General features: G+C 62.8%; 104 protein-coding genes and 4 tRNA genes. 42 read left to right on the top strand and 66 right to left on the bottom strand.

Translation table 11 applies throughout. The annotated features are described in order from the left end of the window. Positions 1 to 110 precede the first annotated feature (110 nt). Positions 111 to 944 (bottom strand): sugar phosphate isomerase/epimerase family protein, encoded by an 834-nt coding sequence (locus tag BUA69_RS17560; protein WP_160300117.1) that lies wholly within the window; start codon positions 942 to 944, stop codon positions 111 to 113. A 186-nt stretch (positions 945 to 1130) separates the two neighbouring features. Between BUA69_RS17560 and BUA69_RS17555 the strand changes: the two genes are divergently transcribed. The 8 genes from BUA69_RS17555 to BUA69_RS17520 all read left to right on the top strand — a co-directional run bounded on the left by BUA69_RS17555 (position 1131) and on the right by BUA69_RS17520 (position 9737). Next, positions 1131 to 2618, top strand: coding sequence for a GMC oxidoreductase (locus BUA69_RS17555; protein WP_052950448.1), 1488 nt, complete (start codon positions 1131 to 1133; stop codon positions 2616 to 2618). A gap of 45 nt (positions 2619 to 2663) precedes the next feature. After that, the gene (locus tag BUA69_RS17550) at positions 2664 to 3722 is read left to right on the top strand and encodes a Gfo/Idh/MocA family protein (protein ID WP_046134642.1); all 1059 of its coding nucleotides are present in this window, start codon (positions 2664 to 2666) and stop codon (positions 3720 to 3722) included. Between the two features lie 228 nt (positions 3723 to 3950). After that, positions 3951 to 5021: an ABC transporter ATP-binding protein gene (locus BUA69_RS17545; RefSeq protein ID WP_046134643.1), complete on the top strand. Its 1071-nt coding sequence runs from the start codon at positions 3951 to 3953 to the stop codon at positions 5019 to 5021. Between the two features lie 58 nt (positions 5022 to 5079). Further along, on the top strand, positions 5080 to 6318 hold the full coding sequence (locus BUA69_RS17540; protein ID WP_046134644.1) for an extracellular solute-binding protein: 1239 nt from the start codon (positions 5080 to 5082) through the stop codon (positions 6316 to 6318). 77 nt (positions 6319 to 6395) lie between these two features. After that, positions 6396 to 7316, top strand: coding sequence for a carbohydrate ABC transporter permease (locus BUA69_RS17535; RefSeq protein WP_046134645.1), 921 nt, complete (start codon positions 6396 to 6398; stop codon positions 7314 to 7316). Then, positions 7313 to 8179, top strand: coding sequence for a carbohydrate ABC transporter permease (locus BUA69_RS17530; protein ID WP_046134646.1), 867 nt, complete (start codon positions 7313 to 7315; stop codon positions 8177 to 8179). Before BUA69_RS17535 ends, BUA69_RS17530 begins: the two co-directional genes overlap by 4 nt. Further along, positions 8176 to 8853, top strand: a complete 678-nt coding sequence (locus BUA69_RS17525; RefSeq protein ID WP_046134647.1) for an N-acetylmannosamine-6-phosphate 2-epimerase — start codon at positions 8176 to 8178, stop codon at positions 8851 to 8853. Before BUA69_RS17530 ends, BUA69_RS17525 begins: the two co-directional genes overlap by 4 nt. Further along, positions 8850 to 9737, top strand: a complete 888-nt coding sequence (locus BUA69_RS17520) for an N-acetylglucosamine kinase (protein WP_046134648.1) — start codon at positions 8850 to 8852, stop codon at positions 9735 to 9737. The genes BUA69_RS17525 and BUA69_RS17520 overlap by 4 nt, the downstream gene beginning before the upstream one ends. A 52-nt stretch (positions 9738 to 9789) precedes the next feature. Here the strand turns inward: BUA69_RS17520 and BUA69_RS17515 are convergent, their stop codons facing one another. Beyond that, positions 9790 to 12072, bottom strand: a complete 2283-nt coding sequence (locus tag BUA69_RS17515) for a heavy metal translocating P-type ATPase (RefSeq protein ID WP_046134649.1) — start codon at positions 12070 to 12072, stop codon at positions 9790 to 9792. Between the two features lie 68 nt (positions 12073 to 12140). Between BUA69_RS17515 and BUA69_RS17510 the strand changes: the two genes are divergently transcribed. Next, positions 12141 to 12590, top strand: coding sequence for a MerR family transcriptional regulator (locus tag BUA69_RS17510; RefSeq protein ID WP_046134650.1), 450 nt, complete (start codon positions 12141 to 12143; stop codon positions 12588 to 12590). 126 nt (positions 12591 to 12716) lie between these two features. Here the strand turns inward: BUA69_RS17510 and BUA69_RS17505 are convergent, their stop codons facing one another. Continuing rightward, positions 12717 to 13199 carry an ArsR/SmtB family transcription factor gene (locus BUA69_RS17505; RefSeq protein ID WP_052950449.1) on the bottom strand — a complete coding sequence of 161 codons (483 nt, stop codon included), beginning with the start codon at positions 13197 to 13199 and terminating at the stop codon, positions 12717 to 12719. Between the two features lie 178 nt (positions 13200 to 13377). On the opposite strand from BUA69_RS17505, the gene trhA reads away from it, so the two are divergent. Then, a complete protein-coding gene (trhA, locus tag BUA69_RS17500; protein ID WP_046134651.1) occupies positions 13378 to 14064 on the top strand; it encodes a PAQR family membrane homeostasis protein TrhA in 687 nt (228 codons plus the stop codon). Positions 14065 to 14067: 3 nt separating this feature from the next. On the opposite strand, the gene BUA69_RS17495 is transcribed toward trhA, so the two are convergent. Then, positions 14068 to 14556 (bottom strand): DUF192 domain-containing protein, encoded by a 489-nt coding sequence (locus BUA69_RS17495; RefSeq protein ID WP_244468721.1) that lies wholly within the window; start codon positions 14554 to 14556, stop codon positions 14068 to 14070. Between the two features lie 11 nt (positions 14557 to 14567). Beyond that, complete coding sequence (locus BUA69_RS17490) at positions 14568 to 15191, bottom strand: cold-shock protein (RefSeq protein WP_082093767.1); 624 nt, start codon at positions 15189 to 15191, stop codon at positions 14568 to 14570. 190 nt (positions 15192 to 15381) lie between these two features. Between BUA69_RS17490 and BUA69_RS17485 the strand changes: the two genes are divergently transcribed. The 5 genes from BUA69_RS17485 (at position 15382) to BUA69_RS17465 (ending at position 16933) form a co-directional block, all read left to right on the top strand. Next, positions 15382 to 15801 carry a VOC family protein gene (locus BUA69_RS17485; protein ID WP_046134652.1) on the top strand — a complete coding sequence of 140 codons (420 nt, stop codon included), beginning with the start codon at positions 15382 to 15384 and terminating at the stop codon, positions 15799 to 15801. A gap of 155 nt (positions 15802 to 15956) precedes the next feature. Further along, positions 15957 to 16421: a YcbK family protein gene (locus BUA69_RS17480; RefSeq protein WP_082093768.1), complete on the top strand. Its 465-nt coding sequence runs from the start codon at positions 15957 to 15959 to the stop codon at positions 16419 to 16421. A gap of 89 nt (positions 16422 to 16510) precedes the next feature. Then, positions 16511 to 16585: transfer RNA gene (locus BUA69_RS17475), tRNA-Glu, on the top strand. Between the two features lie 48 nt (positions 16586 to 16633). After that, positions 16634 to 16708, top strand: a tRNA-Glu gene (locus BUA69_RS17470). 150 nt (positions 16709 to 16858) lie between these two features. Next, a tRNA-Glu gene (locus BUA69_RS17465) sits at positions 16859 to 16933 on the top strand. A 241-nt stretch (positions 16934 to 17174) separates the two neighbouring features. On the opposite strand, the gene BUA69_RS17460 is transcribed toward BUA69_RS17465, so the two are convergent. From BUA69_RS17460 to BUA69_RS17450, 3 genes are all read right to left on the bottom strand, one after another. After that, positions 17175 to 18272, bottom strand: a complete 1098-nt coding sequence (locus BUA69_RS17460) for a M24 family metallopeptidase (protein WP_046134654.1) — start codon at positions 18270 to 18272, stop codon at positions 17175 to 17177. A 156-nt stretch (positions 18273 to 18428) separates the two neighbouring features. Then, complete coding sequence (locus BUA69_RS17455) at positions 18429 to 20015, bottom strand: ABC transporter substrate-binding protein (RefSeq protein WP_046134655.1); 1587 nt, start codon at positions 20013 to 20015, stop codon at positions 18429 to 18431. Beyond that, positions 20012 to 20692 carry a helix-turn-helix domain-containing protein gene (locus BUA69_RS17450; RefSeq protein ID WP_046134656.1) on the bottom strand — a complete coding sequence of 227 codons (681 nt, stop codon included), beginning with the start codon at positions 20690 to 20692 and terminating at the stop codon, positions 20012 to 20014. Before BUA69_RS17450 ends, BUA69_RS17455 begins: the two co-directional genes overlap by 4 nt. Before the next feature lie 208 nt (positions 20693 to 20900). Here BUA69_RS17450 and BUA69_RS17445 point away from each other — a divergent pair, with 208 nt between their 5' ends. From BUA69_RS17445 to BUA69_RS17415, 7 genes are all read left to right on the top strand, one after another. After that, the gene (locus tag BUA69_RS17445) at positions 20901 to 21914 is read left to right on the top strand and encodes an ABC transporter permease (RefSeq protein WP_143154568.1); all 1014 of its coding nucleotides are present in this window, start codon (positions 20901 to 20903) and stop codon (positions 21912 to 21914) included. Then, on the top strand, positions 21914 to 22819 hold the full coding sequence (locus BUA69_RS17440; protein WP_046134658.1) for an ABC transporter permease: 906 nt from the start codon (positions 21914 to 21916) through the stop codon (positions 22817 to 22819). The genes BUA69_RS17445 and BUA69_RS17440 overlap by 1 nt, the downstream gene beginning before the upstream one ends. Further along, the gene (locus tag BUA69_RS17435; RefSeq protein WP_046134659.1) at positions 22816 to 23652 is read left to right on the top strand and encodes an ABC transporter ATP-binding protein; all 837 of its coding nucleotides are present in this window, start codon (positions 22816 to 22818) and stop codon (positions 23650 to 23652) included. Before BUA69_RS17440 ends, BUA69_RS17435 begins: the two co-directional genes overlap by 4 nt. Then, on the top strand, positions 23649 to 24395 hold the full coding sequence (locus BUA69_RS17430) for an ABC transporter ATP-binding protein (protein ID WP_046134660.1): 747 nt from the start codon (positions 23649 to 23651) through the stop codon (positions 24393 to 24395). Before BUA69_RS17435 ends, BUA69_RS17430 begins: the two co-directional genes overlap by 4 nt. 191 nt (positions 24396 to 24586) lie before the next feature. Continuing rightward, complete coding sequence (locus BUA69_RS17425) at positions 24587 to 25240, top strand: sigma-70 family RNA polymerase sigma factor (protein ID WP_244468722.1); 654 nt, start codon at positions 24587 to 24589, stop codon at positions 25238 to 25240. Then, complete coding sequence (locus BUA69_RS17420) at positions 25237 to 25881, top strand: ChrR family anti-sigma-E factor (RefSeq protein ID WP_046134661.1); 645 nt, start codon at positions 25237 to 25239, stop codon at positions 25879 to 25881. The genes BUA69_RS17425 and BUA69_RS17420 overlap by 4 nt, the downstream gene beginning before the upstream one ends. Before the next feature lie 2 nt (positions 25882 to 25883). Next, positions 25884 to 26633 (top strand): SDR family NAD(P)-dependent oxidoreductase, encoded by a 750-nt coding sequence (locus BUA69_RS17415; protein WP_046134662.1) that lies wholly within the window; start codon positions 25884 to 25886, stop codon positions 26631 to 26633. Between the two features lie 307 nt (positions 26634 to 26940). Here the strand turns inward: BUA69_RS17415 and BUA69_RS17410 are convergent, their stop codons facing one another. The 7 genes from BUA69_RS17410 to BUA69_RS17380 all read right to left on the bottom strand — a co-directional run bounded on the left by BUA69_RS17410 (position 26941) and on the right by BUA69_RS17380 (position 36293). Beyond that, a complete protein-coding gene (locus BUA69_RS17410) occupies positions 26941 to 28176 on the bottom strand; it encodes an SAM-dependent methyltransferase (RefSeq protein WP_244468723.1) in 1236 nt (411 codons plus the stop codon). Between the two features lie 23 nt (positions 28177 to 28199). After that, the gene (locus tag BUA69_RS17405) at positions 28200 to 28973 is read right to left on the bottom strand and encodes a DUF1365 domain-containing protein (protein WP_052950451.1); all 774 of its coding nucleotides are present in this window, start codon (positions 28971 to 28973) and stop codon (positions 28200 to 28202) included. Beyond that, the gene (locus BUA69_RS17400) at positions 28958 to 30286 is read right to left on the bottom strand and encodes an NAD(P)/FAD-dependent oxidoreductase (RefSeq protein ID WP_046134663.1); all 1329 of its coding nucleotides are present in this window, start codon (positions 30284 to 30286) and stop codon (positions 28958 to 28960) included. The genes BUA69_RS17405 and BUA69_RS17400 overlap by 16 nt, the downstream gene beginning before the upstream one ends. An 81-nt stretch (positions 30287 to 30367) precedes the next feature. Further along, positions 30368 to 32167, bottom strand: a complete 1800-nt coding sequence (recJ, locus tag BUA69_RS17395) for a single-stranded-DNA-specific exonuclease RecJ (protein WP_046134664.1) — start codon at positions 32165 to 32167, stop codon at positions 30368 to 30370. Positions 32168 to 32246: 79 nt separating this feature from the next. After that, the gene (gene glpX, locus BUA69_RS17390) at positions 32247 to 33233 is read right to left on the bottom strand and encodes a class II fructose-bisphosphatase (RefSeq protein WP_046134665.1); all 987 of its coding nucleotides are present in this window, start codon (positions 33231 to 33233) and stop codon (positions 32247 to 32249) included. 93 nt (positions 33234 to 33326) lie between these two features. Then, positions 33327 to 34667 carry a homoserine dehydrogenase gene (locus BUA69_RS17385; RefSeq protein WP_046134719.1) on the bottom strand — a complete coding sequence of 447 codons (1341 nt, stop codon included), beginning with the start codon at positions 34665 to 34667 and terminating at the stop codon, positions 33327 to 33329. Positions 34668 to 35078: 411 nt separating this feature from the next. Next, complete coding sequence (locus BUA69_RS17380) at positions 35079 to 36293, bottom strand: LL-diaminopimelate aminotransferase (protein ID WP_046134666.1); 1215 nt, start codon at positions 36291 to 36293, stop codon at positions 35079 to 35081. 412 nt (positions 36294 to 36705) lie between these two features. Here BUA69_RS17380 and BUA69_RS17375 point away from each other — a divergent pair, with 412 nt between their 5' ends. After that, a complete protein-coding gene (locus BUA69_RS17375; protein WP_046134667.1) occupies positions 36706 to 38016 on the top strand; it encodes a glycosyltransferase in 1311 nt (436 codons plus the stop codon). A 246-nt stretch (positions 38017 to 38262) separates the two neighbouring features. Here the strand turns inward: BUA69_RS17375 and BUA69_RS17370 are convergent, their stop codons facing one another. From BUA69_RS17370 to BUA69_RS17350, 5 genes are all read right to left on the bottom strand, one after another. Continuing rightward, entirely contained in the window at positions 38263 to 39621 is a 1359-nt protein-coding gene (locus BUA69_RS17370; RefSeq protein ID WP_046134668.1) for a dicarboxylate/amino acid:cation symporter, read from the bottom strand. A 315-nt stretch (positions 39622 to 39936) separates the two neighbouring features. Next, positions 39937 to 40608, bottom strand: a complete 672-nt coding sequence (locus tag BUA69_RS17365) for an SdpI family protein (RefSeq protein ID WP_046134669.1) — start codon at positions 40606 to 40608, stop codon at positions 39937 to 39939. Positions 40609 to 40675: 67 nt separating this feature from the next. After that, the gene (gene rpsI, locus BUA69_RS17360) at positions 40676 to 41158 is read right to left on the bottom strand and encodes a 30S ribosomal protein S9 (protein WP_046134670.1); all 483 of its coding nucleotides are present in this window, start codon (positions 41156 to 41158) and stop codon (positions 40676 to 40678) included. Position 41159: 1 nt separating this feature from the next. Continuing rightward, positions 41160 to 41624 carry a 50S ribosomal protein L13 gene (rplM, locus tag BUA69_RS17355; RefSeq protein WP_046134671.1) on the bottom strand — a complete coding sequence of 155 codons (465 nt, stop codon included), beginning with the start codon at positions 41622 to 41624 and terminating at the stop codon, positions 41160 to 41162. A 149-nt stretch (positions 41625 to 41773) separates the two neighbouring features. Then, on the bottom strand, positions 41774 to 42850 hold the full coding sequence (locus BUA69_RS17350) for a COX15/CtaA family protein (protein ID WP_244468724.1): 1077 nt from the start codon (positions 42848 to 42850) through the stop codon (positions 41774 to 41776). A 79-nt stretch (positions 42851 to 42929) separates the two neighbouring features. Here BUA69_RS17350 and BUA69_RS17345 point away from each other — a divergent pair, with 79 nt between their 5' ends. Further along, positions 42930 to 43136 (top strand): DUF2842 domain-containing protein, encoded by a 207-nt coding sequence (locus BUA69_RS17345; RefSeq protein WP_046134672.1) that lies wholly within the window; start codon positions 42930 to 42932, stop codon positions 43134 to 43136. A 24-nt stretch (positions 43137 to 43160) separates the two neighbouring features. On the opposite strand, the gene BUA69_RS17340 is transcribed toward BUA69_RS17345, so the two are convergent. Both BUA69_RS17340 and BUA69_RS17335 read right to left on the bottom strand, forming a co-directional pair. Further along, entirely contained in the window at positions 43161 to 44201 is a 1041-nt protein-coding gene (locus BUA69_RS17340; protein ID WP_143154567.1) for a polysaccharide deacetylase family protein, read from the bottom strand. A gap of 11 nt (positions 44202 to 44212) precedes the next feature. Next, positions 44213 to 46612, bottom strand: a complete 2400-nt coding sequence (locus BUA69_RS17335; RefSeq protein ID WP_046134674.1) for a GumC family protein — start codon at positions 46610 to 46612, stop codon at positions 44213 to 44215. A 156-nt stretch (positions 46613 to 46768) separates the two neighbouring features. Between BUA69_RS17335 and BUA69_RS17330 the strand changes: the two genes are divergently transcribed. The 4 genes from BUA69_RS17330 (at position 46769) to BUA69_RS17315 (ending at position 51339) form a co-directional block, all read left to right on the top strand. Further along, positions 46769 to 47320, top strand: a complete 552-nt coding sequence (locus BUA69_RS17330; RefSeq protein ID WP_046134675.1) for a polysaccharide biosynthesis/export family protein — start codon at positions 46769 to 46771, stop codon at positions 47318 to 47320. 46 nt (positions 47321 to 47366) lie between these two features. Further along, entirely contained in the window at positions 47367 to 48461 is a 1095-nt protein-coding gene (locus BUA69_RS17325; RefSeq protein WP_046134721.1) for a glycosyltransferase family 4 protein, read from the top strand. Positions 48462 to 48532: 71 nt separating this feature from the next. Further along, positions 48533 to 50056 (top strand): undecaprenyl-phosphate glucose phosphotransferase, encoded by a 1524-nt coding sequence (locus tag BUA69_RS17320; protein ID WP_052950453.1) that lies wholly within the window; start codon positions 48533 to 48535, stop codon positions 50054 to 50056. Between the two features lie 101 nt (positions 50057 to 50157). Continuing rightward, positions 50158 to 51339: an O-antigen ligase family protein gene (locus BUA69_RS17315; protein ID WP_143154566.1), complete on the top strand. Its 1182-nt coding sequence runs from the start codon at positions 50158 to 50160 to the stop codon at positions 51337 to 51339. Here BUA69_RS17315 and BUA69_RS17310 read toward each other — a convergent pair. Both BUA69_RS17310 and BUA69_RS17305 read right to left on the bottom strand, forming a co-directional pair. Further along, complete coding sequence (locus BUA69_RS17310; protein ID WP_052950454.1) at positions 51336 to 52304, bottom strand: phosphotransferase enzyme family protein; 969 nt, start codon at positions 52302 to 52304, stop codon at positions 51336 to 51338. The genes BUA69_RS17315 and BUA69_RS17310 overlap by 4 nt on opposite strands. Positions 52305 to 52398: 94 nt before the next feature. Further along, positions 52399 to 52475: transfer RNA gene (locus BUA69_RS17305), tRNA-Pro, on the bottom strand. A gap of 199 nt (positions 52476 to 52674) precedes the next feature. Between BUA69_RS17305 and BUA69_RS17300 the strand changes: the two genes are divergently transcribed. Then, positions 52675 to 52896 (top strand): hypothetical protein, encoded by a 222-nt coding sequence (locus BUA69_RS17300; protein WP_072866612.1) that lies wholly within the window; start codon positions 52675 to 52677, stop codon positions 52894 to 52896. Then, on the top strand, positions 52893 to 53099 hold the full coding sequence (locus BUA69_RS17295; RefSeq protein WP_046134678.1) for a hypothetical protein: 207 nt from the start codon (positions 52893 to 52895) through the stop codon (positions 53097 to 53099). Before BUA69_RS17300 ends, BUA69_RS17295 begins: the two co-directional genes overlap by 4 nt. Positions 53100 to 53132: 33 nt before the next feature. Here the strand turns inward: BUA69_RS17295 and BUA69_RS17290 are convergent, their stop codons facing one another. From BUA69_RS17290 to BUA69_RS17245, 10 genes are all read right to left on the bottom strand, one after another. After that, a complete protein-coding gene (locus BUA69_RS17290; protein ID WP_046134679.1) occupies positions 53133 to 54152 on the bottom strand; it encodes a Gfo/Idh/MocA family protein in 1020 nt (339 codons plus the stop codon). A 7-nt stretch (positions 54153 to 54159) separates the two neighbouring features. Beyond that, positions 54160 to 55233: an ABC transporter ATP-binding protein gene (locus tag BUA69_RS17285; RefSeq protein WP_046134680.1), complete on the bottom strand. Its 1074-nt coding sequence runs from the start codon at positions 55231 to 55233 to the stop codon at positions 54160 to 54162. Beyond that, entirely contained in the window at positions 55234 to 56478 is a 1245-nt protein-coding gene (locus BUA69_RS17280; RefSeq protein ID WP_046134681.1) for an AGE family epimerase/isomerase, read from the bottom strand. Next, entirely contained in the window at positions 56475 to 57341 is an 867-nt protein-coding gene (locus tag BUA69_RS17275; RefSeq protein WP_052950455.1) for a carbohydrate ABC transporter permease, read from the bottom strand. The genes BUA69_RS17280 and BUA69_RS17275 overlap by 4 nt, the downstream gene beginning before the upstream one ends. Beyond that, positions 57338 to 58225: a carbohydrate ABC transporter permease gene (locus BUA69_RS17270; RefSeq protein ID WP_046134682.1), complete on the bottom strand. Its 888-nt coding sequence runs from the start codon at positions 58223 to 58225 to the stop codon at positions 57338 to 57340. Before BUA69_RS17270 ends, BUA69_RS17275 begins: the two co-directional genes overlap by 4 nt. Positions 58226 to 58292: 67 nt before the next feature. After that, on the bottom strand, positions 58293 to 59606 hold the full coding sequence (locus BUA69_RS17265) for an ABC transporter substrate-binding protein (RefSeq protein WP_046134683.1): 1314 nt from the start codon (positions 59604 to 59606) through the stop codon (positions 58293 to 58295). A gap of 53 nt (positions 59607 to 59659) precedes the next feature. Then, complete coding sequence (locus BUA69_RS17260) at positions 59660 to 60931, bottom strand: neutral/alkaline non-lysosomal ceramidase N-terminal domain-containing protein (protein ID WP_046134684.1); 1272 nt, start codon at positions 60929 to 60931, stop codon at positions 59660 to 59662. Further along, on the bottom strand, positions 60928 to 62076 hold the full coding sequence (locus tag BUA69_RS17255) for an N-acetylglucosamine-6-phosphate deacetylase (RefSeq protein WP_046134685.1): 1149 nt from the start codon (positions 62074 to 62076) through the stop codon (positions 60928 to 60930). The genes BUA69_RS17260 and BUA69_RS17255 overlap by 4 nt, the downstream gene beginning before the upstream one ends. Next, on the bottom strand, positions 62073 to 62852 hold the full coding sequence (locus BUA69_RS17250) for a sugar isomerase domain-containing protein (protein WP_046134686.1): 780 nt from the start codon (positions 62850 to 62852) through the stop codon (positions 62073 to 62075). Before BUA69_RS17250 ends, BUA69_RS17255 begins: the two co-directional genes overlap by 4 nt. Then, positions 62845 to 63627, bottom strand: a complete 783-nt coding sequence (locus tag BUA69_RS17245; protein ID WP_342020333.1) for a glucosamine-6-phosphate deaminase — start codon at positions 63625 to 63627, stop codon at positions 62845 to 62847. The genes BUA69_RS17250 and BUA69_RS17245 overlap by 8 nt, the downstream gene beginning before the upstream one ends. A 161-nt stretch (positions 63628 to 63788) precedes the next feature. Between BUA69_RS17245 and BUA69_RS17240 the strand changes: the two genes are divergently transcribed. Further along, positions 63789 to 64784 carry a LacI family DNA-binding transcriptional regulator gene (locus BUA69_RS17240; protein WP_046134687.1) on the top strand — a complete coding sequence of 332 codons (996 nt, stop codon included), beginning with the start codon at positions 63789 to 63791 and terminating at the stop codon, positions 64782 to 64784. Between the two features lie 10 nt (positions 64785 to 64794). Here BUA69_RS17240 and BUA69_RS17235 read toward each other — a convergent pair whose 3' ends face one another. The 22 genes from BUA69_RS17235 to BUA69_RS17130 all read right to left on the bottom strand — a co-directional run bounded on the left by BUA69_RS17235 (position 64795) and on the right by BUA69_RS17130 (position 88527). Further along, positions 64795 to 65727 (bottom strand): 3-hydroxyacyl-CoA dehydrogenase NAD-binding domain-containing protein, encoded by a 933-nt coding sequence (locus tag BUA69_RS17235; protein ID WP_046134688.1) that lies wholly within the window; start codon positions 65725 to 65727, stop codon positions 64795 to 64797. A gap of 96 nt (positions 65728 to 65823) precedes the next feature. After that, complete coding sequence (locus BUA69_RS17230) at positions 65824 to 66996, bottom strand: mandelate racemase/muconate lactonizing enzyme family protein (protein ID WP_046134689.1); 1173 nt, start codon at positions 66994 to 66996, stop codon at positions 65824 to 65826. Between the two features lie 63 nt (positions 66997 to 67059). Beyond that, positions 67060 to 68550 carry a M81 family metallopeptidase gene (locus tag BUA69_RS17225; RefSeq protein ID WP_244468725.1) on the bottom strand — a complete coding sequence of 497 codons (1491 nt, stop codon included), beginning with the start codon at positions 68548 to 68550 and terminating at the stop codon, positions 67060 to 67062. Beyond that, the gene (locus BUA69_RS17220) at positions 68547 to 69575 is read right to left on the bottom strand and encodes an ABC transporter ATP-binding protein (RefSeq protein WP_046134690.1); all 1029 of its coding nucleotides are present in this window, start codon (positions 69573 to 69575) and stop codon (positions 68547 to 68549) included. The genes BUA69_RS17225 and BUA69_RS17220 overlap by 4 nt, the downstream gene beginning before the upstream one ends. Next, positions 69572 to 70567, bottom strand: coding sequence for an ABC transporter ATP-binding protein (locus BUA69_RS17215; RefSeq protein WP_046134691.1), 996 nt, complete (start codon positions 70565 to 70567; stop codon positions 69572 to 69574). Before BUA69_RS17215 ends, BUA69_RS17220 begins: the two co-directional genes overlap by 4 nt. A gap of 2 nt (positions 70568 to 70569) precedes the next feature. Next, the gene (locus BUA69_RS17210; protein WP_046134692.1) at positions 70570 to 71442 is read right to left on the bottom strand and encodes an ABC transporter permease; all 873 of its coding nucleotides are present in this window, start codon (positions 71440 to 71442) and stop codon (positions 70570 to 70572) included. Positions 71443 to 71446: 4 nt separating this feature from the next. Then, positions 71447 to 72391, bottom strand: coding sequence for an ABC transporter permease (locus tag BUA69_RS17205; protein WP_046134693.1), 945 nt, complete (start codon positions 72389 to 72391; stop codon positions 71447 to 71449). A 57-nt stretch (positions 72392 to 72448) separates the two neighbouring features. Next, positions 72449 to 73990 carry an ABC transporter substrate-binding protein gene (locus BUA69_RS17200; RefSeq protein ID WP_052950457.1) on the bottom strand — a complete coding sequence of 514 codons (1542 nt, stop codon included), beginning with the start codon at positions 73988 to 73990 and terminating at the stop codon, positions 72449 to 72451. 90 nt (positions 73991 to 74080) lie between these two features. Continuing rightward, entirely contained in the window at positions 74081 to 75124 is a 1044-nt protein-coding gene (locus tag BUA69_RS17195; protein ID WP_046134694.1) for a succinylglutamate desuccinylase/aspartoacylase family protein, read from the bottom strand. A 281-nt stretch (positions 75125 to 75405) separates the two neighbouring features. Next, positions 75406 to 76143, bottom strand: coding sequence for a GntR family transcriptional regulator (locus BUA69_RS17190; RefSeq protein WP_046134695.1), 738 nt, complete (start codon positions 76141 to 76143; stop codon positions 75406 to 75408). A gap of 78 nt (positions 76144 to 76221) precedes the next feature. Beyond that, the gene (locus BUA69_RS17185; RefSeq protein ID WP_046134696.1) at positions 76222 to 78021 is read right to left on the bottom strand and encodes an IlvD/Edd family dehydratase; all 1800 of its coding nucleotides are present in this window, start codon (positions 78019 to 78021) and stop codon (positions 76222 to 76224) included. 25 nt (positions 78022 to 78046) lie between these two features. After that, complete coding sequence (locus BUA69_RS17180) at positions 78047 to 78955, bottom strand: aldose 1-epimerase (RefSeq protein WP_052950458.1); 909 nt, start codon at positions 78953 to 78955, stop codon at positions 78047 to 78049. Positions 78956 to 78961: 6 nt separating this feature from the next. Then, positions 78962 to 80104 (bottom strand): mandelate racemase/muconate lactonizing enzyme family protein, encoded by a 1143-nt coding sequence (locus BUA69_RS17175; protein ID WP_046134697.1) that lies wholly within the window; start codon positions 80102 to 80104, stop codon positions 78962 to 78964. Between the two features lie 16 nt (positions 80105 to 80120). Further along, positions 80121 to 80921: an SDR family NAD(P)-dependent oxidoreductase gene (locus BUA69_RS17170; protein ID WP_046134698.1), complete on the bottom strand. Its 801-nt coding sequence runs from the start codon at positions 80919 to 80921 to the stop codon at positions 80121 to 80123. Positions 80922 to 80930: 9 nt separating this feature from the next. Further along, entirely contained in the window at positions 80931 to 81629 is a 699-nt protein-coding gene (locus BUA69_RS17165) for a GntR family transcriptional regulator (RefSeq protein ID WP_046134699.1), read from the bottom strand. A gap of 5 nt (positions 81630 to 81634) precedes the next feature. Continuing rightward, a complete protein-coding gene (locus BUA69_RS17160) occupies positions 81635 to 82441 on the bottom strand; it encodes an ATP-binding cassette domain-containing protein (protein WP_052950459.1) in 807 nt (268 codons plus the stop codon). Beyond that, positions 82438 to 83436, bottom strand: a complete 999-nt coding sequence (locus BUA69_RS17155; RefSeq protein WP_046134700.1) for an ABC transporter ATP-binding protein — start codon at positions 83434 to 83436, stop codon at positions 82438 to 82440. The genes BUA69_RS17160 and BUA69_RS17155 overlap by 4 nt, the downstream gene beginning before the upstream one ends. Continuing rightward, entirely contained in the window at positions 83436 to 84308 is an 873-nt protein-coding gene (locus tag BUA69_RS17150) for an ABC transporter permease (RefSeq protein ID WP_160300118.1), read from the bottom strand. The genes BUA69_RS17155 and BUA69_RS17150 overlap by 1 nt, the downstream gene beginning before the upstream one ends. Positions 84309 to 84316: 8 nt before the next feature. Then, positions 84317 to 85033, bottom strand: a complete 717-nt coding sequence (locus tag BUA69_RS17145) for a PIG-L deacetylase family protein (protein WP_046134701.1) — start codon at positions 85031 to 85033, stop codon at positions 84317 to 84319. Beyond that, entirely contained in the window at positions 85030 to 85956 is a 927-nt protein-coding gene (locus BUA69_RS17140; RefSeq protein WP_046134702.1) for an ABC transporter permease, read from the bottom strand. The genes BUA69_RS17145 and BUA69_RS17140 overlap by 4 nt, the downstream gene beginning before the upstream one ends. A 62-nt stretch (positions 85957 to 86018) precedes the next feature. After that, positions 86019 to 87581, bottom strand: a complete 1563-nt coding sequence (locus tag BUA69_RS17135) for an ABC transporter substrate-binding protein (RefSeq protein ID WP_046134703.1) — start codon at positions 87579 to 87581, stop codon at positions 86019 to 86021. 199 nt (positions 87582 to 87780) lie between these two features. After that, entirely contained in the window at positions 87781 to 88527 is a 747-nt protein-coding gene (locus tag BUA69_RS17130; protein WP_046134704.1) for an SDR family NAD(P)-dependent oxidoreductase, read from the bottom strand. A gap of 114 nt (positions 88528 to 88641) precedes the next feature. Here BUA69_RS17130 and BUA69_RS17125 point away from each other — a divergent pair, with 114 nt between their 5' ends. Beyond that, a complete protein-coding gene (locus BUA69_RS17125) occupies positions 88642 to 89529 on the top strand; it encodes an IclR family transcriptional regulator (protein WP_052950461.1) in 888 nt (295 codons plus the stop codon). 49 nt (positions 89530 to 89578) lie between these two features. Here the strand turns inward: BUA69_RS17125 and bla are convergent, their stop codons facing one another. Continuing rightward, positions 89579 to 90451, bottom strand: a complete 873-nt coding sequence (gene bla / locus BUA69_RS17120; protein ID WP_072866610.1) for a class A beta-lactamase — start codon at positions 90449 to 90451, stop codon at positions 89579 to 89581. Between bla and BUA69_RS21505 the strand changes: the two genes are divergently transcribed. Beyond that, the gene (locus BUA69_RS21505; protein ID WP_425283930.1) at positions 90435 to 90860 is read left to right on the top strand and encodes an enolase C-terminal domain-like protein; all 426 of its coding nucleotides are present in this window, start codon (positions 90435 to 90437) and stop codon (positions 90858 to 90860) included. The two genes, bla and BUA69_RS21505, sit on opposite strands and share 17 nt — an antisense overlap. Here BUA69_RS21505 and BUA69_RS17110 read toward each other — a convergent pair. From BUA69_RS17110 to dctP, 4 genes are all read right to left on the bottom strand, one after another. Continuing rightward, entirely contained in the window at positions 90850 to 91311 is a 462-nt protein-coding gene (locus BUA69_RS17110) for a type II 3-dehydroquinate dehydratase (protein WP_046134705.1), read from the bottom strand. The genes BUA69_RS21505 and BUA69_RS17110 overlap by 11 nt on opposite strands. A 10-nt stretch (positions 91312 to 91321) precedes the next feature. After that, positions 91322 to 92623 (bottom strand): TRAP transporter large permease, encoded by a 1302-nt coding sequence (locus BUA69_RS17105; RefSeq protein ID WP_046134706.1) that lies wholly within the window; start codon positions 92621 to 92623, stop codon positions 91322 to 91324. Further along, positions 92620 to 93138 carry a TRAP transporter small permease gene (locus tag BUA69_RS17100; protein ID WP_046134707.1) on the bottom strand — a complete coding sequence of 173 codons (519 nt, stop codon included), beginning with the start codon at positions 93136 to 93138 and terminating at the stop codon, positions 92620 to 92622. The genes BUA69_RS17105 and BUA69_RS17100 overlap by 4 nt, the downstream gene beginning before the upstream one ends. Positions 93139 to 93240: 102 nt before the next feature. Further along, the gene (dctP, locus tag BUA69_RS17095; protein ID WP_046134708.1) at positions 93241 to 94221 is read right to left on the bottom strand and encodes a TRAP transporter substrate-binding protein DctP; all 981 of its coding nucleotides are present in this window, start codon (positions 94219 to 94221) and stop codon (positions 93241 to 93243) included. A gap of 260 nt (positions 94222 to 94481) precedes the next feature. Here dctP and BUA69_RS17090 point away from each other — a divergent pair, with 260 nt between their 5' ends. Continuing rightward, positions 94482 to 95156, top strand: coding sequence for a GntR family transcriptional regulator (locus BUA69_RS17090; RefSeq protein WP_046134709.1), 675 nt, complete (start codon positions 94482 to 94484; stop codon positions 95154 to 95156). A gap of 1 nt (position 95157) precedes the next feature. On the opposite strand, the gene BUA69_RS17085 is transcribed toward BUA69_RS17090, so the two are convergent. Further along, a complete protein-coding gene (locus tag BUA69_RS17085) occupies positions 95158 to 96072 on the bottom strand; it encodes a shikimate dehydrogenase (protein WP_342020348.1) in 915 nt (304 codons plus the stop codon). Between the two features lie 165 nt (positions 96073 to 96237). On the opposite strand from BUA69_RS17085, the gene BUA69_RS17080 reads away from it, so the two are divergent. Continuing rightward, positions 96238 to 96921 (top strand): TetR/AcrR family transcriptional regulator, encoded by a 684-nt coding sequence (locus BUA69_RS17080; RefSeq protein ID WP_046134710.1) that lies wholly within the window; start codon positions 96238 to 96240, stop codon positions 96919 to 96921. On the opposite strand, the gene BUA69_RS17075 is transcribed toward BUA69_RS17080, so the two are convergent. Together BUA69_RS17075 and BUA69_RS17070 are read right to left on the bottom strand one after the other, a co-directional pair. Next, the gene (locus BUA69_RS17075; RefSeq protein ID WP_046134711.1) at positions 96918 to 97379 is read right to left on the bottom strand and encodes a hypothetical protein; all 462 of its coding nucleotides are present in this window, start codon (positions 97377 to 97379) and stop codon (positions 96918 to 96920) included. The two genes, BUA69_RS17080 and BUA69_RS17075, sit on opposite strands and share 4 nt — an antisense overlap. After that, the gene (locus BUA69_RS17070) at positions 97376 to 97738 is read right to left on the bottom strand and encodes a DUF6152 family protein (protein ID WP_425283931.1); all 363 of its coding nucleotides are present in this window, start codon (positions 97736 to 97738) and stop codon (positions 97376 to 97378) included. Before BUA69_RS17070 ends, BUA69_RS17075 begins: the two co-directional genes overlap by 4 nt. 954 nt (positions 97739 to 98692) lie before the next feature. Between BUA69_RS17070 and BUA69_RS17065 the strand changes: the two genes are divergently transcribed. After that, positions 98693 to 100585 carry a bifunctional sugar phosphate isomerase/epimerase/4-hydroxyphenylpyruvate dioxygenase family protein gene (locus BUA69_RS17065; protein ID WP_046133889.1) on the top strand — a complete coding sequence of 631 codons (1893 nt, stop codon included), beginning with the start codon at positions 98693 to 98695 and terminating at the stop codon, positions 100583 to 100585. A 220-nt stretch (positions 100586 to 100805) separates the two neighbouring features. Beyond that, positions 100806 to 101846: a LacI family transcriptional regulator gene (locus BUA69_RS17060; protein WP_046133890.1), complete on the top strand. Its 1041-nt coding sequence runs from the start codon at positions 100806 to 100808 to the stop codon at positions 101844 to 101846. A 67-nt stretch (positions 101847 to 101913) separates the two neighbouring features. Here the strand turns inward: BUA69_RS17060 and BUA69_RS17055 are convergent, their stop codons facing one another. Both BUA69_RS17055 and BUA69_RS17050 read right to left on the bottom strand, forming a co-directional pair. Beyond that, positions 101914 to 103995, bottom strand: a complete 2082-nt coding sequence (locus BUA69_RS17055; protein WP_046133891.1) for a CHASE2 domain-containing protein — start codon at positions 103993 to 103995, stop codon at positions 101914 to 101916. An 11-nt stretch (positions 103996 to 104006) separates the two neighbouring features. Further along, entirely contained in the window at positions 104007 to 104921 is a 915-nt protein-coding gene (locus BUA69_RS17050) for a helix-turn-helix domain-containing protein (protein ID WP_046133892.1), read from the bottom strand. Between the two features lie 105 nt (positions 104922 to 105026). Between BUA69_RS17050 and BUA69_RS17045 the strand changes: the two genes are divergently transcribed. From BUA69_RS17045 to BUA69_RS17025, 5 genes are all read left to right on the top strand, one after another. After that, entirely contained in the window at positions 105027 to 106301 is a 1275-nt protein-coding gene (locus tag BUA69_RS17045) for an ABC transporter substrate-binding protein (protein WP_046133893.1), read from the top strand. A gap of 106 nt (positions 106302 to 106407) precedes the next feature. After that, entirely contained in the window at positions 106408 to 107295 is an 888-nt protein-coding gene (locus BUA69_RS17040) for a carbohydrate ABC transporter permease (RefSeq protein WP_046133894.1), read from the top strand. Between the two features lie 83 nt (positions 107296 to 107378). Next, entirely contained in the window at positions 107379 to 108179 is an 801-nt protein-coding gene (locus tag BUA69_RS17035) for a carbohydrate ABC transporter permease (protein WP_046133896.1), read from the top strand. A gap of 12 nt (positions 108180 to 108191) precedes the next feature. After that, entirely contained in the window at positions 108192 to 109271 is a 1080-nt protein-coding gene (locus BUA69_RS17030; protein WP_046133895.1) for an ABC transporter ATP-binding protein, read from the top strand. A gap of 154 nt (positions 109272 to 109425) precedes the next feature. Then, on the top strand, positions 109426 to 111435 hold the full coding sequence (locus BUA69_RS17025) for an aldo/keto reductase (RefSeq protein ID WP_072866608.1): 2010 nt from the start codon (positions 109426 to 109428) through the stop codon (positions 111433 to 111435). Positions 111436 to 111783 lie beyond the last annotated feature (348 nt).

The following is a 111783-nucleotide window of genomic DNA, read 5'->3' as shown; positions in this document are numbered from 1 at the left end:
CAGATCAAATCGCGCCATCGCACCCTCCGATTAGCCTGGAGAGTGAATCACGATGGCGCCTAATCGGGAATCCCGTTTATGAGTTCAGAACCTAGTCCCTGCCCGGTTCTTCAGCCTGTAATCTCGCCCAGCATGCGGCGGATATTATTCAATCCGGTCGCGCAGCCATAGTCGGTCGGCTCGCCTCCCTCATATTCGAGGGAGACGAAGCCGTCATAGCCTGACGCGACAACGCTCTGCAGTATCTGTCTGGTGTCGACATCGCCGAAGCCGAACACTGAACCGCGGATGTATCGACCACCAGCGGTTTCGAGCCAGCCCTCCCCGGGGCTGGTATGGCGGATGTAGAAATCCTTGAGATGGACGATGCTGGCCTGAGGCAAGCAGGCACGCGTCGCCAGCAGCGGATCCTCGTCGACGCAGAGGAAATTGCCGACATCGAGGGTCATGCGGAAGCTGGACAGATCGACGGCATGAATCAGGCGCTTGGTGCGCTCGCTCGAAGTCATGAAGAAGCCGTGATCCTCGACGCTGGAGGTCACGCCATAGCGCTGCGCATGCTCGGCAATCTGGTGGCAGGCGTCGACAATCCCGGCAAACTCGCTCTCGAATGCCGCTGTGTCGCCTTTGTGGGACCATTGCACCACGTCATGGCGCAGGAAGCGTACATCGATGCGGTCACAGAGCTCGACATAATGCTTGGCGCGTTCGATCTGGGCGCGCCGCTCCACCTCGCCCTGACCAATGAAGTTGGCGGAAATGCAAATTCCCGACAATGGAATGCCAGTGTTCCGGGACGCAGTCTGGAGGCGATCCAGGGCCTCGCTGTCATCGCCCAGTCGGTAATGAATATCGGCTCCCTCGGGCGCGACCGAGAACGTCGCGAGCTCGACATGCTCGCCGCCATGATCACGTACCCAGGAGAACACATCCTCGATTTGCATGCTGCCATTCCGCATCAGCGGAAGAAAACTATACGAGCTCAAACCGAGTTTCATGGAGACTCCTGACCTTCAAGACGGGGCATCATCAAAACTCCCGATTGCCGTGTCAACATTCCGATTGACAACAAGTGCGACCGCATCATCCTTATATTTCAGCTACATGACCGGATATGGACCTTTTCAGCTATGCGTGACCAGTCTGCCGATGTCGTTATCATTGGGACCGGGCCTACCGGCTCGGCCTATGCGCGGATTATCCGACGCGATTGGCCCGAAGCCCGTATCGTCATGGTTGAAGCCGGCCCGCAAATCCTGCCCAGGGTCGGCGCGCATCTCGACAATGTTGCCGATCTGCAAGAGCGGGCTGCGCTCGAAATGATGGCCCAGGGCGGTGACCGCACGCCGCGCCTTTCCGTCAGCAAGGAAGAATGGGAGGCGCGCCGCGCCGGCGGTTTCGACGCGTCCCTGCTGCGCCGTTCAGGCCTCTACATCACCAACGAGACCGACCCGGTCGAAAACCTCTTCACCGGCTTCGCTGCCGCCAATGTCGGCGGTATGGGCACCAAGTGGTCGACCGGCACCCCGACCCCGTCCGAGGCCGAGCGCGTGCCCTTCATTCCCGCCGAGGAGTTCGAGGCGGCCCTCGCTATTGCCGAGGGACTTCTGGGCACAAACAAGAACACGCGGCCCGACGATGCCGCAGCCATGGCCATGCGCGAAAGGCTGGGCGCTGTCTTCAATCCCGGCCGCGATCCTGACCGTCAGGTCAAGGCCATGCCGCTGGCCGCTACGCCCGGCCAGCAAACCCTGACCTATCACGGCACCGACATGGTGCTTGGCCCGCTGGTCGAGGAACCTGCGGAGCGCTTCAAGATTCTCTCGGAAACCGTCTGCCGGCGCGTGGTGCATGAGAATGGCTGCGCGACAGGTGTCGAACTGGCGCGTGTCGGCGAGGAGGACACCTGGTTTGTCGCCGCCGCCACGGTGGTGCTGGCCTGCGACTCCCTACACACGCCGCAATTGCTTTATGCGTCGGGCATCCGCCCTGCCGCCCTTGGCCGCCATATCAACGACCATTTCATTATCTCGCAGATCGCCGAAGCGCCGCCGTCCGATCCACCGATGCGGGCGATGAGCTGGATTCCCGCGACCAATGATTTTCCCTTCTCGGTCACCCTCTATCCCAGCAGCCTCGATTCCATGGAACGGCCGGCGGAGTTGACTGGCCAGCCGGTGGGCATGGGCGTATTCTGCCCGTCCGACGTCAATGCCGAAAATCATCTCGCGTTCGACGAGACCCGGCTCGATTGGCATGGCCTGCCCTCGATTTCGATCAAGTGGAAGCCCTCCGAGGCTGACAAGACCCGTATCGAGGATGCCAAGGCTACCGCATTGCGCGTCGCCGAGGTTATCGGCCGCCCAGCACCCGGCTTCGCCACAACGGTCCTCCCGGTGGGCAGTTCCCTGCATTACCAAGGCACCATCCGCATGGGGGCCGAAGATGACGGCACCAGCGTTTGCGATCGCCAAAGTCGCGTTTGGGGATTTGACAATCTCTATGTCGCCGGCAATGGCGTCATCCCAACGGTGACGGCCACCAACCCGACCCTGTTCTCTGTGGCTCTCGCTACCATCGGCGCCCGCCAGGTCGCTCGTGAGCGGCGCCGGGCGTGACCGCCGCCGCCGAACCTATTCTACTATCCTAGACTGGAGACTTTAATGCAGGGACAGAAGCTGTCGGTACTCGTGGTGGGGCTTGGCCAGATGGGCCGCGGCCACGCGCTGGCATACCATAATCATCCCGGCTTCGATGTCGTCGGTCTGGTCAACCGGTCCAAGCCCAACCTGCAAGAGGAGTTGGCCGATTATCCCGTGCGCACCGACTACGCGCAGGCGCTGGCGGAATTCTCGCCACAGGTCGTTTCGATTGCCACCCATACCGACACCCATGCCGATATGGCCATTGCAGCGATGGAAGCGGGTTCTCACGTCTTTGTCGAGAAGCCCCTGGCCGCCAATCTCAAGGACGCTAAACGCGTCGTCGCGGCGGCCAAGGCCAATAACCGCAAGCTGATCGTCGGCTATATCCTGCGCTATCACCCATCCTGGATGCGCCTCATCGCCGAGGCCCGCAATCTGGGCGGCCCCTACGTGTTCCGCATGAACCTCAATCAGCAATCCAGCGGCAGCGCCTGGGACATTCATCGCTCGATCATGCAGACCACCTCGCCGATCGTCGACTGCGGCGTCCACTATGTGGACGTGATGTGCCAGATCACCGATGCCAAGCCGGTCGAAGTGCGCGGCATGGGCTTGAACATGGCCAAGGGCCTGCCCGCCGGCATGTATAATTACGGCCATTTCCAGGTGCTGTTCGATGACGGGAGCCTGGGCTGGTACGAGGCCGGCTGGGGTCCGATGATGTCGGAGACCGCCTATTTCGTCAAAGACGTGATCTCCCCGCAGGGTTCGGTTTCCATCGTGGTCGAGGAAGGTGCCAGCTCGGCGAGCCTGGATGCCCATACCCGCACGTCGCGCCTGCTGATTCACCACGCAGAGACCGATGCGAAGCACGCCTTCACCCGCCCGGACGATTGGCTGGATATGCGCGACGAGCCGGATCACAATGCACTGTGCTATCGCGAGCAGGATTTTGTCTATCGCGCCGTGACCGAAGATCTCGATCTGACCCGCCACATGAATGACGCCGTGGCATCACTCAATATCTGCCTTGCTGCTGACGAAAGCGTCCGCACAGGCCAGGCCGTGCGACTCTAGCGACCAGCCAAGCCCCTCGACTGCTGAAAGACCTCCGACGACCGTGCGCCAGTGCCGGTCGCCGGAGCGATCCGGCACGTCCCACACCTGTCAGATCCCGCAAAACTCCCGGCGCTATGCGCGGACAGGTGGTACTACCATACATGGCCTCTTTACACTTGCTCGCCGGTGCCATTAGCTGTGCTACTCGATTGGGATATTATTGGCCGTATCGGCCGGAGTTAGCATTTGGCCAGGTTAGCGCTGCGCGGCATCAAGAAGCGCTTCAAGAACACCGAAGTCCTGCACGGCATCGACCTCGATATTGGAGACCGTGAATTTGTGGTTTTTGTCGGCCCCTCGGGTTGCGGCAAATCCACCTTGCTGCGCTTGATCGCCGGGCTCGATCCGATCAGCGACGGCGAGTTCCATCTCAACGAACACCTGATGAATGATGTGCCGCCTTCGAAGCGCGGCATTGCCATGGTGTTCCAGTCCTATGCGCTCTACCCGCATATGGACGTTTACGAAAACATGGCCTTTGGCGCCCGCCTGATGGGGCTCGACAAGGCCGAGGTCGAAAGACGCATCGCCGAAACCTCGCAGATGCTGCGGCTGGATGAATTGCTGAAACGGCGCCCGCGTGAGCTGTCTGGCGGCCAGCGCCAGCGCGTCGCTATCGGCCGTGCCCTGGTGCGCAAACCCGACGTGTTCCTGCTTGATGAACCGCTGTCCAACCTTGACGCGGCCCTGCGCTCGGAAGTCCGGCTGGAGATTGCCCGCCTGCACCGCGAAATCGGCGGCACCATGATCTATGTCACCCACGATCAGGTCGAGGCGATGACGCTGGCCGACAAGATCGTGGTGATGAACCTCGGCCGTATCGAACAGGTCGGCTCGCCCCGCGAACTTTACGAGCGCCCAGCCAACAGCTTCGTCGCCACCTTCATTGGCTCGCCCAAGATGGCGCTGATCGATGTGACGCGCGATGGCGACCGGGTCGGCATTCCGGGCGGCGGCACGATCGCCCTGCCCAACCAGCTGGCAGCTCCGGACAAGGCTTTCCGCCTGGGCATTCGCCCTGACGCAATCAAGCTGACCCGCGATCCGAACGCCGAAGGGTTCAAGGCAACGATCGTCTACCAGGAATATCTGGGCGACAACGCCTTTGCCTATGCGCGGTTGGTCAATGGCACCATGATCGGCGCCCGCACGCTGCCAAACGAGATCTATGATCCCGACGAGGCAGTCACCATCCTGATCGAGCCGGGCCAGGCGCATTTCTTTTCCGCCGAGGATGGCCGTCGCTTGTCTGCTTGAGACATGCGGTCAAACCCAGGGCAACAGAGTCTATCGATATGAGGAGAGGAGAATAATAATGAACAAGACTATCATCCGCCTGGGCGCGGCGATGGGCGCACTGCTCGTTGCACTGCCGGTCATGGCGCAAGACCTGACCTTCTGGAGCTGGCGCCAGGAAGACCGTGCGCAGTATGAGCAGTTCATCGACACGTTCGAGGCTGCAAATCCGGGCATTACGGTCAAATTCGAAACCTTCGAGGCTGCCAATTACAACACCATCCTGTCGACGGCATTGGCCGGCGGCACGGGTCCGGACCTGATGATGGTGCGCGCCTATGGCGGCATGGAGAACGTCGCATCGGCTGGCTATCTTGAGCCGCTCACCGTCGAGGCGATCCCGGCACTCGCCGATTTCGCACCGAGCGCGCTGGCTGCCGAGACCATGCGTTCGGACCAGACGCTTTATGCCGTGCCGTTTGCCAGCCAGACCCAGCTGGTCATCTACAATAAGGGCATTTTCGACGCCAATGGCATCACCGAGCCCCAGACCTGGGATGAGCTGATCGCCGCCTCGCAGAAGCTCAAGGACGCTGGCATCATGCCATTTGCCAATGGCACCGCGACGGCCTGGCAGAACGAAACCATCGTCGGCGACCTGGTCTCCTCGATCATGGGCAAGGGCTTCTATGACGATCTGATTGCCGGCAAGGCCGACTTCACCGATCCGCGCTATGTCGAAGCACTGGCCAAGCTGAAGGAAATTTCGGCTTACTTCCCCGATGGCTTCATTGGCCTCGATTACCCCTCGGCCCAGCAGCTGTTCAGCTCGGGCATGGCGGCAATGTTCGCGGGTGGTTCGTACGAACTGGCGACCTTCAAGACCCAGAACCCGGATATCGAGCTGGGCGTCTTCGCTGCCCCCGGCAAGACGGCCGAGGACGAAAAGCTGGTGGCGATCTATTACGACGGTGGCTACGCAGCCAACGCCCATGGCGCCAACAAGGAAGCTGCGCTCAAGTTCCTGAACTATGTCGCGAGCCTCGAATTCGGCCAGGCCTTTGCCAATACGTTGAACAACATCTCGACTGTTCCGGGCGTTACCTTTGAAAACCCGCTGCTGGCGGAAATCGCCGAACTGAATACGTCAGCAATTCCCTACCTGATGCTGGTGCATTTCCGTTATGGCGAGCCGTCCGGTTCGGTGCTGCTTCAGGCTGAAGTCCAGAAGCTTCTGGCTGGCCAGACCACACCGGAAGCCGCTGGTGCTGCGGTCACCGAAGGCCTGAAGGCCTGGTACGAGCCGTTCCAGAAGTAATCCGTCAACCGGCGTCGCGGCCTGGTCCGCGGCGCCTTCCCTCCCGTTGAATCCAGCATCAGCCGCGTGAGCACACAATGCCCAAATTGCGCATGACCGGACGCGGTCTATGGATCACCGTCCTGTTGGCGCCGCCCCTGGCGTTCGTGGCGCTGTTCATCGTCTATCCAATCATCGCCGCGTTCGCCTATGCCTTCTTCGACTGGCAGGGCTTGATGCGCGGCGAGTTCAGTTGGCTCGACAATTTCCACACCGTGCTGTTCGTCGAGCCCTATGCGAGCTGGACGCGCAATGCGTTCACGCACAACATCATGGTGTTCTTCGCGCTGCTGGTGCTGCAGAACGGTCTCGGGTTCCTGCTGGCCTATGCGCTGTGGCGCGACATGCCGGGCGCCCGCTTCCACCGCGTTGCTGTGTTCTTGCCCGTGGTGCTCTCGACCATCATCGTTGGCTATTTATGGAAGCTGTTCCTGCATCCGCTATTCGGGGTGGTGAACCAGAGTTTTCGTGGCCTCGGCATGCCGTGGCTGGCGCAGCCCTGGCTCGGCCAGGATTCCACCGCGCTATGGGCGCTGATCTTCGCCAATGCCTGGCACATGGTGGGCTTCCCTACGCTGGTCTTCCTCGCCGGTATGCAGCGCATTCCGACCGAAATTCTTGATGCCGCGCGCATGGAAACCCAGAGCGAGTGGGTCAAGATCACCAAGATCGTCTGGCCGCTTTGCGCGCCGAGCGCCACCATCGTTTTCGTGCTGCTGTTCGTCGGCGCATTCAACTGGTTCGAGCTGCCCTACATCATGGCCGGTCTCGACGGTTCCCCCTATGGCTCCACGGACGTGCTGGGCCTTTATTTCTATCGCACCGCCTTCGGCAACGTTTCGTCGGGCCAGCAGGATTTTGGCCTGGGTAGTGCGCTGGCCGTGCTGATCTTCGTGTTTATCGCCGTGGTGGCCAGCATCATCACCGTTCGCCTGCGGTCGCGGGAGATCGAGCTATGAGCACTGCCGGAACCACAAGAGATTACGATAGCGGCGGCATTATCGGCCGGCTGGGCCGCGATGGCTTGCTGCAGATCATCCTCATCGCCAACACCTTCATCATGCTGGCGCCGATCGTCATCATGGTTTTCTCGGCGTTCAAGAGCACACCCGAGATCTTCCAGCACCCGTTCGGGCTACCCGATTTCGGCAATTTCGTGAACTTCAGCAAAATCTGGACGCAGACCAATTTCCTGCGCTACCTGATGAATTCGTTCCTCGTCACCGGCGCCTCGATGGCGCTGATCCTGACGTTGGGCACCATGGCCGCCTATGCCATCGCCCGCTACGAATTCTTCGGCGCCAGCTTCATCCTGATGTTCTTCATCGCCGGGCTGACGCTGCCGCTCAAGCTGGCCATCATCCCGCTGTTCATGCTGATGCGCGACCTCGGCGTGCTCAACAACCAGCTGGCGCTGATCTTCGTCTATACGGCCATGGGCCTGCCGACGACGGTGTTCATCATGACCGGATTTATCCGCACGCTGCCCAGCGAATTGGAAGATGCCGCCCGCATGGATGGCGCCAGCGAGGCGCGCATCATGTGGTCGATCATGCTGCCACTGGTGCGCCCGGCCATGGTGATCGCCGGGATCCAGAACGTGGTGCCGATATGGAATGACTTTTTCTTCCCGTTGGTCTTCATCCAGAATGACGACCTCAAGACCCTGCCCCAGGGCCTGACGACCTTCATGGGCGAATACACGACCGACTGGGGTGTGCTGTTCTCGGGGCTGACGCTGTCGGCTGCGCCCATCATCTTGATCTATATCGTCCTGTCGCGTCAGTTCATCAGCGGCATGACCTCCGGAGCCGTAAAGTGACTTTCAAGCTCGAGCCAGGCTCGCTCATCGTTTCCTGCCAGGCGCGGGCGGATAACCCGCTGCATGGCCCGATGTTCATGGGCGCGATGGCCCTGGCGGCCCGGGACGGCGGTGCCCGCGGTATTCGCGCCAATGGCGCCGATGACGTCCGCGCGGTGAAAGCCGCCGGCTTGCCGGTGATCGGCATCGACAAGGTTTTTTCCAGCGACGTGCCGGTCTACATTACACCCACCTTTGCGGCCGCCGAGCGGTTGGCAGAAGCTGGCGCCGATATCATCGCGCTCGATTGCACGCCGCGCCCGCGCCATGGCGATGCGCCCCAGGAGTTGATCCGCCGCATCCGCGAAGAGCTTGGCCTCGAAACCTTCGCCGATATCTCGACGCTGGATGAAGGTCTTGCAGCCGAACAGATGGGCGCAACCTATATCTCGACGACGCTGTCTGGCTACACGTCTTATACCGAGCCCAAACCCGAAGGCCCCGACTTGGAACTGATCCGTGCGCTCGCCGCACGGGTGAACACGCCGATTGTTGCTGAAGGGCGATTCAATACCCCCGCTTTGGCGCGCGCCGCCATCACTGCCGGGGCATATGCCGTGGTCGTTGGCACCATGATCACCAATCCCCGGGAAATCACCCGGGGATTTGCGCGCGAAGTCGCAGGCGGCAAATGAGCTATCTGGGGATCGATATCGGCGGCACGGCCTCGCGCTGGGCCTTGGTCGACGCGAAAGGCAAGCTGCTGGGGCGTGGAGTTGCAGTCGGTGCCACCGGTCACATCTTTAATCCTGTTGAACGGGAGCGGCTGCTCAAGGCGCTGCAAACCATAGCAAGCGCCCTGCCGCACGATGGTGCGCTGAGCGGCGTTTGCCTTGGCCTTACAGGGTTGGGTGGTGGCGCTTCTGAAGGCGTGCGGCAACTGGTTTGCGACGCGCTTGGCGTTGCTATCGATACCGTACAAGCCAGCGACGACATGGAGTTGGCATTCCGTGCAGCATTCGCGCCCGGCACCGGTCACCTGATATCGGCCGGCACTGGATCAATCGGCCTTCACATCGCCGCCGATGGCAGCACGATACGCGTTGGCGGCCGAGGCCTTTTGATCGATGATGGTGGCTCGGGCACCTGGATTGCCTTGCAAGCCCTGGACCAACTCTATCGCCGGATCGATGAGACCGGCGGACCCGCCGATGCCTCGGTTTTGGCGGAGGAGCTTTTTGCCGCCATGGGCGGCGATGACTGGGATGCGACCCGTGCCTTCATCTATGGCAGCGACCGCGGTCGCATCGGCACCCTTGCCCAGGCCGTCGCCAAGGCGGCGACACGTGGCGACGCCCTGGCCCTCAACATTCTCGAGCGTGCCGCCATCGAACTCGCTCGCCTTGGCCTTGCCCTCTGCGTTCGCGCTGGCGAACACCCGATAGGCTTCGTGGGCGGCATCATCAGCCTACACCCCATGATCAAGACCGCACTGACAGCCGCCCTGGCCGGCCATGACGTGGTGTTTCCCAGCATCGATGTATCCCTGCACGCCGCCAACCTCGCCCGCTCGGCCTGAATAGGAATGGGGGCACACGGCCCCCATTCGTTCGTTCCGATGGCTGCGATGCCTAGCCTTGCGCCTCGGCCGTCCGGCCCTTCCAGCCCAGCAGACGCATGGCGTTGGCTGTTACCAGCACCGTGGCTCCGGTATCGGCCAGGATCGCCGGCCACAGGCCGGTAACGCCCACCACAGTGGTCACCAGGAAGAAGGCCTTGAGCCCCAGTGCGATGGTGATGTTCTGACCGATATTGGACATGGTGGCCCGCGACAGCATGATCATATTGGCGACATCCAGCACCCGGCCATGCAGCACGGCCGCATCCGCTGTTTCGAGCGCCACGTCCGTACCGCCGCCCATGGCAATGCCGATATCGGCCGCCGCCAGTGCTGGCGCATCATTGATGCCATCGCCCACCTTGGCGACGATCCTGCCACGCGCCTTGAGTTCTCCGACGATCCGCTGCTTGTCCTCGGGCAGCAGTTCTGCCCGCACTTCGATGCCGAGCGACTTGCCGATGGCAGCCGCCGTACGCTTGTTGTCGCCCGTCAGCATGACGACATCGGCACCAAGCCCTTTGAGCGCCTGCAGACCTTCGATGGCATCGGGCCGCGGTTCGTCGCGCATGGCAATAACACCGGCCACCGCCCCGCCGGCGAGCAAGACGGAAACGGTCTTCCCCTCATCGTTGAGCGCCGCAATCCGGGTTTCCAGTTCGGCACCGAGGGCGACCTGCTCTGCTGCAGCCTTGGGCGAACCGAGGAACAGCACGACGCCATCGACCGTGCCGACGACCCCCTTGCCACCGACTGCCCCAGCCTTGCTCAATGGCTTTGGCTCGATGCCATCCGCCTTGGCGCGGGCGAGAATCGCGCTTGCCAGCGGATGGCTGGAGCCAACCTCAAGCGCCGCGGCCAGCTCAATAGTCTCCCGCTCGCTGCGACCAGCGGCAACAATATCGGTAACCTGCGGCTTACCAGCGGTCAGCGTGCCGGTCTTGTCGAGAGCGACCATGTCGATCTTGCCAAGCTGCTCGAGTACCGCGCCGCCCTTCATCAACAGGCCGCGACGCGCGCCGGAGGACAGGGCGGCTGCAATGGCTGCCGGGGTGGAAATGACCAGCGCACAGGGACAGCCGATCAGCAGGATGGCGAGGCCCTTATAGATCCACTCGTCCCACGCGCCCCCAAAAGCCAGCGGCGGCACAATCGCGATCAGCGCGGCGACGACCATCACCGCTGGCGTGTAGTAGCGCGAGAACCTGTCGATGAAGCGTTCAGTGGGAGCCTTGGATTCCTGGGCCTCTTCGACAAGGGCGATGATGCGGGCAATGGTGTTGTCGGATGCAGCTGCGGTCACCCGGATGCGCAGGGCGCCTTCCTGATTGATGGTGCCGGCGAAGACCGGATCATCGGCTTCCTTGCGCCTGGGCACGGATTCGCCGGTAACCGGCGCCTCGTCGATGGCACTTTCGCCCGACAGGACAATACCATCGGCCGGAACCCGGTCACCCGGGCGAACCAGCACGATATCGCCGACGGCGAGCGTCTCGGCAGGGACTTCGCTGGTCTTGCCGTTGATTTCGCGCAGCGCGACCTTGGGCACCAGCGTCGCCAGAGCCTTGATGCTGGCGCGCGCCCTGCCCGTGGCCACGCCTTCAAGCAGTTCGCCGATCAGGAACAGCAGCACGACGATGGCGGCTTCTTCAGCGGCATTGATGAACACCGCGCCAACGGCAGCAACGGTCATCAGCGTTTCGATGGAGAATGGCGTGCCGTTGATCGCACCGGCAAAGGCACGGCGCGCAATCGGCACGAGGCCAACAAACATGGCGACGACAAAGGCCCACTGCTCGATCTGCGGAAACAGCTGCCCAGCCACAAACGCTATCGCTACCGCCGCGCCGGACAGCATGGTCAGACGGGCCTTGGTGGTCTGCCACCATGGACCATCGCCTAGGCTGTGATCGTGGCCATGCATCCCCTCGACCGCATCGGCCCTGGTTGCCGGCTTGGCAGAGTGACTGGAGTGGTCATGCCCTGAACAAGCGTGTCCAGCATGGTTGTGCCCGGCATGATCATCGTGATCTGCATGGTCATGGTCTGCGGCACCGGTAGCAGCGGTCTTCTTGGCGATCGGTGCCGCCTTGTAGCCGAGGCTGGTCACCTTCATGGCAATCGCCGCAAGGTCGACATTGGCGGCGTGACGGACCGTCATCGTCCCCGAAACCACAGAAACCGACACATCCTCGACCCCAGCGATTCGCCGGGTTGCGGTATCGACTTTGCCAGCACAACTGGCGCAATCCATGCCTTCGACACGGAAACGGGTTGTCGCTGCGATTTCGGCCATCGTTCATGCTCCCTTGCATTTGACGATGCAGGCGTACATCCTCCAGTGACTGTAGGAGCAAGCGGAAAATGCAGCAGCACGAAATGCCAATCGGCAAAGTGTCGGAAGCCAGTGGCGTCAAGGTCACCACCATTCGCTATTACGAGCAGATCGGGCTGTTGCCGACTGCGGCGCGCACCCATGGCAATCGCCGGCTCTATGACCAGAACGACCTGAACCGGCTGACCTTCATCCGTCATTCGCGGGAACTGGGTTTTGAAATCGACGCCATCCGCACCTTGCTGGTGCTGCAGGACGATCCCCACCAGCCCTGCGCCGATGCTGACGCGATCGCCAAGGCAAGATTGATCGATGTGGAGCAGCGCATCGCCAGCCTGGTGGCATTGAAAGCTGAACTGCAGCGCATGGTTGTGGGCTGTTCACACGGCCAGGTCGAAGATTGCCGCGTTATCGAGATTCTGGCGGATCACGGAAAGTGTCGGCACCATGATCAAGTCGCTGAAATTACGGCGGATTAGCGCTGTCTGACGGGCGGTCCGCGACATACGACTTACCACATGCACAGGCCAAACCGCCCATAACGGAGACATTCCCGCCTCCGCAGCGTGACTCCGTGTCGGGGATGGGTATCAAGCACGCTCGAACTAAAGGTCGAAGGCCATCTGCTGTTCTTCGATGACCGGAGCGACCGGCACAGGCTTTGCAGCCGCCTTCTTGGCGCGCTTCTTGACTGGCGCAACGGCCATCTCCGGCTCTGGCGCAACGGCGACTTCCGGCACGGTGACTTCGATCACGGGCGTCGCCGCAACCGGCGCAGGTGCAGCCACCTCCGGCACGATCACCACAGGCGCGGCGAGTGCCTGCTCGGCCGATGGCACCCCGGCAATCCAGGTCCGGACCTTATCCAGCGCGGCCAACTGCACCACATAGACGTTTTCGCGGCCTTTGCGCTTTTCGCGGACGATCCCAGCATCGCGCAATACGCGCAGGTGACGGGAGATAGCCGGCCGGCTGATCGGAAAGGACTCGGTGATCCGGTGCACAGGCTGCGGCTCAGCCAGCAGCATTTCGACGATCTGACAGCGGGTTGCGTCGGCAAGGGCGCCAAACTGGCTAATGGGAGGCACCGGGATTTCCGTAACTATGGCGTTACGCCTCGGATAGGTGCGGTCTCGAGTGTCGTCAAGGGTCTCAGTCGGCTTTCAACTGCCAGTTGCAGTTCCCATATTGTCCAAGACGCTGCCAGCCCCGTAGCCGCAACAATCTGGTCACATCACTACGCCATGGTGCTGGCAAGGAGACCGCATGCAAACCCAGATACCACATCGCCCGTCCTGGTGGAGTCGCGAGAACAGCGCCTACACCCTCGCCGAGGTCATTGCCGATGGCGTGGTGCATGGTTTGGGGCTGGTTGTCGCGATCATTGCCGGAGCTATCCTGCTCACCTTTGCCTTGACCACGACCGCGCCCGAAGCTTTTCCGGGCCTGGCTGTCTATATCGGCACGTTGGTTGCCGTGCTCGGCGTCTCCATGGCTTACAATCTCTGGCCCGCTTCGCCGGTCAAACGGGCTCTGGCTCGCCTCGACCAGGCCGCGATTTTCCTGTTCATTGCCGGCACATACACGCCATTCCTCGCCATTCTCGGCGGCACCACGACCGGCACCGTCATGATGGTGCTGATCTGGGGGGCGTCATTGATCGGCGTGGCGCTCAAGCTCGTTGTGCCGCAGCGCTTCGGGCGCATGGCGATTGCGCTCTATCTGGGCATTGGCTGGAGCGGCATGCTGGTGTTCCAGTCGCTTGCCCATGCCTTACCTCCAACCACATTATGGCTCTTGCTGGCCGGCGGCGTGGTCTATTCCCTGGGGATCATTTTCCATGTGTGGGAAAAACTGAAGTTCCAGAACGTGCTCTGGCATGTTTTCGTGGTCGCTGGGGCCAGCCTGCATCTCTGGGCCGTCATCGACTGCATGGTCATTGCTCGCTTATAGGCGCTACTTGACCTTCGCGCTGACGCGCGGATGCTCCATGGTATCACCAGCCTTGAGGCCGATGACTTTGGACTGACCGCCTGGGATTTCCAGCACGAACTGTACCGGCCCGTCCGAAGGGATCGAGGTGGGGTCCTGCGGGCGGGCGTTGACGTGGATGTTTTTCACCACGCCATCGGCGCCGACGAAGATCATATCGAGCGGAATGAACGTGTTACGCATCCAGAAGGAGACGTTGCGCTCTTCCTTGAAGTCAAACAGCATGCCAGCGTCATCGGCCAGTTCCTGCCGGTACATCAGCCCTTGAGCGCGGGTCTCGTCTGTATCAACCACCTCGACGTTGAAGCTGTGATCACCGCTATCGGTGTGCAGAACCAGCTTGCCTTCGTCGCTGCAGGCCGCCAGCGGCACGGCGAGCAGCACAGCCAGGGCCAAGCCCCCTGCCCGCAAGGCGCGCGTGGACGGGCGGAGCATTTCGGCCAGCTGGACCATATCGGGGATTCCTAGTGCGAGGACGGAGCGTCGCCCCAACCATCCGGGCGGATTTCGGCGACCATAAGGCCCTTGGGACCATTGCCGTAGCGCACCAGCACAAATTGGCCGGGCCGTAGCTCGGTGATGCCGAAACGGCGCAGCGTTTCCATATGAACGAAGATGTCCGGCGCGCCTTCGCCTTCAGACAGGAAACCAAAACCACGAATGCGGTTGAACCACTTCACCTCAAGCCGGACCATGCCCGAAGTCGGCTCGACAACGACATGGGTGCGGGGCGCCGGCATCTGAGCCGGATGGCGGGCGGTGGATTCGTCCATCGAGAGGATACGGAAGGCCTGCAGCCCGCCGGGACGGTTGAGCGCCTCGACAACGATACGAGCGCCTTCATAGGCCGTCTGGTAACCATCACGGCGCAGGCACGTCACATGCAGCAGCACATCGGCCTGACCGTTATCGGGAATGATGAAGCCAAACCCCTTGCCGGCATCGAACCACTTGATGGTTCCGGAGATTTCGATTGTGTCGAGGGCGTTGTCGCCGTGAGACGCCCCTGCCTGCGTACGATTCACCGATGCTGCCTCTACAGGCAGGCCACTGGCCTCGTCGCCATCGCCACTAAACTTGGCCCCCATAGTCCCCACGCCTTTTCGCACTCGCCTCGCAAACAGCGAGGTACTCCACAAGACGTCTCACTGTGGCCGATTCAGTTCCAAAAGTTAAGAAGATGTTGCGAATTTGTTTGTTTGAGGCGGGTAGCGCCGCGATTGCCCCCCTGCCCCCCAGTTGCTAGGCCTTGCTGGATTGCAGCACAGGAGTTTTGCCATGAAGTACCTTCACACGATGGTCCGTGTGACCGACATCGACGCCAGCCTCAAGTTCTATTGCGATGGACTGGGGCTGCAGGAGGTCAAGCGCAATGAGAGCGAGAAAGGCCGCTTTACCCTGATCTTCCTGTGCGCGCCCGGAGACGAGGATGCCAAGGTCGAGCTCACCTACAATTGGGACCCGGAAGAGTATACCGGCGGCCGCAATTTCGGGCACCTAGCCTACCGCGTCGATGACATCTATGCCCTGTGCCAGCATCTCTCCGACATGGGCGTGGTGATCAATCGCCCGCCGCGCGATGGTCACATGGCGTTCGTGCGCTCCCCCGATGGTATTTCCATTGAACTGATCCAGGCCGGCGACTCCCTGCCGCCGCAGGAGCCGTGGGCGTCGATGCCCAATACCGGCAAGTGGTGATTCTGCTGTCAGCCCTCGGCTGACATCGCAACTAACGTTTCGCTAACCAGTGCGCTTAGCGCGCGGTTAGCGAAACCGATCGTATTTTAGCGATTACGAACCACCCATCGGCCTTTGTTGCATAATTGCAACTTCGGGTTTTCGGGAAGCCGCTCATGCGATCAATGATTTTTGCAGTTGCCTGCGCCCTGGCTTTGGGCGGTTGTGTCCCCATGGCGATGTTTGCCAGCGGCAGCGGGCCCGGTTATTCCGGCCTGCGGGCAGATTGGGGCACCTATGTCTCCAGCAAGGGCGTCAACGCGCTCTGCCTCTCCCCCAAGATGCGCCTCGCCATCTGGGAGTTCGAGGGCCATTTCGGCAAAAAGGTAGTCATGAACTCCGGCTATCGCGACGGTCGGCACAATAGTGCTGCGGGCGGCGCGGACAATTCCTATCATACCAAATGCATGGCGGCCGATTTCTATATTCCCGGCGTACCCAAGCAGCAGCTGATCGCTTTCGCCATGCGCAACAATGCGGTGGGTGGGCTGGGTTGCTACCCCGGCCGGCCGTTCATCCATGTCGATGTGCGCGACCGTCCACGCGGTTATCAGCGCCCAGTCACCTTCTCGGGCTGTTGAAAACCTGGCCTGTCGCAAAATTTGAGATTTGGATGCGCGAAATGAGTTGCACATCCCGAATGACCTGACTATACGAACCCAGCGCCTAGGCGCCCATCGTCTATCGGTTAGGACGCCACCCTTTCACGGTGGAGAGCGGGGTTCGATTCCCCGTGGGCGTACCATCTCTTTCTTGAGGGGATGGCAGAGTAAGCAGCAAAGTTTCCAGGTCCGCGCCCATCGTCTATCGGTCAGGACGCCACCCTCTCACGGTGGAGAGCGGGGTTCGATTCCCCGTGGGCGTACCAGAAACTCCTCAATCCCATCCCCAGACCTGCCGGCTGCGTGCAACTACACGTTGCATTAAAAACCGTGTCCAACGACCTGGATCAGCTGATTTTTTCTGCTGGATGGGTTGCACATCCCGAATGACCTGACTATACGAACCGAGTGCTTCGGCGCCCATCGTCTATCGGTTAGGACGCCACCCTTTCACGGTGGAGAGCGGGGTTCGATTCCCCGTGGGCGTACCAGCACTTCCCCACATTTCAGGTAGAATGCAGATCATCTTCGCGGGTGATGTTGCCGTTGCCCCCCCCCAATCCACCGTCGTCATCCCGACGAAAGTCGGGATCCAGTTTGGGGCGGGCACAGGAAACTGGATTCCGGCTTTCGCCGGAATGACACTGAATGTGGGGCGCACTTGGGCCCGTCCAAAGCAAGGGCGACCAGCAGTTGCCTGCCAGCCGCCCTGAAAGCATTTCGTGGGGGCGTTTAGGCCCGATAGGTGGTCCGTGGCAGGTCCGAGAGGATTTCCGGCCCCGTGGCGCGCAGAATCACGATCTCTTCCAGGCGCAGGCCAAAGCGCCCGCCGAGATAGATGCCGGGCTCGATCGAGAACACCATCCCCTCCTCCAGAATTGTCGGCGAGGTCGCTGTGATATAGGGCGTTTCGTGCACATCGATGCCGAGGCCGTGGCCCGTGCGGTGCAGGAACTGCTCGCCATAGCCAGCCGCGGTTATGACGTCGCGAGCAGCCTTATCGACGGCGCTGGCGGGTACGCCGGGGCGAGCGGCTGCCAATGCAGCTTCGACCGCGCGGTCAAGGATGGCGTGAATATCGTCAAAACCAGCTGGCGGATTGCCGATGGTCGCTACACGGGTCATGTCGCTGGGGTAGCCACCGATACGGCCGCCAATGTCGAGCAGCACAGCGTCGTCAGCCTTGAGCCTGGTCTCGCCGGTGTGATGATGCGGGAACGCGCCATTGGGGCCAAAGCAGATGCTGGTGAAGACCGGCGTCGCACCATTGGCTTTGTAGAAATCGCGGATGACCTCCGCCACTTCGATTTCGGTAATCCCCGGCTTCAGCGCAGCAAAACCGGCCTGCATGGCGCGATCATTGAGGACGGCGCTGGCCTTAAGCGCCTTATACTCTGCGTCATCCTTGCGCGAGCGAAGATAGCCGACCGTGTCCTGGGTGAAGCGGCGGCGGGCCCCTGGCAGGGCATCCAGCAACAGCAGCGCGAAATCGGTGCGCATGGTTTCATCGACGACGACGCTGACATTGTTGCGATCGATGCCGGAGGCGTCGAGCAGTGCCGAGAGAGCAGCGTCCGGACCTTCAGCATCTGCCCAGGGGAAAAATGGCAGGTCGGTGTGCTGGCGCGAGCTGTCGACATTGAGGGCCGGCATCAGGAAACCGGCATGGCTGGCGCTCACCAGCAACATCACTGGGCGCTCGTCGCCATGCGGCGACAGATCGGCCAGCCAGCTCATGTGGCTTGAGGGTCCGATGGCGACCAAGTCGGTGCCGGTTGCCGCCATGCGGGCGCGCAGATTGGCCATGCGGGTGGTGAGAGTGGCAGACATTTGAGGGCTTCCTTGAGAATGGCTTCGACCATCGATCACCCGGCACGGCCGGGCCCAGTTCGGTGCTGGTCGAGGAAAACTGGACTCCGGGTTGACCCAGAGCGCATTGCAGAAAGAGGAAGGCGCGCCGGTGGGCGCGCCTTCCCTAGAGTGACCTTACTTGGTCACGAGACGATAGTAGACGAAGTCCGAGGTTGCGCCGTTGACATAACCTTCGACGTTCTTGGCCATTGCCACTTCGTAGGCAGCCTGGAACATGATGATGATGGGCGAGCTTTCCTGAACCTTCTTCTGCAGGTCGATATACATCTCGCTGCGCTTTGCCGGATCGGCTTCCGCCAGGGCGGCCATGGTTTCCTTGTTCAGCTCATCGGGAACTGCCCAGGCATTCCGCCAGGTCGTGGTTGCCTGGTAGTTCGCATCCGAATTGTCGGAATTGTACGCAAACGCCTTGGCGTTCGAGTGCGGGTCCATGAAGTCCGGGCCCCAATACAGCAGCATCGCCTGGTGGGTACGTTCACGGTACTTGGTGATGACCTGAGCACCGGTGCCCGGCAGGATTTCGAAGTTGACGCCGGCTTCCGCGAAGGTTGCCTGCAGCGACTGCGCGATGTCGGTGAACGGGGTCGAATTGATCACATCGAGGGTGACGGTGATCGGGGTCTGGATGCCGGCGTCGGCCAGGATCTGCTTGGCCTTTTCCAGATCATAGGTGAACGGGGTTTCGTCCAGCGAACCGGGGAAGCCCTTCGGCCAGAACGCCTGATGGGTTTCCATCTGGCCCTTCAGGAACGACTGGGTCATCCCGTCATAGTCGACGAGGTAACGCGACGCTTCCCAAAGCGCCTGCGGCTGCAGCTGCTCGTCCTTCTGGTTGAAGGACAGGAAGTGGACAGCGGCCTGCGGGAAGGTTTCGACCTTGAGTGCATCGCCGGAGATGCTGCCGATCTGGTCGGGGGTCAGGTTCTTGGCCATGTCGACGTCACCGGTCTCCAGCAGCAGCTGCTGGGTCGCTGCTTCAGCGACGTGACGGATGATCACCGACTTCATGGCGGGAGCGCCCTTGAAGTAGTTCGGGTTGGCTTCCAGCGTGATGATTTCGGCCGGACGATAGGCACGGATCGAGAACGGGCCCGAGCCAGCCGAATTGGCGTTCAGCCAGGCATTGCCGAAGTCGCCATCGACCTCGTTGGCCATGACGGTCACGGCGTCCACCACCGATGCGGGGCGAGCGGCGAGCACGTTCAGCACGAAAGCCGACGAGAAGTCGCCGTCATACTTGACGGTGACGGTGTTACCGTCGGCAGTCACCATCGAGTCGATGTTCTCCGGAGTCCAGCCGAGCTGGGTCAGGATGAATGCCGGGGTCAGGTTCAGCTTGATGACGCGCTGGAACGAATAGACCACGTCTTCCGCACGGACAGGATTGCCAGAGTGGAAGGTAGCGCCGTCACGGATGGTGAAGGTGATGGTCTTGGCGGCGTCATCGACAGCCCACTCGGTCGCCAGGCCGGGCGCGAGAACGGTGGTGTCCTCGGCATCGTACTGGACCAGACGATCATAGACGTTAGTGACGAGTTCGCCCGAGGTGAACTCATAGGCCTGGGCAGGATCGATGGCGACGATATCGTCGATGTTCTGGGCAACCACCAGTACGTCAGCCGGCGTTGCCGCGAGGGCAGCAACATGGCCGAGTGGCAGGGTGATCGCGGCGGCGAGCAGTGCCGCGCGGAAGAGGTTCATGACAGTTTCTCCTTTGACTTCACGATTCTTGCAGGCGTTTTGGCCGGCTTGGCGCCGGGCTGGTTTTCGGTGGTCGGATCAGTTTTAGGCTGAGCCGTCGAACGAAACAGGGTGAGCGTACCCGTCCACAGGAGACGGGCAGCCTTATTGGTGTGGTTGGACCATGAATGGGGACGATTTCCTCGAAAATGCAGACTATCGCCGGCCGACATGATCATCTCGTCGTCATCCAGGCGCTGTGTGATGGCGCCATCCAGAATATAGAGTATCTCCTCGCCCTCATGGCTCACCGTCTCCGAGCGGTAGCCTGGCGGCACCGTCATGACGAAGGATGACAGGACATTGCCTGGAAAGTCGGTGCCGACGCGCTCATAGACGATCGAGGACCCGTCGATCGAGAACCGGCGCCGCTCACCCTGCCGCGTCAACGCAGCTTCCGCAGTCGGGGTACCTATGAAATAATCAAGGCCAACGCCCAGAGCACGGGCGATCTGAGCCAGCGTTCCCAAGGACGGCGTCGCGTGGTCGCGCTCAACTTGACTGAGGTATCCGACAGACACCTCGGCGGTCCGGCCAAGCGCTTCGAGCGTCAGGTGCAACTGGCGCCGGCGGGCCCGAATAAGCGCCCCAACCCTGGGTTGGGCATCATTGTCCGCCTTGGCCTGCTCTGCAGTCACCCGCTCACTCCCACAATAATTTTTTTGATATAAGCAAAATTTCTTGTATGCTCCAAGCGAATTATGACGAAATGTGACGCCCCTCTGTAACCCTGCAGAGGGCGACAATCTATTGTTCTTCTTGGAGAATTAGCGCGTGACAGTCGAGCCGCAGACCAGCTTGCCGGACACAGGCTCTACGCCCAAAGCAGGTGCCAGAGGGCGTGCTTTGCAACGTCAGCTGACCGAAATAGTCTGGTTTGTTGTCACCATCGCCTTCACCTTTCTTGGGTTGCTGGCCATCACCTTCTTCATCGGTCGCGTCGTGCCGATCGACCCGGTCCTGTCGGTCGTCGGCGATCGCGCGACACCGGCGGTCTATGAGGCTGCGCGCACCGCGATGGGGCTGGATCGCCCCCTGCCCATCCAGTTCATTTCCTATGTCGGCGATGTCTTGACCGGCAATTTTGGCAAATCGGTTTCGACCGGCCGCCCGGTGATCGAAGACCTGAGCCGCGTGTTCCCGGCAACGCTGGAAATGGCGACGCTCGGCATTCTCATCGGCGTCGCGCTCGGCGTGCCAATGGGAGTCGTGGCGGCCAGCCGTCAGGGCAGCTGGGTCGATCAGGTGATTCGAGTCATCGGTCTTCTGGGTTATTCGGTTCCGGCCTTTTGGCTGGGCCTTGTCGGCCTGGCCATCTTCTATGCTCGGCTGCGCTGGGTTGGCGGTCCGGGCCGGATCGACATCTATTTCGACGGCCTCGTGCCGCCAGTCACCGGCGTCCTGCTGATCGACAGCCTGATTTCGGGCGATATCGATATCTTCTGGAACGCGGTCAATCACCTGATCTTGCCGGCAGCGGTGCTCGGCTTCTTCAGCCTTGCCTATATCGCCCGCATGACGCGGTCCTTCATGCTCGATCAGCTCAACCAGGAATATGTGACCACGGCCCGCGTCAAAGGCGTGCCGGAGCGCCTGGTGGTCTGGCGCCATGCCTTCAACCCAATCCGGGTGCCGCTGATCACTGTTATCGGTCTGTCCTATGCCGGCCTGCTCGAAGGCTCGGTGATGATCGAAACCATCTTCTCCTGGCCCGGCATCGGCAATTACCTCACCGTGGCACTGCTCAATGCCGACATGAACGCGGTGCTCGGCGCCACGCTGGTTATCGGTGCCGTCTTCATCTGCATCAACAAACTATCGGACGTGCTCTATCGCGTCCTCGACCCGAGGGCCCGCTGATGGCTAATACCCGCGACTGGCTGCTCGACGACTCCCCAACCTCGCTGCTGCAGGCCAATCTTGGCCGCAGCTATCGGGTTACGCTGGCCCTGCTGCGCAATCCGCTGGCCGTCGTCGGCGCCATCATCATCTTCGGCCTGATCATCGCGGCGGTTTTCGCGCCATGGATCGCGCCCTATTCTCCCATCGGACAGAACCTGTCACAGCGCCTGCTGCCGCCCAGTGCCGAGCACTGGATGGGCACCGACGAGCTGGGGCGCGATATCTATTCGCGCGTCATCTATGGCTCCCAGATCACGCTGACCATTGTGCTGCTGGTGGCCGTGATTGCGGCGCCGCTCGGCCTGATGGTCGGGGCGATCTCGGGCTATTTCGGCGGCTGGGTCGATCGTGTCCTCATGGGCGTCACCGACGTGTTCCTGTCGATGCCCAAACTGATTCTGGCGCTGGCCTTCGTGGCGGCGCTTGGGCCTGGCATCAACAATGCCATCATCGCCATCGCCATCACCACCTGGCCAAGCTATGCACGTATTGCCCGCGCCGAGACGATGACCATCCGCAATGCGGAGTTCATTTCGGCCGTACAGTTGCAGGGGGCTTCGCCGCTCCGCATCATTCTCCGCCATGTGCTGCCGCTGTGCACGTCCTCGATGATCATCCGCGTCACACTCGATATGGCCGGCATCATCCTGACCGCCGCGGGACTCGGCTTCCTCGGTCTCGGCGCCCAGCCACCGCTGCCGGAATGGGGCGCTATGATTTCGCGTGGCCGCTCGTTCATCCTCGATCAGTGGTGGGTCGCCACCATGCCGGGCTTTGCCATCATCATCGTTAGCCTGGGCTTCTGCTTCCTCGGCGATGGTCTGCGTGACGTGCTCGATCCCAAGCAGGGAGAAGGCAAATGAGTTCTCCCCTGCTCGACGTCCAGAACCTGCGCGTCAGCTTTCCCAGCCCCAAGGGGCCGGTCGAAGTGGTCAAGGGTATATCCTTCACGCTGGGCCGCGAGCGCCTTGGCATTGTGGGCGAAAGCGGCTCCGGCAAGTCCATGACCGGCCGCTCGATCCTCAAGCTGATCCGCTCGCCCGGCAAGGTCACAGCGGACCGCATGACCTTCGACGGCATCGACCTGTTGTCCCAGAGCGAAAAGCAGATGCGCGCCATTCGCGGCGCCCGCATTTCCATGGTGATGCAGGACCCAAAGTTCTCGCTCAATCCGGTGATGACCGTGGGTGAGCAGATCGCGGAGGCGCTGGTCACCCACGCCAAGCTGCCCCGCCGCGAGATCAATGACCGCGTGCTGTCCATGCTGGAGGCGGTGCGCATCAATGACCCTGCCCGCGTTGCCAAGCTCTATCCGCATGAAGTTTCGGGCGGCATGGGCCAGCGCGTCATGATCGCCATGATGCTGATCCCTGAGCCTGACCTGTTGATCGCCGACGAGCCGACCTCCGCCCTCGACGTTTCGGTGCAGGCCCAGGTGCTCGATATCATAGACGATCTTGTGGTCACCAAGGGCATGGGCCTGATCCTGATCAGCCACGACCTCAACCTCGTCTCACATTACTGCGACCGCATCCTGGTGATGAATTCAGGCCAGGTGGTGGAGGAGTGCATTGCCAGCGAACTGTCGCAGGCGAAGCACCCCTATACCCGTGGGCTGCTGGCAGCGATGCCACGCATTGACGAGACACGCGACGAATTGCCGGTCCTAGACCGCACAGCATGGGCGGGCACATGAGCGCCATTTCACTTTCCGACCTCGACATTTCCTATGGCGAGACCCAGGTTACCCACGGCATTACGCTCGACGTGGCCGAGGGCGAGAGCTTCGCGCTGGTGGGCGAGAGCGGATCCGGCAAATCGACCGTGCTGCGCGCCATTGCCGGCCTCGCGCCCGATTGGACGGGCAAGATTTCCGTACTCGGAAAGGCCCGCAGCCACGGCGTCGACCGTCAGGTTTCGCGCCAGTGCCAGATGGTGTTCCAGGACCCCTATGGCTCGCTGCATCCGCGCAAGACTATCGACGCCATTCTTTCCGAGCCACTGGCCATCCATGGTCTGGGTAATCGCGGCCCGCGCGTCGAAGCCATGCTGGCAGCCGTCGGCCTTGATCGCCGTTTCCGGTTCCGCTTTCCGCACCAGCTTTCTGGCGGGCAGCGCCAGCGCGTTGCCATCGCCCGCGCCCTGATGCTCGAACCCAAGGTGATGCTGCTGGACGAGCCCACTTCGGCGCTCGACGTGTCGGTGCAGGCCGAAATCCTCAATCTGTTGAAACGCCTGCGCCGTGAGCAGGGCCTGACCTATCTGGTGGTGACGCACAATCTGCCGGTGGTGGCATTCCTCTGCGATCGGCTTGCCGTGATGCGTCATGGCCGCGTCGTCGAGATTGCCAGCGCCGAGCAACTCAAGACCGGCAAGCTCGTGGCCCCCTACTCCCTGGAACTCCTGGCGGCCAGCGGCGCACAGGTCGTTCCCACCTGAGCATCCTCTGCCCAGAAAGCGCAGGACGGCTCTAGCAAGGCGCCAGCTTAGGTCGACGCTGCCATAGCCGAGGCAAAACCGCCGATGCAGCGCTTGCAGTCCTGCAAGCGTTGACCGGGTCGCGCCTCATCCGAGCGCCCGGTAACTACCCGACACCTCCGCGCCAAGTCGCCGTAGCCGGTGCCCCTGAGGTGATCCATCGCCGCTTCTGGTCCGTACTGGGGCTGACAGATGCGGAGCGGACGATGTATGCCTTTGCCATGACAGAGATAACGCCGGGACCCGCTCCGTCAGGCCCCCCCACAGACGATCCGACCGCCCTGCTGCTGGCAGTTGCCCGGGAGCGCGATAAAGCCGCGCTTGCAGCGCTGTTCTCCACGTTCGCGCCGCGTATCAAATCGATGATGCTCAAGCTCGGCGCCGGTGACGCCCTTGCCGAAGACCTGGCGCAGGAGACGCTGCTGCAGGTTTGGCGCAAGGCGCACCTCTACTCACCACAGCGCGGTGCTGCCAGCACCTGGATTTTTACCATTGCGCGCAATCTGCGCATCGACCAGCTCCGTCGGCAGACCAACAAGCCCTATGAGGATCTGGAGACGTTGGAACTCGCCAGCGATGCGCCGCTGGGCAATGTGCTGATCGAGCGCAATCAGGTGATCGAACGCGTGACAGCCGCACTCAAGCTGCTGCCGCGCGAGCAAAGCGAAGTCGTCCGCCTCAGTTTCATCAATGACATGCCGCAATCGGAAATAGCAGCGCTGGTGGGCATCCCCCTCGGCACAGTCAAATCCCGCCTCCGCCTTGCCTATGAACGGCTCCGGCCTTTGCTGGAGGACCTGCAATGATCAATCACCACCCCGATATCACCACGCTGATGGCCTTTAGCGCCGGCACGCTCGATGAGGCCTATTCCACCGTTATTGCAACGCATCTTGCCATGTCCGAAGCGGGGCGTGAGACTGTGCGTCAGATCGATGCAATTGGCGGCGCCCTGCTGACTGATGAGCCGGAAGCCGCAATGTCGGATAGTGCCCTGGACCGTCTTCTCGGGGCGCTGGACGACGAACAGATAGATGTCGGTCGACCAGAGCGCGCGCCCAACGCCCTGCCCCTTCCACTGCAGTCCTATGTGCCGGGCGGCCTAGATGCCGTACGCTGGAAGTGGACCGGCCCTGGCGTTGCCACAGCCGACCTGCCGACCCGGCCCGGCCAGAAGTCCCGGCTAATGCTGCTGCGCGTTGGTGGCGGGCGACGCGTGCCAGAGCATGGCCACGGTGGTCAGGAGCTGACGCTGATCCTGCAGGGGGCGTACCGCGACCGCTTCGGTGTGTTTGCCACGGGTGACATTGCTGACCATGACGAGGATGTCGAGCATCAACCGATTGCCGAGCCGGGCCCCGACTGCATCTGCCTCGTGGCTGTTGATGCCAAGCTGACTTTCCGCGGCCGCTTGATGCGCGCCCTGCAACCGCTGTTCGGGATCTGACCATGGCCAAGATCGCCTGGATTATCGGTGGCGGCTCGGGCATTGGTGCCGCCGTAGCCAAGCGGCTCGCCGACGCTGGCTGGACCGTGGCGATTTCGGGCCGTCGGGTCGAGAGGCTGGCTGAGGTCGCCGCCGGCCGCAGCATTCACCCCTATCCCCTGGACGTCACCGATTCCGCAGCTGTTGCGGCGACCATCAGCAAGATCGCCGCTGACCTGGGTCGCATCGACCTGACGATTTATGGCGCTGCCGCATGGCAGCCTATGCAAGTCGGCAATTATGATTTCGATCAGTTCCAGACCGTGGTCGATACCAATCTGATGGGCGTCATTCGTCTTGCCAATCCACTGATCGCGCAACTGGAGCGACAAGGCGGCGGCCAGTTCGCGGTCATCGCCTCGGTCGCCGGGTATTTCGGCCTGCCGCGCTCTGCCGCCTATTCAGCCACCAAGGCAGCACTGATCAACCTGCTGGAAACGATGCGCACCGAACTGGCACCGCGCAACATCGTGGTGCGGATGATTGCGCCCGGCTTCGTCAAATCCGAGCTTACCGACCGAAACGACTTTCCCATGCCATTCCTGATGGAAACCGACGATGCCGCCCAACGCATTGTCGATGGCCTGACAGGTTCGACCCGCTTCGAGATCGCCTTCCCCAAGCGCATGGTGTGGCTGATGAAGACCATCCGCTTCCTGCCGTATCCGATGTTCTTCTGGCTCACCAACAAGATGCTGCCGAAAGGGAAATAGGCGGGGGCGGTACGCCCCTCACGCCGAGGCGTTCCACCCACAGCGCCAACCCGCCAGCAAAGCGTCATCCCGGCGAAAGCCGGGATCCAGTTTCCCCATCACATCCACAACTGGATCCCGGCTTTCGCCGGGAGGACGTCGTGGGCGGGCGAGTACAGGTCTCAGCAGGCACGCACCGGATTCCATCGATCCACCCCACCGCGCTGCCCACGGACTTGATCCGTGGGCCACTCACCACGGCGCGCATGTCCTTGCGACCCGCGGATCTAGTCCGCGGGCAGCGCGCGTTATTGGTGGACCCGACCGCCTAAGCCGGCTTTCGGTATTGATAAATCCCGACGTCAATCGAGCCCTCGATGAACCCGGCTTCGCAATAGCTGAGGTAATACACCCACTTGCGCCTGAACTCCTCATCATAGCCCAGCGGCGCGATCACCGGCCAGCGCTCGAGGAAGCGGTCGCGCCATAGCTTGAGCGTCTTGGCGTAGGATAGGCCGAAGGTTTCGGAGTTCTCCAGCACCAGGCCGAACCGATCGCCGAATTCGCGCATGACCGTCTTGGTCAGCAGCATGCCACCTGGGAAAATGTAGCGCTGGATGAAGTCCGGACCCGATCGATAACCCTCGAAATCTGCCTCGTTGATGGTGATCGCCTGGATCGCGGCGGTGCCGCCTGGCTTCAACCGGTCATGGATGGTCTGAAAGTAGCTCGGCCAATTGTCCTCGCCCACGGCCTCGATCATCTCGATCGAGCCGATATGGTCGAACTGGCCCACGGTGTTGCGATAGTCCTCGAACACCAGCGTTGCCAGATTATCCAGCCCCTGCCGACGCAGGCGCTCCTGACCGAACTTGAGCTGCTCTGCCGAGAGCGTGATACCCCGCAGCCTGGCCTTGTAGTCGCGCGCGACTGTCTCGGCGAAGCCGCCCCAGCCGCAGCCGATTTCCAGTACGCTGGAACCTTCCGTCACGCCGGCCATATCGGCGACGCGGTGATATTTGGCGAGCTGCGCCTCTTCCAGACTCTGATTGCCGGAGCTGAACAGCGCCGACGAATAGGTCATCGAGGGATCGAGCCACTGGCCATAGAAGTCATTGCCGAGATCATAGTGCTCGGCGATGTTCTTCTTGGACCCTTCAAGCGTGTTCCGTCGCGACAGGTGATAATGCAGGTCGCCCGCGGCCTTGCGGAAGAAACCAGGATTGGCCTTTTCGAAAATATCCCGGTTTTGCAGGAAGAACCGGAACAGCGCCGTCAGGTCATCCACCTCGATATCGCCGCGCATATAGGCGGCGGCAAAGCCGACAGTGCCGCGCTGCATTGCCTCGGTTATGACACTGAGATTGTTGAGCCGCAGAACGGCGTGTTCGCCATTGGCCGGATTGCCCACGGTGCGCGTGCGCCCGTTGGGAAAGATGACGGTGACTGCACCGTGATGAGTCTTGCCGAGAAGGCTCACTCCAACCCATTCAACGAACCACGACATCAGGCGCGTCCACGGCGTCGCGCCGCTGCGGGTCTGGTCGACTGCTGTCTTACTCATGGAGCCGCCAAGTCCAACTAGCGTTATGCGGAGTGGCGGCGGTCATCCCGTCGCCTGAGTTTGAGCGTCAGCGGTACACCTTTGAGCCATAACAACAGGGCTTGCCAGTGTATGCCGAACACCACTTTAGCCGTCATAAATGGATATGCAAGCGACACTTTTATGAGCATCCAGTCACTTAGCGGCCGCCTCTTTCCATCGAAATAGGCCGTCATGATGCCCCCCTCTCCGGTACTGAGGGTGATGCCGGTGAATACCGCTTCTGCAGGCGGACGGACCGAAAAGCGATAGTCGCCCTCCATTGTGTTGAAGGGAGAAACGTAAAGCGCCTTCTTGGCCGAGTGGTGGATTTCACCCTGCCCGGGCTCCACGAGTGACTGGTAGAAGTGGTGCTCGCCAAAGGTGTTGGACACCTCATAGACCAGCATCACCGTCTCTCCCGCTGAGTTCTCAAGGTAGTAGACAGTGATGGGATTGAAGGCGAATCCAAGCATGCGCGGATAGGCCAGCATGCGGATGCGGGCGACGTCATGCAGCCCAGCCGCCGTGGCGCGGTGGCGGATGAAGGCAGCGATGCTGGTGCCGTCGCGGGGACCGAAGTCCCGCGTGAACAGCGACACAAGATTTAATCTATTCAATGAGAAGAGCCGCAATTGCTCATCCATTGATTCAAGCTGATCGAGGTCCACGAGCATGCAGAACACGCGGTAGCGCAGCGAGTGCCGTTTCGGCCGCACACGCTTGTGCACCACGTCCCCGACATAGATGGCGCCAATCTCTCCTATTCCGCTGCCCATAGCCGCCGGTCTCCTTCGACCCAGTTATGCGCGATGCGGCTGCGCTGCACTGTCCAGGGGCGCTGCCGCGGTCCGATGCGCTCGGCCACTTCCAGGCCGGCCTGCAGCCCATCCTCATGGAAACCATAGCCCAGCCAGGCGCCGGCAAACCAGCTGCGCTGCACGCCCTGGATCTGCCAGACGTCGCGCTGCGCCGCGATGGCGCGGGCGTCAAATAGCGGGTGCTGATAGTCCATCTCGTATTGCACCGCGCCATCGGCAAATGGGCGATGCGGATTGAGCGTCACGAACACATTGGTGGTTGTGGGCAGCGGTTGCAGCCGGTTCATCCAATAGGTGAGGCTGAGATTACTCTCACCCTCCTCCCCGCGCAGGTAATTCCAGGACGACCACAAATGCTTGCGCCGCGGCATGAAGCTCTGGTCGGTGTGCAGCACAGCCCTATTGGTGCTGAAGCGGAAAGCGGAAAGGATTGCGCGTTCCTCGTCCGTCGGATCACCCAGTAGGACCAGGGCCTCGTCGGCATGGCAGGCAAAGATAATTTCATCGAAACGCTGCCGCTGCCCATCAGCAAGGAGTATCTCAACCCCTTCGGCGCGCCGGATAACCGAGACGATCTTGGCTGAGGTCACTGTGCTGAATGCGCGGCCACCGACCAGCCGATTGACGTATTCACGCGACCCGCCAGTCACCGTGCGCCATTGCGGCCGATTGCCCACCTGCAGCAGGCTGTGATTAGCAAAGAACTCGATGAAGGTGCGCGCAGGAAATTCCAGCATGCCGCGCGATGGCGTCGACCATATTGCCGCCGAGATTGGCAGGATGTGATCCTCGATGAACACCCGCGAGTACCCAAACTGATCAAGGAAATCGGCGATCGACATGTCTTGCGGGCAAGTGGCCACCTGCCGCTCTGCCTCGCGGAAGAAGCGAATAATATCGCTCACCAGCTTCCAGTGCTCAGGCCGGATGATGTTGCGGCGCTGGCCAAACAGGCCATTGAGGTGCTTGCCGGAATATTCCATGCGCCCTTCGGCCACCGATACGGCAAAGCTCATCGAGGACGGAGACGTCGCCACCCCGAGATGATCGAACATCGCGGTCAGGTTGGGATAATTCTGCTCGTTATAGACGATGAAACCTGTGTCGACCGGCAGGCTGCCCTGCCCGGTCTTGGCGAGGACGGTGTTTGAATGCCCCCCCAGCTTCGCATTCTTCTCGAAGACGGTGACATCGTGATTCCGGGACAGCAGCCAAGCTGCTGAAAGTCCTGAGATTCCTGATCCGACGATAGCTATTCTAGACGACGTCATAGTCGGACCATCTCCGCGCGCTACTGTAAAGCTTGTACGCAGACAGATACGGTTCGGATCAGTTGAAAGTTTCCGCAGGACCTAGCGGCGATTGCCGCCGGGCTTGGCAATGTCGGCCAGCCGGAACTGCACCTGTTCACGGCCTTGATAGTGATCGATCCCAAGACCACCGGCAAAATGCAGCGGTCCATCGACCGGATTGAGCAGCAGATCGCCGACCGGCGTGCCGACCGCCCGGAAGGCAATGGCCTTGATGCGAGCACCATCATCGGAGGCGAGCGCGAAGCTGATATGCCCGCCCTTGCCCACCACCTGGGGGAATTTCGCCTTGTGGGCGGGGAAGACAAATTGCGGCGTCGGATTGCCCGAACCGAAGGGACCCGCCCGCTCGATATCGCGCACCAGGTCTGCAGTCGCCCCCCGCGCGGTAATTGCCGCGTCGATGGGCAAAGCTGTCACCGCGCGCGCCGAAGTTACGGCACTGGTCAGCCGTTCAGCCAGGTGCGAGCGAAACGGCCCAAGCTGGCCCGGCTTGATGGTGATGCCTGCCGCCATGGCGTGGCCGCCGCCCTTGGCGATCAGCCCGAGCTCTACCGCCTCGATCACCGCACTACCCAGGTCAACCCCTGGCATCGACCGCCCCGAGCCGGTGCCGGTGCCATCCGGCTGCAGCGCGATGGCAAAGACCGGGCGTTCAAAGCGCTCCCGCAGCCGCGCCGCAATCAACCCGACAACGCCAGGATGCCAGTTGGCCGAGGCCAACACCAGAACCGGCGGCCCCTCTCCCAGGCCCACTTCGGCTTCCGCAACGCGGCTCGCCTCTTCGACGGCCTCTACCTCGATGCGCTGGCGCTCGGAATTGAGCTCGTCAAGCTGGGCGGCGATGACCAGAGCCTGATGCTCGTCGTCGAGCGTCAGCAAGCGGGTGCCCAAAGCTGCGTCGCCAATGCGTCCACCGGCATTGATGCGCGGACCAATGAGAAAGCCCAGATGATATGGATTGAGCGGGCCGCTGATGCGCGCGGCCAGCGCCAGCGCGGCCATGCCCTGGTTTTCACCACGCCGCGCGACTTCCAGTCCCCGCACCACAAAGGCACGGTTGAGCTTGACCAGCGGCACCACGTCGCAAACCGTGGCCAGGGCCACCAGATCGAGTAATTTCAACAGGTTGGGCAGGCCGGTATCGCCGCGTTCGCGCAGCACCCGATTGACCGCCACCAGCACCATGAAGGTGACACCGGCGGCGCAGAGATAGCCCAGCCCCGAAATGTCATCGGGCCGGTTGGGATTGACGATCGCATTGGCGTCGGGAAGCTCGGCGTCGGAAAGGTGGTGGTCGATGACCAGCACATCGGCGCCGCGCGAGCGGGCATGGGCAATCGGCGCGTCGCTGGTGGTGCCGCAGTCGAGCGTCACGATCAGCGTGGCACCGGCATCGATCAGCTTGTCCATCGCGGCGCTATTGGGGCCGTAGCCTTCGAATATCCGGTCGGGAATATGGACCTGCGGCTTCAAGCCGAAATGGCCGAGATAGCGGGCCATCAGGGCGCAGGAGCAGGCGCCATCCACGTCATAGTCGCCAAACAGGGCCACCGACTCACTATCAGTGATTGCCCGCGCCAGCCGCTCCGCCAGTTGGTCCATCGCGGTCAGCGTCGATGGGTCAGGCATAAGCTCGCGAATAGTGGGCTCGAGATAGGTCGTAGCCTCATCGACGCCGACGCCGCGCCCGGCAATGATGCGGGCCAGGATCTCGCTCAGGCTGGAGCGCTGGGCGATGGCGCCGGCAGTGCGCGTCGCAGCCATATCCAGCCGATCCACCCAGGCTCGCCCGGTGGCGGAGCTGGTGACGTCGAGAAAATGGCGAGGCGGCTCAAGCATGGCGCGAGGTAAGCCGATTTGGGGGATGGGGTCGAGGCCCCATAGGCGTTTTCCCGCTCAACGCGGCAATACGTCGACTTCAGCGGGCGTGTTGCGCCCTGATCCAGCGCACGGTCTGTGACCAGGACCGCATGACAATGGTCGATGTCTCGACCGAATTGCGGCGCAGACGGATGCCATTCAGCAGCGTACCGTCGGTGACACCGGTCGCCGCAACCAGCACATCGCCAGCAGCCAGCTCGCTGACATCATAGACGCGGTTGGGCTCAGTGATGCCCATAAGCACGGCGCGCTCGCGTTTCTCGGCGCTATCGAGGATCAGCTTGCCCTGCATCTGGCCGCCAATGCAGCGCAAGGCAGCAGCTGCCAGCACGCCCTCTGGAGCCCCGCCGGAGCCGAGATAGATGTCGATGCCGGTATCTTCCGTGGTTACCGCATGGATGACGCCAGCAATGTCGCCATCACTGATCAGCTTGACTGCGACGCCAGAGGTGCGCAGTTCCTCGATCAGTCCAGTATGGCGCGGCCGATCCAGCACGATGGCAGTAATCTCGTTCAGCGGCACGCCCTTGGCCTTGGCCAGCGAACGCACATTGTCGGTGGCGCTCCAGTCGATATGGACGGTGCCTGGCGCATAATCAGCGCCGATGGCAATCTTGTGCATGTAGACGTTGCGGGCGACGTTCAGCAGCCCGCCGCGCTCGGCCATGGCGAGAACCACGATGGAATCGGGCTGGTTCTTGGCGCAGAGGGTTACCCCCTCCAGTGGATCGACGGCGATATCGACCTCGGGCCCATCCCCCGCGCCGACTTCCTCGCCGATATAGAGCATGTCGACCTGGTTGCGTTCACCCTCGCCTATCACAATGCGACCATTGATCTGGACCCGGTCCAGCTCGGCGCGCATTGCCTGCACGGCGGCATCGTCTGCGGCCTTCTCGTCCCCCTTGCCGCGCCAGGCGCCTGCAGCCACGGCAGCGCGCTCGGTCACCCGGACAAGTTCAAGCGTCAGGCTGCGGTGCAGGTGCGCAGGGCTTCTGGCGTCTTCGGCCTTTGTCAGTTCCATAGTCCCCCCCGGCCCCGATGTTTACGACCAGAGGCCGGCCCATGGCTATTGGACATTCATCTCACATCGAGATTGAATGAATACTGATTGGCGCTAGAGCAATTCGATCCGGATCAATTGTGGTTCGCCCACGATAAACCCATCCGCCCTGATCTGCGCCAGCGCTGCCCGCACATCGGCTTCCAGCGTCTTCTGGGTAATCATGACAACGGTGCGGGTCGACACGCCATCGTCGGTGCTATCCTTAGCCTTGAGATCGGACCGCTGGATGACACTGTCGATGGAAATCGAGCGTTCCCCCATGCGGGTGGCAATCGCGGCCAGGGCGCCGGGCACATCCTTGGCATTGAGGCGGATATAATAACCACCCTCATGGGCGCGCATCGGCGCCTGACGGAACGGCAGCAACTCCTCGCTGGGGACACCCAGCGGTGGCACGCGCGTACCACGAGCGATGTCGAGAATATCGGACATTACCGAGGCAGCAGTCGGTGGACCGCCGGCGCCGGGGCCTGCCAGCAGCAGTTCGTGCACATGGTCGGTCTCGAGCGCCACGGCGTTCATCACGCCGTCGACGCCGGCAATAGCCGAGCCCTTGGGCACGAAAGTCGGATGCACGCGCTGCTCGATGCCGTCATCGGAGCGCTGGGCAATGCCCAGCAGCTTGATCTTGTAGCCGAGATCGGCCGCGACTTTGATGTCGTGCTGGGTGATCTTGGAGATGCCCTCGACATGGATCTTGTCGGGCGCAATTTCGTAGCCAAAGCACAGCGTCGCCAGAATCGACAGCTTGTGGGCAGTGTCGAAGCCTTCGACGTCGAAGGTCGGATCTGCTTCGGCATAGCCCAGCGCCTGAGCGTCCTTGAGGCATTCGGCAAACGAGATTTCCTCATTGCCCATGCGCGTCAGGATGTAATTGCAGGTGCCGTTCATGATGCCATAGACTTTGGCGATGCGGGCGGAACCCAAACCTTCGCGGAGGGTTTTGATCACCGGGATACCGCCGGCAACTGCGGCTTCAAAGCCCAGTTGTGCGCCGGATTCTTCGGCCATGCGGGCCAGCGTCACGCCATGTTTGGCCAGCAAGGCCTTATTGGCGGTGACCACCGGGCGCCCCATTTCCAGCGCCGCTTTCACGGCGGCAAATGCCGGACCGTCCTCGCCACCGATCAGCTCGACGAACAGGTCGATACCGTCGGACTTGGCCAGCGCCACCGGATCGTCAAACCAATCGAGACCGGAAATATCAATGCCGCGGTCGCGCGAACGAGAGCGGGCCGCTACAGCGGTGACGACGATCTGGCGACCAAGCTTCTTGGTGAGCTCAGCGGCGTCCTTCTGCAGGATGCGCACCAGCGTAGCGCCGACATTGCCGAGCCCGGCAACACCGATCCGCAGCGGCGTCGCGGCGGCAGTGTCCCCGAAGTCCTGCATCGCCTTGAGGATGCGGGTGCGCGTTTCCGAACGCGGCTCCCGACCCTCGCGGAGGTCGAACACGAACAACGGATCGCCCGCAACGGTGCGGCCGAAACGGGTCGGGGTCCAGCCGCGGGCGGCTATGAAAGTTTCTACGGCTTGGCGGAAAGACTGGATATCACTCATGGTGGCGACATCTGCATAGGAAATTGCCTAGCCGTCAATAGGAGTTTAAGCGGAGCTACAACGTGCCCCACTTATTCCACGCCTGGGCGGCCAATCCGCGCCTGCCATCTGCAGCGGAATTCCCAAATTTCGCGCAGGTAGGGCGAATCATCCACGCAGAGAGGACGCTCGCCGCCTGCGCGACAATGACGCAGCAGGTGGAATGGAGCCGGCGAAATGCTCCGCCGGCTCATCTCATATCAGCTAAGCCGTCAGCGGCACGACGTTGCCCGAGCCGGTCTTGGACCCGAGCAACTTCTTGATGTTGCGCGCGGCTTGGCGAATGCGCTGTTCGTTCTCGACGAAGGCGAGGCGAATATACTGGTCGCCATATTCGCCGAAGCCCACGCCCGGAGCGACGCCAACGCCGGTTTCCTGGATCAGCAGCTTGGCGAATTCCAGCGAGCCCATATGGGCGAATTGCGCCGGTATCGGCGCCCAGGCGAACATCGTCGCCTTCGGCACCGGGATGTCCCAGCCCGAGCGGCCAAAGCTCTCCACCAGCACGTCACGGCGCATCTTGTAGATCTTGCGCACCTCCTCGATCACATCATCCGAGCCATTCAGGGCTGCGGTGGCAGCCACCTGGATCGGGGTGAACGCGCCATAATCGAGATAGGACTTCACCCGCGCCAATGCGGCGATCAGGCGTTCATTGCCGACGGCAAAACCAACGCGCCAACCCGGCATGGAATAGGTCTTGGACATCGAGGTGAACTCGACGGTGATGTCGATGGCTCCGGGCACCTGCAGCACCGACGGGGGCGGCGCATCTTCATCGAAATAGATCTCGGAATAGGCGAGATCGGACAGGATGAAGATGTCGTTGGCCTTACAATACTTGACCACCTCGGTGTAAAAATCGAGGTCGGCGGTATAGGCGGTCGGGTTGGCCGGGTAGTTCAGCACCAGCGCTATCGGCTTGGGGATAGAGTGGCGCACCGCCCGGTCGAGCGAGCGCATGAAGTCTTCATTGGGATCGGCGGGCATGGAGCGGACAACGCCGCCGCTCATGATGAAGCCGAAGGAATGGATCGGATAGGTCGGGTTGGGCACCAGCACCACGTCGCCCGGCGCCGTAATGGCCGAAGCCATATTGGCGAAGCCTTCCTTGGACCCAAGCGTCGCGACGACCTGGGTGTCAGGGTTCAGCTTCACACCGAAGCGGCGGCCATAATAGCTGGCCTGGGCCTTGCGCAGGCCGGGAATGCCGCGCGAGGTCGAATAGCGGTGCGTACGGGGATCCCGAACGGTTTCCTGCAACTTTTCAACGATATGGGTCGGCGTCGGCATATCGGGATTGCCCATGCCCAGATCAATGACGTCGACGCCATTGGCGCGCGCCTTTGCCTTGATCGGATCGATATGGGCGAACACGTATGGGGGAAGGCGACGGATGCGATGAAATTCTTCGCTCATTTTATCCTCGTGGGTCCTGCGGGACCGCAATGGGCCGCGACGCGCATCAGGCGCCATGCATCTCAGCTAGAGAGCTCGATTATCGCGGAATTATGGTTGTGAAGGGGTTAAATGGCGCAGGCGCCAGGCAAACATCTATTCGGCTCTTCCCAGCCACCTTGTGGCCGTCGGGAAGAGCTAGCGGGCGTTCGCCCGCGCCGCCGCGACGGCGTTCGTCGCTATCCGCATGCCGGCGAGCGAAGCTCCAACCAAAGCAATCATGTGCGGGGACGGCATGTCTCTTGCCCTTCAGAAGCGATTTTTGTAATGAAACCGGCTATAGAGAGCCGTTCTTAAATGCACATCAGGGCATTGTAAATGGGCTGGAGGGTAACAACCTTCGGTGCCAGACGGCGTTTAACGAGGTATCACTTTGAAGCGCATTGCACTGGTCACGATCGGCACGCAAGGCGACGTTCAACCCTATTTGGCCCTCGCCATCGCGCTCAAGGAGCGCGGGTATTCGGTGGTGCTGGGCGCGTCCGAAGAATTCGAGGACATGGTTGAAGGTTACGGCATCGAGTTCCACTCCCTGGGACCCTCGATCCAGTCTTTCCTGCAGCAGTCGCGTTTCGAAAACGCCATGAGCCAATCCATGCTGATCAACGGCCCCTCGCTGTTGCGGCAGGGCCAGCAGATCGTCGACACCGCCGCCCGCCATGCCTGGAACATGTGCCAGGGCGCGGACATGCTGATCCTCAACATGAACACCAGCTTCGGCATCGACATTGCCGAGGCGCTGCAGATCCCCGCTGTCATGGTCGCCCTGCAGCCGCTGAACTCCACCAGCGAGTTCCCGCTCTGCATCTATTATGGCGCCGATTTCGGGCCGGCTTTCAACCGCCTCACCTACACGGCGATGACCGTGCAGCAGATCTATTACAACCTGCCGCGCAACAAGCTGCGCCGGGAGCTGATGGGCCTGGAATCACGCAAGAAGGGCGGCTTCTTCCGCAATACCGACGGCACCCCGCTGACCACGCTTTATGCCTATTCGGCCGAGATTTCGCCGCGTCCGCGCGACTGGCCGAAAAGCGCCATCGTCACCGGCTATTGGCAGCTCAAGGACCGAACCGACTGGCAGCCGTCCGAGGCTTTCCAGAAGTTCCTCGCCGAGGGTGACGCTCCCGTCTATATCGGCTTCGGCTCAATGCCTTTTGGGGCCGAGCGCAACACGCAGATCCTCAAGGAGGCTGTCAGGATGTGGGGCGGCCGTGCCGTCGTCGCGCGCGGCTGGGGCGGGATCAATCCGCACGACCTGCCCGATACCATCTTCGCTATCGAGAAGGCACCGCACGACAAGCTGTTCAAGTATGTGTCAGCTGTCGTTCATCATGGTGGCGCCGGCACGACTTCGGCAGGGCTGCATTTGGGCCGCCCAACCTTCGTCGTGCCGCAGACTGTCGACCAGCCCTATTGGGGCCGTCGCGTCTATGAACTGGGCTGTGGCCCCAAGCCGGTGCGCCTGCGCAAATTGACGCCGGAGATCCTGGCTGGCGCGCTGGCTGACCTGACCACCAACGAAGCCTATCGCCGCAACGCCTCCGACCTCGCCGAAAAGCTGCATGCCGAGAATGGCACCGAAAAGGCGATCAAGGTGATCGAACGCGTCATGGCCAACTACACGCCGCACGCCGCCGAGATCAAGAAGAAGAAAAAGCCGTCGCTGAAGCTAGTCGGCTGAGGCTGCGCCGCCTCTCGCCTTACCACCAATCTAACCCACCCACCGGGCTGCCCGCGGACTTGATCCGCGGGCCTCTCTCAATCCAGCACCTAACCTGAGAGGCCCACGGATCAAGTCCGTGGGCAGCCCGGCGCATGGACCAGCGTCGGGCAGATGACCGACGCAACTTACTGCGCTCCTCCCCCACCACGGCACAAAAAAGGGGAGGCTTGCGCCTCCCCCCTTTCATTGCATTTGCACCCTGCCCTATTCGGCCGGAACCGCACTGGCGTCGAGAGAGTCGATGCTTTCGACGCGGTCGTAGACTTCCTGGTTCAGGATCCCCTCGCGCTTGGCGACGATGGTTGGGATCAGCGCCTGGCCGGCGACGTTGACGGCGGTGCGGCCCATGTCGAGGATCGGATCGACTGCCAGCAGCAGGCCAACGCCTTCCAGCGGCAGCCCCAGCGTCGACAGCGTCAGTGTCAGCATGACGGTGGCGCCGGTCAGGCCGGCGGTTGCCGACGAGCCGATCACCGAAACGAAGGCGATCAGCAGGTATTCCTGCAGGCCAAGCGGGATCTGGTAGAACTGAGCCACGAAGATCGCGGCGATTGCCGGGTAGATCGCGGCGCAACCGTCCATCTTGGTGGTAGCGCCCAGTGGCACGGCGAAGGCAGCATATTCACGCGGCACGCCAAGATTCTGTTCCGTGACGCGCTCGGTCAGCGGCAGCGTGCCGATGGATGAACGGGAAACGAAAGCCAGCTGGATCGCGGGCCAAGCGCCCTGGAAGTAGCGGATGGGGTTGAGGCCATTGGCACTCAGCAACGCCGGATAAACCACGAACAGCACGATGGCGAGGCCGATATAGATGGCAGCCGAGAACCAGCCGAGTTGGGCCAGCGCGTCCCAGCCGTAGACGGCGACGGCATTGCCGAGCAGGCCGACAGTGCCGATCGGGGTCAGGCGGATCACCCACCACAGGATTTTGTGGACGATCTTGAGGAAGGCGCGGTTGAAGGCCAGGAACGGGTCGGCGGCGGGGCCGACGCGCAGGGCAGCAATGCCAACCACGATCGAGATCACGATGATCTGCAGTACGTTGAAGTTGAGGCTGGTGGTGGCGCCAGCGTCGGTCACGCGGGTCGATGCCTGCAGCCCGAGGATATTGGCTGGCACCAGGCCCTTGAGGAAGTCGAGCCACGAACCGGTTGAGGACGGCGCCTTGGCAGCGGTCTCGGCGATGGCAGTATTGACGCCCGGCTGGATGATCAGGCCAAGGGCAATGCCGATGGCGACGGCAATGAGCGCCGTGATAGCGAACCAAAGCAACGTCTGCCAGACGAGGCGCGCCGCATTGTTGAGCTCGCGCAGATTGGAGATGGACGCCACGATGGCGGTGAAGATCAAAACCGGCACCAGCGCGCGCAGCATCTGCACGAAAATCGAGCCAACAGTGGACAGAGACACCGTTAGCCAATTGGCATTGCCAGCGGCGTCAGGCCCCATCTGGCGGGCCACGTAGCCGAGAATAAGGCCAAGAACCATGGCGGCCAGAACCTGGAAGCCAAAGGTGCGATAGAACGGCTTCGGTGGCCGTGGAGAGGAAACTGCGGTGGGCATGTTGAACCTTGTTATCACGCAGAAGCGCCCTGCCCATGATGTGAGCAGGACGCCTCAATATTGACCGGCAGCATAGCCCTGTTCGCATCGCATGGCTGCGCAGGCTTTTCCCTTTTGCGAGGCAGTAGAAGAATTTTCTATTGGCGCTGGGGCATGGTTGGAAAATCTTATGCGCTATGCCGTTCGGACAGCCGGCAGGCAACGGGCCAGAGCGACCACGCGAAGCCATAAGATTGCCGACCGACGCCGGCCCCGCCTACAGCAAGACGAGCGTCTTGCGCCGCACTACATGCGACGGCGCAAACGCATGGATGGCTAGAGGCTGCGCGTTGCGGCGGTTGAAAGCCCGGCGATGACAGGCGGCACCAGCAGGGCAATGGCAAGGCCAATCACCAATGGCCCCGGATCTGGCATGAACCAGGCCAGGGCCAGCAGCCCTGCCCCGCCAATGGCAAAGGCAGCCCCGGTCAACCGGTGCACCAGCCGCCAGGCGCGGTCGCTGGCGATTGGCCAGGGCATCCGCAGACCGGCATAGGTATGGCGCTCGGCCTCCGACAGCACGATGCCCAGCACCAGCAATACCACGCCGAGTCCGAACGCCGTGATGCGGATGAAATCAAGATCGGAACCAATGCCAGTCAGCAGCAGGCCAAGCTGCACCGCTGCGATCACACTCAGCATCAGGCTAAGCGCCGGATCGAGGATGTGGCGGTACTTGGCGAGTTGAGCCTTGTCCATGCGGGCCCCGATTATGAAAAAGACCATGAGCAACAACGCTCCGAGAGCCGGGCCGACGGCCAGCGCCACGTTGCGGGGCCAGAGCCAATCGGGGCCCGCATAGCCACTCCAATGCGCCGGAAAGGCGAAATCGGGCTGGATGCGATACAGCGCCACGCCAGTGATGGCGACAGTGACCGTCAGCAACAACAGGTGAAAGCGATTGACGAGGCTCTGCATGGGTTTGGGCTCGGGCTGCTCAGCCTTCATCTGGGGACCGCATGGACAAAAGAAAAGGGCCGGTTTCCCGGCCCTTCGCAAAATATGGTTCGGAAGCTTAGCGCTTCGAGAACTGGAACGAACGACGGGCCTTTGCCTTGCCGTACTTCTTGCGTTCGACGACGCGGCTGTCGCGGGTCAGGAAGCCACCCTTCTTGAGCACTGGGCGCAGGGCCGGCTCGAAGAAGTTCAGGGCCTTGGAGATACCGTGACGAACGGCACCGGCCTGACCGGACAGACCACCACCGGCAACGGTGACGGTGACGTCATACTGGTCGTTACGCTCGGTAGCGACGATCGGCTGCTTGACGATCAGCTGCAGAACCGGACGGGCGAAATAGGTCGCGAATTCGCGGCCATTGACCAAAACCTTACCGGTGCCTGGCTTGATCCAGACGCGAGCGACAGCATTCTTGCGCTTGCCGGTTGCGTAGGCGCGGCCCTGGGCGTCGAGCTTCTGGACATGCACCGGAGCGGTGTTGGCCACTGGAGCGACAGTCGAGGTGCCGAGATCTTCGAGGGAGTTGATGGTTTCGGCCATGTTACTTCACCCGCACATTCTTGGAGTTCATCGCAGCCACGTCGAGCTTGGCGGGCTGCTGGGCCTCATGCGGATGCTCTGCACCAGCATAGACTTTCAGGTTCTTCAGCTGAGCACGGGTCAGCGGACCGCCCGGCATCATGCGACGAACGGCGTTCTCGAGCACGCGCTCAGGGAAACGGCCTTCGAGGATCTCGCGGGCCGAACGGTCCTTGATGCCGCCGGGATAGCCGGTGTGCCAGTAGAACTTGTGCTGGTCCAGCTTGCGGCCGGTCAGCTTCACCTTACCAGCATTGACCACGACGATGTTGTCGCCCATGTCCATATGCGGGGTGAAGGTCGGCAGGTGCTTGCCGCGCAGACGCGAAGCGATGATCGCAGCAACGCGACCGACCACTAGGCCTTCAGCGTCGATCAAGATCCACTTCTTGTCGATCTCGCTCGGTTTGGCCGAGTAAGTGCTCATGTTGAAATTCCTTAGATTCACTTGGCTTGCCGGCCCGTTCACAAGGAATTGGCGGCTCGTTTCGAGGGTCGTGTAGACGGGCCTGAAATGCCCGTCAAGTGCTTTGATAAAGTCGTTATATTTCAGTTACTTACGGATGCGGTATTATATTACCGTGCGCCAAGTGCCTGTGTTTTGGTCATATCGGCCAGGTAGCAGCAGACCGACGAGGCCAGGATAAACGCCAGCCCCTGATGGCTGACCGCCAGGTCGATATTGATCATCGACAGCAGGGTCGCGATGCCCAGGCAAATCTGGGCCAGCACCAGCACGGCAATGAACCCCATCCAGCGATGCACGCCACCCAGCCCTGCCCCACGCATCTGCTTCACCAGCATGATGAACGTCATTACGGCGATGACATAGGCCAGCATGCGGTGGTTGAACTGCACGGTCAGGCCGTGCTCGAAAATGCTGCGCCACGCAGGGTCATGCGCGCCCAACCCATCCGGAATGAACTTGCCTTCCATCAACGGCCAGGTGTTGAAGCCCATGCCAGCATCGATTCCCGCCACGAATCCACCCGCCGCAATCTGCACAATCAACAGCACCAGCAGAATGCTGACCGACCAGACATTGCCGCGCGTAACCTCGCCGATCGTCTCTTGCGGGCGCAGACGTCGGGCAACCCAGACGAGCGCCAACAGAAGCAGCAAGGCTGCCGTCAGATGGGTGGCCAGCCGGTACTGCGACACGGAGGTCAGTTCGGTCAGGCCCGAGGATACCATCCACCAGCCCAGGAACCCCTGGAAACCGCCCAGGAGGAACAGTCCCGTCAGCGGCAGGATCATGTCCCGCGTGAGGCGCCGCTGAACCAGAAAAATGACAAAGGGAACCGCGAAGACAAAGCCGATGACACGGCCGAGGAAACGGTGCCCCCATTCCCACCAGAAAATCCCCTTGAAGTCCTCAAGGGTCATCCAGTGATTGTAGACCTCGTATTGCGGGATCAGCTTGTAACCGGCGAACTCAGCCAGCCAGTCGGCCTCTGTCAGTGGGGGTATAATGCCTGAAATCGGGCGCCACGTGGTAATCGACAGGCCAGACCCGGTCAGGCGCGTCATGCCCCCGATCATCACCATAGCGAGCACGAGCGCAGCCAATGAATAGAGCCAGATGCGCACAGGGCGCAAACGGTCCTCTGGATAAGTGGTGGCACTCAGTGCGGCATTTTGGGCGGTCGTCACGGCAATATCCCGGTATCGGCAGACGGGTCGGAGTGGTAAGCCCGCGGGGATGTTCCCGCAATAGGCGCTATGACGCACCATGACCCAGCGCAACCGCAAACTGATCGGCATCGTGCTGATCCTCGTCTCGATCGTCGCCTGGCTATGGGTCGGGACGGCGCTCTACCTGGCACTGCTGCAGGGCAGTCCGTGGTGGATCCTGATCCCGTTCTTCTGCGTAATCGGCGTCGGCTGGCTCTACCCGGCCATGGTCATCATCCGCTGGATGGCACGTGCGGACGACTAGGCGAAGTCGAATCAATTGAGCGGCTTACGCGCCGATCTTGCCAAGCCAGGTGAATAGCGCCCCGGTGGCGAATACATCGACATAGCGTCGAGCCTGAAACAGGCCATTGAGCGACACCCGCGGCAGGGCATGCGGCGTCTGCGCATGGTGGGCATAGAGCCCGCCCGGACGAGTGGTGACGCCGGAGCGGAAGCCGAGTTGGCGCGCCAGATCAAATTCACGTTGACCCGCCGAAGCCGGGCCACCGATCGGATAGGAAATATGCGCCGGGCGCTGGCCGAACTGCGCCATCAGGATATCGGCGGACTGCACCATCTCGCTGCGGGCCTGCTCCAGCGGCAGTTTGGCGAGCTCATAGTGATGCACAGTGTGGGCCCCGAGCGTGCAAAGCGGCTCGGAGGCAAATAGCCGAAGCTCCGACCAGTCCATGATCAGATCGCGGCATTGCCGGTCGAGGTCATAACCATAGCTGGCGGCAAAGGCGCGCATCATCTCGACGCGCTCGGCCTCGGGCATTTTGCGCATGCGCCAATAGAGCTGATCATAGACCTGCTGCTTCTCTGCCCGGGTGCGGGTTCCCAGGTACTCGGTCTCGTCGCCCTCCATCACCGCCACGGCTTCCTGGCGCGTCAGGATATCCTCGAGCGCCTGCCACCACACTTCCCCGACGCCATCGACCAGTGCGGTCGGCACGTAGAGCGTGAACGGGCATTGCTGACGGCGCAGCACCGGCAGGGCGTATTGCAGATTGTCCTTATAGGCGTCGTCAAAGGTGAACACGGCGAAGGGACGCCCCTTTTCCGGCGCCGCCAGGCGCTCCAGTGCCTCGTCCAGCGTAATGATGTCGACGCCGAGCGCCCGCACCCGCTCGATCACGTATTCCAGAAAGGCCGGATGCACCTGCAGGATGGCATTGGGCGAGAATTCGGCCGGGACCTCGGGCAAGACCCGATGCAGGGTGAAGATCACGCCGCGCGACTGGGAGAAATGACGCACTAGGCGCGGCAACTGCGATAGCCACAGCGCCTCGAACATTGCCCTGATTGCGGTGTATTTGAGGGACACCGGCGCCCCGCCTATGCCGCCACGAGCTCGGGCGAGGCGACAACCTCGGCAAGCCCGAATCCGGCTTCATCCAATTGCTCGCGAACGCCTTCAAATTCACGACGGTTGGCCCGCTCGCCAGCCACCAGCACCAGGCGACCTTCCAGCGGCGCGAACAATGGCAGGGTGGAGGCCTCGTCGACCACGCCGGTCATGACGATGACCACTTCGTAGATATCACCCAGCGCTTCGATCAGCGTCAGCGGCTTGGTCGAACGCGGGTCGATCACAGCGCCCTGCCCCCATGGCACCTCGGCAAAGGCATTATCCAAGGACTTGTGCACCACATCGCCGAAGCTGGCGGCACCGGAACTGAGGTCCGAGAGCCCCAGTTCCTCGGTCGGATAGGCGCTGCCGGCATCGACCAGCGCGACGCTGAGGCCCTTGTCCAGGGCGTCAGCCGCCAAGGCCTCGGCCAGCAGTTCGCAATCCTGATTGGTGCCGTGCCCGGCAAGGATCACCACGCGCGAGCGGCCGAGCGCAAGATCGGCGGCGAGATCGGCAAACGCTGCCTGAGCGGCCCGCAACCAATCAGGATCCTGATTGATCGCAGCCGACGGCATCTGTGCAGGGGTATCGTCTTCAAGTCCCGACTGATGCAACATGGAGAAGAAATTCTCACGCACATCGTCAAGCGTGCCCGCTGCCTCGTCCACCCGCTGGTCTTCGTGGTCAGCATCATCGTCCCATTCGGCTTCGACTGCCGGTGCGACATAGAGCGCGTCGTCCGCAACTGGCGCCGCTGGATCAAGCTCGGTAACGGCGCTATCGGGCTGGTCCGCTTCGGGCTCGATGCGTTCTTCATCGACAGACGCCGTTTCAGGCGCAGCTTCAGCGACCAAGGGCTCCTGCCAGCTCGGGTCGGGCTCCTGCTCATCGGCGATGAAGGGGGCCACCTCCAGTTCGTCCTGGGCCCGAAGGGGCTCATCCCAGGCAGGCTCCGGCTCGCTGACAGCGTCATTGTCGCTAAAGTCGTTGCGGCTGGCCACAATGGCCCGCCCGGACATCAGTTCGCCGAAGACGACGAGACCAATCTGACCCGCCAGCGCAACGATACCCACTGCCATCAGGATCAGTGCGGTCTTGGGCGAGGCCGGCACAATCGACGGCGCCGCCAGCGTCACCACGCGCACATCGGGCAGCGCTGAATTGGAATCGGTGCGGGAAATCGCCTCGGTATAGCGCAGCAGGTAGCTTTCCAGCAGGTCGCGCTGCGCCTTGGCTTCGCGCTGCAGGCCATCCAGTGTCACAGTGTCCTGGGTTGCCGTGGAGGCGGAGCCTTTGGCGCTGGTCAACTGTTCACGCAGCGAGGCCTCAAGCGCTTCCTCGATCTGCGCTTCGGCTTCCAGCGCATCGGCGACGCTGCGGCCCTCAATGCTGATCTGGCTGTCCAGTTCCGCGATCTGGGCGACCAGCGCCTGGATGCTCGGGTGATTGTTCAGCAGCGTTGCCGACCTCTGGGCACGTTCGCCCTGGAGCCGCGCCTTCTCTTCGCTAAGCCGCTGGATGACGGTCGAGTCACGCACATCGGGCACGCCTTCAATCGACTGCCCGCGCTCGATCAGGCCACGGATCAACTGCGCCCGCGACAAGGCAGTGCTCCTGCGCTCCTGCGCGGCATTGAGCTGGCTGGCAATGCTGGACAGCTGCTGGTCGACCAGGCTGGTATTGTTGGCGCCGGTGAACAGGTCATTGTCGACCTTGAAATTGGCAACAGCCGACTCGGCCTCGCCAACCGCGACGCGCAATTTGTCGATTTCCGTGCGCAGCCAACCCGACGCCTCGGCAGTATCGCTGAGTGACAGGGCCGTGCGGCGCGCCACATGCGCATTGGCAACAGCGTTGGCGATGCGAGCGGCCAGGCCCGGGTCCGTGGAGCGCACCAGCACGGAAATGATGCGCGAGTCACGCTCCTGGATCACCGTCATGCGATTCAGCAGACTGGCAAGCACCGTCTCGTCAATGCTGGCTGGTGCTGGCTGGCGACCGAGCACCCGGGCAATCAGCGCCTGGGGCGAGGGGCCGGCATCGGAGCCGTTAAATTCCGGCACGGCGCGCAGGTCGAGCTCATCGATGACCTTCATCAGTGTATCGCGCGATTTCAGCAGTTCGATCTGGCTGGAAACGAGCCCCGCATCACCCGACATGCTGGGCACCGGCTCGTTGGGCGAGCGCAACAGGTTGGCACGCTGCTCGACCAGAATGCTGGCCGACGATTCATAAAGCCGGGGCATGAACATGAGGGCTGCGAAAGTCAGGGCCAGCAGCAGCAGCGTTACGACGATGATCCGCGGCAGTCGCCGCACCACCGCCCCGAACACCGCTCCAACGTCTATGCGCGCATCGCGAAGCGCATCCGACTCATAGGCCATAACTTACCCTCGCCCTGACTGCGCGACCTTATCACCCCAACGTGGTAAGCAATTTGTTAAGCTTCTCGCAAAACGCCACAAACCGACACCGCACTAGGTAAATTGTTAACCATAAGGGCCCCAAAAAAGGACAACTTGAAATGTCGTGGGATTCTCATGCGCTGGCAGCCCCTGATTACGATCGCCCTCATCTTGCCGTTGGCCGCTTGCGCAACAACGAGCCCGGCGACCTACCCCATCGAAACCAAAGGCCCCTACAAGCTCGATACCGGCGATGCTGTCCGCATATCGGTTTATGGCGACCCCGAACTGACCAATACCTATCGCGTCGACGATAGCGGCTCGATTGCATTCCCGCTGGTTGGCCCGGTCGCCGTGCGCGGTCAGACGACGAAGACTGCCAGCTCGCGCCTCGCCGCAGCATTGGCCAATGGGTTCATGCGCAATCCCGACGTTGCCGTGGAAGTGGCCGAATACCGCCCCTTTTTCATCCAGGGCGAAGTGGGTAACGGGGGCCAGTTTCCCTATGTCTACGGCATGACCGTGCGCGCGGCGATCAGCACCGCCGGTGGTTTTTCCGAAACGGCGGATCGCACCCGCGCCATTGTCTATCGCCGACAGGGCGAGGAGATGGTCAAGGGCGTCGTCGAACTCGATTTCCCGGTCCATCCGGGCGATACGATCGTAGTGACGGAACGCTGGTTCTAAGCAGTTGAGCTCGCGCGCCCCTCGCAAGTTGCGCATCCTCCAGGTCATGCGGGCCCCCGTCGGGGGCCTGTTTCGTCATGTGGCCGACCTGACCCTGGCGCTTGCCGACAAGGGCCATGAAGTTGGTCTCGTCGTCGACAGCCTCGCCAATGACGCGCAGACCGAGAGCCGGCTGGCGGCGCTGGAAGCCCATTTGAGCCTGGGCCTCCATCGCTTCGCCATGCCCCGCCTGTTGGGCAGCGGCGATCTCAAGACGCCCTTTGCCGTCCGCCGACTGAGCAGCAGGCTCAAGATCGACATCCTGCACGGCCATGGCGCCAAGGGCGGCTTTTATGCCCGCCTGGCCCGGCTGGCCGGTGGCCCGCAGGCGCTCTATACCCCCCATGGTGGCGTACTGCATTTCTCCACCAGCTCTCGCGCCGGCCGGGTCTTTCACACGCTCGAGCGCGCCCTGATGAAGCAGACGGCGGCGATCATCTTCGAAAGCGCCTATGCGCGCGTCAAGTATGCCGAGTTGATCGGCGAGCCCACCTGCCCCAGCCTCGTCATTCACAATGGCCTGGCGCCCGATGAGTTCATTCCGGTTACGCTTGGGGGCGATCCCGCCGACTTCGTCTTTGTCGGCGAACTCCGGGCGCTCAAGGGCATTCATGTGCTGATCGACGCGCTGGCCGGCGTGACCCGCACCGATGGGCGCCCTGCCACCCTCGTGATGGCAGGCGATGGGCCGGACCGCGCCGCCCTTCTCGACCAGATCGAGAGCCTTGGCCTGGGCGATCGCGTCGTGCTGGCTGGCGTCCAACCGGCGCGCACCATGTTCGCCCGCGGCCGCTGCGCAATCGTACCGTCTCTGGCCGAGTCCCTGCCCTATGTTGTGCTCGAAGCCGCAGCGGCGCAGCTGCCGGTAATCGCCACACATGTCGGCGGCCTGCCCGAAATCTTCGGTCCGACCAGCGACAGCCTGATCCCGGCCAGTGACGCTGACGCCCTTCGGGTCGCGATGCAGGGTGTCATCGACCGCCCGCTGCAGGCCCAGACCGAGATGCTGCGGCGACTCGATCACATTGCCACCGGCTTCACCGTGGCGCGGATGTCGGGCGACATCGAAGCGCAGTATCTGAGCGTGTTGAACCGCGCTTAACCCCTTTATTTCATCGACTTTTCATCCTTGGGTCCCATGGTGAACCCGAATTTGAGCGCGGTGAGCAGACTATGTTTCGTGTCGACCCCAAACAGGCAATGCTGGAGCATGCCGCCAAACACTCGGCTTCGGGCGGGTCAGTCAGAAAACTCTCCGACCGCGCTGAACAGATCATCGCAACCCCGGTTGGATCGACCATCCCGGCGACGGTGATTGTCGGGGTGGCCCAGGCCGTCGAGGCCGCATTGCTCGCCCTGCTGGGGTTTGTCATCTGCCGCCTCTATGTTCAGGGCGCGCAGATCGAAGTGTATGCGCCGCTCATCCTGGGTACCTGCCTTGTGGGCAATGTACTGTTCAACGTCGCCCGCACGCATCGCATCGCTGCCTATCGCTCGCTGCTTGCCCAGACCAGCCGGGTGGCAGCTGCCTGGTCACTGGCTGTCATGCTGTCGATCCTCGGCGTGTTCCTGTTCAAGGCCGGCGACATGGTTTCGCGCGTCTGGCTGATTGTCTGGCTGGTTGGCGGCATCGTGCTGCTCGTTGCCTATCGTCTGGCGCTGCGGGCGCTCGTTCGGCGCTGGACCGCACAGGGACGTTTGAAGCGCCGCACAGTCATTGTCGGCGGCGGCAAGGATGCCGAGGCATTGATCGAGCAGATCCGCCAGGGCGCCAGCAATGACGTCGAGCTGTTTGGCCTGTTCGATGACCGCGTCGATGACCGATCGCCCGAAGTGGTCGCGGGGTGTCCCAAGCTGGGCAAGGTGGTCGACCTCATCGAGTTTGCCCGCCGGACGCCGGTGGACCTGGTGATCGTCTCGATGCCGCTGTCCGCCGAAAAGCGGGTGCTGGAAATGCTGACCCAACTCTGGGTGCTGCCTGTCGACATCCGGTTGTCGGCGCATATGAGCCAGCTCAAGTTTACCAGCAAGGCCTATTCCTATGTGGGCGACGTACAGGTCTTCGACATCGCCGACCGGCCGATTTCGGACTGGAACCTGGTGTTCAAATGGGTGTTCGACAAGCTGGTGGCGATCACCGCGCTCATCCTGCTCTCCCCGATCATGCTGATCACCGCCCTCGCCATCAAGCTCGAGAGCAAGGGCCCCGTGTTCTTCATGCAGAACCGGCACGGCTTCAACAACGAACAGATCAGGATCTACAAGTTCCGCTCGATGAAGACCGACATGCTCGACCACAATGCGGTCAAGCAGGTCACCCGGGACGATCCGCGCGTCACCAGGGTCGGCCGGTTCATCCGCAAGAGCTCGATTGACGAGCTACCGCAGCTGTTCAACGTGCTCAAGGGGGAATTGTCCATCGTTGGCCCCCGCCCTCATGCCTTGCAGGCCAAGGCCGAGAACCAGCTCTATTACGAAGCGGTGGAAGGCTATTTCGCCCGCCACCGGGTCAAGCCCGGCATGACGGGCTGGGCCCAGGTCAATGGCTGGCGCGGCGAGACCGACACGATCGACAAGATCATGCAGCGCGTGAATCATGACCTCTATTACATCGAGCATTGGTCGCTGCTGCTCGATATCTACATCGTGCTGCTGACCCCACTGTCACTGATCTCCAAGAACGAGAACGCCTATTGACCGTTTCGGGCACCTTTGACGCAAAGCCGCCAAAGGCCGGGGCCAACGCTCCCGGCCTTGCTGCTGCGCGCGCCGGCGCTCAACGGTTGCTGGATTTCCTGGTGTCTATATGGATCTTCACCGGCGGGTTGGTGCTGTTCGAGCCTTCGCCCTATGAGCTGACTTTCCTTGCCGTCCTGCCGATGGCCTTCATTGCCGGGATCGGGCTGTATCGTTCGACCCTCGGTCTGCTCTGGATCATGATCGGGTTCACGCCTTTCGCGCTGATCGCGGTCTTTCAGGTCCGCTTCACGCCGATCCCCAACGCGCTGGTGTTTGCGCTGGTCACCGTCTTCCTGATGCTGACCTCGTACTTCGTCGCCAATTACGTGGCTGAATCCAGTCTTGGACGTATGCGATTGATTATGAACGCCTATACGGCGGCAGCGGTCTTCTGCGCTGTCATCGGCACCCTCGCCTATCTGGGGCTGATCCCCGGCGCTGAGCTGTTCCTGCGCTATGACCGCGCCAAGGCGACCTTCAACGATCCGAATGTGTATGGCCCATTCCTGGTCCTGCCGGCGATGTTTGCCCTGCAACGCGTGTTGCTCGGCAATGGCCGCCGCGCCTTTTGGGGCGCAGTGATCTACATGATCCTGTTCGTCGGGGTATTCGTCAGCTTCTCGCGCGCCGCATGGGGGCATTTTGCCATTTCATCGATGATCGTGCTGGTCCTGTGCTTCTGGCTCGAGGCCACGGCGCGGGACAAGGTCCGCATCATGATCATGTCGCTGCTGGGCGCCGGCATGCTGGTGATCGCGCTGGCGGGCCTGCTGTCGATTCCCTCGGTGGCCGAACTGTTCGAGGTCCGTGCTTCGGGCCAGAACTACGACTCGGGCGAAACCGGGCGCTTCGGCCGGCAGGGTTATGCGTTCGAGCTTGCTCTCGACAATCCGCTCGGGATCGGCCCGCACGAGTTTCGCAACCTGCGCATCATCGAGGAGCCTCACAACGTCTACGTCTCGGTGCTGCATGTCTATGGCTGGGGCGGCGGGCTGATGTACTATCTGCTGGTGATACTGACGCTGTGGAAGGGTATTGCAGCCCTTACCCGCCCCTCCCCGTATCGGCTGCTGATGATTCCGCTGGTGGCGACCTACACCATGCTGGTCGGCGAGTCGGCCATCATCGACAGCGACCACTGGCGGCATTATTTCCTCATCGTCGGGCTGATCTGGGGCGTGGCCTCGGCGATCGGCAATGCCCCGCCGCGCCGCATCGAGCGGGAATCCGCGCTGATCTAGCGCCAGAGCGCCCCACCAAGATAGCGCTCGGCCAACATGGCCGTGCCAGCGGCAAAGCCATTGGCATGCTGCTGCGCCAGCCCGGTCTCCCCGTGCGAGCCGATCCAGGCCAATAGCGCCATGCGCCGCAGCAGCACCATGGTTTCGAGGGCAGCAATATCGTCGGCGCCGAACGGCCGGTTGGCCTGGTAGCCGGCAAGCCAGGCGGCCCGTAGCGCGGGCACCGCGGCATGGGTCTCGTGGAACGATATCGCCGCAGCAAAATCATAGGCGAACCAACAAAAACCGCAGTCATCGAAGTCGATCAGCGTGACCGCGTCACCATCGACCAGCAGGTTTCCCAGCCGCATGTCGGCATGGATCAGGCCAAAGCGATCGGCAGCAGTTCCGTATTCGGCGAGGCGCCGGCGCAGTTCGGTATCGAGCCGGTCCAGCAGCGCGCGCGTTGGCGTGTCGACGCCTGGCGCCTGGCGCCAATCGCCCCAGAGGCCAGCTGCATCCAGGATATGGGCGCCGCTCCAGACCTGCCGTTCAAAGCCGGCGGGCGGGGTCCATTGCTCGGCATGCTCGTGCATACGGGCGGCGACGCTCCCCAGAGTGCGGAAGAGCGGCTCCAGGTCGTCGTCGGGCCGGGGCTCCTGCCCGGTGGCGAAAGGGAACAGGACCGCCAGCCGGCAATCGCCAGCAGCTGACCATATTTCCTGCAAATGCTGGCCATTGCTGCCAGCAACTGGCGCTGGTGCTGGTATGCCGACATCGCGGCGCAGCGCCGTCAGCCAGCTCAACTCGCTCTCGATGGAGCGGCGTGACTGATAACCCGGCCGATGCACCCGCAGACAGAATGCCGGCACGCCATGGCGGTCGATCCGAAAGGTATGATTTTCCGAGTGATTGATCAGGCGGGCGGTGCAATTGGCGGTCTGTGGCCAAAGTGCCAGTGCCGCTGCAATGTCCGTCACGTCCACCTGCTTCTCCTGCCGCGACAAGGCCAACAGAACGTGACCGGGCAATCGCCACCCGGACCGGTCTATCGCGCCACTTGGCGTAAAGGAGGTAATTTGGTCGGAGCGGCCGGATTTGAACCGACGACCCTTTGTCCCCCAGACAAATGCGCTACCAGGCTGCGCTACGCCCCGACTGCGCGGAGACATAGACAAGCTGGGCTTTTGAGGCAAGTCCCGATTTTGGAAGAAATGGAACAAAACGAAAATTCAGCGGGAAAAAGCCCCTTGCGTGGGGCTGGCGCCCGCGGGTATCCCCACGACGATTTCTCGATTCGTTCACCAGGAAAGACCGAGGAAATGGGCACAAAGGCCGTGCTCGGTACCAAGGAGCATGGGTAAGCAGATGCGCAAACTCTCCGACGACGATCTCCACATCCTTTCGGTGGTGGAAAAGCATGAACGCATCTGCATCGGGCTGCCGGTCGATCCCGACTGGGCGCCAATCGCCGAGCATCTGCGGCGGCTGGCGAAGTGGAAATACCTGATCGAGGATGCTACGGACGATGGTCCGGCATACACACTGAGCCAGGCTGGACGGGAGAGTCTGGGATGAGCGCCACCAAAGCAATCAAGAAGCGGGTTCTCCGGCTGCAGCGCGCCCTGCCCAAGGGCGAGACGCTGACGTCGATCAGCATTACGCCAGAAGAACGGGCGCAGCTGGAAGCAGAAAGCCGCGAGACAATAACGTTCAGCATTCAGGACGGTGTCATCGTCGAGCGTTTCCTGGGTGTTCCCCTCAAGGTCGACGCCAAGTAATCCTGGCCAAGGCTGGACAGGGCAGCGGGGCGGTCACAGCTGAACCGGATGCCCGCGAGAGCCCAGCATTGCGGCGATCAGGTAATGGACCTGTAGCGCGTCCCGCCCGGAAATGCGCGGCTGGCGGCCTTCGGCAAGTGCCGCAGCGAAATCAACGATCAGGGCTTGATGGGCCTGGCTCGAAAACCCCATCGGATCAGCGCCCGATCCCGATCCGGCTTCATCGCCATCGACATCAACCTGCGTGCCGTCATGCAGGCGCGCCGTCAGTGTGGTGCCATTGAGCTGGGCCGTGCCCTTGTCGCCGACCAGCTCGATGGCGTCGGGTAGTCCGGGGAAGGCGCAGGTTGTGGCGCTGACGGTGCCCAGCGCGCCATTGGCGAAGCGCAGCGCCGCCGTCGCCACGTCCTCGCCCTCCATGGCATGAACCGGACTGGTGGTGACGAAACCGGACACTGTCTGCGGCAAGCCAGCCAGTGCGATCATCAGATCGAGATTATGGATGGCCTGGGTCAACAGGACACCGCCACCATCGCGTGCCAGTGTTCCCCGGCCGGGTTCGTCGTAATAGCTTTGCGGCCGCCAGTAGCTGGTGCGCGCGGCCACCTGCACCAACCGCCCGAGGCGGCCTGAATCGAGCAGCGCCTGCAGCGCCAGCGCCGCCGGGCGGAAGCGATTCTGCAACACCACCCCAAGCGTGATCCCGGCCCGTTCGGCGACCTCGACCAGCTGCTCGGCGCGCGCGATGCTGATATCGAGCGGCTTTTCCAGCAGCACGTGCTTGCCGGCAGCGGCGGCCTGCTGCACCAGCTCGAGATGGGTATTGGGTGGCGTCAGCACCAGCACCGCATCGACGCGCGGATCGCCGAAAATCGCCTCGGCATTGTCGATCACCGGCAAGCCATACGCCTGGGCAAAACTCTGGCGCCGGGCTGCCGACGGGCTGAACGCATGCAGCGTTTCGATGCTGTCCCCGAGCGCCAGCAAGGCCCGGGCATGCGGCTGCGAAGCCATGCCCAGCCCGATAACGGCAATACCGAGTTTTTTGGTCATAAGACCACTAGCCCAGTCGCCTGGTCGTTGCGCTGTCGAACAAATGCGTGGTGCCTGCCTGCGGCATGAGCCAGATTTCATCGCCAATCGAGGCCATCAGGCGCTGGCGCAGCAGCGCCGAGATCCTGTCGCCGCCCAGTTGCACGACAATGAAGGTCTCCGAACCCGTGGGCTCGATGGTGACGATCTTGCCGCCCAGGCCCTGCCCCGTCTGCGCCAATTGCAGATGTTCGGGTCGGATGCCGAGCGTCGCGGTCAAGCCATCGAGCGCCCCCACCGCCGCATCGACCGGCAGCCGGAAACCGCTGGCAGTTTCAAACGTCTGCTGACCGCCATCATGCCGCACAGTGCCAGTGAGGAAGTTCATGGCGGGCGATCCGATAAAGCTGCCGACAAACATATTGGCCGGATGATCATAAAGCTCGAGCGGGGCGCCGGTTTGTTCCACCACGCCATCGCGCATGACCACGATCAGGTCAGCCATGGTCATGGCCTCGATCTGGTCGTGGGTCACGTAGATCGTCGTGGTCTTGAGGCGGGCATGCATGTCCTTGAGCTCGCCGCGCATCTGCACGCGCAGCTTGGCATCGAGGTTGGACAGCGGCTCATCGAACAGGAACACCTGCGGTTGCCGCACGATCGCCCGGCCCATGGCAACGCGCTGGCGCTGGCCACCCGACAATTGCTTGGGGAAGCGCTGCAGATAGTCGGTCAGCCCCAGAATGCGCGCCGCCTCGCCGACCCGCTGGTCGATCTCGGCCTTGGACTGCTTGGCCAGCCGCAGCGAAAAGCCCATATTCTCGGCAATCGTCATATGCGGATAAAGCGCGTAATTCTGGAACACCATGGCGATGTCGCGGTGCTTGGGCTCGACATCATTGATGACCCGCCCGCCAATCGAAATCTCGCCCTTGTCGATGTCTTCCAGGCCCGCAATCATGCGCAGCAGCGTAGACTTGCCGCAGCCGGACGGCCCTACCAGCACCACGAAGGCCCCATCGGGAACCTGCACATTGATGTCGCGGATGATGTCGGTCGGGCCATAGGACTTGGCGACGTTGCGAATTTCTACGGTTGCCATCTATGCACCTGCTTGTTCATGGTCGGCATCAGTGGTCTGCAGTCGCCCGGCGGCCTCTATGGCTGCCAGCAGACTGAGACCCGTGTGATAGCCGGGGTCGAGATCGGGGGTGGCCGGCACAAAATCGACCGGGCCATTGTCGGTCATCGTCTGGTAGGCGATGGCGGGTTCGCCGCGCCAGAAGGTATCGAAAAACGCCTCATGCGCCTGGCGCCAGACGGCCAGCACCGCCGGATTGCCACTGCGTTCATAGGCCAGCGCCGCGCTGCGGATGGTTTCCGGCAGGGACCACCAGGGGCAATAGGGACTGGTCGGCTGCCCGGTGGCGGCCGAGACGACGAGACGCACTCCGGGCGCGTGGAAACCCGCTTTGAACGAGGCGAGCAGCACCGCTTCAAGCTGGCCGATCAACGCCGCATCTGCATCGGCTGGCAGATAATCCAGCGCGAAGCCCACCAGTTCGATACCGTGACCGACATTGCAGGCATCGGCGCCCGGCACGTTGCGGAGCAGGCCCGATTGGCCATCCAGATGGCGCTCCAGCACATGGGCGACGAAGCGGTCGGCAAAACCGGCAGCTTCCGGATGCCCGATGCGATGCAGCATGCCGGCAGCGCCGAGCAGGATCATCCGCGGGCCAAAATCGTCGGCCTGGTCCGCCAGGCTCTGCGGGCAGAGGGCGCGCCGCTCATCCATCTGGAAGCGACCGCCTTCGATCGCCGAGACCAGCTGCGGCAGATCGGCGAGATGGCGTGCGACATTGCCCGGCGCATAGCGTGCCGCGGCGGCGATCAGCCCCTTGAGCACGAAGATGTCGGAATAGGTGTAGATATCGGCTGGCCGGGACTGTGGCGCAGTGCTGCCATCGGCAGCAGCGATCACCGGCTGCAAATGCCCGTCATAGCAGAAATAGGCGTGGCCATGCCACTCCCACAATCCCCGGAGCATAGCGTAGAGCGGCTGCGCGACGGCATCGATGCGTGCAGTCAGGGCCGGATCGGATGCCGCAAAGAAGGCGGCATGGGTGACCAGCGCCTCAAGGCCCCGCCCCTGGATCCAGCCATAGGTGAATTGCGGCGCCCGCAAGCCATCGGCCGGACCGTAATTGGCCAGCGTGATGCTGTTCTGCTTGCTGTTGAGAAAGCCGCCCCCCAGCAGCGGCCGCCCCAGCAGCCAGCGCAGGCTGGCAGCATTGGCGTCGATATAGGTCTGCCGGGCGGTGGCGGTGAAAGCGGCGGCGCTCATTCCTTGAGCCCCGTGCTGGCGACGCCCTGCACGAAATTGCGGCGCAGGATGACGAACAGCGTGATCGAGGGCACCAGCACCAGCGCCGAGGCGGCGCTGAGGCGGCCGAGATCGACGGTAAACCCGGTCTGGAACAAGGCCAGCCCGACTTCAATCGTATAGGCCTCGCGATTGGTGGCGACGATCATCGGCCAGGCAAAGGCCGTCCACGCCTGGAAGAAGGCCAGCACGCCGAGGGCGCCAAGGGCGCCGCGCAGCAGCGGCAGCACGATACGGAAGAAAATCCACAATTCCCCGGCTCCATCGATGCGCGCGGCTTCCAGCAATTCGTCGGGAATGGAGTGGATGACATTCTGGCGGATCAGGAATATGCCGAAACTCATCACCAGATAGCCGAGCAGCAGCGCCCAGATAGAGTTCAGTATCCCCAGGCTCTGCGCCTGGAAGTAGAGCGGGATCATATAGACCTCGAACGGCACGATGGCCGTCGCCAGCACCAGCGCGAAGATGATGTTGAGCGAGCGATAGCGGAACTTGGCCAGGATGTAGCCGGCAATCGAGGAGGTCGCCAGGATCGCAATGGTCGACATCACCGCGAACAGGATGCTGTTGAGGATCCAGCGCAGCAGCGGCGTTTGCGTCAGCACGGCCGCAAAATTGTCGATGGTCGGATTGGCCGGAATGACAGTCGGCGGCCAGGCCAGCATTTCCTGCGGCGTCTTGAAGCCGTTCGACACCAGGAACACCAGCGGCAACAGCATCAGCAGGCTGAAGGTCAGCAGCACGACGTCAATGCTGCGGTCGACCAGCATGCGGCGGAAACGCCGGCGCTTCCCGCTTTCGGTGGAGCGATTGGAGCTCATGAACGCCCCCTTTCCCGCAGCAGGGAGAACTGAATCAGCGTCAGCACCAGCACGATGACCAGCAGGACCACCGCCTCGGAGGCAGCATAGCCGACGCGATAATTGCGGAAGCTGTTTTCCAGCATGTCGAGCACCAGCACCCGAACCTGCCGCCCCGGCGCGCCCTGCGCATCGGAGGCCAGCACAAAGGCCTGCGCATAGACATTGAAGCCCGAAACCAGCGTCACCACAGACACATAGAGCGTGATCGGCTTCAGCATCGGGATCGACAGGAACCAGAATGATTGCGGCCCGGAGGCGCCGTCCAGCTTGGCCGCTTCGTAAAGCGACACAGGCAGGCTCTTGAAGCCCACCAGATAGATCAGCACGGCATAGCCCAGCGCCTGCCAGGAGCAGAGCACGATGACGCTGATCACCGACAGCGTCGGATCGAACAGCCAGGCCTGCGGCTCGATGCCGAACATGCCCAGGAAGGCATTGAGCGGCCCCAGGCGCGCGTCGAAGATCCATTTCCAGGCCATGGCAGCGGGCACAAGCGACACCACATGCGGCAGGAAAATCGCAGTTTCATAGAAACCCGAGGCGCGTGAGCGCGTGCGATAATGGATCATCGCGGCCAGGATCATCGCCGTCGGAATGGTGATGATCAAGACGCCGAAGGCGATAATCGTGGTGTTGAGCAGGGCCTCGTGGAACAGCCGGTCGCCCATCAGTTCCTGGAAATTACCCAGGCCGATGAATGGCTTGTTCTTGGACAGGATGTCCCACTTGTGCAGGCTCAGCCGAAGCGTCTCGGCTATTGGATACATGCGTACCCAGGCAAAGATCGCCAGTGTCGGCAGGATGGCGAGCATAGCGAAGAGCCATCTCTTGCGCCGCAGCATTGTATTCTCCGCTGATGGCGCCTGGAAGGCCTTGGTCTTCCAGGCGGGTTAGGGTCCGGGCGCTGGCCTATTGGGCCAACAGGCCCTCACGCTGCAGCAGGGCATTGATCTCGTCCTGCATGGCCATCAGCACACCATCAATCGCCGCATCATCGGCTGCCAACGATGCGTTCGCGAAGGCGTCGGTCAGCCGCGCTGCCGTCCGGGTCAGGATTTCCTCGACCGGACCGATATTGGGCAGAGAGAAGAACTCGTAGGTGTCGGGATATTCGACAAACGCAGCCAGAGCCGGCTTGGCCTGGAGGATGGCGCTGTAGTCGAGGCCGGACCGGTTCGGCAACCAGCCGACATTGTCCAACAGCCACAGCAGGTTCTCGGGCGAGTTGGCGGCTTCGGCAAAGGCCCAGGCGGCCTCGGCTTCGGCACCTTCGCCGCTGATCCACAGCGATACCGGCGCAACGATGGAGCCACGCGGCAGGGTCGCCGTTGCATAGGGGAGGTCCGGCGCCTTGGAGGCGATGTCGCCGATCACCCAGGACTCGCGGATGAACATGGCGGTCTGCTCGCGCTCGAACGCTTCGGCATCGGCCGGCATCTCGACAGTCACGGTCTTGAGCGTGTGCACATTCTCGAGATATTGCTTGAGCGCCGCACGGCCTTCGGCATTGGCGAAATCGGCCTTCCATTTGCCGTCGGCAGTCTGCTCGACCAGGCTCTCGCCATACTGGAACATGTTGATCCAGAACTTTTCGGCAATGCCCTGACCGCCGCCGGACAGGCGCAGGCTCCAACCCGAAACGCTCGGATTGCCATTAGCATCGCGCTGGGTCAGCGCCTCGGCATATTTGGTGTAGTCGGCCATGGTCGCCGGCGGCTCGGTCAGCCCGGCAGCCTCGAACATCTCGGTATTGTAGTAGAGCGCGCTCTGGCCGCGGAACAGCGGCACGCCATAGACGGTGCCGCCATAGCTGGCGGAGTCGCGGAAGAAGTCATTGAAATTGGCCGGGTCCTGCACGAAAGCGGCAACCGCCTCGGGAGCGGCGTTGAACAGCTCGTTTTCGAGGTAGCGCGTTGCGGTCGAGGTGCCCAGCTCGATCACTTCGGCTGCTTCCCCGGAGGTCAGGCCCAGGGCGATGCGCTTTTCGTGCTCGCGCAGGGCGATGGCTTCAACCTTGACGCTGAGGTCAGGATAGTCGGCCTTCATGCCTTCGGCGACATGTTCATAGAATGGCGCCAGTTCTGGATAGCCGCTCCAGACGCTGATTTCCTGGGCGCTGATGGCGGGCGCCGCGGCAATGACGGCCAGGCCCATGGCAGAGCCAAGCAAGGCATGGCGAAGCGCAGCAGACGACGTGCGGCGGCGCAGTGTGGATATGGTCATGAAAGTCTCCCCTTGTATCGCTCGTTCCCTATACAGGCGATTGATGAAGTTTGTTATGCAACCGGTTGCGTTGTCAAGTGGCGCTCGGCAAGCAATGCCCTGGCGGCATCGGCCAATGCCTCGGCAGAACCCGGCGCAAAGGCGCCCGGCATGCCGATAAAACGATGCGCCTCAGCCACTTCGTAGCCGCCGAAGACAAATTCGCTGCTTGGCGGAATGTAGCCGGGATTGCCCTCGGCATAGGAGATGATCAGTGCCGGCCGCCCTGCGCATGCAGCCCGTACCGACAGACCCGTCTCACCAAAAATCTCGCCCGGCAGCGCCACGATGGGAATGCCGCACCAGTCCAGCAAGCTCACCCGCGCGCGCCAGTGACCAGGCTTTGTGTGTTGATTGCGCTCGGCCCAATGGATCCAGTGCCCCAGCAAGATGGCCCGCACCGGCTCGGCAGTGGCGCGCTCGGCCCGCCAATTCTCGGCCAGAGCCGATAGCGGCTCCGGTTCAAGCCGGACGAGATCGAGATCAAGCGCGCGATGCCGGCTGCCGATTTCCCCCTCGACAGGCTGCATCACCGCCTGCAGCGCCGCAGCGGCAATCCGCTTTCCAAGACGCTCCGCAGTGGAAAATGTGCGCTCATTATTGGCGGCAAGCGTCCACGACGCCTGCGCGGTATGGCCGGTATTGGCATCGCCCGTACACCCGGTCAGGAACAGCGCCATCGCACCGGGAATAGCGGCCTCCAACCCGGCACGAACATAGTGCGGATAGTCCGCCGTCATTTCCCGGTTATCGGCTCCCAGCACCACGGGATGGCAGGCGTAGGACACGACGACGGCGATACATGCCCCGTCGAGATCGTCGATCCGCACCACCGGGAGCGAGCGATCCAGCGGCCCATCGGCATGACGACGATTGCGTGCAACGTCGGGATCGCCACCCATGCCAGCGGCCAGCCTGGCTGGCCGTGCACTGGCCAGGGCCTGGTCAATGGCTGCAACCGCACCATCCTCGATCTGCTGCAGGAACTGCGAATCGGCATCCCGGCCGAGCCGCCCCCGCATCGACACCGGAGCGCCGTGAGTATGCGTCGCCGCGACCACGACATTGTCGTCCGGCAAGGCACAGCGCTGCCGAATGCGCGCCGCCATATCCTCGTGCAGGCCAATAACATCGAGCGCGACCAGCGCCGTATCGCCAACCACAACCGCCCGCGCCGTCAGGCGATCATGAACGCCTGTGGAGGGCTCGGTCCGCGCCGCAAACCCGGCCAGATGCAGTCCGGCGGGCGGCGTAATATCCACGCAGGCGGCACCGGCGCGCATCATGGTGCCACCCGCTGACCGGCCACATAGACATCGGCTATGCGCAGGCTCGCATCGCCCGGCTCCCAGAAGAACCGCGTCACATCAGCCCGCCCGCCGCACTCCAGCACGCCCCGCCCTGGCACGAAACGGCCGGGATTGCGCGTCGCCAGTCCCAGCGCGTCCGCCAGGCCAATTCCCGTTGCGCCGATAGCCTGAGCGATATTCTGGTTCAGCAAATGTCCCGCGCCCGCCAGGTAAGGCGTTCCCGCAATACTGAGCCGCCCATCCCCGGACACCTCGACCGCACCACCAATCGGGCTTTCGTAGCGCCCGCTGGGCATGCCACCGAGCGCCGCCGCGTCCGAAACCAGGATGGCGTTTTCCAGCGTCTTTGCCCGCAGCATCGCCTTGAGCGTCGCCGCCGGCAGATGGTGGCCGTCGGCAATGAAGCTGGCGGTCAACCGGTCGTCGGCCAATTGCGTCCAGATGAAATTGGGATGGCGGGGCAGCAGGTTCGCCGCTCCATTCCCCAGATGCGTCGATAGCCGCGCACCGGCATCGACCGCCGCCAGCACCTGCTCGGGCGACGCACCGGTATGCCCCAGCGACACCAAGACGCCCTGTGCCACAAGGCTACGGATATAGTCCGGGGCCCCGGGGAAATGCGGCGACAATGTCACCAGCCCGACCAGTCCATCACAGGCTTCCTGCCAGCGCGCGAATTCGGCGGGGTCCGGCGGCCGCACATGCTCAAGTGGATGGGCACCCCGCGGCCCGTCGGCCGGATCGATGGACGGGCCTTCCACATGCACAAACGGGATCATCTGGGCGAGCAGAGGACTGACCCGCCGGGCTGCGGCAATACTCGCCAGTCCCGCCACGAGCGACGCCTCACTCGCCGTGATCAGCGTCGGCGCAAAGCAGGTCACCCCTGCCGCCAGCAGGTGGCGCGCCAATTGTTCGATGGTTTCCTGCGTCGGCGCCCCGGCGTTGAGGTCATGGCCGCCATAGCCATTGACCTGCAGGTCGACAAAACCCGGCGCCAGATAGGCGCCATCGTCAGCCTGCGCCGGCATCAGTGCAGTGATCCGGCCATCGGCAAATTCGACCGCCAGCCCCTGCCCCGTCGCCGGATCCCGTCCAACAATGCGGCCGGCCTGACTCATAGCCAACGCACCCGGTCGCGGAAGCGCTCGAGGAACCGCCCATTGGCCTCGTCGCCACCCGGCGCATTGCCGCTGCGCCAGATTGGCGGCTCGATACCGCGCTCGGCCAGCTTGGCAACGGTGCGGATCACCAGGCAATTGAGCGCAAAGGCATTGGCGAAGGTCGACACCGCAGCAATGCGCTCACTCACGCCCTCGATGCCCACCAGCGCATCCCCGATGGGCACCTTGGTGTCGATGGCGATATCGACGATATCGTGCAGGTTCTGCTTGGTGGGGTGACGCGCCGGATGGGTCGGCGCGCTGTGGCTGGCATGCTGGTGCGAATTGAAACCGATCAGGAATGCGCCGCGCTGGCGCGCGGTCATCGCCGCATCGATCAGCGCCGCGTTGATACCATAGGCATTGGTCAGGATCAGCAGATCGCCCGCACCCAGGCGCTGATCGTCGATCACCACCTTGCCATAGCCCGGGGTCCGCTCGATCGCCATGGAGCGCAGCGCACCATTGGACAGCAGCGTTCCCTCATCGAGAATGGCGCTGACATGCATCAATCCACCAGCGCGGAAGAAGATTTCCTGCGCCGCCAAATTGGAGTGACCACCCGGGCCATAGACATAGACCAGCCGATCTGCCGCAACCTGGTCAGCCACCCGGCTGGCGGCACGGTCGAGACTATCGCGTTCATCCACCAGGATGGACTGCATCAGCCCAGTCACATCGGCCAGATAGGCCGCACAGAGCACGTCGGCGTCGATAGCAGCAGGTTCAGACATCGGGATCGGACTCCGCATCGAGGTAAAGACTGCAATTGGGATGTTCGCGCAGGATACTGGCCGGGCATGCCGTGCTGATCGGACCATGCAATGTTGCCCGCACGGCGTCGCGCTTCAAGGCGCCGGGCACGACGCAAAACAATTGCCCCACATTGACGAGGCGCGGAATCGTCAGCGTGATCGCCCGCTCGGGTACATCCTCGAAGCGCGCAAAACACTCATCATCGACCTGCTGCTGGCGGCATTGCTCGTCCAGCGTCACCACCTTGACGTCCAGCGGGTCGGCAAAATCGGCCACCGGCGGATCGTTGAAAGCGATGTGGCCATTGACGCCAATCCCCAGGCACACCATGTCGACCGGCGCTTTTGCGAGTTCAGCGGCGTAAGCGGCTGCCGCGGCCTCGGCATCCGGCTCGGGAACGATCCGATGCACCTGGGCAAACGGAAGATGATCGAACAGATTGGCATCCAGCCAGCGGACAAACCGCTCGGGCGCGCCCGGTGGCAATCCGATATATTCATCCATGTGAAACGCCGTGACCCGCGTCCAGTCAATGCCCTCGGCCCTGCAGAGTGCTGCCAGCATCTGCGCCTGGCTGGGCGCCGCGGCAAACACCATCCGCACCGCAGCCTGACGCGCCAGCGCCTCACGCAGCGCCTGGGCAATGTCGCGCGCCGCCGCATCGCCCATCGCCACCCGTGTCGGATAGGAATGGACGCGCAGCTTACCGGCGAAACGCGCTGCCTTGGGCGCGGCGTGAACAGTCGACGTCATAAAAAGGCCTCCGACAGCAATGGTGCACGGCGTTCAGATCGCGGCACCCAATTTTCGACAACTATTTAATGCAACCGGTTGCATGTCAAGCGGCATTGACTGGTACTCCGCGCCTGCTCGTGCCATGACCAATGCAGGGATGCGGGGAGAACCGTGCAAGCATGACGCAACGCAAGACGCCACCAACAATCAACCAAGTTGCGGCCGCGGCCGGCGTGACTAAATCCAGCGTCTCGCGCGCCTTCACCCGGCCCGAAATGCTCAGCGCCGAAACCGTGCGCAAGATTTTCGTGGCGGCCGAGCAATTGGGATATGTTCCCAATCACACGGCCCGGGCCCTCAGCACCGGCCGGCACGGCAACCTGGCGCTGATCGTGCCTGATGTGGCCAACCCGTTCTTCCCGCCACTGATCCGCGCCGCCCAGTCCGAGGCCGACCGCTTCGACTATTGCGTCTTCCTGGGCAATTCCGACGAGAACCCCCAGCAGGAAGACAAGCTCATTGGCCGCTTTGCCGGCCAGGTCGAAGGCTTCGTGCTTGCTTCTTCGCGCCTCGGCGATGAGCAGATCGTCGCCCATGCCGCCCGCCGCCCGGTCGTGCTGATCAACCGCGATGTCGAGGGCATTCCGCGCGTTCTGATCGACAGCGGCACGGGCGTTGCCGAGGCGGTGGCCCACCTCGCCGCCCTGGGGCACAAAAAGCTCGTCTATGTCGGCGGCCCGCACGGCTCCTGGTCCAACAAGCAACGGCGCGGCGCCGTGCGCCGCTCGGCGCGCGAACTGGGGCTTGAGGTCAGCGTTATTTCCAACGAATTCGCCGCTTTCGAATCCGGCCGCAAGATTACCGCCAGCGTGCTGGCCACTGGCGCTACCGCCGCCATTGCCTTCGACGATCTGACCGCGCAGGGCATGCTGGCCGAACTGGCCGATCTCGGTGTCTCCGTCCCCTCCGATTTTGCTGTGGTCGGCTGCGACGATGTGCTGGGCGCCGCTACCTACCCTTCGCTCACCACGGTTTCAAACCGCTCGGTGGAAGCCGGCAAGGCCGCCCTCTCCCTGCTGATCGACATCCTGCAGAACCAGGCCATCCGCGACGTCCGCTACGTCCTCAAGACCAACCTGGTCATCCGCAAGACCACAGGCCCTGCCAAGGGATAGCGCGCCGCCGCTATTGGGCCGGACGCGCCATCGTTGCGATCTGGCGCAGGAAGCGATCACGCTGGTCCTGCAGGTCGTTGATGGCGAGTTGCCCATAGGCCGCCTCGACGCCGTCGATCAGCGCGGCAATGGCCTCCGGCGTCAAATCGGGCCGGCCCAGATCATCCCACCAGGATTGCACCGGCCCGCCGAGATGGTCGATGAAGGCGGCAATCCCGCCGGCGCCGCCAGCCAGATGGAAGGTCAAAGCCGGTCCCATGCCGGCCCAGCGCATGCCAGGGCCATAGACCATGGCCGCATCGATATCGCCGACGCTGGCAACGCCCTCGAGCACCAGATGGACTGCCTCGCGTAGCACGGCGGCCTGCAGGCGATTGGCGATATGGCCGGGCACTTCCTTTTTGAGATGAATGGGGCGCTTGCCGACCGCGGCATAGAACTCGATTGCCGCTGCCGCCTGCCCTGCCCCGGTTGCAGCGCCGGAGACGACTTCGACCAGCGGCATCAGGTGGGGCGGATTGAACGGGTGACCGATGAGGAACCGCTCGGGATTGCGGCAATGGGACTGAAGCCGCCCGATCAGCAATCCGGAGGAACTGGACGCCACCATGACCTCGGGGCGGATGATGCTTTCAAGCTGCTGGTAGAGCTCGATCTTGAGGTCTTCCCGCTCCGGGCCGTTTTCCTGCACGAAATCCACGTCGGCGAGCTGGTCCAGCCGGTCGGCCACCAGCACATTGCCGATGGTGACCCCCGGCAGTGCCGGCAATTGGGCGGCCATAGCAGCGATACGATCGGCAAGCCCAAGGCGAACGGTGGACTGGGGATCAAACACCACAACGTCGAGACCGCGCGTGATGAAATAGGCGGCCCAGCTGGCGCCGATTGTACCGGCGCCAACGACGCCGATCCGCTGGATGGTGTCTGAACCGAGCTGCGTCATGAGATATCCCCCTCATCAATATGCAGAGCCGCGAGCGCGGAGTGGTCTCCGGCATCTCGCGGCTTTGCGTTCAGGTCAAGCTATCCGGCTTGCCGATCAGTAGGTTGGCGTCGAAAACACCGTCTTGCCAGCCACCTTGATCTCGATATCGACGGCGTATTGTGTCAGCGCCTTGGGATTGATCTGGATACCCAGGCCCGGTGCATCCGGAATGATGATCTCGCCATTGGCATTGGGCGTGATGTGGTTGAGCGTGATGTCGCGCGCCAGTTGCTGCAGCGTCGTTGGGTATTCGCAGATCGTGTGATCCCGAAGCCCGGCGAAGGGTTGCAGCGATGCGGACAAAGCCAGGTTCGAGGTGAAGGTGTGGTTGATATAGGTCACCCCGCGCTTCACCGCGTAATCGGCCACTTCCTTGGCCGGCCACAGCCCGCCAATGCGGCCGCAATCGATCTGGATATAGCCGACGCCGCCGAAATCGATCAGGTGCTCGGCCATGTGGCGGTTATGGGCCGCCTCGCCGCCAGCGGTCTTTACGGTCTTGGTGCGCTTGCTGAGCTCCCCATAGGCGAGGTAGGCGGAGCCGTGGAAGGGCTCCTCGAAGAAGGTGACGCGGTTACGCTCCATCGCGTCGAGGCGAAGTGCGGCGGCGTCCACGTCTTCGCCGAAGATCTGGCCGGCATCGATGAGCAGGATGCCATCGGCGCCCAGGCCCTCGCGGGCGGCGTCGAGATGGGCGATGTCGCCTTCCAGCGAGTCACCGAAGGGTGCCCAGCCGAACTTGGCAGCCTTAAAGCCGAGGCCGCGCATCTCTTTGGCACGCGCCAGGGTTTCCTGCGCAGTCGTGCCGAACAGCACCGAAGCGTAGGGAGTCTTAGGGTAGGCCTTGTCGTAGCCCAGCAGCTTCCAGGTCGGCTCGCCGCGGACATGGCCCAGCAGGTCCCACAGGGCCATTTCGATGCCCGACCAGGTGTGGGCGGCCTGCAGCAGATCCATGCTGTTATAGGCGACGACTGCCGCCATGCGCTTGATGTCCTCGGGACCATCGAGGGTCTGACCGAGGACCGAGTCCGCTACCGGACGGCAGGCGCCGTGGGACATGGGGCAGACGAAAGCCGCAATCGAGGGGAGCGGCGCGGCTTCGCATTCGCCCCAGCCGACATGGCCACCAGCCGTGACGCGCACGACCAGCGCATCCTGGCTGCCATCGGCGGCTGTGGTGACTTCAGGCATTGCCAGGTAGAAAAAGTCCACACTGTCGATTTTCATTTTGCCGCTATTACCTTGTTACTGAACGAGAGTTTCCGGGCCTTTGCCCGGTTGTGGGAGAAGTCAGGCGCCGCGCCGGTAAAGGACCGGTTGGGCGGTGAATTGGGTATCGGGTTCGATGGGATAGATCGGCCGGGCACAGAGCTGGTGACCGAGCGAGGCGACATTGGCCGAGGTGGAGCCTGGGGCATCGACATTGAAGTTCTTGGCCACCCAGGCGTCGTACATGTGGAATTCGGTATGGGGCGACTTGACCACGATCAGGTCGAAATCCTGGGGATCGACACCATTGGAATAGTAGAACGCCCGGTCGAACAGGAAGGCCGGCTTGCTCAGCACCACGACGGTGAAGTTATCGAAGGTCAGCACGGCGCAGCGGCCGCCATCGAGCGGCAGGCCCATGGTTTCCAGCCTGGTCAGGCCGCGCGAGAGGCTCTCGACCGTGGCGGTCACCATCATTGGCGTGAAGCGTCCGCTATCGACCGAGCCCCCTAATGGCACAGTGATTGTTGCCCCTACCCCTGCCGCATGGGCGGCCTCGGCGGCGTCAGCATCGACAATCTGCGCCAGCACGCGCTTGCTGTAACGACCTGCCTGCAAGGCCTTGAGCAGCTCATTGGAATCGCCGCTCGCCCCCGATGAGGTCGCATCGGCAGCGTCGGTGAACAGAACAGGCCCTTCGATATGCTGCGCCAGGGCAACCGCCTTGTCCGGCGCGATCAGCTTGCCAACCAGACGATGGCGACCCGCCCACATTGCATCGGCAAGTGCGGTGGCGGCATTTTGCGCGAAGACCGCATCGCTTTCGGCCACGACAAGCGCCTGGGTGCAAAGCTCGGGCGCATCGGTGAATGGATTGCCGATCATCACGCCGGCGGCCAGAGCGCTGCCATTGCGTTCCAGCAATTGGCCCTGGGCCAGCACATCGCCATACCAGCCGGTCTTGGTGATGCATTCATCGCCGCGCGCCAGCAGTGGCACGACGACGCGAGCGATCACCGGCTTCAGGCCGCGGTCGACAATATCGAGTAGCAGCTTGGCCGCGCGCTCGCCGGTGTCGGCAAAGTCCATATGCGGATAGGTCTGGTAGATGGTCAGGCCATCGACCTGACGGATCATCCGGTCGGTCAGGATGCCATGCAGGTCGAGCGAAATGACGATGGGAATGTCGGGACCGAAAGCCGCGCGCACTTCCTTGAGCAGATAGCCTTCCGGATCCGGCTCCCCCTCGGCACCCATGGCGCCATGGAGGGAGAAGTAGATCGCATCGACCTTGCCGACATGCGGCTTGATGGCGGTCAGCAATTGCTCTGACAGCTGGTTCCAGCCTGCGGCCGACAGGATGCCAGCGCTGCCGGCGCGGGCGGAAATGGTCGGGACGACGGTCACATCCGGCCGTGCCTCGAACACTGTCAGCGCCCCACCCACCGACGTGTTGAGCTTCCGCCACGCCAGCAATTCGTCGCCCTCGGCAATGGAGAAATCGGCATATTGCGAGGGCAGCGGATTGAAGGAGGAGATTTCCTGCATGCATTCCGCGATGAGGATTTTCACGACGAGGCTCCCATGATTTGGCTTGGCACGCGCGGCATTACCGGCAGGGTGCCGTCTGAAACGAGATGGCAGGCAACGGAGCGGCCATCGGCCTGCACCACCAGCGCGGGGTCCTGCGTGCGGCAGCGATCCTCGGCAAAACGGCAGCGCGGCGCGAAACGGCAGCCGGGCGGAATGGCCGAGGGGCTTGGCACATCGCCCTCGAGCTTTTCGCGATTGCGGACGGCGCGGGGATGCGATGGCGGGATCGCCGAGAGCAGAGCCCGCGTATAGGGATGGGCCGGGGCAGCGAAGAGCTGGTCGGCATCGGCCAGTTCGACAATCCGGCCGAGATACATCACCGCCACGCGGTTGGAGATGTGCCGCACGACCGAAAGGTTGTGCGAGATGAAAAGGTAGGTCAGGCCGAGTTCGCGCTGCAGGTCCTGCAGCAGGTTGATGATCTGGGCCTGTACCGAGACGTCGAGCGCCGAAACCGCCTCGTCGCAGACGAGGAATTGCGGATTGAGCGCCAAAGCCCGGGCGATGCCGATGCGCTGGCGCTGACCGCCGGAGAACTGGTGCGGATAGCGCGCGGCGGCGGCCTTGGGCAGGCCGACGAGATCGAGCAGCCTCGCCACGCGCTGCTCGCGCTCGGCACCGCTGGCAATGCCGTGGATGGCGAAGGGTTCGCCGATCACTGTGCCGACGCTCATGCGCGGATTGAGCGAGCCGAACGGGTCCTGGAAGATGATCTGCAGGTCGCGGCGGCGCTCGCGCAGTTCGGCGGCGCCGAGGCTGGTCAGGTCCTGGCCCTTATGGAGCACCTGGCCGCCAGTCGCCTCAATGAGGCGCAGGAACAGCCGTCCGGTGGTGGACTTGCCGCAACCGGATTCGCCGACCAGTCCGACGGTTTCGCGGGCATGGATGGCCAGATCGACGCCATCGACCGCCTTGACGACGCTTTCCGGGCCGCGGCCGAAGACGCCCTTGCGGGAGGTGAAATGTTTGGTGAGGCCGCGGGCCTCGATCAGCACATCATTCATGACGCATACCGCTCCGCAGGCGTTACGGGGGCGGGATAGCCGAAGGGGCGGAGGCAACCGACGCCCTGCCCCGGCAATAGCGGCATAACCGGCGGCGGGGCGATGCGGCACACGTCCTGCACATAGGGGCAGCGGGTGGCGAAGCGGCAGCCATGGGGCATGTTGCCGATGCCGGGCACGGTGCCGGGAATGGTGGTCAGCCGCTCGCTTTTGACGTCGAGCGAGGGAATGGAGGCCAGCAGCGCCTGCGTATAGGGATGGGCCGGCGCGTCGAACAGGGTTTCGACCGGCGCAATCTCGGCGACGCGGCCGGCATAGAGCACCATGACGCGGTGGGCCATTTCAGCGACCACGCCGAGGTCATGGGTGATCAGCATTACCGACATCTGCGTCTCGCGCTGCAGGGTGCGCAGCAGATCGAGAATCTGGGCCTGAATGGTCACGTCCAGCGCCGTGGTTGGCTCATCGGCGATCAGCAGCTTGGGCTCGGAGGCCAGGGCCACGGCGATCATCACGCGTTGGCGCATGCCGCCCGACAGTTCGTGCGGATAGGCATCGAGCCGTGCTGCGGCGGCCGGAATTTCCACGCGCTCGAGCAATTCGAGCGCGCGGCGGCGGGCCTTTACCTTGTCCATGCCCTTGCGCAGGCGCAGCACTTCCTCGATCTGCTCGCCAACCCGCATGATCGGATTGAGCGAGGTCATCGGCTCCTGGAAGATCATGGCGAGGTCACTGCCCCGGCGGCCCCGCCAGGCGGCAGCGCTACCGGCAGTCAGGTCCTCGCCATCCAGCCGGATGGTGCCCGTGCTGCGCCGGATGGGCTTGCCGAGAATGTCCATGATGGTCATGGCCAGCATCGACTTGCCGCTGCCCGACTCGCCGACGACGCAGAGCACCTCCCCCGCCCCAATCGTGAAGGAGACGTCCTCCAACACGCTTGGGGCATGGGGCGCGTAGCCCGCCACTGTCGTCAGTGCATTTACTTCCAGCATGCCTAAACCTTGATCCGGGGGTCGAGCACGTCCCGCAGGCCATCGCCAAGCAGGTTGAGCCCAAGCACGGTGAACAGGATGATGAGACCAGGGAACAGCGTCACCCAGGGCGCCTCAACCATGAAGTCGCGGCCATTGGCGATGATGCCGCCAAAGGTCGGAGCCGGCGGCGGTGGACCGACACCAAGGTAGGAGAGCACAGCTTCGGCCAGGATCACCGAGGCAAAGACATAGGTTAGCCGCACGATTAGCGGCGCCAGCGAATTGGCGAGGATATGGCGGAAGAGGATGCGCGCGTGCCCCGCGCCGAGCGCTCGGGCGGCCTCGACATATTCCATCTCGCGCACCACCAGCACCGAGGCGCGCACGATGCGGGCCGTGTGCGGCGTGGTGGCGATGCCGAGCGCCAGGATTACATTGGGGACCGAAGCGCCCAGGGTTGCCGCCACGGTGATGGCGAGGAGGATCGACGGGAACGCCATCAGCGCATCCATGAAGCGCATGATGATGTTGTCGAGCCGCCGGAAATAGCCGGCCGCGGCCCCGATCAGCGTGCCGAATACGCCGGTAAAGATGACCACGGCAATGCCGATAGTGAGGGAGAGCCGCCCGCCGTAGATGACGCGGGTTAGGATATCGCGACCGAAATGGTCGGTGCCGAACCAGTGCTCGGCGCTGGGCGGCTGCAGCCGGGCCCGGAAGTTATTCGCATTGGGCTCATAGGGCGTGATGACATCGGCAAACACGGCCAACAGCACCACGAACAGGAACAGCGTCGCTCCGATGACGAAGCTGCGGTTATCCAGCAGCCGTGACATGAAGGTCAGGAACGGCGACTGGGCCTTGGGGAGCGCATCCAGCGCCTGAGTGGACACGGGGCTACTCAAGACGCACCCGTGGATCGACAGCGGCGTAGAGCAAATCCACCCCCAGATTGATAAGCAGGTAAATCAGCGTGAGAAACAGCAGCCCACCCTGGATCAGCGGATAATCGCGGCTGAGGATGGCGCCGATGATGAGGCGCCCCACTCCGGGCAAGGCAAACACCTGCTCCACCACCACGGCGCTGCCGAGCAGGGCGCCGGCGATGATGCCCGTCACGGTCAGGATCGGCATCATGGCATTTGGCAGGCCGTGGCGCGTAACGACGTAAAGCTCGCTCAGGCCCTTGGCATGGGCGGTGCGGATGAAATCCTGATTAATGACGTCGAGCATGGCCGAGCGGGTCATGCGGGCGATGAAGCCGATCTGCACCACGGCCAGCGTCAGCGTCGGCAGCACCATGGAGGACAGCCAGGCAGCCGGATCCTGCATGAACGGCACATATCCGCCCGACGGGAACCAGCCGAGCTGCACGGCAAAGACGACGATCAGCAGCAGGCCCAGCCAGAAATCGGGGACCGACAGGCCCAGCAGTGCCAGGGTCATGACCGTCTGGTCGGCCCAGGTGCCGCGCCGTGTGGCGGCGAAGACGCCAGCGGCAACGCCAAGCAGCACGGCCAGCACCAGGGCCATGGCGGCCAGGGTCAGGGTCAGCGGCAGCCGTTCGAGGATGGCGGTCAGTACGGGCGTCCGCATCAGGATGGACTGGCCCAGATTGCCCGTCAGCACCTGGCCATACCATTCGGTGACCTGCAGCAGCGGCGGCTTGTTGAGGCCGAGATTGTCGCGCAGCGCTTCGACCTGTTCCGGCGTGGCGCTGGCATCGAGAAATGCTGCCGTGGGATCGCCGGGAATGATCCAGATCACGGCAAAGCTGAGCAGGGATACAAAGAACAGAACGGGCAGGACGGAGATGATCCGCCGGATTAGATAGTTACGCATCGAACTCCTCCTTTCCGTGATCGATGGCGCCGCCGGAACGGCGCCACTCCAATGGCGCTATTGCGCCAGGGTCACGCCCCACATGCGCGGGATACGGAAGGAGACGAAGTTCTCGACCTTGTCATTGGTCACCTGGAACAGGCCGTAATTGCCGGCCTTGATCGCCACCATGTTGTCGAACATGCGCTGCTGGAACTCGGTGAACAGCGCCTTCTTGGCGTCGTCGGTGAGCGCGGCGTTGAATTCGCCGGCAATGCGATCGATCTCGGGATCGGGCACCATCTGGCCGCTGCCGCCAACCCAGGCGGACATCACGGTGCCGGGGCCTTCAAAAGGCTCGATGCCAAAGCCGTGGGTCCAGAAGTTCCAGCCATTCGGGGTGAAACCGATCTTGGAGGTGGTTGGCCAATCGGCCACCGAGATGTCCATCTTGACGCCGATGGCTTCCAGCCGCGACTGCACGACCGTTGCCACGTCCACATTCGGACGCAGGTTGTCGGTGATGAAGGTCACCGTCTCGCCGTTATAGGCAGACTGGTCGAGGAAGGCCTTCGCGGCTTCGAGGTCGGCGACATTGTACTGGTCGATACCAGCAGAGGTGGCGAAAGGCGAATTGGGGAACACCCAGCCGCCATCGACCTGATTGATGTCGGCATAGGAGATTTCCATGATCTCTTCCATGTCGAGCGCCGCCTGCACCGCCTTGCGGAAGTTGACGTCGTCGGTCGGCGCCAGGGCATGGTTGAACTTGATCACCTGGAAGGCAAACGGCAGCACGTCATGGATGATGTATTTGGGATCGGCGCGCAGGCGTTCCGCTGTCGGCCCGTCGACGGTTTCGACAATCTGCACGGCCCCCGATTCCAGCGCCGCAGTGCGCGCACCGGCTTCGGGGATGAAGCGGAAGGTGACCTTGTCGATCAGCACTTCCTTCTTGCCGGCCAGGCCGTCGCGTTCGGTATAGGCCGGGTTTGGAACGTAGTCGGCGAACTTCTCCAGCGTGACGTGGCTATCGGGGATGTATTCCACGAATTTGAACGGGCCGGTGCCGATATAGTCGATCTCATTGGCACCCTTGGCGGCTTCCTCGGCCGGATAGATGGCCAGCGGCGCGCGGGGCGAGGAGATGTTGTCGAGGAAGACGGACTGGGGCTCCTTGAGCGTGATGACGACATTATAGGGGCCATCGGCGGCCACGGTGTCTACCGCAGCGACCAGGGTCTTGGAGACGCCGATATCGCGATAGCGCTCGATCGAGGCCACCACGTCTTCGGAGGTCATCTCCTTGCCATTGTGGAACTTGACGCCTTCGCGCAGCTTGAAATTGTAGGTCTTGCCGTCTTCGGAGACGGTCACACTCTCCGCAAGGTCGGGAACCGCGTCGCCGTTTTCGTTGCGGGCATAAAGCGTTTCATAGACATGCAGCGTGATATTGCGCGCCACCTGGGCATTGGTGACATGGGCATCCAGCGATGGCGGGCCCTGCACCGATGCGATGATGATTTCGCCGCCGGGCGTCTGCGCAAAAGCTGCAGGCACGATGGCGATGGACGCCATCAGGCCCATTGCGAGGCCGAGACTTAGCTTCTTCATGTTCATTGATAACCCTCCCAGAAGGGGCCGTGGCCCCGTTGCGTTAAGTGCGGGCGGCGGCACCCCACGCGCCGCCGCCCGCATTCGCGATCAACTTCAGGTCGCGGCCTGTCGTTCGTCGTATGGGCTCATGATCACGCTCACCACATCGCCGCGGGCGACGCGGCCGGGGCCAGCGGACATCCACAGCACGCCATCGCGCTGGTAGTTCACCTGGATCGGATCGCGATCGATATCTTCGACAAAGTGTAGCCAGCCAGCCGGATCGCCGGCCTTGACCGCCTCGCCAACCACATTGGTGGGCTCGAACAGGCCACCGGCGGGCGCGAAGGAATAGGCGGCGGGATCGCGCACCATCATGTGCCTGGTGGCAGGCGAGCCATCGCGCTGCGTGGTATCGACCTTGCCGTCGATGACGCCGAAATGCTTGAGGATATTGTCGATGCCGCGCCGGCCAATACGGACGCCTTCGACGCTCACCCTGCCCCAGCCACCCAGTTCGGTGCCCAGCGAAATGGCGCCGCGCCGCTCGACGCAGGAGGTGAAGGTGGCGCCTTCGTCGACGCCCCAGAACACGGCGTTATAGGGCGCACCGAACGCAGTCGCCGCATCCATGGTCTTCTGGCGCGTATCGGGATTGGACACGTAATGCATGTTGGTCGATGGCATGGAATCGCAGCTATGGCCGGCTGTGTGCAGGTCGACCGACACGTCGGCCAGCGGCAGGATGTAGCCATCGAGGAAGTGCGCCAGCATCTCCGAGAAGGTGCCCTTGGCATTGCCCGGGAAGCAGCGGTTCATGTCGCGGTTATCGACCGGGCTCAGCCGCGTATCGTTGAGCACTGCCGGAATATTGTAGGCGGGGATCATGATGACCCGGCCCTGCACCTTGGCGGGATCCAGCGTGCGCGCCAGGCGCGAGATGGCAATCGGCCCCTCATATTCGTCGCCATGGATACCGCCGGTCAGCAGGATGGTCGGTCCGCTGCCGTTCTTGACCGAGATGATCGGAATTTCGACCACGCCCCAGCCAGCAGTGTTGCGCGACAGCGGCGCGCGCAGATAGCCCGCCTGCCGCCCGTCGGCGTCAAAATCTATCGGATTGGTGATGCGGCTCTTTTCGACTTGCAATGTGCTCATGCGGCTCACTCCCCTCAGTGATCGTATGATTGTATACCAATTTCTGCAGCGTCAATGCGCCTAAAGGCTATTCGCCCACAAATCTGCATACGGTATACCGTATGTCAATAAGCCAGATGTCTAGCGGGGTTTGTGCACAGGGCAAAGGGTGGGAAAGCGGGGCTTTGGGGCGAACGACTGGGGCGGTGGCGGCGCTAGCGGTGTCATTCCCGCGCGGTGCAAAAGGCGATTCCCGCCTGCGCGGAAATGACCTTGTGAAGGTTTGAGGGCGAGAGAAAAGCCTAGGTCCGCAGCTTCCGGCGCTCGGCGATTATTGCATCGAAATCAATGCTATGGGCGAAGACCACGATATGGTCGTGCAGCTCGCTTGCGACCATATCGACATCGCCGCTGGCGAAGGCATCAATCAGCCGGTCATGCTCGGCAACGATTTCGGCCATCGGTTTGCCCAAGGTGGCGAGGCCGCCAATGACGGTCACCTGCCGGGCCAGCGATTCCCACAATACAGAGAGCACCGGATTGCCGCCGAGTTCGCAAAGCGTGCGGTGGAAGGCGGCGTCGGCCAGCGCAAAGGCATAGACATCCTTCCGCGCCGCCACGAGCGCCAGCTCGTCACGGGCAGCGCGCAGACGGGCGAGTTCGGCGGGGCCGTTTCGGCCGGCCTCGATAGCGCGGCGGGCCGCCAGAATTTCGAGATTGGCGCGGACATCGAGCACCTGCTCGAGCCGCTCGTGGCTGACTTCCATCAGCCTGATGCCCTTATAGGGCGCACTGGTCACCACGCCCTGGCTCTCGAGAATGCGCAGGGCCTCGCGGATCGGCACGCGGCTCATGCCGAGGGCCTTTGCCAGCTCGGCTTCGACGATGCGGTCTCCGGGCAGGATGACGCCGCGCGTGGCGCCCGAAATGATCGCCGCGACGGCCAGGTCCACCATGGTCTGCGGTCGCGCCGCCTCCCATTTCGGAGCGGCGATATCAGGCAGATCATCTGGCGTCTTGGTCGGGGTCGGGCGGGGCATATGTCACGCGAATGCGAATGGGCTTGCAGGATGGTATACAATCGACCATCCCACAAGTCCCGTTCACACGCGTGACGCCTAGTGATTGTCGCGTGGCAGCCCCTTGGTCTGGGCGATGCGCTGGTAGTTCACCGCCGGCTTGAGCACGCCGCCATTGCCGAGTTGGTCGACCAGACCGCGCTGGATTTCCTGCCATGGCGTCTGGTGCGGTGGGTATTTGAAGCCACCCGCATCGTTCAGGGCCTCGCGCCGCGTGGCAATTTCGTCGTCTGAAATCAGGATGTTAGCCGTCCCCTTGTTGAGGTCGATGCGCACCCGGTCGCCGGTGCGGATGATAGCGAGATTGCCGCCAGCCGCTGCTTCTGGCGTGGCGTTGAGGATCGAAGGTGAACCCGAGGTGCCGGACTGGCGGCCATCGCCGATGCAGGCCAGCGCGGTAATGCCCTGTTTGATCAGATAGGCCGGCGGCCGCATGTTCACCACTTCGGCGGCGCCGGGATAGCCGATGGGGCCGGCACCACGCATGAACAGCAGGGTATGCTCATCAATCTCCAGCGCGGGATCATCGATCCGGTGGTGGTAGTCCTCGGGACCATCGAAGACCACGGCCTTGCCCTCGAACATGCCGGGATGGGCCGGATCGGACAGATAGCGCTCGCGGAACTCGGACGAGATCACGCTGGTCTTCATGATAGCGTTGTCGAACAGATTACCGCGCAGCACGATGAAGCCGGCATCGGCCTTGAGTGGATTGTCGAAACGGCGGATGACGCGGTCATCCTGAATGGGGCGCGTGGCGCAGTTCTCGCCGATGGTCTTGCCGTTGACGGTCAGGGCGTTCTCATGGATGAGGCCCTGCCCCATCAGCTCGTTGATCACCGCCGGCACGCCGCCCGCGTGATAATAGTCCTCGCCCAGATATTCGCCGGCCGGCTGAAGGTTGACCAGCAGCGGCACCTTGTGGCCGATGGCCTGCCATTCATCGATCTCCAGCTCCACCCCGATATGGCGGGCGATGGCGGTGATGTGGACCGGCGCATTGGTCGAGCCGCCGATGGCGGAATTGACGACGATGGCGTTGCGGAAGCTGTCCTTGGTCAGGATATCAGACGGCTTGAGGTCCTCATGCACCATGTCGACGATGCGCTTGCCGGTGCGCCAGGCCATTTCCTGACGGTCGCGATAGGGTGCGGGGATGGCGGCGGAGCCGGGTAATTGCATGCCCAAGGCTTCGGCCAGCGAGTTCATCGTGGTGGCGGTGCCCATGGTGTTGCAGAAGCCGGTCGATGGGGCGGAGCTGGCCACCAGATCAATGAATTCGGAATAGCCGATCTCGCCGGCGGCCATCATTTCGCGGGCCTTCCAGACGATGGTGCCGGAGCCGGTCCGTTCGCCCTTGTGCCAGCCGTTGAGCATTGGGCCGACCGATAGTGCGATGGCTGGGATGTTGACCGTGGCGGCGCCCATCAGCATGGCGGGGGTGGTCTTGTCGCAGCCGATGGTGAGCACAACGCCGTCGAGCGGATAGCCGTAAAGCACTTCGACGAGGCTGAGATAAGCGAGGTTGCGGTCCAGCCCGGCGGTCGGGCGCTTGCCGGTTTCCTGGATCGGATGGACCGGAAATTCGATGGCAATGCCACCGGCCTCGCGGATGCCTTCGCGGACGCGTTGCGCCAGCACAATGTGGTGGCGATTGCAGGGGCTGAGATCGGAGCCGGTTTGGGCAATACCGATGATCGGCTTGCCGGACTGCAGTTCCTCGCGCGAAATGCCGTAGTTCAGATAGCGTTCGAGATAGAGCGCCGTCATATCCGCATTGTCGGGATTATCGAACCAGGCGCGCGAGCGCAGCTTCTTCTCCCCATTGTCCAAAGTCATGCCTCTTCCCTTTGATATGGCGCCCTCAACCGCGCGCGTTGGTGTTGGTCAGAATGCTCATGCGAATGCTGCCGCCGACGCTCGCGCCCGGCGCCAGGATGTGCACGCCGGGTGCAACCTGGCCGTCCTCCAGACCATCGAAGGCGCTGGTCGCATTGGTCTGCGGCTCAAAGCAGACGATGTCGGGGCGGTTGGGCGGAACGTGGAACATCAGGTGCTCGAAGATGCCGTCCCCGGTCAGGACCAAGCCCATATTCAACCGCGGCCACGCGATCTCGGCACGGCCATCCCAGCCGGCGTAACAGGTGTTGGTGTAGTGCGGCGGTGGCTCGCGCCAATCGCTGTAGTCCGCGTCTTCCGGCACTGGCACCAGGGCCTCGGCATGCCCCTCGCTGTCTTCCAGCCAAAGGCCGGTGGCGCCAAACCGCACCAGCGCCTGACCATGGCGCGGAAACCATGGATGCTGACCGAAACTGAACGGCATCGCCTGCTCGCCCAGATTGGTCACCTGCGTATGGACGCTCAGCCCGTCACTGGTCAGGACGAAGCGCTGGACGGCGTTGTAGCGCCAGACACTGTCGACGCTGGCATCGTCCAGAACCAGTTCGGCAAAGTCGTCGCCATGTGCGCTTACCGCCCAGCCCGATTGCCAGCCGGAGCCATGATAGTTCAGCCTCGCGCCAGCCATGTTGGGCTGCACTTCATAGGTGCGACCCTCCAGGGTGAATCGATTGTCCCTGATGCTGTTGGCGAAGGGCACCATCGGGAACATGCCGGAATAGAGCGCATGCGGCGTTGCGCCCTCCGGGACCTGAAGCGGGCGCAGCAGGTCGATGGCGCCCAGCCGAAAGCTGGCGACGCAGCCACCCAGAGCCGGTGCCAGTTCGACACGAAGCTCCCCTGCTGCCAGATGCAGACGATGGGTGGCTGCCACTGAACCCTAGCCGCCCAGCACGCGGTCGGAATTGCGGGTGACTTCGCGCAAGGCGTCGCGATTGAGCGAAATGCCCAGTCCAGGGCCATCGGGAATAGCCAGCATGCCATCGGCATCGAGCGACCAGCCGCCTTCGGTGATTTCGTCGATATAGGGCGAGCCGCCGATATATTCGACGAGATCGGCGGTCGGGATGGCGGCGGCGATCTGCAGATCCGCAGCCAGGCCGACGGCGGTGTTCCAGCCGTGGCCGATGTAGCGAATGCCAAAGGCGTTAGCCATGCGGGCGATCTGGATCTGCTCGGAAATGCCGCCCACCTTGGTCACGTCGGGTTGCACGATATCGAGCGCGCGCTTTTCGAACCAGGGCAGGAAATTCTGCCGGCGGGTGATGCATTCGCCGGTGGCAATCGGCACCGGGCTGCGTTCGCGCAGGCTCCGGAAATCATCGACCGCGTCGGGGCGCAGCGCTTCCTCGAACCAGTGGACGTCATAGTCACGCAGCATCTGGGCCGTATTGACCGCCCAGTTCAGCCCATTGGGCCAGAAGGCATCGCTGGCGCCGGCATCGACCATCAGCAGGCAATCGTCCCCTGCCCCTTCGCGGGCCGCGCGGACGATCTCCTCGTCCAGCTTGCGGCTTTCGCGGCGGCCGAACGGGCCCCAGCCAATCTTGATGGCGCGGAAGCCTTCGGCGCGGAAATGGGCGGTGCGCTCGCGCATCAGCTCGGGCATTTCCATCAGGATCGAGGCATAGGCCTTGACCTTGGTGCGATAGGTGCCGCCGAGGAGACGCCCGATCGGCTGGCCGGTGGCCTGTCCGAACAGATCCCACAGGGCAATATCGATGCCACTGATCGTGTGGGTGATGCTGCCGCCATGGCCCATCCAGAAGGTGTTCTGGTGCAGCTTTTCGCTGACGCGCATCGGCTCGATGGCGCTTTCGCCAATCAGCAGCGGTCGCAAGACCGCCAGCGCCGCATCCACGAGCCGCGCATCGGTGAAGACGCTGCCGATGCCGATATGACCGTCATCGGTGTGCACCACCACCAGCGCGTGGATGGAGTCATCGGGATTGATCTCGTTGGACCAGCCACCCTTCGGGGTCTTGCCGAACAGCCCCAGGGCTTCGACTGACTTGATCTTCATATTCGTTGGTCCTTGGTCAAAAAGTGGCTGAGACGCCGCCGTCGACCAGCAGCATCTGGCCGGTCACGTAGCGGCAGTCGTCACCACAGAAAAAAGCGGTGGCAGCGGCAATGTCGTCAGGCTGCGCGGCCCGGCGGAGCGGGATGCGGCCATATTTGATGTAGATGTCCTTGAACCAGTCGGTCTCATGCTCGTGGTCGCCACTGGGCATCAGCGCCATGCGGGTATCGACGAAGCCGGGGCAGATGCAGTTGACCAGGATGCCATCGGGGGCGAGGTCGACCGCCAGCGCGCGGCTCATATTGACCACCCCGCCCTTGGCGCTGGAATAGGCCAGGCTGTCGACCGTGCCGCGCACACCCTGGATAGAGGCGATGTTGACGATGCGCGGATGTGGCGACTGCTTTAGGAGCGGCAGCATTTCCAGCGTTACCGCCAGTCCGCCGTTCTGGTTGACCTCCTGGATGCGGCGGAAATGCTCCATGGTCAGATCGGCCAGCGGGGTCGAGTCCAGCACCGCGGCGTTGTTGACCAAAATGTCCAGCCTGCCCCAGCGGGCGTCAACGCACTGGGTCAGCGCGGCGATCGAGGCCGGATCGGTAATATCGAGCGCGATGGCGTGCGCATCGTAACCAGCTGTGACGAAGGATGCGGCGACCTCGTGGGCGAGATCGGCATCGCGGTCGGCGATCAGGACCGTCGCGCCGAGTTCCATCAAGCGCCCGGCAATGGCCTTGCCGATGCCGCGTGCGCTACCCGTTACCAGCGCCATGCGCCCGGCGAGGGCGGGGACTGGATTGCGAACCGTGTTGCTCATGCTGTTCCCCTAGTCCTGCGCATCGTCGCGCGTTGCCGGCGGCGAGAAATGCCGGACCAGCATGGCGCCGATATCCTCGGCCTTGCCGCTCTTGAGAAAGACGATGAGATCCTCGTGCAGCTTGACCTCGCCCTTGCGATCAAAGGCTTCGCCCCAGTCGCGGCAGAAGACGATCAGCATGTGCTGGGCCAGCCCTTCCCAGATCTGGGCGGCCAGCTCATTGCCGGAATGGCGCGCCAGCGTGCGGTGGAACTCAAGATCGATGGAGCCGAGCGCTACCGGGTCTCCCGAATTGGACAGCGCCGCCATTCCCGCCACGCAGTGTTCGAGATCAGCCAGCAAGCTCGTGTTGTCACGCCCCTCGCGCATGATGTGCTGCAGGATGATGGTCTCAACCGCAAGGCGCAGCTCCAACAGCTCGGCAATGCGCTGCGGACTATAATCGGCAACACGCAGGCCGCGCTGTTCGCCGCCGACCAGGATGCCGCGCACTTCCAGCTTTTGCATCGCCTCACGCGCCGGCACCCGGCTGACATTGAGCGACTGGGCCAGATCGGCTTCCGTGATGCGCTCGCCGGCCAGCTTGTCGCCGCGGGCAATCGCCATGATCAGGCGTTCCTCCACCTCTTCGGCGGTGGTCTTGGCCCGGCGGATCGGCGATAGCGCCGGGGCGGGTCCGCGGGTGTCGCGTCCTGTTGTACTGGCCATCTTGCTCAGGCTCCTAAGTTATGCGCGGGGGCTGGGACGCGGGAATGGTCGGGAATTGCCGCCAGCAGAGTGCGGGTATAGGCGTGTTGCGGATCATCAAAGACAGCTTCGGACGCCCCCTGCTCGACGATCTCGCCCCCGTACATCACCAGCACGCGGCTGGCGAGATAGCGGACGACACGCAAGTCGTGGGAAATGAAGATCAGGCTCAGGCCGAGCTTTTCCTGCAGATCGATCAGCAATTGCAGCACCTGCGCCTGGATCGAGACATCCAGCCCCGAAACGATTTCGTCGCAGATCAGGATCCTGGGCTCCAGCATCAGCGCGCGGGCGAGATTGACCCGCTGACGCTGGCCACCAGAGAGCTGGTTGGGCAGGCGGCGCGCCACGTCGGGATGGAGGCCGACCATTTCGAGCATCTTGGCAACGCGGTCCGCGCGTTCGCTGGGCGCGCCGATCCTGTGGATGATCAACGGCTCGGCCAAGGCCGCGCCGATGCGCATGGTTGGGCAGAGCGCGGTGAACGGATCCTGGAACACATATTGGACCTCGCGGCGCAACGCCCGCCAATCGGCGCGGCTGACTACAGGCTGGCCCCGATAGAGCACCGTGCCGCTATCGGCGCTTTCGATGCCGATCATGATGCGCGATATGGTGGTCTTGCCGCAGCCGCTCTCGCCAACGAGGCCGACGATTTCGCCGGGCTCGACAGCAAGGCTGACATGATTGACCGCGGCGACGCGGCTGGTCTTGCCATCGCGGGTCACGGCGAACGTCTTGACGATATCGCGTGCTTCGAGAACGCCGGTCATTGCACGCCCTCCCGCCCGTCGCGGGCAAAGCGGTGGCAGGCCACATCATGGCCCGGCGCCACATTGGTCCATGGGGCGCGCATGACTTCGCAGACCCCATCGACCACCACCGGGCAGCGGCTGCGGAAAGGCGAGCCCTTGCCGATCGAACCGGGCTTGGGCGCCTGTCCCGGAATGGGGCGCAGCGGATTGGCGCGGCTGGATTGCAGCGTCGGCGCCGAGCGCAGCAGGCCGCGCGTATAGGGATGGCAGGGATCGTCGAGCACCTGGCGGACACCGCCCTGCTCCACCGCATGGCCGGCATACATGACCAGCAGGTTGTCGCCCACCTGCGCCGCCAGCCCCAGATCGTGGGTGACGAAGATCAGCGCCAGCCCAAGGTCCTGCTGCAGTTTCTTGAGCAGGGTGACGATCTGGGCCTGGATGGAGACGTCCAGATTGGTCGTCGCCTCATCGGCGATGATCAGCTTGGGGCCGCAGGACAGCGCCAGGGCAATGGCCACACGCTGCCGCAAGCCGCCGGAAAGTTCGGAAGGATAGCTTTTCATCCGGTGTTCCGGCTCGGGGAAGCCGGCCATGCCCAGCACTTCGATGGTGCGGGCGCGGGCTTCGGCCCTGGAGCATTTGCGGTGGTCGCGAATGGCGTCACCGATCTGGTGCTCGACCGTGATCAGCGGATTGAGCGCCGCGGTCGGGTCCTGGAAGATCATGGCGATCTCGGCGCCGCGGATGGTGCGCCAATCCTTGTCCCCGGCCTGCAGCAGATCGCGGCCGAGCCAGTCGATGCGGGTGCCGCTGACCTTGGCCTGTGGCGGCAGGATGCCGAGCAGGGATTGGCAGATCATCGACTTGCCGGAGCCGGACTCCCCGGCGATGACCAGGCTTTCGCCGGCGGCAAGGGTGAAGGACACATCGTCCACGACGATGAGGTCGCCGGAATTGCCGGGGAAGCTGACCGAGACATTTTCGACGGAAAGGACGTTTTGACGGGCCATTATTGGTCCCCTTCCCGAGAGCGCAGGGCATCGGTGCGGGCCTGCAGGCCGTCGCCAATCAGCACGAGGCTGAGCGATGTCAACACGATGGCGAGCCCCGGCAGCGCCGTCAGCCACCAGGAACTGGTGATGTAATTCTTGCCGTCGAGCATGATGCCGCCCCAGGACGGTGTGGGTGGCTGCACGCCCATGCCGAGGAATGACAGCGTCGCCTCGAACACGATCATCGCCGCCATCTGCATGGCCGCCAGCACCATCAGGCTGGGCAGCACGGTGGGAAACACATGCAGCAGGGCGATGCGCAGCCGCGATACGCCCAGCACGTCGGCGGCCTTGACGTAATCCTTGCCGCGCTCCTGCAGGGCAATCGCCCGCACCACGCGCGCTGCACCGGCCCAGGCAGCGAGCACCATCAGCAGCACCAGGACGGGTGTCGATGGCTTGACCGCGCTGGTGATGGCGATGGCCAGCAACACATAGGGAAAGGCCAGCTGGATATCGATGGCTCGGTCAATGATGGGACGTACCCAATTGGCGCCGAATGCGCCGAGCATGCCCATCAGCGTGCCGAAGCTGAGCGAGCCCATCATGCCGAGGCCAGCGACCAGTAGCGAGACCTGACCGCCATAGAGCACGCGACTGAAAAGATCGCGCCCAACTGCGTCGGTGCCGAACCAATGCGCTGCCGATGGGGCCTGCCGTACGGCGCGCAGGTCGATATCCATCGGCCCTGCCGTCGCCAGCAGCGGTGCGGCGATTGCCGACAGCAACAGCACGGTGAGCAGCACCGCTCCGGCCACCAGCGGCGGATTGAGATGCAGGCGCCGCCACAGAGGCGGGCCTGACCTCGGTCTGTCAGGATGGGTTGCCACGCTTATGCTCATGCGCCAAAACCCGGAAGCAGCTTGAACGAACCGGTGCGCGGATAGGTCTTCACTTCGCGGAAGCCTTCGGCAAAGCCGTAGCCGGAGGCGGCGCCGCGCACGGCGGCATTCTTGTCCATCATGTCGGTGATCGAGGCGTCGTCATAGATCGCCCGGATCCAGGCGTCCTGGCTCACATGGCGGCGCAGCATCTCACGCTTGGTCTCGATGACGCTGGAGATGTCGACATAGGCCTCTGGCTCGAAGCCGAGGCCGGTCGGATTGTCCATATAGAACATGTGCGGGATTTTCTTGGTGTAGGGCAGCGCGGTCTCGACCAGCCGCACCGATGCAGGAATGCGCGCATCCTCGGCCACCTGCCCTGCCACCCGATGATCGGGGTGATAGTCGGTCGGGCCGTGGACGAACATTACGTCGGGCTCGGCCTCGCGGATGGCGTCGATGAACCGGGTACGGGTCGGGCGGTCGTTGAACAGCCACTCGTCGTCAAAATCCATCCAGATCAGTTTGGCGCCAATCAGGGCGCAGGATTCCTCCTGCTCCTTTTTGCGGATGGCGCCGATTTCGGCGCTGGTATGGGTGGGCGAGCCGACATTGCCATTGGTGGCGATGGCCATCCAGACCTGGTGCCCGGCCTGCGCATAAAGCGCCAGCGTGCCCGCGCACTGCATTTCGATATCGTCCGGATGGGCTCCGATGGCGAGGATATTCATGTCCGCTCCAGGCGAATGCGCGGATCGACTTTGACGTACAACAGATCGATCAGCAGGTTGACGATAACAAAGGTGGCCGCCGTGACGATGGTGATGCCCTGGATCAGCGGATAGTCGCGGGCGTTGAGCGCAACCAGCGCCAGCTCGCCAATACCGGGGAAGGCAAACACCACTTCGGCGACGATGACCCCGCCCAGCAGATAGCCCACATCGACGCCGATGACGGTCAGCAGCGGCAGGCAGGCATTCTTGAGGGCGTAGACGAAGATGATACGGTTCTGATTGAGGCCGAACGCCTTGGCGGTCTTGATATACTCCTGTTGCAACACCGCCTCCATGGAGGTGCGCAGGACCCGCAACTGGGTCGGCAGGATGGACAGCGTGACCGCTATTGCCGGCAGGATCAGGCTGGCAAAGCCAGAGAACCCGCCCGAGGGCAGCCAGCGCAGCCCGACGGCAAAGACCAGCACCAGCACCGCACCGGACCAGAAGACCGGCGCCGATTGCCCGAAGGCTGCCAGCGCGGAGGACATCCAGGCCCAGCCGGATCGCGGCTTGAGCGCTGCAAGGCTCCCCAGCACGACGGCGATGGACAGCGACAGCAGCAGCGACACGCCGGCCAACAGCAGGGTCTTGGGCAGGGCAACCATGATCAAGTCGGTGACCGGCGCCTGGAAGCGGAAGGACTGGCCGAAATCGCCCCGCACGGCACTGCCCAGGAAGGTCAGTAATTGCTCGAACAGGGGACGGTCGATGCCGAAATCGCGGCGATATTGCTCGATCACGTCGGGACGGGCGAAGACCGGCGCCCGGATGCGGGCCGGGTCACCGGCCGATAGCCGCAGCACAATGAACACGGTGACGGCGATCGCCACCACGATGATCACCGACTGCAGAATTCGTCTGAGGACGAACGACCTCATGAAACACTCCAACTAGACAAGTTGGCCGGCGCGCAGGGCGCCGGCCGGAACGCGCACGGGGATCAGGACGCCAGTGACGCGCTCGGGAGGAGGTTCTCGCCCACCAGCGGTGCACGAACGTAGTCCTGCACGCGCTTGTTGACGATGGAGTACCAGACCTCATCGGACAGATAGAGGGTGACCTGGTTTTCCCAGAGATACTGGGCGGCGGCGGTAACCGCCGCTGCGCGCACATCCGGCGTTGCCGCACGCTGTACGTTATAGAGCTCGGTATAGGCGGGGTCATTGAAGTGGAACACCGCTTCGCCGGTGCCGCCGACATAGAAGCCGAGCAGGAAGTCCGGGTCATTGTTGAACACGGCCAGCGTGTTCAGGTTGATGTCGTAGGTATTGTAGGAGGAGCGGAACGCCCCCACTTCCAGCCGCTCGACTTCAACCGTGATGCCGATCTGGCTCAGGGCGGCGGCAATCACCTGGTCGATTTCGATCTGGTTGGGCACCAGGGTCGAGGTCGACATGCGCAGGGTCACGCCATCGGGATAGGCGGACTCCGCTAGCAGCGCCTTGGCCTTTTCGAGGTCGTATTCGAATTTGGGCTCGAGCGGGGTGTAGAATGGCGCATTGGTCGGCAGGCTGGAGAAGCCGACCGGGTTGACGCCGCGCATCAGGCTCTCGGCGATCGCCTCGCGATCGACGGCATGGGCAATGGCCTGACGCAGCTTGACGTCGCCGAGGGGACCATTGTGCTGGTAGATGGCGATGATCTGGGCCGGCGGCGAGATCTTGGTGGTGTAGAAATCGGCATTGCCCTCGACGCGCGACAGGTCCTCCGAGGACACGCGGGTCAGGATGTCGACCTGATTGCTCAGCAGCGCATTGATGCGGGCCTGACCGTCTTCGATATAGCGGAAGATGACCGTCTTGATTTTGGGCGCCCCGCCCCAATAATCGGCATTGGCTTCGAGCGTCACGTCATTGCCCGTGTAGGACACGAACTTGTAGGGACCGCTGCCCAGTGCGCCGGTCTTGAAATTGTCTGGTGCGTCGATATTGGCCTTGGGGAGGATCTTGATAAAGGCCAGCGCATTGAGCACGACGCCAAAGGCCTGCGGCGACACCACTTCCAGCGTTGTCGGCGAGGTGATGTTGGCGACCATGCCCGGTGTCACCACCATGGACTGGGCCAGCTTGCCATCACCGAGGCGATCGATGCTCGCCTTTATGTCTTCGGCGGTCACCGGGGTGCCGTCATGGAACCTGGCATCTTCGCGGATGGTCAGCGCTACCGTGGTGGGGCTTTTCAGCTCCCAGGCCGTCGCAATCGACGGCACCATTTCGCCGGCCTCGGTAAAGGCGATCAGCGTATCATGGACCAGCGAGGCGACCTGCTCGTCCACGAGGCCGAAGCCTGCGGCAGGATCCCAGTAATTGGATGTCGGCGGTTCGGCATTGCCATAAGTCAGCGTTCCTGCCGGCACGCCATCCTGCGCAAATGCCCGCATCGGCAGGACACTCGCCAGGCCCGCGAGAGCCGTCGCGGACAGGCCTGCCGCCAGGGCAGACTTCAGGAAGGACCGGCGCGTACTCGCAAAGCCGGACTGATCTTCAGTCGAATGATCGCTCATGTGTTTCCCTTGCTCACTTACTATTTCCCTCGTAAGTGCCGCCATCTCCGCATACAGTATACCGTATGTCAAGCAGCCTTAAGTGCTATTGAACGGTTCGTTTGCAGAGCGAAAGGGGCCGGGTGAAACGCCACGGCAAAGCACCGCCGTCCCCCGCGGGGCGGCGGTGCCAAGGCTTGGTTCTGTGGGCTTGGCGGGCCTAGTAGGTGGTCCGGCCGCCCGACAGGTCAAACACCGACGCGGTGGTGAAACTGTTCTCGCGGCTGACCAGCCAGGCCACCATGGCGGCGGCCTCATCGACTTCGAGGAAACGGCCGCGCGGAATGCGGGTCAGCATGTAGTTGATAAATTCGTCGGTGAGGGTGTCGAGGATGCGGGTCTTCGCCGTCGCCGGGGTGATGGCGTTGACGGCGATATCGTAGCTCGCCAGTTCCTTGCCCAGTGACTTGGTCAATCCGATGACGCCGGCCTTGGCCGCTGAATAAGCCGAGAGCTTGGGATTACCCTCCTTGCCGGCGACCGAGGAAATATTGACGATGCGCCCGTAATTGTGGGCCTTCATCGAGGGCACCACGACCTTGTTCACATAGAAGGTGCCATTGAGATTGATCTCGATGATGCGGCGCCATTCATCAGCGTCATAGTCTTCCAGCAGCGCATTGCTGCCGGCGATCCCGGCCGAGTTGACCAGGATCGAGACATTGCCGACCTCGGCCTCGACCCGCGCATGCGCCTCGGTCAGGCCATGCAGGTCGGTGATATCGACCATTTCGGCCGAAGCCCCCTTCCCCAACGCCGCGCAGGCGCGCTCCAGCGCCGCCCGGTCCAGATCCCACAGGCTGACCTTGGCACCCGACGCCAGCAATCGCGACGCCATGGCAAAACCCAGTCCCTGCGCCCCACCAGTGATCACCGCCGTCTGGCCTGCCAGGTCGATCGCATTCATATCTATTCCCCTCAAGTGATTGACTAGTTCATATATATGAACTAAAGTTCACAAATATTGATATCGTCGCCATGACCATGCGTCAAGCGCGGCCGCCCGGCATGCAGGGGTCAGATGGCAACGGACATTCCCGACGGAAACGCCGGCAAACGCTCGATCAAATCGGCGGAGCGGGCCCTCGACCTGCTCGAATTCGTCGCCGCCGAAAGCGGCCGCGCCACGTTCAAGGCGATCGGCAGCGGTCTGGACTTGCCCAAGAGCAGCCTGCACGGCCTGCTCGAGGTTCTGGTCTCCCGATCCTATCTCAGCCTCGACGAACAGTCCCGGGCATACAGTCTGGGCATTCGCGCGCTCGAACTTGGCGAGGCCTATCGCGCCCAGCACAGCGTCACCAAGGCAGCGCAGCCGATTCTTGAAGCCATTGTCGCGGCGGCCAACGAAACGACGCATCTGGCCGAACTGTCAGGGACGCAGAACGTCTATCTCGCCAAGGTGGACAGCCATCACGCGTTGCGCATGCAATCGGATGTCGGCACGCGGCGCCCCGCGCATTCAACCGGCGTCGGCAAGGCCCTGCTGGCGCAGTTGGATGATGCCGAAATTATCCGACGCTTCGGCGATGGCGCGTTGCCGACCTACACGCCGACCACAATCGGCACTGTGCCAGCCCTGCAGACGGAACTTGCTGCCACCCGCCAGCGCGGATTTGCCTTTGACAATGAGGAAGGCACGCCGGGTATTTTTTGCCTTGCCGTGCCGGTCTACGGCGCTGAGCCCGCGATCCTGGCGCTAAGCGTTGCCGTGCCGATCACCCGGGCCAATCCTGCGGCACTGAGTGCAATCCTGATGCTGCTGGCGGATGCGAGTTGCAAGCTGGCCGCGCAATTGGGCGCTGCGCGCTCGGCAACGCAGCTATCCCTGACCACCCCCCAAACTGCACAGGCGGCCATCGCCGCGTTGATCGGCGAGCATGGCGCGGCATTCTCCTTCATGCGCGACTAATGTGCGCCCAGTATGAAGGCGCACCGGGCATCGAGGGGGACACTGCACCTTACAGCGTCTGGACGATGACGCGGGCGACATCCGCCAGTACGGCGCTGCGGCCGGCGCTGTTCAGCTTCGATTCGGCGTAATAAGCGGCGACGATCAGGGGCGAGCGGCCCGGCGGCTGCATGAAGCCGATATCATTGGTCGCGCCATTGCGGCTGCTGCCAGTCTTGTCGCCGATAATCCAGTCATCAGGCGTGCCTGCGCGCAGGCGCTCATCGCCCGTCCGGTTGGCCATGAGCCAGGCCACCATCTGCGCTGTGCCCGCCTGCTGCAATGCCTCGCCCATCACCACCTTGCGGACATTTTCGGCCATTGCATTGGGGCTGGTCGTGTCGCGCGGATCGCCCGGCACTGCTTCGGCCAGTTCCGGTTCGTAACGATCCACCCGCGTCACCGCATCGCCGAGCGTGCGCGCATAGCGCGTGAGTTCGGCAGGGCCGCCAAAGGTCTCGACAATCAGATTGGCCGCAGTACCATCGCTTTGGGTCATTGCGGCCTCGGCTAGGCGCTGCAGCGAGACGCCGGAACCGCCGGCATATTTGCCGGTATAAGGCGCCGCCCCCACCAGATCGGCAACTCCGTAACGGATGCGCCGGTCCAATTGCTCCTGCCCCGCCTCCACCCGCTTCAACAGGAAGGTTGCGGCCAGCAGCTTATAGGTGCTGCAAAACGGGAAGCGCTCATCGCCGCGATGGGCGACACTTCGGCCGGTCGCCGTATCGATGACGCAGACGCCGAGGCGGCCGCCGCCGCGGGCTTCCAGTTCGGCAATGCGCTGCGAAAACTCGCCGTCATCGGCAAAGGCGGAGCCGCTCACCTGCGAGGCGGCAAGCAGGCCGAGAATGACGGAACGACGATTGAGCAAAAACGCCATGGATAACTCCTTGATGGCAGCCTGGCGAAGCACTTGGGGGCGGCCGAATGCAAGTCGCCGCGCGGCGGCGTTCCACCCGGCCATCCGGGCGCGCCAGTCTTGCCGCAGGCCTGCGCCAGCCGCCACAGATGCAGCAGCGCCAGTCCCCAGAAAAATCAACAGGGACCACGGCCGCGCGTGTCCCCACGCCTCGATCAGCGTCGGCATTTTCATGGCGGCCAGCCTGCAGGCGGCGGCCGCCCTGCAGAACGTGCCCTATCACGAGTACCAGCATTCGGTATTCGACCGGAACCTTGGCTACACCGATGGCGACATGGGCTGTGCCCAGGGCCATTACACCGTGCCGACCGGCGCGGGCCTCGGTGTCGAGCCGAGGGAGGAAATCTTCCGCTACGTCGTCAAGGCGTAGCGGAAGCTGTTTCACCGCCCTGCCGCTCCAGCAATCGGAGCAGTGACTGGACGGCTGTCGCATAGCCCTCGGCCCCCAGCCCGGCCATCACCACATCGGCCCGCATCGAGACGTAGGAGCGATGGTAGATCGCCTCGCGCCGGTGGATGTTGGAGATGTGGAACTCGATCACCGGCCCCTCGAACATCTTGAGCGCGTCGAGCAGGGCAATCGAGGTGAAGGTGAAGGCGGCGGGATTGATGATGATCCCCGCCCCCTCGTCGATTGCCTCATGCACCCAGTTGATCAGGGCTTCTTCACTATTGGTCTGGCGGAATTCCAGCGGACGAGTGCCAGCGGCGCCGCGGCAAAGCTGCTCCACCTCGGCCAGCGTCGTCGTGCCATAGATCGCCGGTTCGCGCTTGCCCAGCCGGTTCAGGTTGGGTCCGTTGAGCACATAGATCGGTTTCATGGTCTTGCCCCTAACCCGCGTAGCCAAACATGCGCGGCAACCACAGCACGGTCGCGGGCACAAAGGTGAAGACGATCAGCGCCACCAGAAGGCCGATCAGGAACGGCATCACGTCGGAGACGAGGTGTCGCATCGGCGCGCCCGATATCTTGGTCATGATGAAGAGCAGCATGCCGTAAGGCGGGGTAATCAGCCCCAGCATGATGTTGACGACCACGACGATGCCGAAATGCACCATGTCGATGCCGAGCGCCTCTGCCGCCGGAATAAGCACCGGCACGATCACCAGCAGGATTGTGGTGCCCTCCAGCAGGCAGCCCAGGATCAGCAGCATGATGTTGACGATGATCAGGAAGGTGATCGGATCGAGGTTCCAACCCACCAGGAGGGTGCTGATGGTGCGGGGGATGTTCTCCACCGTCACCACATAGTTGAACACCAGAGCCCCGGCGATCAGCATACCGATGGTGGCCGTGGTCTTGGCCGATGTCAGCAGCGAGGCATAGAATTCGCGGGCATTGACGCTGCGATAGACGACGATTGAGACGATCAGCGCATAGAAGGCAGCCACGGCCGCCGCCTCGGTGGGCGTAGTGATGCCGCCATAGATGCCCACCATCAGCACGACCGGCATCATCAGCACGGGCAGCGCCTGCCAGGTCATTTTCGGTAATTGGCGCAGCGGCACTGGCGGCTCGACCGGGAAATTCTTGATCCGGGCGGTGACGGCAATCAGCGCCATCATCATGCCGGCCATCAGCAGGCCCGGAACTACCCCGGCCAGGAACAGATAGCCAATCGAGGTATCGGCCACGAGCGCGTAGAGCACCATGGGAATGGAGGGCGGAATGATTGGCCCGATCACCGCGGTGACTGCAGTGAGCGCTGCCGCATAGCTCGGCGTGTACTTCCCGTCCTTGGTCATCATGTGCTGCATCATCTTGCCGCTGCCGGCCGCGTCGGCAACGGCGGAGCCGGACATGCCGGCAAAGACGATGGATTGCAGCACATTGACCTGCGCCAAACCGCCCCGGAAGCGCCCTACGACAGCGTCGCACCAGCGCAGCAGGCGTTCGGACAGCGAGCCTGAATTCATGATCTCGGCGGCCAGGATGAACAGCGGCACCGCCAGCATGATGTAATTGGAATACATGCCGTTGAGGAACTGCTCGGCGACGATCCCCATGTCCTGCCCGGCCAGCAGCAGATAGAGGATCGAGCCACACAGCATCGACAGGCCCATCGGCAGGCCGAGGAAAGCCAGCGCGGTGATGACAATCAGTGCGATCGAAAATGGCGTGGAAACAGTCATATTCCGGAGCCCGACCTGGTTGGGTCAATGCCATCGGAGCCCTTGCCCCAGATGGCCTGACAGCCGAGCCAGAACTGGCGAATGATCATCGCCACGGCGAACACGGCATAGATGGAATAGAGGTAGTCGAAGCGGATCTTGAGATAGGCTGTCTTTTCGACCTTCATGAACATGACATAGTCGATGACGGCCGGCAGCGAGACGCTGAACAGGAAGATCAGCGTCACCGCAGAGATCACCACCATGACGCGGCGTACCGGATCGCTCACCGAGCCATAGAAAATATCGAAGCGGATTTCCTCGCTGTCGCGCACCACGAAGGCAGTGCCGAACAGCACCATCCACAGCCACATCATGACGCTGATTTCATGCGTCCAGCCGATCGGCAGGTTGATGACGTAGCGGAAGAATATCTGGAGGATGAAGACGGCGAACATGACGGCCAGCATGGCGGCCAGCAGGTTCTCGGCGCGGGCATGCAGCCAGCGGCCGATCGCAACAAGTCGTTGGGGCATTGGGGTTCTCCACGCGCTGGCCTGCAGCGCTACACGCTGCCCGCAGCATTTGGCAGAAGCAGAGGCGAGAGCGCCAGCGCGCCCTCGCCTGCCGAGTTCGCGCTAGAGCGCGTTGATACGGTCGATCACGCCTTCAGGCCAATCGGCCGCCAGATCGGATTCGAGGTATTTCTGCTGGGCAAAGGCGCGGAAGGCGGCCAGGTCGGGTTCATAGACCTTGAGCCCGGCGCTCTTGAACTGTTCCACCAGGGCGGCCTCGCGATCCAGATGGGCCTGCTGGCTGAAATTGATCGCCTCATCGGCTGCAGCCTGCACTTCGGCCTGCTGCTCGGGCGTCATCGCATCCCAGGCCTTGCTGGAGATGACCAGCAGATCATAGCCCACCAGATGGGAGGTCAGCACGATCTGCGACATGACTTCGTAGAACTTCATGTTCTCGACGTTGGGCAGCGGATTGTCCTGGCCGTCGATCGCGCCGGTCTGCAGGCCGGTATAGACTTCGGCATATGCCATTGGCGTCGGGTTGGCGCCGATGGCGGTGCCGAGGAACTGCCAGGCATCGCCGCCCGGCATGCGCAGCTTGACGCCGGACATATCCTCGGGAGTCTTGATTTCCTTGTCGATGCGCAGGCCCACCTGGCGGGCACCGAAATAGGTCGGCCCCAGGATGTGGATGCCCAGCTGATCCTGCGCCATCGTCTTGAATTCAGCGCCGACTTCGCTGTCGAAGAACTTGCGCAGATGCGCCGCATCGCGGAACAGATAGGCCGAGGTCAACACCGACCATGCAGGGATCTGGTTGGAGACGTCCTGGGGCGCGATATTGCCCATTTCCAGATTGCCGCGCTGCAGCGCCACCAGTTCGGTACCCTGCTTGAACAGGTTGCCGCCGTAATAGGGCTCGAGCGTGAAATCCTCGCCGATCTGGTCGGCGAACATCCCCATCATCTCGGCGCGGATATCCTGCTCCGAGAAGACCGCCGAGAAGCGCAGCACCGGCTTGTCCTGTGCGAATGTTGGCACTGCCACGGCAAGCATCAGCCCACCGATCATCAGCGCCCGACGCGTCAAATTGATTGTCATGTCTGTCCTCCCAATGGGCCCTCGCCCGTACCCGCCAATCGCAGGCTCTCCTCGATACGCGGCCAGGCAATTCGCCCTGTTTCCGCCCGTCACGCAAATGTACGAAATAGTTCGTTCAAGTCAATCCGGTTTTGGTTCACCTTGACCCGGACTGTATTGGTGGCACCGCCGTTTGTCATATATTTTTTGTTATCTCATACATAACCGAAACGCTTTGACGAAACTGAGCGTGCCCGATATGCCTTGAGCAAGGAGTGCCCATGAGCAAGAAACTCGAAGCCGTTGTCGAAGATGGCGTTGGCGAAGTGGCGTTTCGCCAGATTCGCACTGACATTGTCTGCGGTCGGCTCAAGCCACTGGAAAAGCTGCGGCTCGATGCGCTCAAGACCCGCTATGGCGTCAGCGTCAGCACCCTGCGCGAGATTCTCAACCGTCTCGCCAGCGAAGACCTTGTCGTCGCCGAGGGGCAGCGCGGCTTCGAGGTCAGCCCCGCCACCGCCACCAATCTGCGCGAGATTGCCGATCTGCGCCTGCTGCTCGAAGGCCACGCCCTGCAATTGTCGCTGCAGGGCGGCGATCTGGAATGGGAGGGCCGCGTTGTTGCCGCCCATCACAAGCTGGCCGTGGTCGAGCGGCAATTGCTGGCCGGTGAAGTCGAACGCACCGCCGATTGGGTGCGCTACGACTTCAGCTTCCACAATGCGCTGATCTCCGCCTGCGGCTCGCGCACCCTGCTCGACCTGCACGCTTCGGTGTTCGACCGCTTCATGCGCTATCACATGCTGGCCGTCAGTTTCCGTGGCAAAGCCGTGTCCGAGGACCATCAGGCGCTGTTCGAGCTGGCGCTAGGCCGTGACTTCGATGGCGCGCTGACAAAGCTGACCACCCATATCAATAGCGGCGTCGAGCATGTGCTCGGCACTGGGCGCATCTAGCTCAGACACCGGCGGCATGGCGGAAAGTGGCGGTCATCGCTGCCCCGTCCGGTCGAATGCCGGAAAACAGCTCGAAGGCCCGAACGGCCTGATAAACTGCCATGCCCCCACCCGGCAATACACGACAGCCACGCGCCCGCGCCTGCTGGATCAGCGCCGTCTCACGGGGGAAATACACCACATCGGCCACCCATTGCCGTGCCTCCAGCAAGGCCGGATCAATCGGCGTGCCGGGATATTTATCCATACCCACCGGCGTGGCATTGACCACGCCCGAAGCGGACGACACGGCCGCGCTGGGTTCATCGACCGCATTCACATCGACGGCAAAGCGCCCGCGCAGCCGCTCCGCCAATTGGCGGGCCCGCTCCGGCTCGGTATCAAAAACATCCAGCGCACCGACACCCAGTTGCAGCAGCGCTACCGCGACTGCTGCGCCCGCGCCGCCCGAGCCGATTTGCAGCACCCGCGACATCGGCACAGCGCCCAGCCCCAGCCGGAAACTCTCGGCAAAGCCCCAGCAATCGGTATTGTGGCCGGTGCTGCGCCCATTGGTAAACACCACACTATTGACCGCGCCGATCCCCGCCGCCTCTGGCGACAGCACAGTGAGCAGCGGCAACACGGTCTGCTTGAACGGATAGGTCACATTGCAACCGGCAAAACCAAGCCGCCGCGCCGCATCCAGCACCGCGGGCAATTGCGCGTCGGCGAGGCCCAATTGGTCGAAATCGATGAGATGATAGGTGTAGGCGAGGCCAAGCCGCCTGCCCTCCTGCTCGTGCATGACCGGGGACAGCGATTCAGTGATCCCGCGGCCGAGCAGGCCGACGGCGATCCGCTTCTGTGCTGGACTGGATGCGTCGTGCCGCAGCATTGCCTGGAGCGCGCCGTGGACGGCGTCGGTGAGCAGCAAAACCAGGATCTCCTCGTCGGGAGGCGGTTTTCGGCACAAAGCCAGGACCGCCCTTGTCTTTCCCGCCCGGCACCCGATAAATGACGAACGGCGATTTTCGGCACAATGTACGAACTGGTTAGTTTAGTCAATTGCCGGACGGAATAGGGAAGGCGACTGAGCGGCATGGCCATTTCGACAACACGCAAAACCCGGCCAGACGGCACCCAGACCCGGGCGCAGGACCCTGAGGGCACGCGCCAGAACATCATCGAAGTCGCCTCGCAGGAATTCGCGCTCAATGGCCTGTCGGGGGCCCGCATCGACGAAATCGCCGCCAAGACCCGCGCCAGCAAGCGCATGATCTACTATTATTTCGGCGACAAGGAGGGCCTTTATCTGAGCGCCCTCGAGAACGCCTATCGCCAGGTGCGCGAAGGCGAAGCCAAGCTCGACATCAATGGCCTGCCGCCGCTCGAAGCCCTCAAGCGCCTCGTCGAGTTCACCTTTGACCACCACCACCAGCATGAGGACTTCATCCGCATGGTGATGGTGGAGAATATCCATCACGGCGAATATCTGGCACGCTCCGAAGTGATCCGCGACCTCAACGTCACCGCCATCGGCCATATCGGCACGCTCTATGCCAAGGGGCTCGCCGAAGGGCTGTTCCGCGAAGGCCTCGATCCGCTGGAAGTCCACTGGCAGATCAGCGCGCTCTGTTTCTTCAACGTCTCCAACCGCGCGACCTTCTCCAAGATCTTCGGCAAGGATTTTGGCTCGTCGCAAATGCAGGAAACCCTGCGCAGCAATGCCGTCGACATGGTCCTGCGCTATGTATTGCGGCCGGAAAAGCTCGCCGCGCTCTAGCCCAGAAAACCGATAAAGCGCCCGGCGACCAGCACGCTGGGCCAGAGCAGCAGCGAAGCCAGCGCCAGGACCCGCATGGGTGCGCGGTTGGGACTCAGTCGTCCCTGCAGCAGGACAAACACCCCGGCGTTGAGCAGCGCCACGGCAAGCAGCAGCAATTTCAGGCGAAACGCCGGATTGCCGACATAGTCGAGCGGCTGCACCGAAAACAGCAGCGCGCCGCTCAGCACAGCAACCAGCAAAGCCAATATCGCCACCGGCCGCAGATAGCGAACAGCCGCCGCAGCCGGCAGGCGCCGGCCAATGCCCAATATCGCCAGATCCATCAGCAGCGCACAGGTCAGCAGCGCTCCGATCGCCAGGATATGCAGGGCGTTGACCAGCGGATAGACGATGAAGGATCCACGCAGGAAACTCGCTGGCGCCGAGGCCTCAAGAGCTTCCAGCAGCCCGATCAAATCGCATCGGCTCGCGACGGATAAACATCATAGGTCGCTTCGCCGATGATGAGGCGAACGGCCTTCATCCTCGCCTCACTGGGATCGGCCGAGCGGTTGCCGATGGCTGTCACCTCGTCACCCACACTGGCCACATCCTCGGTAAACCCGGCCGCCATGGTCGGCCCCGGCGGCGCCAACTCCACTCGCCAGATGGTGCCTTCAACGTCGACATCAAGCGTAGCGTGCGGGTTACCGATATAGATGTCGGCGATGACGCCTTCGAGCTGGAAGAAGCCGGTATCGGTCCAGGACCACCCATGATGCGCCCAGGCGGGCAAGGCCAGGCCGAGACCCAATACCAGGCCGATAAGCGTCACTCTGGATCGGTTCGATGCAACGGGCACGAGCACTCTCCTTCATTGAACTCCTCAGCCGACCAGCCACCAGCCCGCGCCGGTCAACGAGCGGCATTGCCAGCATTATCGGCCTTTTGGGATTTGAGGCAAATCAACGATTGGCCCTACGCCGCGGCTCGAAGAATGGATTCCCGCCTGCGCGGGAATGACTCCGTGGAATGAAATGCCCGCAGAGCCGGACCAGCTCCTGTTAACGCGAAGTCGCCGCCCAATCTCCGTCCTGTCCACTGTCCTCTCACTCGTGCCTCGCCACCCTCTCGCGTCCGCCGCGCCCCCCCCACAAGCCACGTTGCCCCACCGGGTCATTCCCGCGCAGGCGGGAATCCATTCTTCCTGACTGCCCGCCGCGGCCCCGGGCCGACCGCCCAGCAAGTGCCGCCCAACCCGCCATGCGCCCTACGCTCAACACCCAAGAGTGGATTCCCGCCTGCGCGGGAATGACTCCGTGGAATGAAATGCTCGCACAGTCCGACGAGCTTCCACTGCCACGAAGGCACGTCCATTCCGGTCATACACCCCTGTCCTCTCGTTCGCGCCCGACACCACTCGCGTCCACCGCGCCCTACCACCCACAAGCCACGTAGCCCCCCACCGGGTCATTCCCGCGCAGGCGGGAATCCATTCTTCCTGACTGCCCGTCGCGGCCCCAGGCCCTCATCTCCGGTCACGCGTCGCCCAACCCGCCCCTCCCACCAGCTGCCAGTTCCGCCCCTCACCTGCCATCCTCCCGCCCCACCGCCGCGTTGTCTTCCACCCACCTGCCTCCGGCTCCCTGCCGCCCGCCGCCCGCCGCCCGCCCTCCTCCTGCGTTCCGGCTCCCCGCGCCCCCACCTCCCCCCATCCCAAAACCTGCCCATTGCAAATGTACTAACTAGTTCGTACTCTTTCGTTCGGGGAGCGGTTGGAGGACCATTCATGAAAACATCGATTGCCACCGTTTCGATCAGCGGCGATTTGCGGGAGAAGCTGGAGGCCATTGCCGCCGCCGGGTTCGATGGCGTCGAAATCTTCGAGAATGACTTCCTGGCATATGATCGCTCACCGCGCGAAGTCGCTGATATGGTGCGGGACCTCGGGCTGGAAATCACCCTGTTTCAGCCGTTTCGCGATTTCGAGGGCCTGCCGGAGCCGCAGCGGGCGCTGGCATTTGACCGGGCCGAGCGCAAGTTCGACCTGATGGGCGAGCTGGGCACCTCGCTGGTGCTGGTCTGCTCCACCGTGTCGCCACTGGCGCTTGGGGGTATAGATCGCGCGGCTGCCGATTTCCGCGAATTGGGCGAACGCGCCGCCAGGCGCTCCCTCCGGGTCGGCTATGAGGCTTTGGCCTGGGGCCGTCACATCAACGACCACCGAGACGCCTGGGAGATCGTGCGCCGCGCCGATCATCCCAATGTCGGCATCATTCTCGACAGCTTCCACACCCTGTCGCGGGGCATCGATGTCGCGTCGATCCGGGCCATTCCGGGCGATCGCATCTTCATCGTGCAGCTGGCCGATGCGCCGAAAATGGATATGGACCTGCTGTCCTGGAGCCGCCATTACCGCAACATGCCGGGCGAAGGTGACCTGCCGGTTACCGATTTCATGCGCGCCGTCGCTGCCACCGGCTATGTCGGTCCGCTGTCGCTGGAAGTGTTCAACGACCAGTTCCGCTCCGGCTCGCCCCGCACTATCGCTGCCGATGGCCACCGCTCGCTGGTCTATCTGATGGACCAGGTGGCCCGCCTTGAGCCGGGCATTGCCATCCCGGTGCCGGTACTGCCGCCGCGGGTCGATGTGCATGGGATCGCCTTTGTCGAGTTCGCAGCCGACGAGGCCGAGGCGCTGCAACTGGCCGCGTTGCTGCGCCAGCTGGGCTTCAAGCGCACCGGCCGCCACCGCAGCAAAAGCGTCGAACGTTTCGCGCAGGGCGATATCAATATCGTCATCAATACCGACCGCGAGGGGCTCGCCCACGCCTCCTACCTGACCCACGGCACCTCCGCCTATGCCATCGGCATGCTGGTCGACAACGCGGCGGCGACTGTCGAGCGCGCCCGCGCCCTTGGCGCGCAGGTGTTCAGCCAGCGGGTGGGCCCGGATGAGCTGGCCATCCCCGCCATTCGCGGCGTTGGTGGCGGGGTGATCTACTTCCTCGACGAGACCAGTGCGCTGGGCCGCGTCTGGGATATCGAGTTCGACGCGGCTGCCGATGACGAAGCGCTGGCCGATGCCGGACTGCGCCGCATCGACCACGTCGCGCAGACGATGAACTACGAGGAAATGCTGACCTGGATCCTGTTCTATCGCTCGATCTTTGTCGCCGACAAAAGCCCGATGGTCGATGTGGTGGATCCGTCCGGGCTGGTGCGCAGCCAGGTGATTTCCAATCCGGATGGCACGCTCCGGCTCACCATCAATGGCGCTGAAAGCCACCGCACGCTGGCGGGCCGCTTCATTGCCGAAACCTTCGGCTCCAGCGTCCAGCATCTGGCCTTTGCCAGCGATGACATCTTCAAATCGGCCAAGGCACTGGCCCGCAACAAACTGCCCTCGCTGCAGATTTCACAGAACTATTACGAGGATCTCGCTGCGCGGCTGGGGCTGGATGCCGATTTCATCGAGCGGCTGCGCGCGGCCAATATCCTTTACGACCGCGATGAGGGCGGCGAGTTCTTCCAGCTCTATTCGACCAATCTGGGCGAGGGTTTCTTCTTCGAGATCGTCGAGCGGCGTGGCCTCTATGCCGGTTACGGTGCGGTCAATGCGCCATTCCGCATTGCAGCGCAGAAGCGCTCGCTGCGGCCTGCCGCCATTCCGAGCCTCTGATCAGCGCAGCGCCGGCCGGGCCGGCGTTGCACACATGGATTCAATCCGCGACTGCTGCACGGTAGCTGCGGCCAGCCATCGTCAGATTTAATCTATATTTATCAATATCTTAGAGATTCAGCCTAAACGCGATGTCATTTTCCGCATCGTCACAAACCGTGCATATTCTTTATTCGAGTCTCAAGGTGTAGATAGTCCCTACTGGGATATCGAGGCGACCATGAGCACAGGCAAACAGAAAAGCGGCGGGGATGGACAGGCCACGCATCGGCGCGCGACGCTCAAGACCATCTCGGACCTGACCGGGCTGAGCCTGTCGACTGTGTCGCTGTCGCTGCGCGGCGGCACCACGCTCAAGGAAGAAACCCGCCGCAAGGTCGAGGAAGCGGCCCGTTCGGTTGGCTATGTGCCGGACCGCGCTGGCGTGCGTCTGCGCACCGGCAAGACCAATGTCATTGCCCTGGTGCTGGATGGCGCCGGTGATTCCATCGATTTTGCCCGCCATATGATCCAGGGCATCGGCCAGGCCATGCGCGGCACCCGCTATCACCTGACGGTGACGCCCGAGTTCGACGGCATCCAGTCGGTCGAATCCATCCGCTATATTCTGGACAACCGCACCGCCGATGGCGTCATCATCACCCACACTGCCCCGCGCGATCGCCGCGTACAGATGATGATGGAGGCCGGCTTTCCCTTTGTCAGCCACGGCCGCACCGAGTTTTTCACCCCGCACGCCTATCACGATTTCCACGCCGAGACCTTTGCCGCCAATGCCGTAGAGCGGCTATCGAGCAAGGGTTGCAAGGATATCCTGCTGGTGGTGGGCGATGACAGCACCAATAATTACCACAACATCGTCACCGCGTTTCAGCGCACCACGGCGCAACTAGGCATTGAAGGCCGCGTGCTCGAAAGCATAGCCTCGCGCGCCGGCCCGGACGAAATCCGCCGCATCGGCGAGGAACTCGCCCGCTTGCCCAAACGACCGGATGGCATCATCTGCGACAGCGAAATGCGCACCATCGCGCTGGTCGGCGGCCTGCAGGATGGCGGCCTCAAGCTCGGCCGGGATATCCAGCTGATCTACAAGCAAACCTCGGACATCCTGCCCACCCTGTTCCCCACGCTCGACAGCATCCGGGAGGATGTGTTCGCCGCCGGTGTCGAACTCACGCAATTGCTGGTTCGGCGGATTGATGGGGAAGATCCCGCGACATTGCAGACCCTGAGCGAGCCGGACCTGCACTGGCGGAGTTGATCTGCCTCCCATACCGCGCTGCCCGCGGGCTTGTGTGGTGGGAACACGGTGGGTGGGACAGACAAAGTCAGTCCTTGGCGAAATCCTCCCTCCGCCCTTCCACCGCCGCGTAAAACGCAGCCAGCCCCGGCTCCACCGCCTCCGCCACCTCCCGGCACCGCGCCAATTCGGCCGCCCCGTCCCCGGCCCGCAGTGCAGCCATCAGCGCCTCATGCGCCGCTGCCAGCGCATCAAACCCTGCCAGACCACCGCGCCCGACCAGCAGATAAACCGTCTCGCGCTCGCTCATGCCCTTGAGGGCAATGGCCCCGGCTTCCAGCATTGCCAGCTCCGGCGCTGCGGCCCGCGTTTCAGCTGTCACCAGAATATCGTAGCCAACCACCCGGCAAGCACCCTCGATGCGGCTGGCAACGTTCACCGTGTCGCCCACACATGAATAATCGAAGCGCTGCTCGAACCCCATATTGCCCACCAGCGCTGGACCGGTAGCAATACCGATACCGATATGCACCGGCGCCACGCCAAGCCGCGCATTGGCCGCGTTGTAACCCCGCAGCGCCTCGCGCATGTCGAGCGCGGCAATGCAGGCCTGCAGCGCATGCCGCTCGACATCGAGCGGCGCATTCCAGAATGCCATCACCGCATCGCCCATGAACTTGTCGATAGTGCCGAGATGCCGCGTAATCGCTGCGCCGAGCGCCGCAAACAGCGTATTGAGCAGCCGCACCAGTTCGACCGGCTCGGTGCGCTCGGCAATGGCCGAATAATTGCGCACATCGCAGAACATCACCGTCAGCTCGCGGACATCGCCGCCCAGCTTGAGCGTGTCGGCATTGTTCTCGATTTCAGCAAGCACGGCCGGTGCCACGTAATGCGCGAAGGCTCCCCTTATGCGGCGCTTGTCGGCATCGGTCACCGCAAACTGGAAGAAGGCCATCGCCGCATAAACCAGCAGTGCCCCCAGCAGCGCAAAGCTCGGATCGATCAGCAGGCCGAACTGTGAGAAGGCCAGCCAGCTCCCCGCCACGGTCAGCGCCGCAATCACCAGCGACACCAGCAAGCCGATCAGCGGTCCGGTCAGCACGATTACCAGCGTGATCGCCAGCCCGGTGACCACAAACACCGCCGCCTCCAGCCCGCCGACCCAATCGGCGCGGTTGAGATAGCGGCCGGTCAACATCTGCTCCAGCGCCTGCACATGGATGGACACCCCCGGCACCGCATCGCCCAGCGCATTGGTGCGGATATCCAGCAAGCCGCTGGCCGAGGTGCCGACAAAGACGATGTGTCCGGCAATCTGGGGCGCCAGCGCCGCATAATCGGCCGCCAACAAGGCGCGCGCCGGCACGTAAATCTCCTGCGGCAGCGGGCGATAATACAGCCAGAGATCGCCGCTCGGCCCGGTCGGCACGGTGAAGTCGCCAATGCGCAAGGCCTCGACCGTCCCTGCCCCAATGGTGTCGCCGAGGAGCACCAGCGTCGACGCCCCCTGCGCCACCCGCAGCGCCTCTACCGCCAGTGTCGGCATCAATCCAGCATCAGTCGACCACAGCAGCGGCAGGCGTCGCGCGACGCCGGAGCCGTCCCTGCCCAGGCTGGCAACGCCCAGCCCAGCAGCGGCATCGACCAACAAGGGCAATGGCATCGCTGCGCCGGACAGCACCGGCAATCGCCCCGTCGGGTCCACCCCCGTAATCGCCACCCCGGCCTTGGGCGCCACCAAGGACGCCGCGCCACCGGCATTCTCGCTCAGGCTCAACACACTCGGGCCCGCCGCCAGCGCCGCCGCAAACTCGGCGTCGTAGTCCTCGCCCCCGGCGACGATAGCCGAAGGCGACAGGCGATCCGGCTCCGGAAACAGCACGTCAAAGGCCACCACCGCCGCACCGAGTTCGGTCAGCCGCCGGGCAATCTCGGCCATGGTGCGCCGCGACCACGGCCATTGCCCGACGCTGGCGAGCGACGCCTCATCGATATCGACAATGCGAATGGGTAACTGAACGGCTTCGCGTGACTGGATCTGCTGGAAAAAATCGAAACTCGACTCGCGCGCCACCCGCAGGGGATAGGGATCGGACGCCCGCAACAGCGTCAGCAGCAGCACGATCACGGCGCCGGCGACGATGGCAGACAGACGCCGCTTCCACATCCGCTGGCCCCCTATTGGTGGCTCAATTCCCGAGGCGCTCGCTCATTGCCGGTCATGCTGGGATGCCCGCGCACATCGCGACGGAAGTCGCTGGGCGACATGCCGGCAATCTTACGAAACGACTTGTTGAAGGCGCTGAGCGAGCCGAAGCCACTTTCCATCGCCACATGCAGCACATTGGCATCATCGAGCATCAGCAAGGCCTGCGCGTAGCTCAGCCGCAGCAGGTTGACATATTCATTGATCGTCATCCCGGTGGATTTCTTGAACACGTTCATCGCGTATTTCGGATGGATGTCGGCGGCGCAGGCAATATCGGCGGAATCGATGTCCTCGCGGAAATTGTCGGCGATATAGTCGCAGATCCGCACCACGATGGGCGAGGTTTGATGGTCCATCCCGGGAGCGCCTGAGCTGGCGCTGTCCCCCGACAGCAATGAATAGGCGCCGAAGCGGATCCGCTCGATGCGCAGCAGCAGTTCGTTGACCGCGACGCCGGCCCTCATCGGGTCGCCCGAGCGCGCATATTGGTTCCAGCGGGCAAAATTGACCGGATCAGCCGCATCGGTGTCGCTGGTTACCAGGGTCGCCCCCTGCATCAGCCGCGACTGTACGTCGGTCGGCAGGCGCAGCCGGAAGAAATGGACCAATGGCAGATGTCCGCCAGCATAGATCAGGTCTTCGGATGCATCATCGAGATAATGGGGCAGTCCACCCCAGAACATGGCGAGTTCGCCCTGACGAAACTTCACCTCATGGCCGCTCATCTTGTAGTGAGCCCAGCCCCGGACAATAAAATTGACTTCAACCTGTGCATGCCAGTGCGGCGAGCGCATCAGCAGCGGCGAGGCGTGGAACATGGTCATCGCAGTCGGCAGGCGCTCTACCCCGTTGGTGCCGGGCTCGTAATATGCGCTTTTTGCCATCTTACTTTCCGCCAACTCCGCATACCGGTTGAGAGGGACGCCATGTGCCTGTCAGATAGCTTAGGAAGCGCTCAACATAAGAGCAAATGAAAAAGGGAGGACTATATGAACCGCATAGTTTCGCGCCGTGTGCGCGCGCTCGGCCTGGCCTTGACCGGCGTTAGCTTTCTCAGCGTGGCCTCCGCCATGGCTGGCGACGTCACCGTTTGGGCCTGGGATCCCAACTTCAATGGCGCCACCATGACGGAGGCTGCCGCCCGCTACACCGCGATCAATCCCGGTGCCAACATCATCATCGATGACTCGGCCAGCCAGGACGATATCCGCGCCAAGCTGCAGACCCAGCTGCTGGCCGGCAGCACCGATGGCCTGCCCGATATCGTGCTGATCCAGGATGACGTGGCGCAAAAATACCTGCAGTCGTTCCCCGGCGCGTTCGAGCCGCTGTCCGATACGATCGATATGTCGGTCTTTGCCCAGTACAAGGTCGCCGCCGCCACCCTCGACGGCAAATCCTATTCGCTGCCCTTCGATTCCGGCGTGACCGGCCTGTTCTATCGCTCCGATTATCTCGAGCAAGCCGGCTTCACCGCCGATGACCTCAAGGACATCACCTGGGACCGCCTGGTGGAAATCGGCACCACCGTGAAGGAAAAGACCGGCCACAAGCTGCTCGATCTCGATCTCAACGATACCGGCGTCATCCGCATGATGATCCAGTCGGCCGGCAAGTGGTATTTCGCCGAGGACGGGAGCCTCGACATCATCGACAACGCCCCGCTCAAGAAGGCGCTGGAAACCTACGCCAAGTTCTACCAGGCCGATCTGGTCAATCCGGTATCGAGCTGGGCCGAATATACCGGCTCGTTCACCTCGGGGAACACCGCAATGGTTCCGGTCGGCGTCTGGATCACCGGCACGATCAAGGCCAATGCCGATCAGTCCGGCCTGTGGGGCGTCGCCCCGGTTCCGCGCCTCGATATCGAAGGCTCGGTAAACGCCTCCAACCAGGGCGGCTCCAGCTGGTACGTGCTGGCATCCTCCGACAACAAGGAAGAAGCCATCGACTTCCTCAAGACCGTCTGGGGTTCGGATGTCGATTTCTATCAGCAGATCCTGGTCAACCAGGGTGCTGTCGGCTCGCTCCTCGCCGCTCGCGATGGCGAAGCCTACAAGGCCTCGGACGCGTTCTTCTCGGGCCAGCCGGTCTGGCAGGACTTCTCCACATGGCTCAGCCAGATCCCCAGCGTCGACTACGGCACCTTCACCGCCGAGGTGGATGACGCCGTCAAGGCTCAGCTCCCGGGCATCATCCAGGGCGGCGACGTGACTGCGGCGCTGCAGGCGATCAACGATCAGGCCAGTCAGCAGATGCAATAATCTGCGGGGCGGAAGCGGGTCTCGCCCCGTTTCCCGGCCGGGTGCCTTCAACGGCACCCGGCGCCCAATGGCCGTGATGACGTTGCAGCACCGGGGAGGGTGACAATTGCCACAGGCGCGACTTGATCGCAGGGAGCACATTACCGGCTGGGCCTTCATTGCCCCTGCCCTGATCCTGCTCGGACTTTTCATGATCTACCCGATCGTCTGGTCGCTCTGGATGAGCTTCCAGGTCGGCAAGGGCATGAACCTGAGCTTTGGCGGCCTCGCCAATATCGAACGCCTTACCAAGGACGCGGTGTTCCAGCGCGCCCTGGGCAATACCTTCATCTTCTTCATCGTGCAGGTCCCGATCATGATCGGGCTGGCTCTGCTGTTCGCGGTGGCGCTGAACGACAGCACCCTGCGGTTTCGCGGCCTGTTCCGCACGGCGATCTTCCTGCCCTGCGTCACCTCGCTGATCGCCTATTCCACCCTCTTCAAGTCGATGTTCGCCACCAATGGCGTGGTCAAGAACGCGCTGATGACGCTGCACCTGACGGATGGCCCCATCCCATGGCTGACCGATCCGTTCTGGGCCAAGATCCTGATCATCATCGCCATTACCTGGCGCTGGACCGGCTACAACATGATCTTCTACCTGGCGGCGTTGCAGAATATCGACCGCTCGATCTATGAGGCCGCCCGGATTGACGGTGTGCCGGCCTGGGCCCGCTTCCGCTACCTCACGATACCGATGCTGAAGCCGGTGATCCTGTTCACCACGGTGATCTCTACTATCGGCACGCTGCAGCTATTCGATGAAGTGCAGAACATCACGCAGGGCGGCCCGTCCGACGCCACGCTGACCCTGTCGCTCTACATCTACAACCTCACCTTCAAGTTCATGCCCAGCTTTGGCTATTCGGCCACCGTCTCCTGGGTGATCGTGGTGCTGGTGGGCATTCTGAGCTTCATCCAGTTCCTGATCGCGCGTGATCGGAGGTCCGCATGACTGCCACTCCGATGACCACAACCGATGCCGGCGCGGCGGCCTCCGCTCAGGCGGGCACCAGACGCTCGGGCAATCCCTTCGCCATGCTCCGCCGCGCGCTGGTCTATGTGCTGCTCTCGATTGCCGCGTTCGTTTCGGTCTTCCCGTTCTTCTGGATGATCGTGGGCACGACCAATACCTCCGCCGATATCATCCGGGGCAAGGCGAGCTTCGGCTCTGCCTTCTTCGATAATGCGGCCACCTTCTTCACCCAGGTCGATGCGCTGCGCGTATTCTGGAACTCGGCCGTCATTGCCATTGTCGGCACGGTGCTGACCCTCGCGATCTCGTCGCTGGCCGGTTACAGTTTCGAGATGTTCCGCTCCAAGGTGCGCGAGCGCATTTTCGCGCTGCTGCTGCTCCTGCTCTCCATCCCGTTCGCGGCGCTGATGGTGCCGCTCTTCGTGATGTTCGCGCAGGCCAAGCTGGTGAACACCTATGTCGCGGTAATCCTGCCCACCGTCGCCTCGATCTTCATCATCTTCTACTTCCGCCAGGCCACCAAGGCCTTCCCCAGCGAATTGCGCGACGCCGCCAAGATCGATGGACTCAAGGAGTGGCAGATCTTCCTCTATGTCTATCTGCCGGTGATGCGCTCGACCTATGCGGCCGCCACGATCATCATCTTCATGGCCAACTGGAACAATTACCTGTGGCCGCTGATCGTGCTGCAGACCGCCGAGAACAAGACCATCACCTTGATCGTTTCGGCGCTGACCTCGGCCTATACGCCCGATTACGGCATGATCCTGTTCGGCACGGTTCTCGCCACCCTGCCCACCCTCATCATTTTCTTCCTGCTCCAGCGTCGCTTCGTCGAAGGCATGCTGGGCGCGGTCAAATAAGGTGCAATTGCCATGAGCAGCGTAAAACTTCGGGGCGTGCGCAAAGCCTATGGGGCCCATGAGGTCATCAAGGGCGTCGATCTCGATGTACCCAGCAAGCAGTTCGTCGTCTTTGTCGGTCCCTCCGGTTGCGGCAAGTCCACCCTGTTGCGGATGATTGCCGGGCTTGAACACATCACCGCCGGCGATCTCGAAATCGGCGGCGAGCGGATGAACGACGTCGATCCGAGTAAGCGCGGCATCGCCATGGTGTTCCAGACCTATGCGCTCTACCCGCATATGACGGTGCGCGAGAATATGGGCTTTGCCCTGCGCTTTGCCGGGGTCGCCAAGGACCAGATCGCCCGCCAGGTGGGCGATGCCGCCCGCGTGCTGGCGCTCGAACCCCTCCTCGATCGCTATCCCAAGCAACTCTCCGGCGGCCAGCGCCAGCGTGTCGCCATCGGCCGCGCCATCGTGCGCAACCCGCAGGTGTTCCTGTTCGACGAACCGCTATCGAACCTCGATGCCGAACTGCGTGTGCATATGCGCATCGAAATCGCGCGCCTGCACAAGGAATTGCAGACCACCATCATCTACGTGACCCACGATCAGGTCGAAGCCATGACCCTGGCCGATACCATCGTCGTGCTGCGCGACGGGATCATCGAACAGGTCGGCAGTCCGCTCGATCTCTATGACGATCCGGCCAACCAGTTCGTCGCCGGCTTCATCGGCTCGCCCAAGATGAACTTCCTGGCGGGCACCATCGTCGAAAAAGCCGCAAACGGCGTCACCGTCGAGCTCACCAACCACAAGGGTACCCGGCTCACCCTGCCGGTCAGCGGTGGCGCCATGGGCGAAGCCGTCGCGCTCGGCGTGCGGGCTGAGCACTTCGGTGAACCCGGTGCCGGCGATAGCGACATCTCCCTACGCGTCGATGTCGCCGAGCATCTGGGATCGACAAGCTATGTCTATGCCAATGCCGGCGGCGAAGCGCTGGTGATCGAGCGCGAGGAGTCCCGCCACGAAATCGGCGTCGACCAGATCTCGGTCTCCATCGCCGCCGCGCAGGCCTACCTGTTCGACAGTGCCGGGAAGCGGATCCGGTAGCGAAACAACCACAGCGTCATTCCCGCGCAGGCGGGAATCCACTCTTCGGGGACCAGAATGGATCCCCGCCTGCGCGGGGATGACCCGGCGAACCATAAACACGGTCAATGACGACCCGGGCCACAAGGTCCGTCCGACTAGAGGAACACTGACAATGTCGACTTCCACCAAAATCCGCTGGGGCATTATCGGGCCGGGCAGCATTGCCAAGGCCTTCCAGGGCGGCGTTGCCAATTCAAAGCACGGCACGCTAGTCGCCATCGCCACCCGCGATCCCAACAAGCCGGGTCTGTCCACCGACTTCCCCGGCGCCCGCGTCGTGCAGGGCTATGAGGCGCTGCTCGCCGATCCCGAAGTCGATGCCGTCTATATCGCCCTGCCCCATCCCTACCATGCCGAATGGGCGATCAAGGCCGCCGAGGCGGGCAAGCATGTGCTGGTCGAAAAGCCGCTGGCGCTGTCGGCCTTCGAGATCGATGCCGTGTTCCACGCCCATCGCAAGGCCGGCACCTTTGCCGGCGAGGCCTTCATGTATCGCCTGCACCCGCAGGCAGCCAAGATCGCTGAACTGGTTCGCTCCGGCGCCATCGGCGAAGTCCGCATGATCCAGTCGAGCTTCGGTTTCTCCATGGGCAAGTTCCAGCCGCAGCATCGCCTGTTCGCCTCGGCGCTGGCCGGTGGCGGCATTCTCGACGTCGGCGGCTATCCCGTCTCGATGGCCCGCTTCATCGCCGGCACCGCCATCGGCAAGCCCTTCGCCGATCCGATCAAGGTCGCCGGCACCGCCAAGCTCAATGCCGAAGGCACCGATGACTGGGCTGCTGCCGTCCTCACCTTCGAGAATGGCATCGTCGCCCAGGTGTCCTGCGCCGTGATGATCAATCTCGACAATGTGCTGCGCATCCACGGCTCGGAAGGCCGCATCGAAGTGCCGGACTTCTGGTTCGCCGGCGGCGACCGCACCAAGGGCCTGGGCAAGATCGACGTGATCAGGAACGGCGTGACCGAGACCATCAGCGTCAACGAGGAGCGTCACGTCTATTCCTTCGAGGTCGACGCGGCCGCCGAAGCCATCTTCGCCAAGCGCCAGGAACTGGCGGCACCGGGCATGAGCTGGGCCGACAGCATCGGCAATGCCCGCGTGCTCGACAAGTGGCGCGCCGATGCCGGGATCACCTTCAGCGTCGAAACCTCAGCCAATCGGGTCAATACCCTGTCCGGCCGCAAGCTCGGTCCCAATGGCACTGCCATCCCGAAAAAACAGATCCCCGGCATCACCCAGAAGACCTCCGTCGCCGCCCTGGGCTTCGAGGATTTCCGCACCTTCTCCAGCGGCGCCATCCTGCTCGACGCCTATTTCGAAGCCGGCGGCAATCTGTTCGACACCGCCTATGTCTATGGCGCCGGCTATACCGAAAAGCTGTTCGGCGAATGGCACCGCAATCGCGGCACCCGCGAGCAATCGGTGCTGATCGGCAAGGGGGCGCATAGCCCGCTCTGCTATCCCGACATGATCGCCAAGCAGTTGACCCAGTCGCTGGATCGCCTGCAGACCGATTATGTCGACGTCTATTTCATGCACCGCGACAATCTCGATGTACCGGTGGGTGAATTCGTCGACGCCATGGATGCCGAGGTCAAGAAGGGCCGCATTCGCGGACCGTTTGGCGGCTCCAACTGGACGCGCGAGCGCATGGACGAGGCCATCGCCTATGCCGAACGCACCGGCAAGCAGAAGCCCGGCGCCCTCTCCAACAATTTCGCCCTCGCAGAAATGCAGGACGTGATCTGGGATGGCTGCGTTTCCTCCTCGGACAAAGAGTGGAAGGAATGGTTCGAGGCCCGCCAGATTCCGAACTTTGCATGGTCCAGCCAGGGCCGCGGCTTCTTCACCGACCGGGCCGGCCGCGACAAGCGCGACAATGAGGAACTGGTGCGCGTCTGGTATTCCGAAGCCAATTTCGGCCGCCGCGACCGCGCCATCGAACTGGCCAAAAAACTCGGCAAGAGCCCGATCCATGTCGCTCTCGCTTATGTCCTGGCCCAGCCCTTCCCCGTCGTCCCCCTCATCGGCCCCCGCACCCTGCAGGAACTGGACGACAGCATCAAAGCGTTCGACATCCAGCTGAGCCCCGAGGATGTGAAGCGGCTTGAAAACGGCTAGTTCACTTCGCCCACCCACCGCCGTCATCCCGGCGAAAGCCGGGATCCAGTTTCCTAACTGCACCCAAACTGGCCCCCGGCTTTCGCCGGGGTGACGCCGAGTGTGTTGCGGCGTCATCGCCCCCCAAAACCGCCCCCGCAGTCTGCGTCCCCTCCCCCTCGAGGGGGAGGGTCAGGGTGGGGGTGCTGCAGTTCCATCTCCCCATCCATGCAGCCCGGTGAGGGTTGGCAGAACAGGACAAACACAAAACTTATCCCCCTCCCACCACACCTCCCGCATACTCACCCCCATTCCCGCACTTCTACTGCGCGGTCGCGACGAACGGTCGGTGCGGGGAATGCCGGTGGG

The organism is Devosia limi DSM 17137, from assembly GCF_900128975.1.
GTDB lineage: Bacteria > Pseudomonadota > Alphaproteobacteria > Rhizobiales > Devosiaceae > Devosia > Devosia limi.
Note: the sequence above shows the minus strand (reverse complement) of the source record. Positions and strands in the feature narration are given on the sequence as shown.

Coding starts and splice junctions, on each gene's coding strand:
- BUA69_RS17220 (WP_046134690.1), bottom strand. CDS start 69,575: ATGAATGATGTGCTGATCGAGGCCCGCGGCCTCACCAAACATTTCACC.
- BUA69_RS17540 (WP_046134644.1), top strand. CDS start 5,080: ATGAACAAGACTATCATCCGCCTGGGCGCGGCGATGGGCGCACTGCTC.
- BUA69_RS17555 (WP_052950448.1), top strand. CDS start 1,131: ATGCGTGACCAGTCTGCCGATGTCGTTATCATTGGGACCGGGCCTACC.
- BUA69_RS17025 (WP_072866608.1), top strand. CDS start 109,426: ATGTCGACTTCCACCAAAATCCGCTGGGGCATTATCGGGCCGGGCAGC.
- glpX (WP_046134665.1), bottom strand. CDS start 33,233: ATGGAACTGACAAAGGCCGAAGACGCCAGAAGCCCTGCGCACCTGCAC.
- BUA69_RS17400 (WP_046134663.1), bottom strand. CDS start 30,286: ATGACGTCGTCTAGAATAGCTATCGTCGGATCAGGAATCTCAGGACTT.
- BUA69_RS17215 (WP_046134691.1), bottom strand. CDS start 70,567: ATGCTGGAAGTAAATGCACTGACGACAGTGGCGGGCTACGCGCCCCAT.
- rplM (WP_046134671.1), bottom strand. CDS start 41,624: ATGAGCACTTACTCGGCCAAACCGAGCGAGATCGACAAGAAGTGGATC.
- BUA69_RS17455 (WP_046134655.1), bottom strand. CDS start 20,015: ATGAACCTCTTCCGCGCGGCACTGCTCGCCGCCGCGATCACCCTGCCA.
- bla (WP_072866610.1), bottom strand. CDS start 90,451: ATGGCGTTTTTGCTCAATCGTCGTTCCGTCATTCTCGGCCTGCTTGCC.
- BUA69_RS17515 (WP_046134649.1), bottom strand. CDS start 12,072: ATGGCCGAAATCGCAGCGACAACCCGTTTCCGTGTCGAAGGCATGGAT.
- BUA69_RS17485 (WP_046134652.1), top strand. CDS start 15,382: ATGAAGTACCTTCACACGATGGTCCGTGTGACCGACATCGACGCCAGC.
- BUA69_RS17265 (WP_046134683.1), bottom strand. CDS start 59,606: ATGACCATATCCACACTGCGCCGCCGCACGTCGTCTGCTGCGCTTCGC.
- BUA69_RS17160 (WP_052950459.1), bottom strand. CDS start 82,441: ATGACCGGCGTTCTCGAAGCACGCGATATCGTCAAGACGTTCGCCGTG.
- BUA69_RS17365 (WP_046134669.1), bottom strand. CDS start 40,608: ATGAAGGCTGAGCAGCCCGAGCCCAAACCCATGCAGAGCCTCGTCAAT.
- BUA69_RS17300 (WP_072866612.1), top strand. CDS start 52,675: ATGGGTAAGCAGATGCGCAAACTCTCCGACGACGATCTCCACATCCTT.
- BUA69_RS17410 (WP_244468723.1), bottom strand. CDS start 28,176: ATGAGTAAGACAGCAGTCGACCAGACCCGCAGCGGCGCGACGCCGTGG.
- BUA69_RS17285 (WP_046134680.1), bottom strand. CDS start 55,233: ATGGCAACCGTAGAAATTCGCAACGTCGCCAAGTCCTATGGCCCGACC.
- BUA69_RS17130 (WP_046134704.1), bottom strand. CDS start 88,527: ATGAATGCGATCGACCTGGCAGGCCAGACGGCGGTGATCACTGGTGGG.
- BUA69_RS17330 (WP_046134675.1), top strand. CDS start 46,769: ATGCGCTGGCAGCCCCTGATTACGATCGCCCTCATCTTGCCGTTGGCC.
- BUA69_RS17065 (WP_046133889.1), top strand. CDS start 98,693: ATGAAAACATCGATTGCCACCGTTTCGATCAGCGGCGATTTGCGGGAG.
- BUA69_RS17205 (WP_046134693.1), bottom strand. CDS start 72,391: ATGCGTAACTATCTAATCCGGCGGATCATCTCCGTCCTGCCCGTTCTG.
- BUA69_RS17230 (WP_046134689.1), bottom strand. CDS start 66,996: ATGAAAATCGACAGTGTGGACTTTTTCTACCTGGCAATGCCTGAAGTC.
- BUA69_RS17495 (WP_244468721.1), bottom strand. CDS start 14,556: ATGGTCCAGCTGGCCGAAATGCTCCGCCCGTCCACGCGCGCCTTGCGG.
- BUA69_RS17165 (WP_046134699.1), bottom strand. CDS start 81,629: ATGGCCAGTACAACAGGACGCGACACCCGCGGACCCGCCCCGGCGCTA.
- BUA69_RS17110 (WP_046134705.1), bottom strand. CDS start 91,311: ATGAAACCGATCTATGTGCTCAACGGACCCAACCTGAACCGGCTGGGC.
- BUA69_RS17255 (WP_046134685.1), bottom strand. CDS start 62,076: ATGAGTCAGGCCGGCCGCATTGTTGGACGGGATCCGGCGACGGGGCAG.
- BUA69_RS17430 (WP_046134660.1), top strand. CDS start 23,649: ATGAGCGCCATTTCACTTTCCGACCTCGACATTTCCTATGGCGAGACC.
- BUA69_RS17550 (WP_046134642.1), top strand. CDS start 2,664: ATGCAGGGACAGAAGCTGTCGGTACTCGTGGTGGGGCTTGGCCAGATG.
- BUA69_RS17045 (WP_046133893.1), top strand. CDS start 105,027: ATGAACCGCATAGTTTCGCGCCGTGTGCGCGCGCTCGGCCTGGCCTTG.
- BUA69_RS17145 (WP_046134701.1), bottom strand. CDS start 85,033: ATGAATATCCTCGCCATCGGAGCCCATCCGGACGATATCGAAATGCAG.
- BUA69_RS17510 (WP_046134650.1), top strand. CDS start 12,141: ATGCAGCAGCACGAAATGCCAATCGGCAAAGTGTCGGAAGCCAGTGGC.
- BUA69_RS17200 (WP_052950457.1), bottom strand. CDS start 73,990: ATGAACATGAAGAAGCTAAGTCTCGGCCTCGCAATGGGCCTGATGGCG.
- BUA69_RS17325 (WP_046134721.1), top strand. CDS start 47,367: ATGCGGGCCCCCGTCGGGGGCCTGTTTCGTCATGTGGCCGACCTGACC.
- BUA69_RS17055 (WP_046133891.1), bottom strand. CDS start 103,995: ATGTGGAAGCGGCGTCTGTCTGCCATCGTCGCCGGCGCCGTGATCGTG.
- BUA69_RS17415 (WP_046134662.1), top strand. CDS start 25,884: ATGGCCAAGATCGCCTGGATTATCGGTGGCGGCTCGGGCATTGGTGCC.
- BUA69_RS17520 (WP_046134648.1), top strand. CDS start 8,850: ATGAGCTATCTGGGGATCGATATCGGCGGCACGGCCTCGCGCTGGGCC.
- BUA69_RS17100 (WP_046134707.1), bottom strand. CDS start 93,138: ATGCCCCAACGACTTGTTGCGATCGGCCGCTGGCTGCATGCCCGCGCC.
- BUA69_RS17345 (WP_046134672.1), top strand. CDS start 42,930: ATGACCCAGCGCAACCGCAAACTGATCGGCATCGTGCTGATCCTCGTC.
- BUA69_RS17335 (WP_046134674.1), bottom strand. CDS start 46,612: ATGGCCTATGAGTCGGATGCGCTTCGCGATGCGCGCATAGACGTTGGA.
- BUA69_RS17250 (WP_046134686.1), bottom strand. CDS start 62,852: ATGTCTGAACCTGCTGCTATCGACGCCGACGTGCTCTGTGCGGCCTAT.
- BUA69_RS17385 (WP_046134719.1), bottom strand. CDS start 34,667: ATGCAGGACTTCGGGGACACTGCCGCCGCGACGCCGCTGCGGATCGGT.
- BUA69_RS17170 (WP_046134698.1), bottom strand. CDS start 80,921: ATGAGCAACACGGTTCGCAATCCAGTCCCCGCCCTCGCCGGGCGCATG.
- BUA69_RS17175 (WP_046134697.1), bottom strand. CDS start 80,104: ATGAAGATCAAGTCAGTCGAAGCCCTGGGGCTGTTCGGCAAGACCCCG.
- BUA69_RS17370 (WP_046134668.1), bottom strand. CDS start 39,621: ATGCCCACCGCAGTTTCCTCTCCACGGCCACCGAAGCCGTTCTATCGC.
- BUA69_RS17460 (WP_046134654.1), bottom strand. CDS start 18,272: ATGTCTGCCACTCTCACCACCCGCATGGCCAATCTGCGCGCCCGCATG.
- BUA69_RS17185 (WP_046134696.1), bottom strand. CDS start 78,021: ATGACTTTGGACAATGGGGAGAAGAAGCTGCGCTCGCGCGCCTGGTTC.
- BUA69_RS17280 (WP_046134681.1), bottom strand. CDS start 56,478: ATGAGCGCCGCCGCTTTCACCGCCACCGCCCGGCAGACCTATATCGAC.
- BUA69_RS17480 (WP_082093768.1), top strand. CDS start 15,957: ATGCGATCAATGATTTTTGCAGTTGCCTGCGCCCTGGCTTTGGGCGGT.
- BUA69_RS17535 (WP_046134645.1), top strand. CDS start 6,396: ATGCCCAAATTGCGCATGACCGGACGCGGTCTATGGATCACCGTCCTG.
- BUA69_RS17080 (WP_046134710.1), top strand. CDS start 96,238: ATGGCCATTTCGACAACACGCAAAACCCGGCCAGACGGCACCCAGACC.
- BUA69_RS17140 (WP_046134702.1), bottom strand. CDS start 85,956: ATGAGGTCGTTCGTCCTCAGACGAATTCTGCAGTCGGTGATCATCGTG.
- BUA69_RS17155 (WP_046134700.1), bottom strand. CDS start 83,436: ATGGCCCGTCAAAACGTCCTTTCCGTCGAAAATGTCTCGGTCAGCTTC.
- BUA69_RS17270 (WP_046134682.1), bottom strand. CDS start 58,225: ATGCTGCGGCGCAAGAGATGGCTCTTCGCTATGCTCGCCATCCTGCCG.
- BUA69_RS17290 (WP_046134679.1), bottom strand. CDS start 54,152: ATGACCAAAAAACTCGGTATTGCCGTTATCGGGCTGGGCATGGCTTCG.
- BUA69_RS17435 (WP_046134659.1), top strand. CDS start 22,816: ATGAGTTCTCCCCTGCTCGACGTCCAGAACCTGCGCGTCAGCTTTCCC.
- dctP (WP_046134708.1), bottom strand. CDS start 94,221: ATGACAATCAATTTGACGCGTCGGGCGCTGATGATCGGTGGGCTGATG.
- BUA69_RS17405 (WP_052950451.1), bottom strand. CDS start 28,973: ATGGGCAGCGGAATAGGAGAGATTGGCGCCATCTATGTCGGGGACGTG.
- BUA69_RS17560 (WP_160300117.1), bottom strand. CDS start 944: ATGCAAATCGAGGATGTGTTCTCCTGGGTACGTGATCATGGCGGCGAG.
- rpsI (WP_046134670.1), bottom strand. CDS start 41,158: ATGGCCGAAACCATCAACTCCCTCGAAGATCTCGGCACCTCGACTGTC.
- BUA69_RS17060 (WP_046133890.1), top strand. CDS start 100,806: ATGAGCACAGGCAAACAGAAAAGCGGCGGGGATGGACAGGCCACGCAT.
- BUA69_RS17275 (WP_052950455.1), bottom strand. CDS start 57,341: ATGAGCTCCAATCGCTCCACCGAAAGCGGGAAGCGCCGGCGTTTCCGC.
- BUA69_RS17440 (WP_046134658.1), top strand. CDS start 21,914: ATGGCTAATACCCGCGACTGGCTGCTCGACGACTCCCCAACCTCGCTG.
- BUA69_RS17135 (WP_046134703.1), bottom strand. CDS start 87,581: ATGAGCGATCATTCGACTGAAGATCAGTCCGGCTTTGCGAGTACGCGC.
- BUA69_RS17420 (WP_046134661.1), top strand. CDS start 25,237: ATGATCAATCACCACCCCGATATCACCACGCTGATGGCCTTTAGCGCC.
- recJ (WP_046134664.1), bottom strand. CDS start 32,167: ATGCTTGAGCCGCCTCGCCATTTTCTCGACGTCACCAGCTCCGCCACC.
- BUA69_RS17035 (WP_046133896.1), top strand. CDS start 107,379: ATGCTCCGCCGCGCGCTGGTCTATGTGCTGCTCTCGATTGCCGCGTTC.
- BUA69_RS17090 (WP_046134709.1), top strand. CDS start 94,482: ATGAGCAAGAAACTCGAAGCCGTTGTCGAAGATGGCGTTGGCGAAGTG.
- BUA69_RS17380 (WP_046134666.1), bottom strand. CDS start 36,293: ATGAGCGAAGAATTTCATCGCATCCGTCGCCTTCCCCCATACGTGTTC.
- BUA69_RS17245 (WP_342020333.1), bottom strand. CDS start 63,627: ATGACGTCGACTGTTCACGCCGCGCCCAAGGCAGCGCGTTTCGCCGGT.
- BUA69_RS17105 (WP_046134706.1), bottom strand. CDS start 92,623: ATGACTGTTTCCACGCCATTTTCGATCGCACTGATTGTCATCACCGCG.
- BUA69_RS17260 (WP_046134684.1), bottom strand. CDS start 60,931: ATGATGCGCGCCGGTGCCGCCTGCGTGGATATTACGCCGCCCGCCGGA.
- BUA69_RS17490 (WP_082093767.1), bottom strand. CDS start 15,191: ATGGGGGCCAAGTTTAGTGGCGATGGCGACGAGGCCAGTGGCCTGCCT.
- trhA (WP_046134651.1), top strand. CDS start 13,378: ATGCAAACCCAGATACCACATCGCCCGTCCTGGTGGAGTCGCGAGAAC.
- BUA69_RS17235 (WP_046134688.1), bottom strand. CDS start 65,727: ATGACGCAGCTCGGTTCAGACACCATCCAGCGGATCGGCGTCGTTGGC.
- BUA69_RS17295 (WP_046134678.1), top strand. CDS start 52,893: ATGAGCGCCACCAAAGCAATCAAGAAGCGGGTTCTCCGGCTGCAGCGC.
- BUA69_RS17320 (WP_052950453.1), top strand. CDS start 48,533: ATGTTTCGTGTCGACCCCAAACAGGCAATGCTGGAGCATGCCGCCAAA.
- BUA69_RS17125 (WP_052950461.1), top strand. CDS start 88,642: ATGGCAACGGACATTCCCGACGGAAACGCCGGCAAACGCTCGATCAAA.
- BUA69_RS17030 (WP_046133895.1), top strand. CDS start 108,192: ATGAGCAGCGTAAAACTTCGGGGCGTGCGCAAAGCCTATGGGGCCCAT.
- BUA69_RS17195 (WP_046134694.1), bottom strand. CDS start 75,124: ATGAGCACATTGCAAGTCGAAAAGAGCCGCATCACCAATCCGATAGAT.
- BUA69_RS17240 (WP_046134687.1), top strand. CDS start 63,789: ATGACGCAACGCAAGACGCCACCAACAATCAACCAAGTTGCGGCCGCG.
- BUA69_RS17050 (WP_046133892.1), bottom strand. CDS start 104,921: ATGGCAAAAAGCGCATATTACGAGCCCGGCACCAACGGGGTAGAGCGC.
- BUA69_RS17190 (WP_046134695.1), bottom strand. CDS start 76,143: ATGCCCCGCCCGACCCCGACCAAGACGCCAGATGATCTGCCTGATATC.
- BUA69_RS17530 (WP_046134646.1), top strand. CDS start 7,313: ATGAGCACTGCCGGAACCACAAGAGATTACGATAGCGGCGGCATTATC.